This window comes from Orbaceae bacterium BiB, assembly GCA_036251205.1.
Lineage (GTDB): Bacteria > Pseudomonadota > Gammaproteobacteria > Enterobacterales > Orbaceae > Orbus > Orbus mooreae.
Genome location: CP133958.1, coordinates 2249189 through 2364531, shown reverse-complemented (window position 1 = coordinate 2364531; position 115343 = coordinate 2249189). Strand labels below are relative to the sequence as shown.

Annotated in this window: 103 protein-coding genes, 5 tRNA genes and 1 riboswitch (1 of these 109 cut by a window edge); of the genes, 60 read left to right on the top strand and 48 right to left on the bottom strand. The window is 35.4% G+C overall.

Annotation, left to right across the window (positions count from 1 at the left end; translation table 11 throughout):
* Positions 1-14 precede the first annotated feature (14 nt).
* Positions 15-146: riboswitch (molybdenum cofactor riboswitch) on the top strand.
* Positions 139-1119, top strand: a complete 981-nt coding sequence (moaA, locus tag RHO11_11170; protein ID WVD61032.1) for a GTP 3',8-cyclase MoaA — start codon at positions 139-141, stop codon at positions 1117-1119. Its footprint overlaps the riboswitch before it by 8 nt.
* Here the strand turns inward: moaA and gluQRS are convergent.
* From gluQRS to folK, 3 genes are all read right to left on the bottom strand, one after another.
* Positions 1102-1992, bottom strand: a complete 891-nt coding sequence (gene gluQRS, locus RHO11_11165) for a tRNA glutamyl-Q(34) synthetase GluQRS (protein WVD61031.1) — start codon at positions 1990-1992, stop codon at positions 1102-1104. The genes moaA and gluQRS overlap by 18 nt on opposite strands.
* Positions 1993-2046: 54 nt before the next feature.
* Entirely contained in the window at positions 2047-2502 is a 456-nt protein-coding gene (gene dksA, locus RHO11_11160; protein WVD61030.1) for an RNA polymerase-binding protein DksA, read from the bottom strand.
* A gap of 481 nt (positions 2503-2983) precedes the next feature.
* Positions 2984-3463: a 2-amino-4-hydroxy-6-hydroxymethyldihydropteridine diphosphokinase gene (gene folK, locus RHO11_11155; protein WVD61029.1), complete on the bottom strand. Its 480-nt coding sequence runs from the start codon at positions 3461-3463 to the stop codon at positions 2984-2986.
* 244 nt (positions 3464-3707) lie between these two features.
* Here folK and RHO11_11150 point away from each other — a divergent pair, with 244 nt between their 5' ends.
* The 6 genes from RHO11_11150 (at position 3708) to thrC (ending at position 11652) form a co-directional block, all read left to right on the top strand.
* Positions 3708-4460 (top strand): SDR family oxidoreductase, encoded by a 753-nt coding sequence (locus RHO11_11150; GenBank protein ID WVD61028.1) that lies wholly within the window; start codon positions 3708-3710, stop codon positions 4458-4460.
* Positions 4461-4789: 329 nt separating this feature from the next.
* Positions 4790-6037 carry an MFS transporter gene (locus RHO11_11145; GenBank protein WVD61027.1) on the top strand — a complete coding sequence of 416 codons (1248 nt, stop codon included), beginning with the start codon at positions 4790-4792 and terminating at the stop codon, positions 6035-6037.
* Positions 6038-6313: 276 nt separating this feature from the next.
* Positions 6314-6643 (top strand): hypothetical protein, encoded by a 330-nt coding sequence (locus RHO11_11140; GenBank protein ID WVD61026.1) that lies wholly within the window; start codon positions 6314-6316, stop codon positions 6641-6643.
* Between the two features lie 279 nt (positions 6644-6922).
* On the top strand, positions 6923-9379 hold the full coding sequence (thrA, locus tag RHO11_11135) for a bifunctional aspartate kinase/homoserine dehydrogenase I (protein ID WVD61025.1): 2457 nt from the start codon (positions 6923-6925) through the stop codon (positions 9377-9379).
* Complete coding sequence (thrB, locus tag RHO11_11130; protein WVD61024.1) at positions 9380-10315, top strand: homoserine kinase; 936 nt, start codon at positions 9380-9382, stop codon at positions 10313-10315.
* A gap of 47 nt (positions 10316-10362) precedes the next feature.
* Positions 10363-11652, top strand: coding sequence for a threonine synthase (gene thrC / locus RHO11_11125; GenBank protein WVD61023.1), 1290 nt, complete (start codon positions 10363-10365; stop codon positions 11650-11652).
* 212 nt (positions 11653-11864) lie between these two features.
* On the opposite strand, the gene RHO11_11120 is transcribed toward thrC, so the two are convergent.
* From RHO11_11120 to RHO11_11110, 3 genes are read right to left on the bottom strand one after another with little or no spacing between them, the layout of a single operon-like run.
* Entirely contained in the window at positions 11865-13031 is a 1167-nt protein-coding gene (locus RHO11_11120) for an ABC transporter permease (protein WVD61022.1), read from the bottom strand.
* Positions 13031-14179: an ABC transporter permease gene (locus RHO11_11115; GenBank protein WVD61021.1), complete on the bottom strand. Its 1149-nt coding sequence runs from the start codon at positions 14177-14179 to the stop codon at positions 13031-13033. Before RHO11_11115 ends, RHO11_11120 begins: the two co-directional genes overlap by 1 nt.
* Positions 14164-15132: an efflux RND transporter periplasmic adaptor subunit gene (locus RHO11_11110; protein ID WVD61020.1), complete on the bottom strand. Its 969-nt coding sequence runs from the start codon at positions 15130-15132 to the stop codon at positions 14164-14166. The genes RHO11_11115 and RHO11_11110 overlap by 16 nt, the downstream gene beginning before the upstream one ends.
* Positions 15133-15374: 242 nt before the next feature.
* Between RHO11_11110 and RHO11_11105 the strand changes: the two genes are divergently transcribed.
* Positions 15375-16661: an NAD(P)/FAD-dependent oxidoreductase gene (locus RHO11_11105; protein ID WVD61019.1), complete on the top strand. Its 1287-nt coding sequence runs from the start codon at positions 15375-15377 to the stop codon at positions 16659-16661.
* Between the two features lie 145 nt (positions 16662-16806).
* Here RHO11_11105 and nusG read toward each other — a convergent pair whose 3' ends face one another.
* The 10 genes from nusG to glnS form a co-directional block, all read right to left on the bottom strand.
* On the bottom strand, positions 16807-17352 hold the full coding sequence (gene nusG, locus RHO11_11100) for a transcription termination/antitermination protein NusG (protein ID WVD61018.1): 546 nt from the start codon (positions 17350-17352) through the stop codon (positions 16807-16809).
* Between the two features lies 1 nt (position 17353).
* The gene (gene secE, locus RHO11_11095) at positions 17354-17755 is read right to left on the bottom strand and encodes a preprotein translocase subunit SecE (protein WVD61017.1); all 402 of its coding nucleotides are present in this window, start codon (positions 17753-17755) and stop codon (positions 17354-17356) included.
* A gap of 161 nt (positions 17756-17916) precedes the next feature.
* Positions 17917-19101 (bottom strand): elongation factor Tu, encoded by a 1185-nt coding sequence (tuf, locus tag RHO11_11090; GenBank protein WVD61016.1) that lies wholly within the window; start codon positions 19099-19101, stop codon positions 17917-17919.
* A 272-nt stretch (positions 19102-19373) separates the two neighbouring features.
* Positions 19374-19449 (bottom strand) — tRNA-Thr (locus RHO11_11085).
* A gap of 2 nt (positions 19450-19451) precedes the next feature.
* Positions 19452-19526: transfer RNA gene (locus tag RHO11_11080), tRNA-Gly, on the bottom strand.
* Between the two features lie 135 nt (positions 19527-19661).
* Positions 19662-19746: transfer RNA gene (locus RHO11_11075), tRNA-Tyr, on the bottom strand.
* A 40-nt stretch (positions 19747-19786) separates the two neighbouring features.
* Positions 19787-19862 (bottom strand) — tRNA-Thr (locus RHO11_11070).
* A 666-nt stretch (positions 19863-20528) separates the two neighbouring features.
* Positions 20529-23207 (bottom strand): bifunctional acetaldehyde-CoA/alcohol dehydrogenase, encoded by a 2679-nt coding sequence (gene adhE, locus RHO11_11065; GenBank protein ID WVD61015.1) that lies wholly within the window; start codon positions 23205-23207, stop codon positions 20529-20531.
* Between the two features lie 298 nt (positions 23208-23505).
* Positions 23506-24309: a tRNA cyclic N6-threonylcarbamoyladenosine(37) synthase TcdA gene (gene tcdA / locus RHO11_11060; GenBank protein WVD61014.1), complete on the bottom strand. Its 804-nt coding sequence runs from the start codon at positions 24307-24309 to the stop codon at positions 23506-23508.
* A gap of 189 nt (positions 24310-24498) precedes the next feature.
* A complete protein-coding gene (gene glnS, locus RHO11_11055; GenBank protein ID WVD61013.1) occupies positions 24499-26157 on the bottom strand; it encodes a glutamine--tRNA ligase in 1659 nt (552 codons plus the stop codon).
* Between the two features lie 292 nt (positions 26158-26449).
* On the opposite strand from glnS, the gene codB reads away from it, so the two are divergent.
* From codB to gyrB, 9 genes are all read left to right on the top strand, one after another.
* Positions 26450-27691: a cytosine permease gene (codB, locus tag RHO11_11050; protein ID WVD61012.1), complete on the top strand. Its 1242-nt coding sequence runs from the start codon at positions 26450-26452 to the stop codon at positions 27689-27691.
* A gap of 2 nt (positions 27692-27693) precedes the next feature.
* The gene (locus RHO11_11045) at positions 27694-28971 is read left to right on the top strand and encodes a cytosine deaminase (protein WVD61011.1); all 1278 of its coding nucleotides are present in this window, start codon (positions 27694-27696) and stop codon (positions 28969-28971) included.
* A gap of 79 nt (positions 28972-29050) precedes the next feature.
* Entirely contained in the window at positions 29051-29800 is a 750-nt protein-coding gene (locus RHO11_11040) for a MipA/OmpV family protein (protein ID WVD61010.1), read from the top strand.
* A gap of 120 nt (positions 29801-29920) precedes the next feature.
* Positions 29921-30820 (top strand): recombination-associated protein RdgC, encoded by a 900-nt coding sequence (locus RHO11_11035; GenBank protein WVD61009.1) that lies wholly within the window; start codon positions 29921-29923, stop codon positions 30818-30820.
* Positions 30821-31029: 209 nt separating this feature from the next.
* Entirely contained in the window at positions 31030-32073 is a 1044-nt protein-coding gene (ompA, locus tag RHO11_11030; GenBank protein ID WVD61008.1) for a porin OmpA, read from the top strand.
* Positions 32074-32307: 234 nt separating this feature from the next.
* Positions 32308-33684, top strand: a complete 1377-nt coding sequence (gene dnaA / locus RHO11_11025) for a chromosomal replication initiator protein DnaA (protein WVD61007.1) — start codon at positions 32308-32310, stop codon at positions 33682-33684.
* A 27-nt stretch (positions 33685-33711) separates the two neighbouring features.
* A complete protein-coding gene (dnaN, locus tag RHO11_11020; GenBank protein ID WVD61006.1) occupies positions 33712-34815 on the top strand; it encodes a DNA polymerase III subunit beta in 1104 nt (367 codons plus the stop codon).
* A gap of 57 nt (positions 34816-34872) precedes the next feature.
* Complete coding sequence (recF, locus tag RHO11_11015) at positions 34873-35949, top strand: DNA replication/repair protein RecF (GenBank protein WVD61005.1); 1077 nt, start codon at positions 34873-34875, stop codon at positions 35947-35949.
* A gap of 42 nt (positions 35950-35991) precedes the next feature.
* Positions 35992-38403, top strand: a complete 2412-nt coding sequence (gene gyrB, locus RHO11_11010) for a DNA topoisomerase (ATP-hydrolyzing) subunit B (GenBank protein ID WVD61004.1) — start codon at positions 35992-35994, stop codon at positions 38401-38403.
* Between the two features lie 674 nt (positions 38404-39077).
* On the opposite strand, the gene RHO11_11005 is transcribed toward gyrB, so the two are convergent.
* Positions 39078-40231 (bottom strand): IS3 family transposase gene (locus tag RHO11_11005; protein ID WVD61003.1). Its coding sequence is split into 2 segments (ribosomal slippage): positions 39078-39985 and positions 39985-40231, totalling 1155 coding nucleotides; the frame shifts between segments, so codons are not numbered across the junction.
* Between the two features lie 37 nt (positions 40232-40268).
* On the opposite strand from RHO11_11005, the gene RHO11_11000 reads away from it, so the two are divergent.
* The 3 genes from RHO11_11000 (at position 40269) to RHO11_10990 (ending at position 43379) form a co-directional block, all read left to right on the top strand.
* A complete protein-coding gene (locus tag RHO11_11000; protein ID WVD61002.1) occupies positions 40269-41477 on the top strand; it encodes a S8 family peptidase in 1209 nt (402 codons plus the stop codon).
* A 57-nt stretch (positions 41478-41534) separates the two neighbouring features.
* A protein-coding gene (locus RHO11_10995) for an IS3 family transposase (GenBank protein WVD61001.1) occupies positions 41535-42655 on the top strand; the annotation gives its coding sequence in 2 pieces (ribosomal slippage) (positions 41535-41829 and positions 41829-42655; 1122 coding nt in all).
* 40 nt (positions 42656-42695) lie between these two features.
* Positions 42696-43379: a hypothetical protein gene (locus RHO11_10990; protein ID WVD61000.1), complete on the top strand. Its 684-nt coding sequence runs from the start codon at positions 42696-42698 to the stop codon at positions 43377-43379.
* 110 nt (positions 43380-43489) lie between these two features.
* Here RHO11_10990 and RHO11_10985 read toward each other — a convergent pair whose 3' ends face one another.
* The 3 genes from RHO11_10985 to RHO11_10975 all read right to left on the bottom strand — a co-directional run bounded on the left by RHO11_10985 (position 43490) and on the right by RHO11_10975 (position 46078).
* Positions 43490-44329: an IS3 family transposase gene (locus RHO11_10985; protein WVD62894.1), complete on the bottom strand. Its 840-nt coding sequence runs from the start codon at positions 44327-44329 to the stop codon at positions 43490-43492.
* A gap of 14 nt (positions 44330-44343) precedes the next feature.
* On the bottom strand, positions 44344-44637 hold the full coding sequence (locus tag RHO11_10980; protein WVD60999.1) for a transposase: 294 nt from the start codon (positions 44635-44637) through the stop codon (positions 44344-44346).
* A gap of 259 nt (positions 44638-44896) precedes the next feature.
* A complete protein-coding gene (locus RHO11_10975; GenBank protein WVD60998.1) occupies positions 44897-46078 on the bottom strand; it encodes an FAD-dependent monooxygenase in 1182 nt (393 codons plus the stop codon).
* A gap of 317 nt (positions 46079-46395) precedes the next feature.
* Here RHO11_10975 and RHO11_10970 point away from each other — a divergent pair, with 317 nt between their 5' ends.
* Positions 46396-47079, top strand: coding sequence for a S24 family peptidase (locus tag RHO11_10970; GenBank protein ID WVD60997.1), 684 nt, complete (start codon positions 46396-46398; stop codon positions 47077-47079).
* A 46-nt stretch (positions 47080-47125) separates the two neighbouring features.
* On the opposite strand, the gene aroG is transcribed toward RHO11_10970, so the two are convergent.
* Entirely contained in the window at positions 47126-48184 is a 1059-nt protein-coding gene (aroG, locus tag RHO11_10965; GenBank protein WVD60996.1) for a 3-deoxy-7-phosphoheptulonate synthase AroG, read from the bottom strand.
* A gap of 158 nt (positions 48185-48342) precedes the next feature.
* Here aroG and RHO11_10960 point away from each other — a divergent pair, with 158 nt between their 5' ends.
* Positions 48343-49257, top strand: a complete 915-nt coding sequence (locus RHO11_10960; protein WVD60995.1) for a LysR family transcriptional regulator — start codon at positions 48343-48345, stop codon at positions 49255-49257.
* A 14-nt stretch (positions 49258-49271) separates the two neighbouring features.
* On the opposite strand, the gene RHO11_10955 is transcribed toward RHO11_10960, so the two are convergent.
* Positions 49272-50425 (bottom strand): IS3 family transposase gene (locus RHO11_10955; protein WVD60994.1). Its coding sequence is split into 2 segments (ribosomal slippage): positions 49272-50179 and positions 50179-50425, totalling 1155 coding nucleotides; the frame shifts between segments, so codons are not numbered across the junction.
* Between the two features lie 210 nt (positions 50426-50635).
* Here RHO11_10955 and RHO11_10950 point away from each other — a divergent pair.
* The 11 genes from RHO11_10950 (at position 50636) to RHO11_10900 (ending at position 59274) form a co-directional block, all read left to right on the top strand.
* Entirely contained in the window at positions 50636-51124 is a 489-nt protein-coding gene (locus RHO11_10950; GenBank protein WVD60993.1) for a DUF2628 domain-containing protein, read from the top strand.
* Between the two features lie 164 nt (positions 51125-51288).
* Positions 51289-52611 (top strand): MFS transporter, encoded by a 1323-nt coding sequence (locus RHO11_10945; GenBank protein ID WVD60992.1) that lies wholly within the window; start codon positions 51289-51291, stop codon positions 52609-52611.
* Between the two features lie 169 nt (positions 52612-52780).
* Positions 52781-53083 carry an acylphosphatase gene (gene yccX, locus RHO11_10940; GenBank protein ID WVD60991.1) on the top strand — a complete coding sequence of 101 codons (303 nt, stop codon included), beginning with the start codon at positions 52781-52783 and terminating at the stop codon, positions 53081-53083.
* Positions 53084-53175: 92 nt separating this feature from the next.
* Positions 53176-53760: an LPS export ABC transporter periplasmic protein LptC gene (lptC, locus tag RHO11_10935; GenBank protein WVD60990.1), complete on the top strand. Its 585-nt coding sequence runs from the start codon at positions 53176-53178 to the stop codon at positions 53758-53760.
* An 11-nt stretch (positions 53761-53771) separates the two neighbouring features.
* Complete coding sequence (gene lptA / locus RHO11_10930; GenBank protein WVD60989.1) at positions 53772-54320, top strand: lipopolysaccharide transport periplasmic protein LptA; 549 nt, start codon at positions 53772-53774, stop codon at positions 54318-54320.
* A 1-nt stretch (position 54321) separates the two neighbouring features.
* A complete protein-coding gene (lptB, locus tag RHO11_10925; GenBank protein WVD60988.1) occupies positions 54322-55047 on the top strand; it encodes an LPS export ABC transporter ATP-binding protein in 726 nt (241 codons plus the stop codon).
* Entirely contained in the window at positions 55047-56477 is a 1431-nt protein-coding gene (locus tag RHO11_10920) for an RNA polymerase factor sigma-54 (protein WVD62893.1), read from the top strand. Before lptB ends, RHO11_10920 begins: the two co-directional genes overlap by 1 nt.
* A 31-nt stretch (positions 56478-56508) precedes the next feature.
* Positions 56509-57372, top strand: a complete 864-nt coding sequence (rapZ, locus tag RHO11_10915) for an RNase adapter RapZ (GenBank protein WVD60987.1) — start codon at positions 56509-56511, stop codon at positions 57370-57372.
* 103 nt (positions 57373-57475) lie between these two features.
* Positions 57476-57847 (top strand): DUF805 domain-containing protein, encoded by a 372-nt coding sequence (locus RHO11_10910; GenBank protein ID WVD60986.1) that lies wholly within the window; start codon positions 57476-57478, stop codon positions 57845-57847.
* Between the two features lie 78 nt (positions 57848-57925).
* A complete protein-coding gene (locus RHO11_10905; GenBank protein WVD60985.1) occupies positions 57926-58432 on the top strand; it encodes a helix-turn-helix domain-containing protein in 507 nt (168 codons plus the stop codon).
* Entirely contained in the window at positions 58381-59274 is an 894-nt protein-coding gene (locus tag RHO11_10900) for an IS3 family transposase (GenBank protein WVD60984.1), read from the top strand. Before RHO11_10905 ends, RHO11_10900 begins: the two co-directional genes overlap by 52 nt.
* A gap of 33 nt (positions 59275-59307) precedes the next feature.
* Here RHO11_10900 and RHO11_10895 read toward each other — a convergent pair whose 3' ends face one another.
* The 3 genes from RHO11_10895 to gpmM form a co-directional block, all read right to left on the bottom strand.
* Positions 59308-60147, bottom strand: coding sequence for a divergent polysaccharide deacetylase family protein (locus tag RHO11_10895; GenBank protein ID WVD60983.1), 840 nt, complete (start codon positions 60145-60147; stop codon positions 59308-59310).
* Positions 60132-61349, bottom strand: a complete 1218-nt coding sequence (envC, locus tag RHO11_10890; GenBank protein ID WVD60982.1) for a murein hydrolase activator EnvC — start codon at positions 61347-61349, stop codon at positions 60132-60134. The genes RHO11_10895 and envC overlap by 16 nt, the downstream gene beginning before the upstream one ends.
* A gap of 182 nt (positions 61350-61531) precedes the next feature.
* The gene (gpmM, locus tag RHO11_10885; GenBank protein ID WVD60981.1) at positions 61532-63079 is read right to left on the bottom strand and encodes a 2,3-bisphosphoglycerate-independent phosphoglycerate mutase; all 1548 of its coding nucleotides are present in this window, start codon (positions 63077-63079) and stop codon (positions 61532-61534) included.
* 216 nt (positions 63080-63295) lie between these two features.
* On the opposite strand from gpmM, the gene RHO11_10880 reads away from it, so the two are divergent.
* Both RHO11_10880 and RHO11_10875 read left to right on the top strand, forming a co-directional pair.
* The gene (locus RHO11_10880; GenBank protein ID WVD60980.1) at positions 63296-64684 is read left to right on the top strand and encodes a hypothetical protein; all 1389 of its coding nucleotides are present in this window, start codon (positions 63296-63298) and stop codon (positions 64682-64684) included.
* Positions 64685-64709: 25 nt separating this feature from the next.
* Entirely contained in the window at positions 64710-65726 is a 1017-nt protein-coding gene (locus RHO11_10875; protein ID WVD60979.1) for an SPFH domain-containing protein, read from the top strand.
* A 274-nt stretch (positions 65727-66000) separates the two neighbouring features.
* Here the strand turns inward: RHO11_10875 and rpmG are convergent, their stop codons facing one another.
* Together rpmG and rpmB are read right to left on the bottom strand one after the other, a co-directional pair.
* Complete coding sequence (gene rpmG / locus RHO11_10870) at positions 66001-66168, bottom strand: 50S ribosomal protein L33 (protein ID WVD60978.1); 168 nt, start codon at positions 66166-66168, stop codon at positions 66001-66003.
* Positions 66169-66190: 22 nt separating this feature from the next.
* A complete protein-coding gene (gene rpmB, locus RHO11_10865; protein WVD60977.1) occupies positions 66191-66427 on the bottom strand; it encodes a 50S ribosomal protein L28 in 237 nt (78 codons plus the stop codon).
* 432 nt (positions 66428-66859) lie between these two features.
* On the opposite strand from rpmB, the gene plsB reads away from it, so the two are divergent.
* Positions 66860-69289, top strand: coding sequence for a glycerol-3-phosphate 1-O-acyltransferase PlsB (gene plsB, locus RHO11_10860; GenBank protein ID WVD60976.1), 2430 nt, complete (start codon positions 66860-66862; stop codon positions 69287-69289).
* Here plsB and ubiA read toward each other — a convergent pair.
* On the bottom strand, positions 69286-70149 hold the full coding sequence (gene ubiA / locus RHO11_10855; protein WVD60975.1) for a 4-hydroxybenzoate octaprenyltransferase: 864 nt from the start codon (positions 70147-70149) through the stop codon (positions 69286-69288). The two genes, plsB and ubiA, sit on opposite strands and share 4 nt — an antisense overlap.
* A 246-nt stretch (positions 70150-70395) precedes the next feature.
* Between ubiA and RHO11_10850 the strand changes: the two genes are divergently transcribed.
* Positions 70396-70695: a transposase gene (locus tag RHO11_10850; GenBank protein WVD60974.1), complete on the top strand. Its 300-nt coding sequence runs from the start codon at positions 70396-70398 to the stop codon at positions 70693-70695.
* A complete protein-coding gene (locus tag RHO11_10845) occupies positions 70641-71540 on the top strand; it encodes an IS3 family transposase (protein ID WVD62892.1) in 900 nt (299 codons plus the stop codon). The genes RHO11_10850 and RHO11_10845 overlap by 55 nt, the downstream gene beginning before the upstream one ends.
* Positions 71541-71908: 368 nt before the next feature.
* Here the strand turns inward: RHO11_10845 and kdgR are convergent, their stop codons facing one another.
* From kdgR to RHO11_10825, 4 genes are all read right to left on the bottom strand, one after another.
* Positions 71909-72685: a DNA-binding transcriptional regulator KdgR gene (gene kdgR, locus RHO11_10840; GenBank protein ID WVD60973.1), complete on the bottom strand. Its 777-nt coding sequence runs from the start codon at positions 72683-72685 to the stop codon at positions 71909-71911.
* Positions 72686-72800: 115 nt separating this feature from the next.
* Complete coding sequence (locus RHO11_10835) at positions 72801-73121, bottom strand: cupin domain-containing protein (protein WVD60972.1); 321 nt, start codon at positions 73119-73121, stop codon at positions 72801-72803.
* A gap of 96 nt (positions 73122-73217) precedes the next feature.
* The gene (locus RHO11_10830; GenBank protein WVD60971.1) at positions 73218-74018 is read right to left on the bottom strand and encodes a gluconate 5-dehydrogenase; all 801 of its coding nucleotides are present in this window, start codon (positions 74016-74018) and stop codon (positions 73218-73220) included.
* A 62-nt stretch (positions 74019-74080) separates the two neighbouring features.
* On the bottom strand, positions 74081-75253 hold the full coding sequence (locus RHO11_10825) for an oligogalacturonate lyase family protein (protein WVD60970.1): 1173 nt from the start codon (positions 75251-75253) through the stop codon (positions 74081-74083).
* Positions 75254-75509: 256 nt separating this feature from the next.
* Here RHO11_10825 and RHO11_10820 point away from each other — a divergent pair, with 256 nt between their 5' ends.
* Positions 75510-76145 carry an RpiB/LacA/LacB family sugar-phosphate isomerase gene (locus tag RHO11_10820; GenBank protein ID WVD60969.1) on the top strand — a complete coding sequence of 212 codons (636 nt, stop codon included), beginning with the start codon at positions 75510-75512 and terminating at the stop codon, positions 76143-76145.
* 412 nt (positions 76146-76557) lie between these two features.
* Here RHO11_10820 and RHO11_10815 read toward each other — a convergent pair whose 3' ends face one another.
* Genes RHO11_10815 through RHO11_10790 form a run of 6 tightly spaced genes read right to left on the bottom strand, consistent with a single transcriptional unit; the run spans position 76558 to position 84826 of the window.
* Positions 76558-78792 (bottom strand): hypothetical protein, encoded by a 2235-nt coding sequence (locus RHO11_10815; GenBank protein WVD60968.1) that lies wholly within the window; start codon positions 78790-78792, stop codon positions 76558-76560.
* 17 nt (positions 78793-78809) lie between these two features.
* The gene (locus RHO11_10810) at positions 78810-79301 is read right to left on the bottom strand and encodes a discoidin domain-containing protein (GenBank protein ID WVD60967.1); all 492 of its coding nucleotides are present in this window, start codon (positions 79299-79301) and stop codon (positions 78810-78812) included.
* A gap of 43 nt (positions 79302-79344) precedes the next feature.
* Positions 79345-80505 carry a hypothetical protein gene (locus RHO11_10805; GenBank protein WVD60966.1) on the bottom strand — a complete coding sequence of 387 codons (1161 nt, stop codon included), beginning with the start codon at positions 80503-80505 and terminating at the stop codon, positions 79345-79347.
* On the bottom strand, positions 80502-82127 hold the full coding sequence (locus RHO11_10800; GenBank protein WVD60965.1) for a hypothetical protein: 1626 nt from the start codon (positions 82125-82127) through the stop codon (positions 80502-80504). The genes RHO11_10805 and RHO11_10800 overlap by 4 nt, the downstream gene beginning before the upstream one ends.
* Positions 82128-82138: 11 nt before the next feature.
* Entirely contained in the window at positions 82139-83233 is a 1095-nt protein-coding gene (locus RHO11_10795) for a pectinesterase family protein (GenBank protein WVD60964.1), read from the bottom strand.
* A 33-nt stretch (positions 83234-83266) separates the two neighbouring features.
* Positions 83267-84826: an oligogalacturonate-specific porin KdgM family protein gene (locus tag RHO11_10790; GenBank protein ID WVD60963.1), complete on the bottom strand. Its 1560-nt coding sequence runs from the start codon at positions 84824-84826 to the stop codon at positions 83267-83269.
* Positions 84827-85148: 322 nt separating this feature from the next.
* On the opposite strand from RHO11_10790, the gene RHO11_10785 reads away from it, so the two are divergent.
* Entirely contained in the window at positions 85149-86654 is a 1506-nt protein-coding gene (locus RHO11_10785) for an MFS transporter (GenBank protein WVD60962.1), read from the top strand.
* A gap of 396 nt (positions 86655-87050) precedes the next feature.
* On the opposite strand, the gene groL is transcribed toward RHO11_10785, so the two are convergent.
* From groL to RHO11_10770, 3 genes are all read right to left on the bottom strand, one after another.
* Complete coding sequence (gene groL, locus RHO11_10780) at positions 87051-88697, bottom strand: chaperonin GroEL (protein WVD60961.1); 1647 nt, start codon at positions 88695-88697, stop codon at positions 87051-87053.
* Between the two features lie 35 nt (positions 88698-88732).
* A complete protein-coding gene (locus RHO11_10775; protein ID WVD60960.1) occupies positions 88733-89026 on the bottom strand; it encodes a co-chaperone GroES in 294 nt (97 codons plus the stop codon).
* Between the two features lie 152 nt (positions 89027-89178).
* Positions 89179-89619, bottom strand: a complete 441-nt coding sequence (locus RHO11_10770; GenBank protein WVD60959.1) for an FxsA family protein — start codon at positions 89617-89619, stop codon at positions 89179-89181.
* 191 nt (positions 89620-89810) lie between these two features.
* Here RHO11_10770 and RHO11_10765 point away from each other — a divergent pair.
* From RHO11_10765 to RHO11_10725, 9 genes are all read left to right on the top strand, one after another.
* Positions 89811-89886: transfer RNA gene (locus RHO11_10765), tRNA-Phe, on the top strand.
* Positions 89887-90676: 790 nt separating this feature from the next.
* Positions 90677-91114 (top strand): hypothetical protein, encoded by a 438-nt coding sequence (locus tag RHO11_10760; protein ID WVD60958.1) that lies wholly within the window; start codon positions 90677-90679, stop codon positions 91112-91114.
* Positions 91115-91213: 99 nt separating this feature from the next.
* The gene (locus RHO11_10755; protein WVD60957.1) at positions 91214-91891 is read left to right on the top strand and encodes a hypothetical protein; all 678 of its coding nucleotides are present in this window, start codon (positions 91214-91216) and stop codon (positions 91889-91891) included.
* 391 nt (positions 91892-92282) lie between these two features.
* Positions 92283-93032, top strand: coding sequence for a DUF3944 domain-containing protein (locus RHO11_10750; protein ID WVD60956.1), 750 nt, complete (start codon positions 92283-92285; stop codon positions 93030-93032).
* A 167-nt stretch (positions 93033-93199) separates the two neighbouring features.
* Positions 93200-94108 carry an HTH domain-containing protein gene (locus RHO11_10745; protein WVD60955.1) on the top strand — a complete coding sequence of 303 codons (909 nt, stop codon included), beginning with the start codon at positions 93200-93202 and terminating at the stop codon, positions 94106-94108.
* A 43-nt stretch (positions 94109-94151) separates the two neighbouring features.
* Positions 94152-94370: a hypothetical protein gene (locus tag RHO11_10740; protein WVD60954.1), complete on the top strand. Its 219-nt coding sequence runs from the start codon at positions 94152-94154 to the stop codon at positions 94368-94370.
* A gap of 28 nt (positions 94371-94398) precedes the next feature.
* Positions 94399-94800: a hypothetical protein gene (locus RHO11_10735; GenBank protein WVD60953.1), complete on the top strand. Its 402-nt coding sequence runs from the start codon at positions 94399-94401 to the stop codon at positions 94798-94800.
* Positions 94801-94909: 109 nt separating this feature from the next.
* Positions 94910-95158 carry an AlpA family phage regulatory protein gene (locus RHO11_10730; protein WVD60952.1) on the top strand — a complete coding sequence of 83 codons (249 nt, stop codon included), beginning with the start codon at positions 94910-94912 and terminating at the stop codon, positions 95156-95158.
* A gap of 81 nt (positions 95159-95239) precedes the next feature.
* Positions 95240-96472 carry a tyrosine-type recombinase/integrase gene (locus tag RHO11_10725; GenBank protein ID WVD60951.1) on the top strand — a complete coding sequence of 411 codons (1233 nt, stop codon included), beginning with the start codon at positions 95240-95242 and terminating at the stop codon, positions 96470-96472.
* Positions 96473-96503: 31 nt separating this feature from the next.
* Here the strand turns inward: RHO11_10725 and RHO11_10720 are convergent, their stop codons facing one another.
* Together RHO11_10720 and RHO11_10715 are read right to left on the bottom strand one after the other, a co-directional pair.
* On the bottom strand, positions 96504-97622 hold the full coding sequence (locus RHO11_10720) for a hypothetical protein (protein ID WVD60950.1): 1119 nt from the start codon (positions 97620-97622) through the stop codon (positions 96504-96506).
* Entirely contained in the window at positions 97600-98814 is a 1215-nt protein-coding gene (locus tag RHO11_10715; protein ID WVD60949.1) for a hypothetical protein, read from the bottom strand. The genes RHO11_10720 and RHO11_10715 overlap by 23 nt, the downstream gene beginning before the upstream one ends.
* Positions 98815-98975: 161 nt before the next feature.
* On the opposite strand from RHO11_10715, the gene RHO11_10710 reads away from it, so the two are divergent.
* From RHO11_10710 to cdiI, 4 genes are all read left to right on the top strand, one after another.
* A complete protein-coding gene (locus RHO11_10710) occupies positions 98976-99617 on the top strand; it encodes an antirestriction protein ArdA (GenBank protein WVD60948.1) in 642 nt (213 codons plus the stop codon).
* An 868-nt stretch (positions 99618-100485) separates the two neighbouring features.
* Complete coding sequence (locus RHO11_10705; GenBank protein ID WVD60947.1) at positions 100486-101121, top strand: inovirus-type Gp2 protein; 636 nt, start codon at positions 100486-100488, stop codon at positions 101119-101121.
* A 209-nt stretch (positions 101122-101330) separates the two neighbouring features.
* Entirely contained in the window at positions 101331-103136 is a 1806-nt protein-coding gene (locus RHO11_10700) for a CdiA family toxin C-terminal domain-containing protein (protein ID WVD60946.1), read from the top strand.
* Positions 103136-103486, top strand: a complete 351-nt coding sequence (gene cdiI, locus RHO11_10695; protein WVD60945.1) for a ribonuclease toxin immunity protein CdiI — start codon at positions 103136-103138, stop codon at positions 103484-103486. Before RHO11_10700 ends, cdiI begins: the two co-directional genes overlap by 1 nt.
* Positions 103487-103687: 201 nt before the next feature.
* Here cdiI and RHO11_10690 read toward each other — a convergent pair whose 3' ends face one another.
* The 5 genes from RHO11_10690 to yihU form a co-directional block, all read right to left on the bottom strand.
* Complete coding sequence (locus RHO11_10690) at positions 103688-104110, bottom strand: DDE-type integrase/transposase/recombinase (protein WVD62891.1); 423 nt, start codon at positions 104108-104110, stop codon at positions 103688-103690.
* A 95-nt stretch (positions 104111-104205) separates the two neighbouring features.
* Positions 104206-105246, bottom strand: a complete 1041-nt coding sequence (locus RHO11_10685) for an IS6 family transposase (protein ID WVD60944.1) — start codon at positions 105244-105246, stop codon at positions 104206-104208.
* A gap of 100 nt (positions 105247-105346) precedes the next feature.
* Positions 105347-107362: an alpha-glucosidase gene (locus RHO11_10680; GenBank protein ID WVD60943.1), complete on the bottom strand. Its 2016-nt coding sequence runs from the start codon at positions 107360-107362 to the stop codon at positions 105347-105349.
* A 168-nt stretch (positions 107363-107530) separates the two neighbouring features.
* Entirely contained in the window at positions 107531-108406 is an 876-nt protein-coding gene (locus RHO11_10675; protein ID WVD60942.1) for a hypothetical protein, read from the bottom strand.
* Positions 108407-108415: 9 nt separating this feature from the next.
* A complete protein-coding gene (yihU, locus tag RHO11_10670; GenBank protein ID WVD60941.1) occupies positions 108416-109309 on the bottom strand; it encodes a sulfolactaldehyde 3-reductase in 894 nt (297 codons plus the stop codon).
* A 151-nt stretch (positions 109310-109460) separates the two neighbouring features.
* Here yihU and RHO11_10665 point away from each other — a divergent pair, with 151 nt between their 5' ends.
* The 7 genes from RHO11_10665 to RHO11_10635 all read left to right on the top strand — a co-directional run.
* Positions 109461-110360: a sugar kinase gene (locus RHO11_10665; GenBank protein WVD60940.1), complete on the top strand. Its 900-nt coding sequence runs from the start codon at positions 109461-109463 to the stop codon at positions 110358-110360.
* Positions 110361-110381: 21 nt separating this feature from the next.
* The gene (locus tag RHO11_10660) at positions 110382-111164 is read left to right on the top strand and encodes a DeoR/GlpR family DNA-binding transcription regulator (GenBank protein ID WVD60939.1); all 783 of its coding nucleotides are present in this window, start codon (positions 110382-110384) and stop codon (positions 111162-111164) included.
* A 365-nt stretch (positions 111165-111529) separates the two neighbouring features.
* Positions 111530-112672 (top strand): glycerol dehydrogenase, encoded by a 1143-nt coding sequence (locus tag RHO11_10655; GenBank protein ID WVD60938.1) that lies wholly within the window; start codon positions 111530-111532, stop codon positions 112670-112672.
* Positions 112673-112684: 12 nt separating this feature from the next.
* Entirely contained in the window at positions 112685-113674 is a 990-nt protein-coding gene (dhaK, locus tag RHO11_10650) for a dihydroxyacetone kinase subunit DhaK (protein ID WVD60937.1), read from the top strand.
* Between the two features lie 13 nt (positions 113675-113687).
* On the top strand, positions 113688-114266 hold the full coding sequence (gene dhaL / locus RHO11_10645) for a dihydroxyacetone kinase subunit DhaL (GenBank protein ID WVD60936.1): 579 nt from the start codon (positions 113688-113690) through the stop codon (positions 114264-114266).
* Between the two features lie 15 nt (positions 114267-114281).
* Positions 114282-114662, top strand: a complete 381-nt coding sequence (gene dhaM / locus RHO11_10640; protein WVD60935.1) for a dihydroxyacetone kinase phosphoryl donor subunit DhaM — start codon at positions 114282-114284, stop codon at positions 114660-114662.
* 75 nt (positions 114663-114737) lie between these two features.
* On the top strand, positions 114738-115343 hold the beginning of the coding sequence (locus RHO11_10635) for an AGE family epimerase/isomerase (protein WVD62890.1). 642 nt of this gene lie beyond the right edge of the window; only the first 606 of its 1248 coding nucleotides appear in the window; its start codon is at positions 114738-114740; its stop codon lies beyond the right edge, outside the window.

Below are 115343 nucleotides of genomic sequence, written 5' to 3'. Positions count from 1 at the left end.
TATGTTATGATGGTGCTAAATGAAAACTCTGAAGTAACTAAACCTACGTCATAATGATAGGGCTTACTTACCGCGATATATTCGCCGGGTATAAGTAGAAATGCTTATTCCTCCCATGCTTGGAAAGGTGTTTTTTTAATGCAACAACAACTTGTTGATAATTATCAACGACGATTTCAATATTTACGTCTATCATTAACTGAACTATGCAACTTTCGTTGTCAATACTGTTTGCCTGATGGTTATAAAGCCAATAAAGCTCACCAATTTTTAACGTTAAATGAGATTAGCCATATTGCTGATGCATTTAGTGAATTAGGAGTAAAAAAAATACGTTTAACAGGTGGCGAGCCAACGTTACGTCGAGACTTTACAGAAATTATTGCCCTGCTTGCTCGTTATCCGAATATTAATGAGATCGCCGTCACCACAAATGGTAGTCGTTTAGAGAGTCGTATTCTTGAATGGAAAAATGCCGGATTAACAGCACTTAATGTGAGCGTAGATAGCTTCTCACCACTACAGTTTGCTAAAATTACAGGCGAAGACAAATTACATCAAGTGATTAACGGTATTGATAAAGCTCTTGAAGTAGGAATGAAAAAAGTTAAGATCAATACCGTGCTGATGAAAAGCTTAAATGACGATCTGAACCATTATCTTCCTTGGATTACAGATCGCAATATTGATTTACGTTTCATTGAATTAATGGAAACTGGCGAGGGAAGTGCTTATTTTAATCGTTATCACGTCTCAGGTAGTAAAATTGAACAACAATTAATTGAGCAAGGTTGGCAATTAATGATTAAAGATCAACTTGCTGGCCCTGCAAAAGTCTATCAACATGATGATTATCAAGGTCGGATTGGTTTGATTATGCCTTATTCTAAAAATTTTTGTCAAAGTTGTAACCGCTTACGAATCTCCTCGACAGGTAAGCTCCATTACTGTTTATTTGGTGACTCAGCTATTAGTTTACGAGACTTACTACAGCAAGCAGATCAAAAAGAGCAGCTTAAAACCAGAGTATTAGACTCATTACAAATCAAGCCTGAAACACATTTTTTACATCAACATAATGCCGGTATAATACAAAATTTATCATTCATCGGTGGATAATAAAATTTGATCATTTTTCGGTACACAGTGAATATTCCAATGGGTAATTGCCCATTGCAATAGTTGTTCTCTGTTTGCATCTTGCCAATCCGTCGGGATAACCTGACCTAAAAATTGTAATCCATCAACAATTAATTGCTTAATATTGTTAATATTAATAGCTTGAGCATGATTTTGTTTAGAAAGTTTGTCTTTATGCTGGTTAAGTACCAGTGGTAAATGATAATAACTTGGCGGATGCCAATTAAATAGATGATAAAGCGATAATTGCTTAGCCGTAACGGGTAATAAATCAGCCCCACGCACCACTTCAGTGATGCCCTGCTCATGATCATCAATAACTACAGCAAAATTATAAGCGAACAAACCATCTCGGCGACGAATAACAAAATCTTCTAACCGTTCGGATTGACTAACTCGTTGCCGCTGACAAATATTATCGATAAAACAGCAAATCGGGAAAGTTTGTTTTAACCTAACTGCCATCGACTGCGTTGAATTAGGCGTCAATTGTCGATTTTGGCAGTAGTTATCATAAATATGTGTGGGTAACTGTTGAATTCGTTGCCGTGAACAATCACAATAATATGCAACTTGTTGCCTAATGAGTAAATTTAATATCTCTTCATAATGCGCTAAACGACTGGACTGATATACAACATCCTGATCCCAGTGAAGTCCAAGTTTATCAAGCGTAAACAGAATATTGTCTGCCGCTCCTACAACTTCACGAGGAGGATCAAGATCTTCTATGCGTACAAGCCATTGCCCTTGTTTAGACTTCGCTTGTAAATAGCTCCCTAAAGCAGTAACGAAAGAGCCAAAATGCAACTCACCCGAAGGCGATGGTGCAAAACGACCAACATTATTCATTATATTCAGCTCAGCTAAAAATATTGATTAAAGACCGCCAACTGATTATGGCAACTACATTCCCATCTGTTTTTCTCGTAACTCAGCTAATGTTTTACAATCGATACAAAGATCAGCTGTAGGTCTTGCTTCTAGGCGTTTAATACCAATTTCTACGCCACAAGAATCGCAGAAACCAAAGTCATCATTTTCAATCTTTAATAGCGTTTTTTCAATTTTCTTAATCAGCTTACGTTCGCGATCTCGAGCTCTTAACTCTAGACTAAACTCTTCTTCTTGAGTCGCACGATCTGCTGGATCAGGGAAATTAGCGGCTTCATCTTGCATGTAGACAACAGTTTTATCCATTTCACCACGTAGCTGTTCTAGCCATGTTTGCAAAATAAGACGAAAATGTTTTAACTGCTCCGCATTCATATACTCTTCATCTTTTCCCTCTTTATAAGGTTCAAGACCAGCCATAGCTAAAAGACTCAGGGAAGAGCTATTCTTTTTATGTTCCTTTTTCACCGAAATCTCCTTTCAAACAAAAATTTAAGGCGCTAAACTATAGCAATAATTCGCCCTTTATCAAATCTTTTTTAATAATTTTTCAGCAAAAATAGCAACCTTTTGTTTTTATGTAATTTAAATAAAATACTTTGTGATTTAAATCACTTTAGTAATTAAGTTATTTTATTGAAATCACGAAATTTATAAAATATGTCATACAGATAATCTGTATGGTAAGTGCTAATTATTGATAGATAAGCTCAAAATGCAAAAATAGTATCAGTAAAAATAATTAATTATTTGTAGAAGACAAGAATGGCAATAAAGAGACAATATCGCACGATTTTCTGACTTAAAGTTGTCGATATTCAGATCGACAACGTGACGATAATAATATTCCGGAAAAAAGAGAGATAATTGCAGTAAATAAATTGATTAATTGTACAATTAATATACAAAAATCCCTTCTTGCTCGTGCTATTCGACTAACACACTATTTTTACCAACGAACCATATTGTTCATTGGCACCTTTTGTAATAAATCGCTAATACGCTGCTTATCTGGTAAAACTAACTCTGGAGCAATATCAAATAACGGATATAGCACAAACTCACGATTTTTCATATCATAATGAGGAATGGTCAATATCTCGCTTGTCAGAATCAGGTCGTCATAGAGTAAAATATCTAAGTCCAGTGTCCTAGGCCCCCAACGATTAGATTTGCGAACACGGCCTAAATTTTTCTCAATCTCTTGTACTGCAGATAACAGTTCTAATGGTAATAATGTGGTCTCAATTTTGAGCACCGCATTTAAATAATCAGGTTGATCTTGTGGACCAAGTGGTTTACTGCGATAAAAGGGAGAAACTTGTAAAACTTGTGTCGATGTTAATGTTTTTATCGCCTCAATAGCATCATTTGCTTGAGAACTCGGATCACCTAAATTAGCACCCAATGCAATAAATACAATTGCCATACTGATTACTCCAAAATCATAAAAAATAGTTGCTAGAATAAAACAAAATAATTGATCCATAAAATATTATTCATCTAACCCACTATTTTTACACTAAAATATACTATAACAGCAATATTTTAACGAAAATTAACTATATTAATAATCATCTGATCAGTCATTCTATTGCGTGCAATTTAAAGTAGAAATCGTATAATCGAAGTACAAGCTATTTATCAACGTTGATAACAATAAGGAGATACAGATGAATACTGTTTTAGTTACAGGAGCGTCAGCTGGATTTGGGGAAGCTATTTGTCGTAAATTAATTGCTGATGGCTATAAAGTCATTGGAGCAGCAAGACGAGAAGATAAACTAAAATCACTAGCAACTGAATTAGGTGATAATTTTTTACCATTACAATTCGATGTGACACAAAAAGATGCTGTTGATAATATTCTAGCAACTTTACCGATTGGCTTTCAGCAGATAGATATCTTAATTAATAATGCTGGTCTTGCATTAGGTATCGAGCCAGCTTATGAAGCGGACTATACAGATTGGGAAACCATGGTACAAACCAATATTATCGGTATGATGCACTTAACCCGTACAATTTTACCCGGCATGGTAGAACGTAATTTTGGTTATATTATTAATCTAGGCTCTATCGCGGGCACTTATCCATACCGTGGTGGTAATGTGTATGGTGCAACCAAAGCATTTGTAAAACAGTTTAGTGCCAATTTACGTACTGATTTATTCGGTAAAAAAATTCGTGTAACCAATGTTGAACCAGGATTATGTGGTGGAACTGAATTCTCTAACGTTAGATTCCATGGTGATAATGCTAAAGCCAATGACGTTTATAAGAATGTGCAGTACATTACAGCCGAAGATATAGCTAATACTATTTCATGGTTAGTTAATACTCCCCCTCACATGAATGTGAATTCAATTGAAATCATGCCAATCGCACAAGCCCCTGCTGGATTAAATGTATCGAAAGAGATGTAACATCTCTTTTATAAAGCTAAGCTTGTCAATTGAGCTTAGCTTCGTTATTAAAATCCACATTAACTCATTATTAGCGTGAAAAAAATAAAATAGTCTGAGTAGTTATTTTAAATCTTGAGCTAGAACACATATTTATCATAAATATTTGAAGAACAAAATAGATTGTGGAATACTAAAATAGTTAATTCAAACCATATCAATACATCTGTTTTTTTATTAAAACGAAGAGAGTAATAAACGAGCTCATAATATCAATATGATAGTAATAGCGTGCTAGCCAAAAGGTAGTAAATACGCGAATAACCGTCAATCGAATCAGGAGATATATAATGGAACCCAAGACTAAACGATTTCCATATTGGATACAGCTAACAATAGTATTATGTTTAGGATGGATTGTAATGTGGGTTTATCGACAATCTTTACCTACTGTATTTCCTGAGATGGCGCTATCTTTACAACTTAATCCCAATACAGCTAATGCACAATTAGGGTTGATTGTGACTTGTTTCTTTGCTGCATATACTATTATGCAATTCCCCTCAGGCGTACTTGTTGATAAATATGGACAAAAGAAAATCTTAATTCCTGGTTTTTTATTATTCCTCATTGCCCCATTTATTATCGTATCAACCACAAGTATTAATATGATCTATTTGGCCAGTATTTTTGCTGGTGCCGGTTGTGGTAGCTACTATAGCGTTGCTTACTCTTTAGTAAAAGATAATATTGCCTTAAAGAATCGTAGCTTAGCTACAGCGATTATTAATAGTGGTACGGGTTTAGGTATGGCAGTTACCTTAATTGGCGCCAGTTATATTGTAAAAACAGCGGGGTATCCTTGGCAAACAACCATGTATATCTCTGGTGCATTTATTTTTGTTCTAATTATTGCTTTCGTGCTTATTATTAAACATAAAAATACCGATGACAATGAAACACATAATGAGAGTTCTCAGGCACAAGCAGCTACACAGCAAGGTAGTTCATCATCGTTTAGTGGTTTATTCTCAGCAAAAATGATCTCGATGTATATCATTTATTTTGCAACCTGTTATGGCTATTATATGATCGTAACATGGTTACCTACTTTTCTACAGACAGAAAGAGGATTTAAGGGTGCCGCGATTGGTTTCTCCGCCGCTTTGGTCGCGATTTCGTCTATCCCTGCGGCACTGATATTCAGTCGATTAGCGGATAAATATGATTCAAAAAAAGCGCAATTTATTATCGGATTAGAAATTGCAGCCACCATTATGCTGTTTTGTATTGTCCTGTTTAAGAATGAAACACTCTTACTCGTTTCATTAGTATTGTATGGTTTTTTAGGAAAACTGGCCGTTGAACCAATCCTGATCTCTTATCTTGGTGAAATAGCACCAAAACAAGGCTATGGTAAAACATTAGGACTATTTAATACATTTGGTATTGGTTCAGCAATTGTTGCACCACCATTAACAGGTTTTATTATTGATACAACCCATAGTCAATTACTGGCATTTTACGTGGCAGTTGGAATACTAATATTTTCAATTATTGCTTTTATACTATTTGGTCGCAAAATTGTTAATCATTAGTAAGTCACTTATCGATATAGCCGCTAGCAGGAAAACTGAGAAACGACTATATCTATACTCATTACAGACAATGATAACCAATCATTGTTGACGATAAAAAAATAACTAAATAAATTTCGATGTGTTTAAGCTATTATGTAGTGACGAAAAACAGTACTGTGCATAATTTATACTTTGATAGTAAAAAATTTTCACTTGCCGATAAAATATACTTGCACTTATGCCAAGTGATTGCTATTCTTTTACCTTGATATTGTAAGTTGAGGTTGATTAATAATGGCATTCTCTGCAGTCGTAAGTAAATTTGCAAGTAGCCTTCCGGGTACAGATACCTATGTGAAGTTGCGTCAAGCAATGCAACAACTAATACAAGAAGATCCTGCCAATAGCGCAGTCTATTTCTTGATATTTGGTTTTGCTAGAACTTATGTCATGTTATATGAAGATCAGGAAGTATCACCACAATTTGCAGAAGATAATCAAAAACTTATGCTATCTTATCTGCATATATTAGAAGATGCATTAAAAAAAGCAGATGCAGCGAGTCTATATAGTGCATTAAATCGTGTTGTTAACGAATACGAAAATAGCAAAAAAGTATTTTAGTTTATTGCAGCCTGACTTAAAACGTCAGGCTGTTTTGTTTTAGGTTACTCAAAGAGAGAAGATTTTAGGCAAATGAAAACAGTAATTATGATTGGAATGATTATTGGCACCTCTGGCACCATTAGGTTCGGAGCGGGTTGACTTTTCCTAAAAAATAGTCAAAAGAACCCGCAAAATTAGCGGGTTTTTTTATGTTTGGTATGTACGATTTGTAATGTAATAATTTTTTAAAAAACAAATAATTAATTAAATTTTGATGAACAAATAAAAGGGTGCAATATGAAAGTGTTAAAATTTGGAGGAACATCTGTTGCTAACGCTGAGCGTTTTCTCCGTGTTGCTGATATTATCGAGAATAATGCCAAACATGAGCAAACCGCAACGGTATTATCTGCGCCAGCGAAAATAACGAATCATTTAGTTGCAATGGTAGAAAAAACGGTCGCAGGACAAGATATCCAAAATAATATTGATGAAGCTGAAAAAATATTTGCTGATCTTTTAGATGGTTTATCAAAACAACAACCTAACTTTGCTTATGAAGAGATGAAACGCTTTTCATTAAATGAGCTTAATCATCTTAAACAACTTTTCCATGGTATTCGATTATTGGGACAATGCCCCGATAGTATTAATGCTTCAATTATTTGCCGTGGTGAAAAGCTCTCTATTGCAATTATGGCAGCGTTACTTAAAGCTAAAGGCCACAATGTAACGGTAATTAATCCCGTAGAAAGACTTCTTGCAGAGGGTGATTACCTTGAATCAACCGTTGATATTAATGAATCGACAAGAAGAATTAATGAACTTAATATTCCTAAAGAGAACATTATCCTAATGCCTGGATTTACTGCAGGTAATGATAAAGGAGAATTGGTTGTTTTAGGTCGAAATGGCTCAGACTATTCAGCAGCAGCATTAGCCGCTTGTTTACGAGCAAGTTGTTGTGAAATTTGGACAGATGTAGATGGTGTTTATACTTGCGATCCACGTTTAGTGCCTGATGCAAGGTTACTTAAAACAATGTCCTATCAAGAAGCCATGGAATTATCCTATTTTGGTGCTAAGGTTCTGCATCCACGGACTATTTTACCAATTGCTCAATTCCAAATTCCGTGTTTAATTAAAAACACCAACAATCCAGATGCTCCTGGTACTTTAATCGGCGCGAATATTGTCGATACCACATCACCAGTAAAAGGGATCACCAATTTAAATAATATGGCGATGATCAATGTATCAGGACCTGGTTTAAAAGGTATGGTAGGAATGTCCGCTCGGGTTTTCTCTGCGATGTCATACTCTGGAATTTCAGTTGTTCTAATAACTCAATCATCATCAGAATATAGTATTAGTTTCTGTGTTCCACAAGCTGAACTTGCACTAGCTGAGCAAGCGTTAAGTGAAGAATTTTATCTTGAATTAAAAGATGATCTACTTGAACCAATTGAAGTTATAGAAAATTTAGCCATCATCTCGGTTGTCGGCGATGGAATGCGAACCTTACGCGGTCTATCGGCAAATTTCTTTACTGCATTAGCCAAAGCTAATATCAATATTGTCGCTATCGCACAAGGTTCATCAGAGCGTTCAATTTCTGTCGTCGTTGATAATGATGCTGCTGTTATGGGCGTTCGCGTCACTCACCAAATGTTATTTGGTACTGATCAAATCCTTGATGTATTCGTTGTTGGTGTTGGTGGTGTTGGTGGTGCATTGGTTGATCAAATTAGTCGTCAACAACAATGGCTGAAGAAAAAGCAGATTGATCTTCGTGTATGTGGTTTGTTTAACTCTAAGCACTGCCTGCTAAACCGTGATGGTATTAATTTAAACAATTGGCGTGAACACATTAAAGCGAGTAATCAAACTTATACACTGGATGAAATCGTTGCTTTTACAAAAGAGAACCGCTTACTAAATCCTATTTTAGTTGATTGTACCTCAAGTTCTGAAGTCGCCGATAAATATGCCGATCTATTAGCGAAAGGTTTTCATATCGTAACGCCAAATAAAAAAGCCAATACAAGTTCAATGGATTACTATTTACGTCTTCGCCAAGAAGCTGCAAAAAGTAAACGTAAATTCCAATATGATACAAACGTAGGTGCTGGTTTACCGGTTATTGAGAATTTACAAAATTTATTAAATGCAGGTGATGAATTAATTCGTTTCTCAGGAATTTTATCTGGATCACTTTCGTTTATATTTGGTAAACTTGATGAAGGTATGTCATTATCACAAGCAACAATACTGGCAAAAGAAAAAGGCTTTACAGAACCAGATCCACGAGATGATCTATCGGGTACCGATGTAGCAAGAAAACTACTGATTCTTGCCCGTGAAGCGGGTTTGCAGCTAGAACTTTCACAAATCAACGTTGAGTCAGTATTACCTGCATCTTATTCACAAGGTGATGTCAGTGAGTTTATGGCTAAATTGCCACAACTTGATGACGAATTTAAACGTCGGGTAGAAGAGGCTAAACAAGCAGGTAAAGTCCTACGCTATGTTGGTAGTATTGATAATGGTCAATGTAGTGTGAAAATTCAAGCTGTAGATAGTGATGATCCATTATTTAAAATTAAAAATGGTGAGAACGCGCTCGCATTTTATACGCGTTATTATCAGCCAATTCCACTCGTGTTACGTGGCTATGGTGCTGGTAATGATGTTACAGCAGCAGGTGTCTTTGCCGACATTTTACGAACAACTTCGAGCAAAATCGGTGGTTAAATGAGCAAAAAGATAACAATATATGCCCCAGCTTCAATGGCAAATATCAGTGTTGGTTTTGATATTTTGGGTGCAGCGATTAATCCTATTAGTGGTGTTATGTTGGGTGATTGTATTACGATTGAAGCAGCCCCAGCGTTTCATTTGACCAATAAGGGATTATTTGTCAATAAACTACCGAAAGATCCTAAAGCGAACATTGTTTATCAGTGTTGGCAACATTTTTGTAAAAAAATGGGTAAAGAACTACCGGTAGCAATGACGCTGGAAAAAAATATGCCGATTGGTTCGGGTCTAGGTTCAAGTGCTTGCTCAGTTGTTGGTGCATTAGTCGCATTAAATGAATATTTTGATAAACCATTTAATGAACAACAGATGCTAAACATGATGGGTGAGCTTGAAGGTCGAATTTCAGGTAGTGTCCACTATGATAATGTTGCCCCTTGCTACCTAGGTGGTATGCAGCTAATTCTTGATGAAATGGGGATTATTAGTCAATCGATTCCTCATTTTGAAGAGTGGTATTGGGTGATGGCTTACCCAGGAATCAAAGTATCAACAGCAGAAGCAAGAGCTATTTTACCTGCACAATATCCAAAGCATGATTGTGTTGCTCATGGTCGTTATGTTGGTGGCTTTGTTCATGCTAGCTATACTAAGCAAGCTCAACTTGCCGCAGCAATGCTACAAGATAATATTGCGGAACCTTACCGTAAACAGTTATTACTAAACTTTGCTGAAACACAAAAAGCAGTTAAAGAGCTAGGCGCACTGGCTTCTGGAATTTCAGGGTCAGGACCAACCATCTTTGTTGTAACAGATAAACTGGAAATTGCACAACAAACTGAGCAGTGGTTAAAAATAAATTATTTACAAAATGATGAAGGGTTCATTCATATTTGTAAAATTGATAAACAAGGTGCAAGAGCAGTTTAACTGCTCTGTACGATATAATTTGAGTATACAAAGAGCGGAACACTATTATGAAACTGTATAATTTAAAAGACCATTCAGAGCAAGTTAGTTTTTCCCAAGCAGTACAGCAAGGACTTGGTAAAGGGCAAGGACTCTTTTTTCCAGAAAATTTACCCAAATTTACATCAAGTGAAATTGAAGAATTATTGAAATTAGATTTTGTTACCCGTAGTAGCAAAATTTTATCAGCATTTATTGGTAATGAAATTAGTAATGAAGATGTACAACGATTAGTCAAAAACGCCTTCCAGTTTCCTGCTCCAGTAAAAGCGGTTGAGTCAGATATTGGTACATTAGAATTATTTCATGGTCCAACATTAGCGTTTAAAGATTTTGGTGGCCGCTTTATGGCTCAAGCGTTAGTACAAGTTGCAGCCGATAAAAAAATCACAATTCTAACAGCGACATCAGGTGATACCGGTGCGGCTGTTGCACATGCCTTTTATAATCTCCCTAATATACGAGTCGTAATTCTCTATCCGGAAGGCAAAATTAGCCCACTACAAGAGAAACTATTTTGTACACTCGGTGATAATATTCATACTATTGCGATTAAAAGCGATTTTGATGCTTGCCAAGCATTAGTCAAACAATCATTTGATGATGAAGAACTAAAAACTAAAATAGGTTTAAACTCCGCAAACTCAATTAATATCAGTCGATTATTGGCACAAATTTGCTACTATTTTGAAGCCTTTGCCCAATTGACACCAAAACAACGAGAACAACTAGTGATCTCTGTGCCTAGTGGTAATTTTGGTGATTTAACCGCAGGTTTACTTGCAAAAACAATGGGATTACCAATAAAACGATTTATCGCGGCAACAAATGCTAATGATACTGTACCGCGTTATTTAACGACTGGTAAATGGGAACCACATAAAACAGTTGCGACTTTATCGAATGCAATGGATGTTAGTCAGCCAAATAACTGGCCTCGTATTGAAGAAATTTATCAACGTGAAGGCTGGGCATTGAAATCACTTGGGCACGGTGCAGTTTCTGATGAAGAATCGAAAGCTGCCGTTAGAGAACTTGATCAGAAAGGTTATTTATCTGAACCACATGGTGCAATTGCTTATCGTGTTTTACGTGATGAGTTACAAGATGGTGAATATGGCTTATTCTTAGGAACTGCCCATCCAGCTAAATTTAGAGAAGTTGTCGAAAATATTTTAGGTAGATCAATTCCATTACCAAAAGAGTTAGCTGAACGTGCAGATATGACATTATTATCTCATACCATGCCCGATGACTTCGCTAAATTACGTGATTTCTTAATCAACCTTAAATGGTAATTGTGCTAAATGCTGTAACTAATTCACTTACAGCATAATGAGAACAATGATGGATAAGTTGATAATGACATCTTATCGCTTATCCATCTCTTATTGTCTTACGAAACATTCACGAGAAATAATTAAATGAAGTACTAGGAGATGACTTTTCCTATTAACTCTGTTTTTATACTAAAACACACCATTACAGCAATATTATAACGAGAGCTAACCTACTTATCTTCAAGAGATTTTCTTTTTAGCAAATACCGATAATGGCTAAGCTTACGCATACTACCATCTCTCACTGCTGAAATAAAAATACCAATCGAAAAATAGAATAAACCAAGTACAATAAGCATCAATAAATTGAAACCATTGTCAGCAATGCTTAACCCCATTTGGTTAACACTAGCGATCATATTAACGGCCCAGGTAGATGGTAATAATTTAGAGATAAATTGTACTGAGCTCGGCATAGCATCCAACGGCCAAATAGTTCCTGATAAGTAAAAAACAGGTGTTGTCAGAAAAGCTAAGGTAAGATAGATCATTTCAACACGTCTTAAACACTCTGTGAGTAACTTCGATAACCCCATCACAGCAAAGAGAAATGGAAATGTCATCAGTAATATTTCGGGCAATGAAGCAAGCTGGCGATATCCTAATACCCATGGCCATAAGCCAAATAATACAATAGACAAAAATAACCAAATTGGGAGTAACGCCGATAAACTACCAATAAAAATAATATTAGCGGGTTTACCCTGCGGTAAAGTATTTAAAGCAATATGCGTTCGAGTTGAAGCGATTAATAGTGAGTGCTGTAATAACATAACTAGCAAACCGGGAAACGTAATCGCGGTTAAACTAATTCCAGAGTTAAATAAAGGATCTGTCTGACCTTGTATTGGCATTAGCACACTATCTATTTGTGCATCGGTAAAACCATTATTACGCAAAATTTTACTATTATAATCACTGATAACTTGCTGATAAATGGTTTTTAAATCTTGCTGTATTTGACCATTGGCCATACGGCTAGTGGCATCACCATAAGCAGAGATTGTAACGGCTTCCCCTTTTAACAAACGTTTTTCATAATTACGGGGGATCGTCACTACAGCAAATATCTTCCGACGATTAACATCCAAATAAGCATCATTCTGATTGTCATAATTGACAATACTGATTTTCGAACTCATTGATAAAGCTCGCGTTAAATCACGGCTTGATTGCGTGTGATCCAAATCAATAACGGCTATCGGTAAGTTGGTAATACTACCATTACCATATACCAAGCTCATTAAACTAATTGAAACAAGAAGCAAAGCCCATTTTGGCGTAGCAAGAAATCTTAATAGAATTCGCTTAAAAGAAGCCCAATACATTTTTAACATTATATGACTTCCTCTTTTTTCAGGCGTTTAACTAAACGTTTTCTAACCAATAGTGTAATAATAATCGGATAAGTCATTAAAATTAGGCAGGTTTTTATGACAACAGAAGACTCCGTATGCCTTAAAAATAGACCAAATAAAGTATTTAATGCATAAGTAAGCGGCTCAATAGATGAAATAATTTGGGCGATCTTCGGCATTGATAACTCAGGTACCACAATACCAGAGTAAGTTAATGCCAACCCAACTAATAAACCGATATAAGAATATGCATCTATGGTTGAACGCGTATAACTAAAGAGTAGTATTCCGATACTTTGTGCAGCAATAACATAGAAAAACCCAACCAATAGCATCGAAAAAGGGTTACCGGATACATGTGCTTCAGAGAACAACACCAGTAGGGCAATTTCAAAAATAAGCAGCATACTATACCACAAAGTATAAGGCGCTAATTTTCCTAGTACAAAAGGATAACTTGGCTTAGTTCTTCTTGGTAATTTACCTAAAATATGAATAGTCATTGATACAACGAATAATTGAAGCAGATGAACCATTGCAGAAAATTGCTGATAATACATGTAGTTGCCACTTGCATTAAACAGTCCATCATAGTTAAATGTTGCATTCGCTAATTTAGGCATTGATAAACCTAATAGTGTAGCAATCTTACCGCGATACTGGCTATTGAGTTCACTAATTAAGCCTGAGTAATCTTGTACAGAGTATAGCCCTGCACTGTAATATAAAGCATTATAATAGAGAATGGGCACAGGATGATGACCCGCCAAAACATCCGCTTCAAAGTTAGGTGGAATATATAATAGTCCGTACATCTTAACCTTAGCTAAAGCTTTTCCTGCATCATTTAATGAGTCTTCATAATTAATCATTTCGGCATGAGCGCCAGCATTAAGATCGCGAATAATGGTTCTAGACAGCTCACTTTTATCCTGATCGACATAACCTACTGGTAAATCAAATAACACGCCTGCTGAGTAAATGCTGCTAATTAAGCAGAAAATAGCTAATGGCAATATCCATAGCAACCAGTGGTAAGTAAAACGTTTAAAAATAAAAGACATTTCATCATTAAATGCCTCTTTAAAACGCTGATAAAAGTCAATAGAGACTAATCGGTAGTCCATAAAACACTCATTCCTGCACGAAGATTTTCAACAGACTCTAACGGATATAGTCTAATTTCGAATGTTTTTAAATCGAAATCACCTGTTGCCCTTGTCGCTCGTTTCGTTGCATAATCACCCATCGGTGCAATATAACGAACTTCTGCTTCAACTTTTTTATCGCCTAATGCAGGAATCGTTAATAAGACTTTATCGCCTTTATGAATATTGACTAAAATATTTTCACGAATATTAAAAATAAAGTAAACTTGAGATAATCGAGTCACATTTAATAATGTACTATTGGCATTAAAGAGCTCACCAACTTCAGCTGAAATTGAACCAACCTCGCCATCAATTGGCGATTTCACCACTAAATCTTCATATTGAATTGTTAATTGTTTTAAATTCTCTTCAGCCTGCTGTAACTGAGCTTGATAAATTTCTCGCTGTTCAACACGGTCACCGTGTAAAGCTTGATCCAAATTCGCCTGATCAGATAAAACTTGTTGATAAGCCGCATTTTTCGCTTTTAAAGCACTGTCCAATGCAGACTGGGAAACATAACCTTTATTAGATACAGCTTGATTACGTTCATACTCTTTTGAAGCATTATCATAATTTACTTTCGATTGATCCAATAATGCTTGATAGTGGCGAATACTCTCTTCACGAGTTCCATTCTCTGATAATTCAAGCTGAGCCTTTGCTTGATCTCTTGTCGCTTCAGCAGCTTTAACTTGAGCTAATAATTCTGGGCTCTCTAATGTAATTAATGTATCACCAAACTTAATATCCTCACCTCGGTTGACATGAATGAGTTTTACCCTACCATGGCCTTTAGAAGATATATTTACACTTGGTGCATCGACCTCACCTTGTAAAATCAGTTGACTATTATGTGCACGGATGAGAATCGTTAGTGAAATAGTGATAACAATAAGCACAATTACAGCAAATATTTTTTTATTCATAATAAATTTTGTGTGATTAGAAATAAGATAAGGATAATTTTTAGGCTAAATAATAATGATACAAACGATTGAATCACTTCATATAAAGATAGCGTATTCTACATAAGAGATAATTAAATTACCATAATAAATTGTGCGCTATTTTATTTAGCTAATATTTTTTACTTATTTAATAAATTCGTTAGATAAAAACCGACTTATTTAGTATGATATTATTAATTAATCTAATGAGGTTTTATGATATGAAAAAAATTGTTATTGTCGGGGGAGGTGCTGGCGGGTTAGAGCTAGCAACTCAATTAGGAAAAAAGCTGGGTAAATCAGGTAAAGCAAAAATTACGCTGGTTGATAAAAATACCAATCATCTTTGGAAACCATTACTGCATGAAATCGCAACAGGTACCTTGAATGATGAACTTGATCACGTAAATTATTTAGCTCACGCACAACATAATTATTTCTCGTTTAAACAAGGTCAATTACTTAATATTGATCGCGAAAATAAAACAATTCAGCTAAATGATGTTGTTGATAGTCAAAATCAGATTATTTTCCCTAAGACCGATATTAGCTATGATTTATTAGTTATGGCGATAGGTAGTACATCAAATGATTTTGGTACACCTGGTGTTAAAGAACACTGTACTTTCCTTGATGATCAAAATTCAGCAAAACAGTTCCGTAAATCGATTTTATCAACTTTCTTCCGTTTTTCATCTGGAATTGAGAAAAAAGAGAAATTAAATATTTCTATCGTTGGTGCTGGTGCAACCGGTGTTGAATTAACGACAGAGCTATTTAGTATGGTTAAAACTCTTGGTAGCTATGGATTTGATAAATTAGAGCCATCGTTACTTAATATTACGCTAATTGAAGCTGCTAATCGTATTTTGCCTGCGCTTCCTGAAGATGCGAGTAAAAATATTCAACTAAAATTAGAAGAGTTTGGTGCAACTGTTTTAACGAATACTAAAATTGTTAAAGCGGATGAGAACCACTTCTATCCGGAAGGACAAGATCCAATTCCCGCTGACATTATGATGTGGACAGCCGGTGTTAAAGCGCCTGATTTTCTAAAAGATATTGCCGGATTAGAAACCAATCGAGCAAATCAATTAGTCGTAAAACCAACTCTACAAACATCTCGTGATGATGCTATTTTTGCGATCGGAGACTGTGCATGCAGCGCTAAACCAGAGGGTGGATTCACACCAGCAACGGCTCAAGCAGCTCATCAAATGGCATCCATATGTGCTAAAAACCTTATTGCATTAGTAAATGGTAATAAATTATCAACCTTTGCATATAATAATAAAGGAACGATTATTTCATTAGCCAATACTGCTCAAGGTGTTGTCACAACTATCGGTAAAAATCAGATGGGCGTTAAAGGCTGGATGGCATCTTGTATTTATAAAATGTTATATCGTTTTCATCAAGTCGCGCTATTCGGTATTTTTAAAACTTACCGATTAATACGAGCTAATAAGGTATATCGTACAGCTCGCACAACGGTCAATATGGATTAATCCAATCCAGTCACTGCCTGTATAAGCCATTATGCAGGTAGTTTTTAGTATTCTATAATGGATAAACAACAAATTAATTAGATTAATTAAAAAAAACCGAGTAGCAATACTCGGTTTTTTAACATAACTATATAAGGTTATTATATTAGCTTTTCTCTACTTGGCTAAAATCAAGCTCTACTGGCGTTGAACGACCAAAAATAGATACAGATACTTTTAAGCGGCTCTTTTCATAGTCAACTTCTTCTACCACACCATTAAAGTCAGCAAATGGTCCTTCATTCACACGAACCAACTCACCCGGTTCGAACATAGTCTTAGGACGTGGTTTATCACCAACTTGCTGTAAACGATTCATAATAGCATCAACTTCTCGTTGAGAGATAGGCGCAGGACGATCTGATGTACCGCCAATGAATCCCATCGTACGAGGAACGCTACGAACGAGATGCCAAGTTGCATCATTCATTAACATTTCGACTAATACATAACCTGGGAAGAATTTACGCTCACTCTTACGTCGTTGTCCGCCTTTCATTTCGACAACTTCTTCTGTTGGTACAAGAACTTCACCAAAAGAATCTTCCATATTATGTAATTTAATATATTCACGTAAAGATTGAGCAACACGCGCTTCATAGCCAGAGTAAGCTTGGATTACATACCAACGCTTTTTTTGAGCTTCAGTCATTCTAATGTCCTAACACTGTTAATTTGGTTATACCCCAGAGGAAAAATGTATCAACCCCCCATAAACATAGACCAACCACAATGGTTATCACAGCGATTAATAATGTAGTTTGTACTGTTTCTTTTCTTGTTGGCCATACAACTTTGCGCATTTCAACTCGAGATTCTTTAGCAAAGTTGATAAAATTACGTCCTTTTAAAGTCGTCATTGCAAGTAATAATGCCAAAATAGAGATAATAACAACGACAATAACACGAATAACAGTACCTACTTGATAAATCGCATTAGGTTCTGCAAAATAAAAATTACCCCATACTACCAAAGCCACTAAAACTAAAACAACAAACCACTTAAATCTATCAAATAATTTACTTGTTTCTTGATTATCGCTAACAATACTCATACAAAACCCATTATTTATTTTATCTTATTGAATAATAATATACTTTATAAAATACTCTATTTATAACAAAAAACATTTTACTAAATAAACTGTCAACCAACAAGATAATAAAGGGCATCGTTAGATACCCTTCATCATTTATCGTGTTATTAAATAAATAATTATTTAATAACCTTAGCCACAACACCTGCACCTACTGTACGTCCACCTTCACGGATCGCAAAACGTAAGCCGTCTGCCATCGCGATTGGGTGAATTAATGATACTACCATCTTGATGTTATCGCCTGGCATTACCATTTCTACGCCTTCTGGTAATGTGATTGTTCCTGTCACGTCAGTTGTACGGAAGTAGAACTGTGGACGGTAACCTTTGAAGAATGGAGTATGACGTCCGCCTTCTTCTTTACTTAAAATATACACTTCTGATTCAAAATCAGTATGTGGTGTGATTGAACCTGGTTTCGCTAATACTTGACCACGTTCGATATCTTCACGTTTAGTACCACGTAATAACACACCTACGTTCTCACCAGCACGACCTTCGTCTAGTAATTTACGGAACATTTCCACACCTGTACAAGTCGTTTTAGTCGTTGGTTTGATACCAACAATTTCAACTTCTTCACCAACTTTGATGATTCCGCGCTCTACACGTCCTGTTACTACTGTACCACGACCTGAAATTGAGAATACGTCTTCAATTGGTAATAGGAATGGTTTGTCAATATCACGCTCTGGCTCTGGAATATAAGAATCTAAGAAACCTGCTAATTCAACAATTTTCTCTTCCCACTCTGGTACGCCGTTTAACGCTTGTAACGCTGAACCACGAACAACTGGTGTATCATCACCTGGGAAATCGTATTGAGATAGAAGCTCACGCACTTCCATTTCTACTAATTCTAGTAACTCTTCGTCATCAACCATATCACATTTGTTTAAGAATACGATGATGTAAGGAACACCTACTTGACGACCTAATAGAATGTGCTCACGTGTTTGTGGCATTGGACCATCTGTCGCCGCTACTACTAAAATTGCACCATCCATTTGTGCCGCACCTGTGATCATGTTTTTAACATAGTCAGCATGGCCCGGGCAGTCTACGTGTGCGTAGTGACGAGTCGGGGTATCATATTCTACGTGTGAAGTATTGATTGTAATACCACGTGCTTTTTCTTCTGGTGCATTATCGATTTGATCGAATGCACGTGCACTTCCGCCGTATTTTTTAGCAAGTACTGTTGTAATTGCCGCTGTTAAAGTTGTTTTACCATGGTCAACGTGGCCGATTGTACCTACGTTAACGTGGGGTTTTTTACGTTCAAATTTTTCTTTAGACATTGATTGTCCCTCTAATGTAATACAAATCGGTGTACTATCACCACATTAACCTAGCATTATATACTTTTATTGACTAATTGATAGCCAAAACAAGTAAATAATACTGACTTAAAAAATCAGCTCTGAATAATATCAGATAAACCTACCCTGTTACAAGTTTTATAGTCAGGAAGATAACAAATAATTTATGTTAATTATCAAATAAGTAAGAAATTTAAAGTTATTGTTAACAAAAAGATTTAAGCTAAGTTAGAATTTGGAAAATAAAGAAGTGGTGCTGATAGGCAGATTCGAACTGCCGACCTCACCCTTACCAAGGGTGCGCTCTACCAACTGAGCCATATCAGCATTGGAGCGGGCAGCGGGAATCGAACCCGCATCATCAGCTTGGAAGGCTGAGGTAATAGCCATTATACGATGCCCGCATGTTCAAACTTTTTGCTATCTAAATGTTTTGATAATAAATTAACTTTATACTAATTACATTCAGTTAACCTGCTATAAAATAGAACTGGCTATTTAATTCTATTTTAAATTAATTCATAAACTAGGATGAATAATGGTGGTGGGGGAAGGATTCGAACCTTCGAAGTGTGACACGGCAGATTTACAGTCTGCTCCCTTTGGCCGCTCGGGAACCCCACCCCGAATTCAAACTCACTTTTACTACTTCACTTAGGATAAATGGTGCCGGCTGCCGGAATCGAACTGGCGACCTACTGATTACAAGTCAGTTGCTCTACCTACTGAGCTAAGCCGGCCTAAGTGCTGCGCATTGTAGGGCATATTGACCACCATTGGCAAGCGAAAAAAAACATTTTTATTTTGTTTGCTTAAAAAAAAAACATTTCCATGACTTCACAGGCCCTAAAATCATCCAAAAAAATCACCAAAGATATTGAAAAATAACGATTTTAGATTGATTCAATAATTTATAAAAGTAAAAGTGAAAAATAGCTCAAAATAAGTACAAAATCACATAATTTAGATAGTCTATATGAAATTTTTTAACCAAAAAATTGAGAATTTAATGATAATTTCATAAAAAAATAGCGAAGATTAAATAAAATTAATTACTGCTTTTTATCTTTATGCCGCAATATTAATCAATTTATACTAAATAAATTTATGCTAATCAGAAATATTCACTAAAAAATCTTTTCCAATATTGGTATTAATTGTATATCCAAACGTAAAACACCTCTTAAAATCGCTTATATTGCGTAATTTAATCATTACAAATAGCGAGAAGCATCTTAGTTTTAAAACTGGATAAAGCCATTTATAAACGCATAGAATAAAATACAACGAATAAAAACTCAGAATAATCTATGTTTTTTATGTCTTCAGATTAAATAACATAATCTTTATATATAAAAAAGCCCCAGATAACTGAGGCCTTTGCATAATATTTTACAGATTAGAAACTATTTTTTCTTTGCTGGTTTACTTTTTGGTGCAGTGTTAATTGCAACATCTTCACTGATATCACCTTTATCTTGGTAAGCACGTCCATAATAGGTATCAAGTAAAATTTGTTTCAATTCAGCAATTAATGGATAACGTGGATTTGCACCAGTACATTGGTCATCAAATGCATCAACAGCTAATTGATCAACTTGTGCTAAGAACGTTTTCTCATCAACACCAAAATCTTTAATAGATAATGGAATTTCAAGATCAAGTCTTAATTGATCTAACCAACCAAGTAATTTCTCAACTTTCTTCTCTGCATTATCAGAAGAAGCTGTTAAACCTAAAAGGTCAGCAATTTCAGCATAACGCTGGATCGCTTGTGGATGACCATATTGACTGAATGTACCTTGTTTAGTTGGTTTATTTGTTGCATTAAAACGAACCACATTTGAAATTAACATTGCGTTTGCAACGCCATGTGGAATGTGGAACGCAGCACCAATTTTGTGAGCCATTGAGTGACAAACGCCAAGGAATGCTTGAGCAAACGCAACACCTGCAAGCGTAGCAGCACTATGTACTTTTTCACGAGCAACTGGGTTTTTAGCTCCTTCTCTATAACTAGCTGGTAAGTAAGCTTTTAACATACTTAATGCTTGTAATGCTTGTCCATCAGAGAACTCATTAGCCATAACAGAAACATACGCTTCTAAAGCATGAGTTACAGCATCATATCCACCAGCAGCACATAGCGATTTCGGCATATTCATTACTAAATTCGCATCAACAACTGCCATATGAGGAGTAATTGCATAATCAGCTAATGGGTATTTTTGACCTGTCGCATCATCAGTCACAACAGCAAATGGTGTTACTTCAGAACCAGTACCAGAAGTTGTTGTTACACAAATTAATTTCGCTTTTTCACCCATATGAGGGAAATGGCATGCACGTTTACGAATATCCATAAAACGTAATGCAAGCTCATCAAATTTAGTTTCTGGATGTTCATACAGAACCCACATAATTTTAGCCGCATCCATTGGTGAACCACCACCTAATGCAATAATAGTATCAGGCTTGAATGAAAGCATAGCATCAGTACCTTTACGAACAATACTTAATGTAGGATCTGCTTCTACATCAAAGAATATTTCACAAATTACACCTTTTGCTTCTAATTGATCAGAGATCTGTTTTGAGTAACCATTATTAAATAAGAATTTATCAGTAACAATAAATACACGTTTAGCGCCCTGATCGATCACTTCATTTAATGCAACAGATAATGAACCACGTCGGAAATAAATAGAACTTGGTAATTTATGCCATAACATATTTTCTGCTCTCTTAGCGATAACTTTTTTATTGATTAAGTGTTTTGGACCCACGTTTTCAGATACAGAGTTACCACCCCATGATCCACAACCAAGCGTTAACGATGGCGCTAAATCAAAGTTATATAAATCACCAATACCACCATGAGCAGCAGGTTGGTTAATTAAGATACGGCAAGTTTTCATTTTGCTACCAAAATGAGCAATACGATCACGATTAGTATCTTGATCAGTATAAAGTACAGATGTATGACCTAAGCCACCCATTTCAACCAATTTTTCTGCTTTATCAACAGCTTCATTAAAGTCTTTTGCTTTAAACATAGCAAGCGTTGGTGAAAGTTTTTCGTGAGCAAAAGGTTCAGATAAATCAACTTTACTCACTTCGCCAACTAATACTTTAACGGCTGAAGGCACTTTTAAACCAGCCATTTCAGCAATTTTTACAGCAGGTTGACCAACGATATTGGCATTTAATGCGCCTTTATCATTTAAAATAATCCCCTGCACAGCTTTAGTTTCTTGTGCATTAAGTACATAAGCACCATATTCACCAAGTAAACGACGAACTTCATTATAGACTGATTCAACAACAACAATCGCCTGTTCTGAAGCACAAATCATACCGTTATCAAATGTTTTTGACATTAATACAGAGGCAACTGCACGTTTTAGATCTGCCGTTTCATCAATAACTACAGGCGTATTACCGGCACCAACACCTAAAGCTGGTTTACCAGAACTATAAGCTGCTTTAACCATACCTGGTCCACCCGTTGCTAAAATTGCTGCAACATCGGGGTGATGCATTAAGCCATTAGATAGCTCAATTGATGGTTCATCGATCCAACCAATAATATCTTTTGGTGCGCCAGCTTTAACGGCTGCATCAAGCACAATTCGAGCTGCTTCAATGGTTGATTTTTTAGCACGTGGATGCGGAGAAAAGACAATCGCATTACGGGTTTTTAAGCTAATTAATGATTTAAATATTGCTGTAGATGTTGGGTTGGTTGTTGGTACGATCCCACAAATAATGCCAAGAGGTTCAGCTAAAGTAATTGTGCCACCAGCTTCATTTTCTGCAATCACACCACATGTTTTTTCGTGACGATAAGCATTAAGAATATACTCAGCCGCAAATAAATTTTTAATCACTTTATCTTCAACAATCCCCATACCTGATTCAGCAACAGCTTGTTGCGCTAAAGGTATACGAGCTGCCGCGGCTGCAGTTGCTGCTGCAACAAAAATTTTATCGACTTGCTCTTGAGTGAATGTTGCATAGATTTCTTGTGCTTTTTTTACACGCTCAAGTAGCTTATCCAACTCAGCTAAATTAGTTACTGCCATAATTTACTATCTCCTAATTTGAAAATTTAAATTTAAAGTTTAAGTCCAAATCTTGTCGTCTTTGCTGGTTTGTTGCTATGTATTTTTTTCTTATTATTTTGATACATGATAAAAATTAGACGAATGATACTATCCTAAATCAGTTTATATTTTGATTCAATAAACAAATCGTAAAAGTTATCACAATTTATATTTATGTAAGTTATGTAGGCAAATAATTAAATTTCAAGGTGAACCACCCACTATATTAATAGCTTATTTACTGTACGATTAATTGATATATTTATGACTAGTAAAGTTAGTTTTGTACATTTAATAATTTATCTAATACATAGCTTACTGCAATAAAGCCAAATGTTGCAGTTACATTTGTAATTGCCCCAAACCCCGATGCGCAGTCCATCTTTTTAGGTCCTTCAGCTTGATTCTTATTCAAACAGACTTCGCCATTTAATGCGGGATATGTAAGTTGTTCTGTTGAATATACACAAGGAATACCATATTTACCTTTACTATCTTTTGTCAATTTATACTGATTTTTTAATCTTTCTCGTAATTTAGCCACTAATGGATCTTGTACTGTCTTGGCTAAATCAGTAATCTGAATTTTAGTTGGGTCTTTTTGACCACCCGCACCACCAATTGTAATGAGTTTTAGTTTATTACGCCGACAATATGCTAAAACAGCCGCTTTATCACGAACAGAATCAATCGCATCTATGACAAAGTGGTATTTAGGCTGCTCTTTAGTTCCTAAGTACTCACTGACATTTTCAGCATTAATAAAATCATCAATACAATTGACGTTACATTCAGGATTAATTTGTAAGATCCTTTCTGCCATAATTTCTGTCTTAGCCTGCCCTATTGTTTGTTTAAGTGCATGGATCTGTCGATTGGTATTTGTAACACAGACATCATCCATATCAATTAAGGTAATATGACCAATACCACTACGAGCTAAAGACTCAGCAGCCCAAGAGCCAACACCACCAATACCTATCACGCAAACATGAGATTGAGAAAAATGAGTTAGTGCTTGCTCACCATAAAGACGAGCAATACCACTAAAACGCTGATAATAAGATTCAGAAAAGACCATAAAATTCATTCGATACTTAAGATTTAATAAAATATAAACTGCGCTATTGAATTAGTTTACCATCTTAAAATCACAGAATATATTAACTAACTCACTTTTATTATTGACTATTCGTTAAAATCTTGCTGTAACATGTCATTATAGTAAAAAAACCGCTGAATAGCGGCTTTTTCATCAAGATTCACGAATTTATTCGCTCCAACTATCGCGTAATCCAACAGTACGGTTAAAAACGAGTTTATCGTCAGTAACGTATTTACTATCTAAACAGAAATAGCCTTCTCGTTCAAATTGGTAAGCAGAGCCCGCAGTACAATTACGTAAACTTGGTTCAACAAATCCTTGTCTTATAATTAAAGAATCTGGGTTAATTGTTGCTAAAAAGTCTTCAGCAGCACCAGGATTTGGCGTATTAAATAAACGATCATATAAACGAATTTCAGCCGGCAACGCAAATTTTGCCGATACCCAATGAATTACACCTTTAATTTTTCGTCCATCTTCAGGATTTTTATTCAGTGTCGTTGGATCATAAGTACAATAAATGGTTGTAATATTGTCGTTGCGATCTTTCTCAACACGATCTGCGCGAATAACATAAGCATTACGCAAACGAACTTCTTTACCTAATACCAGACGCTTATAATTTTTATTAGCCTCTTCCCTAAAATCAGCACGATCAATATAAAGCTCACGAGTAAATGCGACTTGACGATGACCGAGTTCAGGTCGATTCGGGTGATTTGGCATGGTTAATATTTCATCTAATGAATCAGAAAAATTCTCAATGACCACTTTAACTGGATCAAGCACTGCCATCGCACGTGGTGCATTTTCATTAAGATCTTCACGTACACAAAACTCAAGTGTACTCATTTCGACCATATTTTCCTGTTTAGTGATCCCTATTCGTTGACAAAAATCACGAATTGCCGCAGCAGTATAACCACGTCGACGCATACCAGATATTGTTGGCATACGTGGATCACTCCAGCCATCGACAATTTTTTCACTCACTAATAAATTGAGTTTTCGTTTAGATGTAATGGCATATTCAAGATTTAAACGTGAAAACTCATACTGATGTGGGCGAGCTGTAATAGTGATATTATCCAATACCCAATCATATAGACGACGGTTATCTTGGAACTCTAAAGTACACAGAGAATGAGTCACGTTTTCAATAGCATCTGAAATACAGTGAGTAAAATCATACATCGGATAAATACACCATTTATCACCAGTCTGGTGATGGCTAGCAAATTTTATTCGATATAAGACCGGATCTCGCATCACAATAAATGGTGATGCCATATCAATTTTAGCACGTAAACATGCCTTACCTTCAGCAAATTCACCATTTTTCATCTTGTTAAATAATGCTAGGTTTTCATCGACGGAACGATCACGATAAGGGCTATTTTTACCGACTTGAGTTAACGTACCGCGATATTCACGAATTTCATCAGCCGATAATTCATCAACGTAAGCCAACCCTTTTTCAATCAATTCAATCGCATAATGAAAGAGTTGATCGAAATAATCTGAAGAATAACGTACATCGCCATCCCAGTGAAAACCAAGCCATTCAACATCTTGCTTAATAGACTCAACATATTCCATGTCTTCTTTAACTGGATTTGTATCATCAAAACGTAGATTACATTTACCACGATAATCTTGCGCTACACCAAAATTCAAGCAAATCGATTTAGCATGACCAATATGCAAATAACCATTAGGCTCTGGTGGAAAACGAGTTTGAATAGTCTTATATTTACCTTCAGACAAGTCAGTATCAATTATTTGACGGATAAAGTTTGTTGGACGAGCCTCAACTTCGCTCATAAAATTCCCCTAAATGTTTTAATTACTTTGCGGTAAAGCTTAACTTTAACCAATTTACTAATGAATATAACAAATTTTTTGTTATTCGTGAATGTCATTAGTCATGAATTATCATTATTAATGAATTTCCCCTTTAATTTAGTCTTTCAGACATTAATTTATTTGTCTCAAAAATAATACTACTAATATTTCAATGAATTAATATTTATCAAAATGTTAACTAGTAGTTTATTAGTTAAAAATAATTATAATGACGCGAATTTTTTTATTGATAAGGATATATGAACTCATTATGGCAAATGCAAAAGATCATAATTTTAGTCAAGAAGCTGTTCCTCAATCAGCTAAACGCGGCATTATTTCGCTCACTTTTATCATGCTAAGCTTAACCTTTTTTTCAGCGAGTATGTGGGCGGGTGGTACACTTGGTACTGGTCTCTCTTTTAAGAACTTCTTTTTTGCCCTTTTTATTGGTAATTTATTGTTAGGAATTTATAGTGCGACACTTGGTTATATAGGTGCAAAGACCGGATTTTCGACTCACTTATTAGCACGTTTTTCATTCGGTTTAAAAGGCTCTTGGTTACCCTCTTTCTTATTAGCTGGTACACAAATTGGTTGGTTTGGTGTGGGACTGGCTATGTTTGCATTTCCAGTAAGTAAAGCAACAGGAATTAATGAATATTTATTGATTGGATTATTTGGTTTTTTAATGACGGTTACGGTTGCTTTTGAAGGTATAAAAGCACTGCTTTATCTATCAATAATAGCCGTTCCGGCGATTGGTATTTTAGGCTGTTATTCCGTTTGGGTTGCCGTGAACGATGCGGGAGGACTACATGCATTAATTAATATCACCCCAAGCCAACCACTCTCTTTTGCAACAGCATTAACAATTGTCGTAGGTTCATTTATTAGCGCAGGAACACTTACCGCAGATTTTGTGCGTTTTGGTAAACGAGCTAGACATGTTTTTATTATTACCATTATCTGTTTTTTATTAGGCAACTCACTGATGTTTATTTTTGGTGCAGCCGGCGCTGCTTCAGTTGGTCAAGCCGATATTTCAGATGTCATGATTGCACAAGGGCTCCTCATACCCGCTATCATTGTATTGGGTTTAAATATTTGGACAACAAATGACAATGCCTTGTATGCATCCGGTCTTGGAATGTCAAATATTACGGGGCTATCGAGTAAAACCATGTCTATGCTTAATGGCCTAATTGGGACTTTGTGTGCCGTATGGCTATATAATAATTTTGTCGATTGGCTGACATTTCTATCCACTGCAATACCTCCAATTGGAGGAGTGATTATTGCCGATTACATGATGAATCGAAAACGTTACCAAGCTCTAGCTAATGGTAGTCGGCAACAAATTAACTGGGTTGCAATTATTGCCGTCGTAATCGGTATTATCTGCGCTAAATATTTACCAGGTGTTGTACCGATTAATTCCGTGCTAGGTAGTGCAATAAGCTATATAATTATTACTTTGATTGAACGAAAAATGAGATTAACTCGAGGCTGAAAATGAATAATAAGACAACTTTTACAATAACGAATGCTCGTTTACCAGACCAAGATGGTTTATGGCAAATTGAGATAAATAACGGCTTATTTGGTAATATTTCAGCACAGTCTAATTCTGTTCATGATGCACTAGATGCTGATGGTGGACTCGTTATTCCACCATTTATTGAACCACATATTCATTTGGATACGACACAAACTGCTGGGCAACCATCATGGAATCAATCAGGAACACTGTTTGAAGGTATAGAACGTTGGGCGGAACGAAAATCGATGTTAACTTGCGATGACGTAAAATCCAGAGCATTAAAAACGTTACAGTGGCAAATTGCGAATGGTATCCAATATGTACGAACACATGTTGATGTATCAGATCCCTCATTAACAGCATTAAAAGCAATGCTAGAAGTTAAAAAAGAGATTGCGCCTTGGATTGAGCTACAAATCGTCGCTTTTCCACAAGAAGGGATTTTATCTTATCCAAATGGCAAGGAGTTACTAGAACAAGCTGTAAAATTAGGTGCTGATGTTATCGGTGCGATACCTCACTTTGAATTTACTCGAGAATATGGTATCGATTCGCTACATTATATTTTTGAATTAGCACAAAAATATCAACGTCTTATTGATGTTCATTGCGATGAGATCGATGATGAACAATCACGTTTTATTGAAACTGTTGCAGCATTAGCACATAAATATCAAATGGGCGATAAAGTTACCGCTAGTCATACGACTGCAATGCACTCATATAATGGCGCTTATACATCACGATTATTTAGATTATTAAAAATGTCAGGCATCAATTTTGTTGCCAATCCATTAGTTAATATCCATCTACAAGGACGCTTTGACAGCTACCCTAAACGTCGTGGAGTTACTCGAGTCAAAGAGCTATTGGAATCGAATATTAATGTCTGTTTTGGGCATGATGATGTTTTTGACCCTTGGTATCCGCTTGGAACCGCTAATATGTTACAAGTTTTACATATGGGATTACATGTTTGTCAGTTAATGGGCTACGAACAAATTAATCAAGGAATTAAATTAATTACAACAAATAGTGCTAAAACTCTCAATCTAGCTAACCATAAATATGGTATTGCAACAGGTAAAGAAGCTAATTTGATTATACTACCAGCTAAAAATGGTTTTGATGCGTTACGCCGACAAACCCCAATTAGCTATTCAATACGTCATGGTAAAATCATAGCCAGAACAGAGCAAGCAAAGCATTATATTATTCAGGATGGAGAAAAAACAATCAATTACAAGTAAATAGAAAATTATTTTTAAATCCTCTATAATAACCATAGTGAGAATGTCTCATCATTAATTTAAAGAATAGGAGTTATCAGTGAATAAGCATATCGTGTCTTTATCTACGATCGCCCCATCGTTACTTGTGGCATCTTTTGCCGCACAGGCACAACCGACTTCAATTGGCCTTGGTGCTAGTTGGACCGACTCACCATACAAAGGGTATGGTTCTGTATACTATCCGCTACCAAGTATTGTTTTTGATAATGGCGTATTCTTCATTAATAATTTTACTGCTGGAGCTTATGTCTATAATGATAATAATCAAAAAGTTTCTCTTGGTTTAAGCTATCTACCTTTTGAATTTAAACCTAAAGATAGTGATAATTATCAAATGAAGCAGCTTAACAAACGACATTCAACACTACTAGCTGAAGCAAGATACTCAATATCAACGCAATTTGGTAATTTTACGACAGGTATTGGTGCTGATATTTTAGATGAAAGTAATAGTGTTATCATTGGTGCAAGTTATAGCTACAAATTTACTGGTGATAAATGGGCAATCGTGCCTAAAGTTGGCTTTACTTGGGCAAACGATAAACATAATGATTATTATTATGGCGTATCTCATGCAGAATCAATGCGTTCGGGTCTTGCTTATCATGATGCCAAAAGCTCATTTACGCCTTACGTTTCATTAGTCGGTAGCTATGCAATTACTCAACATTTTAGTTCATACGCTGGTGTGAGAATCGATAAATTGACAGGCGATGCTAAAAATAGCCCAATGATCGCAAACAGTACTGTACCAAGTGTATTTGCAGGTATCAACTACAGCTTCTAAGCTGACTTTTATGAGTTCACCTGTTGAGTAACTTATATTTCTAATCACCATACCCGACAAGCTAATTTAGTAAACTCGGATATTTTAATTTAATCCTCAGCAAAGGGAATACCAATTAATATGCCTTGGTTTAAAAATGCCATTATTTATCAATTAAATAAAGATCACCTTCTTGATAAACAATTAGTTGAACGCGCAATCAATGCTTGTCATTTTTCTCCTTGTGGGAACACAGATAGTACTAAATCAGGATGGATTTCTCCCTATGGAGAGAAGAGTGATAATACACTAATGCTTGATGTTGATGGGCAATTGTTACTGCGCTTAAAGAAAGAGACTAAAATTTTACCTACTTCGGTCATTAAACAGGCTTTAGCAGAGAAAATAGCAAAACAAGAAGCTGCATTAAGCCGAAAGTTGAAAAAAACTGAAACTGCAGCATTAAAAGATGAAGTATTTATTGATCTATTACCAAGAGCGTTTAGTAAATATCAGTTTTTCTGGCTATGGATTGATACAGTACAAAAACGTGTAATAGTCGATACAGCTAGCTTTAAACAAGCCGAAGATCTGTTAGCGTTGTTAAGAAAAGAGATGGGAACACTAGCCATTACTCCATTATCAAGTGAAACTCCGCTAGAAAAAACCATGACAACATGGGTTAGAAATGCAGAACGGCACCCTCCTCTTTTACTGGGTAACGAAATAGAATTAAAAGATGCATTAGAAGATAACCAAATTGTGCGCTGTAAAAACCAAGAAATGGACAGTAATGAAATTTATGTGCATATTGATGCGGGTAAACAGGTTAGTAAATTACAATTGGTTGATGAACGTGGAGTCTCTTTTATGCTAAACCGAGATTACACGCTAAAAAGATTGAAATTTGATGCCTCAGTTTTAGATAAAAACGAAGATTTTATGCCAGAAGAAAGAGACAAAAAGTGCGAAGCTGATTTTTTCATCATGACATCAACGTTATCTGAAACAATTAACTCATTGATTCAAAAAGTAAATTGATATATTTTTATAATATAAATATTAAGTTGATTTTATTTGCTAACTAAAAAATTATCTAGGCTAATATAAATCAACCATGCTATACTGTTAATACTCCTATATAAGTTAAAATAACATGGGAATATAAAAACATGGTTTTTGATTGTTTAATTTAATATTAGGCAAACGAAAAAGTAGTATCAACAATAACATATAAGTTGAGGAACAAAATGAAAAAAACAACTTTAGCTCTTGCAGTGGCGATTGCAAGCATCACATCAGTTGCTAACGCAGCCCTACCTGAAAACACTTGGTATGTTGGTGGTAAATTAGGTTGGTCAAAATTTTATGACACTAACTCAAACAGAGTTGCTGGTACAACTGATGTATCTGCTAACAATGTTGGTGGTGGTGCATTTGTTGGTTACCAAGCAACTCCATATTTAGCAGCAGAGTTAGGTTATGACTGGCTTGGTACTGTAAAATATGAAGGTCAACAAGATGGTAAATTAACTGCTCACGGTGCATCTGTAACTGGTAAAGCAAGCTACCCATTATCATTTATTGATGACAATTTAGATATTTATGCTCGTGCTGGTGCATTCATCCGTACTACTCAATGGAAAGTAGATGGTAATAAAAGCAGCGACACAAGTGTATCTCCAGTATACGCTTTAGGTTTTGATTACCGTTTAGATCAAGATTTCTCTGCTCGTTTAGAGTACCAATGGGTTAACAATCTTGGTAACGACGGCCCAACTCGTCCAGACAATGGATTACTTAGCTTAGGTATTACTTATAGCTTAGGTTCACCTGCAGTAGCAAAACCATCTGAATTAGTATTACGTGAAAACCGTTTTGTATTAAATGAAGATGTTCTATTTACTTATGCTAAAGCTGATTTAAAACCAGAAGGTAAAGCTGCATTAAACGAACTAGTTGCGACTTTAATCAAATTGAACCCATCTGAAAGCGCGATCGTAGTAATTGGTCACACTGACCGTATCGGTTCTAACAGCTACAACCAAAAATTATCTGAAGAACGTGCTAAATCAGTAATGAATTACTTAGTATCTCAAGGTGTTCCAGCTGATCTAATCACTGCTCGTGGTGTTGGTAAATCTCAACCAGTTACTGGTGACCAATGTAACGCTCTTAAAGGTGCAGATTTAATCAAATGTTTAGCACCAGATCGTCGTGTTGAAATTGAAGTTAAAGCTATTTCTGTTCAAGAAGTAGAAGTAACTCAACAACATAAAGACAATACTAAATAATCTGATTATTTTTAATCTGTCTAGTAAAAAACCCAGTGAATAAACTGGGTTTTTTTATTGATTATTTATACACATCTATTACAATGATGGACGAAATATCTAGCCTTTGTAATATGCTTTTTTGTATAGAAAGCGTTCACAACGAAGTAATATTATTTTTTGTTCACAATTAGTTAGCTATATTAAATTTTATCTGTGGATAATTTAATTTATTCAAAATAATTTGGAGTTTTTGTGTCTACTACAGTCTGGCAAACATGCCTATCTAACTTACAAGAAGAGCTGACAGCGACAGAATTCAATCTATGGATTCGTCCACTACAAGCTGAAATAGACAGTGATAAACTTTATCTGTATGCGCCAAATCGTTTTGTATTAGATTGGGTTAAAAATAAATATTTATCCAAAATTTCACTATCATTAGGCCAATTGTTAAATACTGACTCGCCAAAAATTTATATTAAAGTCGGTACACCGGATAAAACGCCAAATAATAAACAAGAATCCGTATCATCACCGGAAAAAGAACAAGTCACGATTGGCAGTGAGCCAAAGTGGAAAACAAAAAAAACTACTGAAAATATTGTATATCAATCAGGTATTAATCCTAAATATACATTTGAAAGTTTTGTTGAAGGTAAATCAAACCAATTAGCAAATGCCGCAGCAAAACAAGTTGCTGAAAATCCTGGTAAATCTTATAACCCTCTGTTTATCTATGGGTCAACGGGACTGGGAAAAACGCATTTACTCCATTCAGTTGGTAATCAGATCATACAAAACAAAAAAAATGCCAAAGTCATTTATATGCATTCTGAGCGTTTCGTACAAGATATGGTCAAAGCATTACAAAATAATGCTATCGATGATTTTAAAAATTATTACCGCTCTGTTGATGCACTACTTATTGATGATATTCAATTTTTTGCAAATAAAGAACGTACTCAAGAAGAGTTTTTCCATACTTTCAATACACTATTAGAAGGTAATCAACAAATTATATTAACCTCTGATCGTTATCCCAAAGAGATTGACGGTGTTGAAGATCGTTTAAAATCACGATTTGGTTGGGGATTAACAATTGCCGTAGAACCTCCTGAGCTGGAAACCCGCGTCGCAATATTGATGAAAAAAGCGGATGAAAATCAAATAAAGCTTACAGAGGAGGTTGCTTTCTTTATTGCTAAGCGGTTACGTTCAAATGTGAGAGAACTAGAAGGTGCGTTGAACCGAGTTATTGCAAATGCTAATTTTACCGGTAAAACGATCAACATTGATTTTGTAAAAGATGCCTTAAAAGATCTACTAGCCTTACAAGAAAAACTGATTACGATTGAAAATATTCAGAAAACCGTTGCTGAATATTATAAAATAAAAGTATCAGATCTATTATCAAAAAGGCGTTCTCGTTCTGTCGCAAGACCAAGACAGATTGCGATGGCACTAGCCAAAGAGTTAACCAACAAAAGTCTGCCTGAAATTGGCGATGGCTTTGGTGGCCGAGATCATACAACGGTTTTACATGCGTGCCGTAAAATAGCGGAATTAAAGGAAGAGAGTAATGATATTAAAGAAGATTATTCGAATTTAATTCGTACACTTTCAACATAATTATTTATAAAATAAAGAACGATTATTATGAAATTTATTATTGACCGTGAAAAATTAATAAAGCCATTGCAATTAGTCAGTGCTCCGCTTAGTAGCCGCCCTACACTACCAATTTTGGGTAATTTACTATTGCAAGTTAATGATAATACTTTATCAATGACGGGAACCGATTTAGAAATTGAGATGATTTCTCGCTTACCATTAATTGAATCTAATGAACCAGGAGCAACAACTGTTCCTGCACGTAAATTTTTAGATATTTGTCGTAGCTTGCCCAATGATGCAAAAATAACGATTACATTAGATGAAAACCGTCTAGCAATTCAATCTGGCCGCAGTAAATTTTCATTATCAACATTACCGGCTAGTGATTTCCCTAATTTAGAAAATTGGCAATATGATGTGGAATTCTCTATTCCTCAAAAAACGCTAAAATCACTGGTTGATTCAGTACAGTTTTCAATGGCTAACCAGGATGTTCGTTACTATCTTAATGGTATGCTATTTGAAACTGAGAACGGTTTACTTAAAACCGTGGCAACCGATGGTCATCGATTAGCGGTATGTGCCTTACCTATTGGTCAAGAGATGTCGACAACCAGTTCCGTTATCATGCCAAGAAAAAGTGTTCTTGAACTGGCTAAGCTATCGGGTGAAAGCGATGAATTGATCAATATTCAGATCGGTAACAATAATTTGAGAGTCAATTTTAATGACTTAACATTTACTTCAAAATTAATTGATGGTCGTTTTCCTGATTATCGAAAAGTATTGCCACGCAATCCAGATAAAACATTAGAAGCATCATGTGATGAACTAAAAAGCGCATTATCTCGAGCAGCTATTTTATCTAATGAAAAATTTAAAGGAATTCGTCTCTATATTCATGAAAACCAAATTAAAATTACCGCCAACAATCCTGAACAGGAAGAAGCTGAAGAGATTGTCGACGTAAAATACAGTGCTGAACCATTAGAAATTGGCTTTAATGTTACATATTTACTTGATGTATTAAATACCATTAAATGTGATACAGTCAGAATGCTACTTTCTGATTCAACATCGAGTGTCCAAATAGAGGACATCAATGAACAATCTGCAACGTATGTTGTAATGCCTATGCGCTTATAATTTTTATCTTACATATTCAGTTCAATTTGAGCTGAATATGTAAAAACAGATAATTATATGACTATTGCCCAACTAAAAATCCACGATTTCCGTAATATTGCCTTTGCTGATATTTTGCCCTCACCAAACTTCAATTTTATTATTGGCAATAACGGTAGTGGTAAAACTAGCCTATTAGAAGCGATTTATATGCTTGGTCACGGTAAAGCATTTCGTCACCAACTCTCTAGTCGGATTATTCAACATAATAAGTCAGAATTAGTATTATTTAGTAAAATAACCTCATCTACACACAATACTCATAACGTTGGCTTATCGAAATCACGTAGTGGCGAAAATAAAATAAAAATTGATAATGATGACGGCTTTAAACTTGCTGATTTAGCAAAACTACTCCCGATGCAGCTGATCACACCCGAAGGCTTTGATCTATTAACTGGTGGACCGAAGTATCGCAGAGCATTTATCGATTGGGGTTGTTTTCATCATTATAATGAATTTATTTTGGTGTGGAATAATTTACGTCGCTTAATCAAGCAGCGTAATGCTTTACTCAAAAATGTCACGAGTTACAATCAATTAATGCCATGGGATAAAGAGCTAATCCCGATTGCTAATCAAGTCAGTCAAATTAGAGCGGATTATATACAACAGATTCAAGATGAAATCATCAATACAAGCCATGATTTTCTACCAGAATATGTCATAGATTGCCAATTTTACCAAGGTTGGGATCACTCAGTAAATTATGCAGACTTATTAGTTGAGCATTTTCAACGTGATAAATTGTTAAATTATACGACGATCGGACCACATAAAGCCGATCTAAAATTACGAGTTGATAATATTCCAATTGAGGTACTCTTCTCCCGAGGCCAATTAAAACTACTTATGTGTGCCTTACGATTGGCACAAGGTGAGTTTTATGCCCAGCAAAAACAGCAAACCTGTTTATATTTACTCGATGACTTTGCATCAGAGCTTGATTTAACCAAGCGTTCACTACTCGCTAAACGTTTAAAATTAACTGGTTCGCAAGTTTTTATTAGCGCAGTTGATCAAGAACAAATTCAAGCGATGATTGATGAAAATGATAAGATTTTTTACATAAAATCTGGTATAATTTCAGCATAAATTTACGATTAATCAGTTAAATGATGTTCTAGCGAGAAATACATGTCTAATTCTTATGATTCCTCAAGTATAAAAGTATTAAAAGGACTTGATGCTGTCCGTAAACGCCCTGGTATGTATATTGGTGATACCGATGATGGTACTGGTTTACACCATATGGTATTTGAAGTTGTTGATAACGCAATAGATGAAGCGCTAGCAGGCCATTGTAGTCATATCGATATTATTATCCATACAGATAATTCAGTTTCTGTTCGTGATGATGGTCGTGGTATTCCAACGGGTATTCACCAAGAAGAAGGTGTATCAGCTGCCGAAGTTATCATGACAGTATTGCATGCTGGTGGTAAATTTGATGATAACTCTTATAAAGTTTCTGGTGGTCTACATGGCGTTGGTGTTTCCGTTGTTAATGCCCTATCCGATAAACTTGAACTTGTTATCTATCGTGACGGAAAAATACATCGTCAAATTTATAATTTAGGTGTTCCACAAGCGCCACTTACCGTCATTGGTGAGACTAATGAAACCGGAACCTATGTCCGTTTTTGGCCAAGTCCACTGACGTTTACCAATATTGAATTTGAATATGATATTCTTGCTAAGCGTTTAAGAGAGCTATCTTTCTTAAACTCAGGTGTATCTATAAAATTACATGATGAACGAACAGGTAAACATGAACATTACCATTATGAAGGTGGTATACAGGCATTCGTTGAATATCTGAATAAAAATAAGACACCTATTCATCCGAAAATTTTCTATTTTAGTGCAGAAAAAGACAACATTGGTGTTGAAATTGCTTTGCAGTGGAATGAAGGCTATCAAGAAAATATTTACTGTTTTACCAATAACATTCCTCAACGTGATGGCGGTACTCACTTAGCTGGTTTTAGAGGCGCGATGACGCGAACTTTAAATAACTACATGGAAAATGAAGGATACAGTAAAAAAGCTAAAATTAGTGCAACCGGTGATGATGCTCGCGAAGGCTTGATTGCGGTTGTATCAGTTAAAGTACCAGATCCAAAATTCTCTTCGCAAACTAAAGATAAACTCGTTTCGTCGGAAGTAAAGTCAGCTGTTGAATCAATTATGGCTGAAAAACTATCAGACTATTTATTAGAAAATCCATCTGATGCCAAGATTGTTGTCGGCAAAATCATTGATGCAGCAAGAGCGCGTGAAGCGGCTCGTAAAGCACGTGAAATGACTCGTCGTAAAGGTGCATTAGACCTAGGTGGTTTACCGGGTAAACTTGCAGATTGTCAGGAAAAAGATCCTGCATTGTCTGAACTTTACTTAGTGGAAGGGGATTCTGCGGGCGGTTCGGCAAAACAGGGGCGAAACCGTAAAAATCAAGCTATTTTACCATTGAAAGGTAAAATCTTAAATGTAGAGAAAGCGCGTTTCGATAAAATGTTGTCTTCACAAGAAGTTGCGACCTTAATCACAGCATTAGGCTGCGGTATCGGGCGAGATGAATACAATCCAGATAAAATGCGTTATCACAGCATCATTATTATGACCGATGCCGATGTCGATGGTTCACATATTCGAACGCTATTATTAACCTTTTTCTATCGTCAAATGCCAGAAATTATTGAACGAGGCTATGTTTATATTGCTCAGCCACCACTTTATAAAGTGAAAAAAGGTAAACAAGAACAATATATTAAAGATGACGATGCAATGACTGAATTTCAAATAGCGTTAGCTCTTGAAGATGCATCACTGCATGTTAATAATCATGCCCCAGCTTTAGCGGGTCAACCACTTGAAAAGTTAATTGCTGAATACCAAAAAATTGAGAAGCTATTTACTAAAATGGAACGTCGCTATCCTAAGCAATTGCTTGCTGAATTAATGTATCAAGATGCATTAACGGAAGAGTTAATGCAAGATAAGCAAAAAACGGAAGCTTGGACTAAACTGCTGACAGATAAGTTAAGTGAAAAAGAGCAACATGGTAATCTTTATCATTATGATATCGAGTATAATGAAGCGAAAAATCACTATATTCCAGTGATAAAAGTAAGAACTCATGGCGTAGATAACCGTTACAATCTTGATCTGGCATTTATTCACAGTAATGAATATAGAAATATCTGTCATTTAGGTTCACAATTAAAAGACCTAATCGAAGAAGATGCATTCGTCAAACGTGGTGAAAGAAAAGAACCGATCACTAATTTTGAAGATGCTGTAGAGTGGTTAATTAAAGAGTCTCGTCGTGGGTTAACTATTCAGCGTTATAAAGGACTTGGTGAAATGAATCCTGATCAACTTTGGGAAACTACAATGGATCCGACTAGTCGACGTATGTTACAAGTTACAGTAAAAGATGCAATTGCTGCAGATTTACTATTCACAACCTTAATGGGTGATGAAGTGGAACCAAGACGTGCATTTATTGAAGAGAATGCACTAAAAGCAGCAAATTTAGATTTTTAAAAAATTGGTGCCGTATCACTGTCGGATCCGGTAATTAATGAAATTTGTCCAGACACCGTGAAATAAAATCCGGAAATTACTGAAATATCAAACCAGACAAATTGTCTGGTTTTTTTATTAAAAAATATTAATATCAAAATAACTTTGACGTTTTATTATATTGTTAGCATCAAAAATAATTGCTTTATAAGTTAAAATACAAAAATTAATTGATACATACAAAATTATTCCAACTAATATTCCTAAAATAAATTTATAAGATAACCATTGAATATGGTTATTATTTAAATGGTATAAAAATAAAAAAATGTACGCAAAAAACAAAAAAATCAAATAAGAACTAAGAAAAAAAAAGAAAACAATATCTATAAGTGATCTTTGATTATTATAGCCAATTGTTTGTTTTTTATAATTAATACATAATCCATTTAACAATAATATTTTGTCCTCTTTATTTAGCTTCAATTGTTTAGTTACTCGATCAATCCAAGCTATTTTATTGTCATTAAATATGATAGCTCCATAATTAGGGGCTCGATATAAAACTTTATACATTTTAACTAGAAAAATAGGTTTCTTTTTAAATAACTTAATAAAAAGAAGAAAGAATAAATTATAAACATGAAAGATAACCCGATAACTTAGCACAATATATTTTGATCCTCGCCAAAATATTAGACAGTGCTCGCCTCTATAAATGTGTTATTTAGATAATACTGATTTTCATATTGCTGAGGCGATATCCAACCATTAGTTGAATGACGACGAACACGATTATAATAGATTTCAATATATTCAAATAGGGCTTTATTCGCATCCTCCCGAGTTTTGTAATCACAACCATGAATAATGTGCGTTTTTAATGTATGAAAAAAACTTTCAGCTACCGCATTATCCCAACAATTGCCTGCTCGACTCATACTTTGACTAAGTCCATACTGTAACAATAATCGCTTAAAATCAGCACTGCAATATTGGCTTCCTCGGTCGCTGTGAAGTAATACACCCTTTGGAAACTGACGACGGAATAAGGCATTTTTGAGTGTGTTACAGACTAAGTGCCTATCAATCCGCGAGCTCGTTTGTCGTCCAATCACTTTTCGCCCGAATAAATCAATAATCACACAAAGGTATAGCCAGCCTTCACCGGTTTTGATATACGTGATATCGGTCACCCAAACACGATTCGGTTTATCAGGATTAAACTGTCTATCTAATGTATTTGGCGCTACATCATGAGATAGGCTTGGCGCTGCTAGATAGTTAAATTTACGGGCGACTTTACTTCGTAAGCCTAATTTTTGTAATACTCGACTTACTGTTCTTTCTGAGACATCATAGCCCTCATCTCGGATATCGTGTACTAAGCTTGGTGCACCCAAACGCGCTTTATGCCGCCAATAGAGTGCCTTGACGTTATCAATCAGCGGCTGTGATTTCGGTGTGCGTTTTAACCAAGCGTAATAACCGGGCACGCTGACGTTTAATAGGCAACAGGTTAAACGTACCGGATACGACGATAAATACAGTTTCATATACTTGTACTTCACCGACTTGGATGGTTGATGAAGTACACATGCGCCTTTTTTAGGATTTCATTCGCCATTTTCAGTTCTTTATTTTCTTTTTCTAGAGCGATAATTTTTTGCTGCTCAGCCGTTAACTCGCGTTTACTGGTTTTACCTGGATTGATTTGCCTTACCCATCTATCAAGGGTTGATTGACCAATGCCAAGGTGATTTGCAATATCGGCTAGCGAAAGATGAGCATTCGATAAGGCATAATCAACTGATTGTTGTTTGAACTCAGTACTGAATTTTTTGACCATGATATGTTCTCCTATGATTTTTATTTATATCATAGAGGTGACATTTGTCTATTTTTTTGGCGAGGATCATTCTAAACAAAGTAATCAATTTGAAAAAATTAAAGGTAGAATAAAAATTAAGTTTTTTGATTTTGACAACGAATTTGATAATCAACAAATTACTGAGTATGTTATAGGACAATTATCTGCATTTGGTTTTTCTGAATATAGTAATATTAGCTACGGTCTAAATATAAAATATTTAAAAGTGAATGTTAATTCATATTCTGATATAGTTAAATTATCATCAATAAATGGTATAAAAAGCATTGATTTATTTCAAGAGTATAGTTTTATTGACAATGGATTAAAAAAAACTGGTTCATCCTATAACCAACTCCAGCACTATGAAAAAACAGATACACAAATAGGAATTATCGATACAGGTATTAGTCAATCTAATCAATTGTTACAAAACGCCATAATAGCTAAAGAATCCTTCGTTCCAACCGCATATCAGAACAATACTCATGCAACATTTATAGCATCAACTATTCAATACGGAAATGAACTGAACGGAATTAAAGAAAGTAATCCCAAAGAATTCAAACTAGTCGATATTGCTGCGATACCGAATAGTGACAGTTCCACTGGACCAACAGATACAATTGGCGAAGATGAACTGATGGAAATAATTGAAACTATAGTGAAAAAATATTCTTATAAAACAAAAATATGGAATCTTTCAATTGGAATTGAAAATCAAATTTGTGACGGTAATATATCCGATTTTGGTGCTTTTTTAGACTACATACAAGCCAAATATAATGTTCAATTTTTTATTCCTAGTGGTAATTATAGTAATTACAAATCAAGAACTTGGCCACCAAGTCAAAATAATGAATATGATAGGATTATATCGCCAGCTGATTCGATTATAGGTTTAACGGTTGGCTCTTTAGCCCTTTATGATTCAAAAACATCTATAGTAAAAAAAGATCAACCATCACCATTTAGTAGAAAAGGCCCTGGTACTGGTTATACAGTTAAACCTGAATTAGTCGACTATGGTGGAAATATATCGCATTCTGATTCTATAAGTTCATTAGGAATGAAAGGAATGGATATCAATGGAAATATTACTGAAGGAATTGGAACAAGTTATTCAACACCAAGAGTAGTAAGAAAATTTGCAACAATCTATGATGAGATGATAGAGAAAGACTTATTATTATCAAAAGCAATGTGGATAGGCTACACTAATTAGTACCAGTTTTATAAGGTCATTGTTATGATAATCCAAAAACACAAGAAAGGAGCAACAATGACACAACATTTAAATCGAAAAGAAAAGCGTAGTTTTAGTCATGAGTTTAAAAAACAGATGGTTATGCTACATCGAAATGGCAAAAAGCGAGCAGACATCGTTGCTGAGTACGATTTAACTAAATCAGCATTAGATAAGTGGATAAAACAATACCAAGAAACGGGTTCATTTACAGCGCAAGGTAATCGAAGTCATGAGGAGAATGAACTGATTGCCTTACGCAAAGAAAATAAACGCTTGTTAATGGAGAATGATATCCTAAAGCAGGCAGCGTTGATAATGGGGCGAAAATCGCATTAATTTCGCAGAATAAGCATCGATATAGCCTACGAAGTTTATGTCGATGTTTGCACGTCACCCGAAATCAGTTTTATTATCAACGACGAATGGTACCGTATCAACAAAATGAAACACTCTGCGATAAAGTAAGCGAAGTATTTGACCTAAATTATCGTGTTTATGGTACAAGACGCTTGCAAGCAGAGCTGAAACGGCAAGGTATAGCATTATCGAGACGGCGAATTGGTCGAATAATGAAGGAAAAGGAATTAGTCTCAAAATATACCTGTAAAAAATACCGTATTGATGCTGAAAAGAGTAATGAATCAATCGTGAGCAATGCGCTTGACCGAGAGTTTGAAGTGGGTCAAAAGCGAAAAGTTTTGGTAACTGATTTAACCTATGTAAGGGTAAAACAGCGTTGGAATTACCTGTGTATTATTGTTGATATCCGTAATCGAGAGATAGTCGGACGAAGTGCTGGCAGAAATAAGACAGCAGAGCTTGTGATGCAAGCAATAAGCCAAATACCCATGGACTTACATGATGTTGATTTATTTCATTCTGATAGAGGAAAAGAGTTTGATAATCACCTGATTGATGAATGTTTAACGACATTTGGTATTACACGTTCGTTAAGTTATAAAGGTTGCCCGTATGACAATGCGGTTGCTGAAGCAACATTTAAAGCCGTAAAAACCGAATTCGTCTCAAATGGTGTATTTGATTCGCTTGAACAGTTGACGTTACAATTTAATCATTATGTTGATTGGTTTAATTATACTCGGCTTCATTCAACATTAAATTATCAAACACCCGTTGAGTATAGAAATAGATAATGACCTTATCTTTTTGGTACTAAAAGGTGTGGACATTCCAATGTTAATACACTCTGCAAGAATGAATATGAGAGACTCCTTAGACAAAAAACAAGACTATATTAAATATTATGGTTTTGGAATGCCGACAATAAATACTGTAGATATATTACAATGTAGCGACAGTGAGGTTACTTTAATTTTCAAACAAACTATTACTACTGGCTCACATTTAGAAATGTTTGATTTTCCATACCCTAATTCATTAATTAAAAATGGAAAATGTTTTGGTGAAATAGGTATGACATTAATATATGAACCGATGCTAGACTTTCGTTATGGGCATGAATATTGCAGAAGTAATGTTGATGTCAGCTTTGGTACATACAAATATAATGACGATGGTGAAATAAAATTTAAAGGGCAAGTACCCTTAGAAAAAGCTTGGGATAAAAAATATGAAAAAGACCAAGTTGAACATGGATTTAAATGGAGCCCCATAAAATCTTACTTTAGAAAAATGCCAAAAGGAATTGATTGCGGAGAGGGGTGGAAAATTAGAGTTGATATGACTTCAAGAAATCAAGTTACGATTCCTAAACAAGAGTTTGTTTTGATCGTAACTATAAAAGATCCATCAAATAGCCTAGATATATATACCGAAATGGTTAATGGTCTTAGAAATAATGGGTACATTACAAATAGCTTAGAAACAAGACAATTGGTTCGCCAAAGAAATAAATAATTTTAATGAATGTGATTTTGTACTTGAAGGAGATAGTTTATATGAAGCTCTTGTTCAATACCGTTCATATTGATCTGCCCACATTTTAGTGGAGAGTTATTTTCAAATTATTAAATCATTTTTTCTTCAAATTGAACAGGTGATAAATAGTTTAAATATGAATGTTTTCTTACTCGGTTATAGTAAACCTCAATGTACCACAAGATCATCGATTTAGCTTGTGCCATATTTTCTAGTTTGTGTCGGTAAATCCATTCTGTTTTTAAGGTATGGAAAAAGCTTTCAGCCACCGCATTATCCCAACAGTTACCTTTGCGACTCATACTACACGTTAAGCCATAAGCCGTTAATATAGCTTGGTAATCATCGGAACAATACTGGCCACCACGGTCACTATGAACAATCACTTTACTTGGATAGCCCCGATGAAGCAAAGCCATAGTTAAGGCTTGACAAACTAGCGAGCTTTCCATATGCGTATCCATCGCCCAGCCTATGATTTTACGAGAGTAGAGATCAAGTACAATCGCGAGGTATAACCACTGTCCGTTCACTTTAATATAAGTTATATCGCATACCCAAGCTTGATTAGGTGTGTCCATGGTAAAGTGCCTATCTAAAATATTTTCAGCGACCGGTTTGTTGTGGTTACTGTGCGTTGTTTGTTTATACTTTTTGCGTTGTTTTGCTTTAAGGTGAAGCTTGTGCATTCGTCGACGAACTCGTTCACGTGATAAACAATAGCCTTCCTCCAAAAGTTCGACATGTAAACGCCGATAACCATAGAGATGCCGATGATCTTCAAATAGTGTTTCAATCTTTTTGTCAAGCTGCTGATTAAACACTGTTCTCTGAGACGGTAATCGCTTTAAATAGGCATAGTAACCACTACTTGACACGTCAAATAGATGAAATAAACGACGCTTAGATAGCGTGTTTTGCTTTTTAATAAATTCGTACCTTGCTATTTCAGGCTCGCAAAGTACTGAGCGGCCTTTTTTAGGATATCGATCTCCTTTTTACGTAGCTCAAGCTCTTTTTTCATCGCTTTATTTTGACGCTCAAGTTCGTGATAGTCTGGTTTTTTATTTGATTTTATCGCTTGATGGGTTGGTTTATTCATCGTTTGGTACATCCAATTACAAAATGTTTTGTAATTTATACCTAAATCATTGGCTGTTTGTCGATAAGTTTGTTCGCTATTTAGGGCTAAATTGATCGCTTCTTGTTTAAATTGGGGATCGTATTTTTTACTCATTTGAGACTCCTTTTTTGTTACTAAAAAGTCTCCACTAAACTAGGAGCACATCACATTTCATTAATTGCCGGATCCGACAATCACAATAAAAAAAACCAGACAATATGTCTGGTTTTTTATTAATTAAAATAATATTGGATATCTTTACTGGACTTATCTCTTTATCACATTAACATTAGGCTAATTCATAATATTAACGGTAAAACTGATAATCCATTTCTCGTTATAATATTGCTGTAATGTATTATTCTAGTGAAAATCATAAACCAAGGGCATGCTTAATTAAATATTTTTTAATCAATGGAGTGGAGTTAATCATATTCATACCAAGACCTCTTATCCCTTTTTTTATCGGTGAAGCACCATCAAACATATCTTGAATAATCTGCATACCACTTAGCATCTTAATCGCATCTTTACTACGATCTAATTGATAACGAGAAAATAGCTGTTTTGATCCAAAATCTTTACCTGCTAAATAATTCTGACAAACAATTTGTGTTAACTGTTTTGAATCTGCAAGTCCTAAATTTACCCCTTGTCCTGCTAAAGGGTGGATAGTATGAGCGGCATCACCGATTAAAACTAAACGATCTTTTACTGGTTGTGGACAATAACGCGCAGTAAGTGGGAAAACTAATCTTTCACTGATCACCTGACAAGAGCCAAGACAATATTCACTCATTTCGGTTAACTGTTGAGAAAATGATTCAAAGTCAATGGATCGTAAATATTCGGCTTGTTCTGGCGTGGCAGACCATACTAAACAGCTCAAGTCAGATTTCCATAAAGGTAGAAAAGCAATAATACCACCGGCATAAAAAATTTGTCTGGCACATGATTGATGAGGATGTGATGTTTTTACTGTCGCAATAATGGCTTGATGACGGTAAGGACGCTGTATTACTTTAATTTGCTGTTTTTGACGAATAGACGAATTTGCACCATCAGCCGCAATAATCAACTTAGCTGAAATTTTTTGCCCATTATCTAGATGAATAAATCCCCTATCAGAACTAAAAAATAGCTCATCAACATTATGATGTAAAAAGTTAATATTTGACTGTTCTTGTGCCCGAATATAAAGCTGATTGAGCATAAGCTGATTTTCAATAATATAGCCTAGATTCGGATATTGATAATGATTACTGTCCGCTTGTAATCTTGCCTTACCTTGTTTTTCAAAAACATCAATGGTATCAAAAGATAAAACACGCTTACTTGTTTCAAGCTGATTCCAAATACCAATTTGCTCAAAATAATGTTTACTCGCTAAATTAATTGCCGATGCCCTTATTGAGATATCATTATCACCCATCTGTTGATAAATATTATCTTTAGAGTCAATAATCGCAATATTCATTGTACTATTAGATAAAGAGCAAGCAGTTGCTAACCCCACTAACCCACCGCCAACAATAACTACATCAAAATCTTTCACAACACCCTCAACTACTATAGGTTTTTTCCTCAAAACAGCATACCATAATTTAACTCTAATAAATATTACTGCCGAAAACAACTAATCAAATAGCTCGTAAAATTCAAAACGACAATATTTCTATAATTCTTCAATATCTGACAATTATTTAAAAAAAAATCAACAATAAAAACGTAAATTATAAATAAAAAAATAGAATTAATTATTAGATTTGCTATAATCAGCATATATTTAAAATACAAAATAAGATTTTTATTATAAATAGTAATTTAAACCGATAAAATCCAAAGTTTTATCTAAAGAATAGAGAAATACGTGTGATAATAAATAAAAGTGTGCAAACATTCAAAAATCGTTTGACAGAGATCATGCAAGGTGACTCTGTATCGGTATTTGCTAAAAAATGTAATATGTCTGAAACAGTTATTCGAGATTATTTATCTGGAAAAACTTACCCTTCATTAAGTCGTTTGGCGACTATCGCTGAAAGCTGTCATGTATCTTATTGCTGGTTAGCAACAGGGCATAAACTGGAAGATATTAGTGATACTGAAAATAATGAAGTATACAACGAATATATTCATCGAATCCCTGTTTATAGCAAACAAATGCCAACAATTGAAGAAGCAAGAACTCAAAAATATGTCCGTGGTACACCACCTGCCATGAATTATCCAGTACTTGATGGCTGGATTGGATATAGAGGGCTTGATGTTAAAAAATTAATTCTTTATTGGGCAAAAGGAGATTTGATGTCTCCTGAGATCAAAAATAATAATGGATTAATTATCAATACTGAACTCGGGGAAGTTGTTGACGGCGCTATCTATTTAATAGAGTACAAAGATATGACATTAGTTAGACGGATGCGTTTGGCACTAGATGGTTGGGAATTACTGTGTAATAGCGATCCGAAAGCAACAATTTCAGTACCACGTAAAGACTTTAAACAATATAAATTAATTGGTAATGTGATACAAATTATTAAAGATTTATATTAATGAATATAAATAAAGGTGCGATTAACGCACCTTTTTTCTATTATTCTTACTTATGGTTACGGCGTGTTTTTACCGCCTCAGCAAGCTGAGCCAATAATTTTACCGAGTCATCCCAGCCGATACAAGCATCAGTTATACTCTGTCCATATACTAATTTATCAGTAGTCTCTGGATTTTGAGCTCCTTCAACTAAATGACTTTCAATCATTACACCAATAATGGCTTTTTCACCATTCGCAACTTGATGTGCAACATCTTGACCAACGGTTAGCTGTTGTTTGAATTGTTTACAACTGTTCGCATGGCTAAAATCAATCATAATATTAAGCGGTAAATTTGCTTTTTCTAAATCGCCTTTAACCATAGCCACATGCTTTTCACTGTAGTTAGGTTCTTTGCCGCCTCGTAAAATAATATGACAATCTGGATTTCCCGTCGTTGAAACAATCGCAGAATGACCAAATTTGGTCACTGACAAGAAACAGTGAGGCGCGCTAGCAGCATTGATTGCATCAATTGCTACTTTCATCGTCCCATCAGTACCATTTTTAAAACCTACAGGGCATGATAAACCTGAAGATAGCTCACGATGAACTTGAGATTCTGTCGTTCTTGCACCAATCGCTCCCCAACTCATGAGATCAGCTAAATATTGAGGAGAAATCATATCTAAAAACTCCCCTGCTGTTGGAATACCTAGTTGATTAATATCAACTAAGAGTTTTCTTGCAATTCGTAAACCTTCATTAATATCAAAGGTATGATTAATAAATGGGTCATTAATTAAACCTTTCCAACCAACAGTCGTTCGTGGTTTTTCAAAATAGACTCGCATCACGATTTCTAATTCATCTTGATACTGAGCTCGAATTTCTTTTAAACGGTTAGCATATTCTAAAGCAGCCTTAACATCATGAATTGAACAGGGACCAATAACAACTAATAAACGATCATCTCTGTGAGTCAATATTTGATGGATTTTTTGTCTTGCATCAAAGACTAAATCTGCGACTTGCTCTGTAGCGGGAAAACGCTCAAGTAATGCAATAGGGGGTAAAAGCTCACGTATATCAGAAATACGTACATCATCATTTTTATAATTCATTTTAATACCTAAATAACTTAAATTAATCCCGACTAGTATATACTTAATCACGTTAAAATTGCATAAATTCGAGCGAATAAATGAATAAACAATTTTAAACTGTTCAAAATAGACTGACTATATTAAAGTAGGCATAGGATTATCTTAGAGAATTTTTAATGAAATTGAATCAACTTCGTTATATTGTTGAAGTCGCACGCAGCGGTTCAATGAATGAAGCAGCAAAAAAACTTTATATTACTCAGCCAAGTCTTTCAACTGCGATAAAAGAACTCGAAGAAGAGTTCAATATTGAAATTTTTATTCGCACAACGAAAGGGGTCTCTTTAACTACGGAAGGCGTTGAATTCCTTGGTTATGCAAAACAGATCCTAGATCAAACCGAATTATTAGAATTACACTATAATAAAAAAATTCCAGCTAAACAGTTATGCTGTATATCAACGCAGCACTACGCATTTGCCGTCAATGCATTTGTGAATCTTATAAAAAAAAATCATACTGCAGAGTATGAATTTACCTTAAGGGAAACACGGACTCACGATATCATCACCGATGTTGCGAACTTACGTAGCGAAGTGGGGATTTTGTATTTGAATGATTTTAACCAAAAAGTAATTATGCGATTTTTAAAAGAACATAATTTAACATTTTCGCCTCTATTTGAAGCAGATCCTCATGTATTTATCAGTACCCAGCATCCACTGGCAAAGAAAAAAATTATTCAATTAGAAGAACTTGAAGACTATCCATATCTCTCCTTTGAACAAGGTGAGCATAATTCGTTTTATTTTTCTGAAGAGATATTAAGTACGGTGTACCATAAAAAAAGTATTCATGTCAGTGATAGGGCTACGTTATTTAATCTATTACATGGATTAAATGGTTATACAATCAGTACCGGTGTCTTGAGTAGTGATTTAAATGGTTCTGATATTGCATCAATTCCATTACGGACTGATGAAAAAATTTTAGTTGGCTGGATAACCTCACAAAAAGTGCAACTCAGTCAATCAGCACAGAAATATATTGATGAATTGAAGAAATTAATTGCTGAATATGGCTTTGAGTGATCCTCGCCAAAATATTAGACAGTGCTCGCCTCTATAAATGTGTTATTTAGATAATACTGATTTTCATATTGCTGAGGCGATATCCAACCATTAGTTGAATGACGACGAACACGATTATAATAGATTTCAATATATTCAAATAGGGCTTTATTCGCATCCTCCCGAGTTTTGTAATCACAACCATGAATAATGTGCGTTTTTAATGTATGAAAAAAACTTTCAGCTACCGCATTATCCCAACAATTGCCTGCTCGACTCATACTTTGACTAAGTCCATACTGTAACAATAATCGCTTAAAATCAGCACTGCAATATTGGCTTCCTCGGTCGCTGTGAAGTAATACACCCTTTGGAAACTGACGACGGAATAAGGCATTTTTGAGTGTGTTACAGACTAAGTGCCTATCAATCCGCGAGCTCGTTTGTCGTCCAATCACTTTTCGCCCGAATAAATCAATAATCACACAAAGGTATAGCCAGCCTTCACCGGTTTTGATATACGTGATATCGGTCACCCAAACACGATTCGGTTTATCAGGATTAAACTGTCTATCTAATGTATTTGGCGCTACATCATGAGATAGGCTTGGCGCTGCTAGATAGTTAAATTTACGGGCGACTTTACTTCGTAAGCCTAATTTTTGTAATACTCGACTTACTGTTCTTTCTGAGACATCATAGCCCTCATCTCGGATATCGTGTACTAAGCTTGGTGCACCCAAACGCGCTTTATGCCGCCAATAGAGTGCCTTGACGTTATCAATCAGCGGCTGTGATTTCGGTGTGCGTTTTAACCAAGCGTAATAACCGGGCACGCTGACGTTTAATAGGCAACAGGTTAAACGTACCGGATACGACGATAAATACAGTTTCATATACTTGTACTTCACCGACTTGGATGGTTGATGAAGTACACATGCGCCTTTTTTAGGATTTCATTCGCCATTTTCAGTTCTTTATTTTCTTTTTCTAGAGCGATAATTTTTTGCTGCTCAGCCGTTAACTCGCGTTTACTGGTTTTACCTGGATTGATTTGCCTTACCCATCTATCAAGGGTTGATTGACCAATGCCAAGGTGATTTGCAATATCGGCTAGCGAAAGATGAGCATTCGATAAGGCATAATCAACTGATTGTTGTTTGAACTCAGTACTGAATTTTTTGACCATGATATGTTCTCCTATGATTTTTATTTATATCATAGAGGTGACATTTGTCTATTTTTTTGGCGAGGATCAGAGTTAACACAATAGTTCATTGAATGATAATCATATTTTTAATAACTATTTTATACTTATTAAAAATAAATATATGTTGTTTTTTATAAAAAATTTAATATACAATAGTACGCACTTCATCAACAAAAAATCATTAAAATTATGAAAAACTATAAAATTTTTAAACATCAAGATGGTAGAATTGAAGCGGTAAAACAAGGATGGTCATGGCCAGGATTTTTCTTCGGAATCATTTGGGCATTAATAAAAAAATTATGGACAGTTGCTGGTGCTTTAGTACTGGTTATGATCGTATTTGGTATAATAAGTTATGCACTTTTACCAGATCCGAGTAATTATAATAATTACTATGAATTACAACAAGCAATGTCTACCTTTGAAATTTGGGATAATATGTCGACTGTTATCTCTCTTGTTATTGCCATCGTTATTGGCGTAAAAGGAAATGATTTCAGAGAAAAAAATCTATTAAGTAAAGGCTATACACTACAGTGCACTGTTTTTGCAGCAAATCCTGATATGGCAATATTAGAAGCGAGAAAAGCAGAAGAAAATAATAAAGAAGCTCCAGCCAATAATAGTCATAACGACATTAATCAAAACAACGGTAGTAGTAATATTGTTGTTTAATGATTAAACGTTTACTAATTAAATCGCTGCAATTGCAGCGATTTATTTTTCTAAGTTATTGAAAAAATATTTACATCTAAATAGATAGCACTCGATTAATTGAAAGTAATATATATATTCCAACCCTAATTTCATCAATATAAAAATAAACTATAGGTTAGTATATGGGATCACCCAAATTTGATAAGACAGATAACAAAACGCTTTGCAAACAAGATTATAAAACTCTAGCACTCGCCTCACTGGGTGGAGCGTTAGAGTTTTATGATTTTATCATCTTTGTTTTCTTTTCTTTAACCATTGGCAAACTATTCTTTCCACCTGATATGCCAAGTTGGTTAAGTCAGGTTCAGACTTTTGGTATATTTGCTGCTGGTTACCTAATTCGCCCTTTTGGTGGAATTGTCATGGCTCATTTTGGTGACCTATTCGGCAGAAAAAGAATGTTTACATTAAGTATTCTGTTAATGTCATTACCTACATTTTTAATTGGTTGTCTGCCGACTTATGAAACCCTCCATTATGCCGCACCAATTTTATTACTATTAATGAGATTATGTCAGGGATTGGCCGTTGGCGGTGAAGTGCCTGGCGCTTGGACATTTGTGGCTGAGCATGTACCGAAAAATCGTATCGGAGTTGCTTGTGGGGTTTTAACCAGTGGGCTTAGTTTAGGTATTCTACTTGGCTCGCTTATTTCTACATTAATTCATGGCCTATTTGTCGGTGAATTAATGAATACATGGGGTTGGCGAATTCCATTTATTATCGGTGGATTATTTGGTTTTTTATCAATGTACCTACGTCGATGGTTAAAAGAAACGCCAATTTTCATCGAGATGCAACAACGCAAATCGAAAGAAAAGACTGTAAAACGTCCACCTGTATTAACGGTATTAATCAATTATTTACCACAAACAATTTTATCAATGTTATTAACATGGATCCTATCTGCTGGAATTATGGTCGTTATTTTGATCGCCCCAATTTATTTACAAGAACAGTTCAATTTTAGTGCAATGCAAGCTCTACAGGCAAACATCTTGGCTATCATTGGATTAATTATCAGCTGCACAGTATATGGATTATTAGTAGATAAATTTTCGTTAGATAAAGTATTAATTATTGGTAGTCTCTTTGCTGCAATTACGATCGCTTGTTTCTATTTTTCCCTTGGGCAATACCCTTCTCTACTATTTTATACCTATCCTTTAGCTGGTTTTGGAGTTGGGGTCGTCGGCTGCTTTGCCTTTTTTATGGTAAAAGTGTTCCCTACCGAAATTCGTTATAGTGGCGTATCATTCTCATTTAATATGGCTTATGCTCTGGCCGGTGGATTAACACCGTTGTTATTATCCATTTTTACCAATTTCTTTAGTAAATTAGCTCCCGCTTTTTATGTAGTCTCTCTTTTTCTATTAGGAGCTTTAATTGGTGTGATATTGCTTAGGCAAAAAAATAACTATTTTGCAAAAGATATTCAATAAGAGAGATATATTATCGACAATCTATTGATTAATAATCGAGTAAGCAATTGAGTTAAATAAAAAAGAGATGTAAACCACATTGATATACTATATTTAATATGCGATATAAAGACCTATCACGAATAGATCACTATTATTAAATAGTGATCCCAATTATAGGATTAGCTATATGCAAGAGCGAATATCAAGTCATTATGAGTGTAGTGTTATAATTCACGTTATTGGTTTGGTTCAAGGTGTTGGCTTTCGATTTTTCACGTATAAAGAAGCACAAAAACTAAAATTAGTAGGTTATGTTAAAAATTTACCTAATGACCAAGTGGAAATTGTCGCTTGTGGTTCCCGAACTCATATAACAATGCTCATTGATTGGTTAGATTCAGGTGGGCCTCGCTCTGCTCAAATTCAAAATTACGATGTAAATGATTTTATTCCAAATGAAGACTATAAGACCTTTAATGTGAGATATTAATTTAGTCAAAATTAGCGTAAAATAGTTGGAAGCGAAGTAATAAGGGAAGACCCTTACCAGTAACTCACAATAAAGGTAAACAGATACTATCAATGAATAAAAAAAGCATAATTTATATTCTACTCATTATTTTTATTGTTGCTATTTATTATTATCAACGAGAAGAGGCTTCATCAGATGTTGTCGAAACCATCGATTTATCGACTCAACCACTTTACCAAAGTGATCGCATGGAAACAACTATCTACGACCCTTTAGGCAATCTAAGTTACAAAATCATCGCAAACAAAGTACAATATTTTGAAGATACGGGTAATACCTTATTTCAATCACCTGATATTACATTATATAATCACGATATTGCGAGAACGTGGCATATTTTGGCTAATGATGCCACATTAACTCGTGATAAACTTTTGTACCTTAATAATAATGTTATTTTACAAAATGAATTACCTGATTCGCAGTTGAAAAAAATTATTACAGAGCATGCTAAAGTCAACTTGAAAACTCAAGTCGTTACTTCAGAAGATGCAGTTACTATTGAAGGTACAAACTTTACATCAACAGGGATTGGCTTACTCGGTAATTTACGTAGTAAAACTGCCGATATATTAGAAAATGTAAAAACTTATTATAATACACCCAATATTCAAGCGGATAGTCCAACTAACTAAGGATAATATTAATGAGCTACTGTGTTCCATCTATTTCAAAAAAAATCAGCTATGTATTAGTTAGTTTGCTACTTAGTTTACTTGCGCCAGTCGCGATGGCGAAAACAACGCCTAGTGCTACAATTAATAACAAACCGATCTCGATTGATGCGGATAATCAGCAAATTGATTTAAAAAATAATACCATCACCTTTACAGGAAATGTCATTATCCTCCAAGATGGCTTAGAGATAAAAGCCAATACAGTAACAATTACGAATATGGATAGTAAAGATAGCCAAACGATAACGGCTAATGGTAATCCAGTCTATTTTAAACAAACTGATGATCAGGATAAAAACAAAACAATTACTGGACATGCTCAACAATTAACATACCAAGTAAAACAAAATACTGTCACAATGACGGGTAAAGCAGAATTAGTACAACAAGATAACCATATCGTTAGTGATACAATTATCTATAACGTAAATCAGCAACAAATTCTTGCACAATCAAATAAAGGGAATAGAGTTAAAACAACGATTATTCCAAATCAAGTACAAGAGATAAAACGATAATATGGCAATATTAAAAGCGATAAATCTCGCGAAAGTATATAAAGATCGTCGCGTAGTTGAAAATGTAAGTTTAACCGTAAACTCAGGTGAGATAGTCGGCTTACTAGGGCCAAATGGTGCCGGTAAAACAACTACATTTTATATGGTGGTCGGTATCGTTCCGCTAAATGCGGGAAGTATTTATCTTGATGATCAAGATATAAGTGTACTACCACTACACGAACGTTCTCAAATTGGGATTGGCTATCTACCACAAGAAGCGTCAATATTTAGACGTTTATCTGTGTTTGATAATATTATGGCGATTCTTGAAACGCGTAAATCCTTAACCAAGGAAGAACGAATAACAAAAGCAGAAGCTCTACTTGATGAATTTCATATTGCGCATATTCGCAATAGTATGGGACAAGCGCTATCTGGTGGAGAACGGCGCCGAGTTGAAATCGCTCGAGCTCTCGCCGCAGATCCTAAATTTATTTTACTCGATGAACCTTTTGCAGGAGTTGATCCTATTTCGGTTATTGATATAAAAAATATCATTCGAGCGTTACGCGATCGTGGTTTAGGAGTATTAATCACAGATCATAATGTACGAGAAACACTAGATGTTTGTGAGCGGGCCTATATAGTAAGTAAAGGGCACTTAATTGCAGAAGGTAGCCCAAATACTATCCTAAATGATGAGCATGTAAAACGAGTCTATTTAGGTGAAGAATTTAGGTTATGATAAAACCAAACCTGCAATTAAATATTTCACAACAGCTTACAATGACCCCACAATTGCAGCAAGCCATTCGTTTGCTGCAATTATCGACACTAGAATTATGTCAAGAAATTCAAACCGCATTAGAAAATAATCCATTACTAGAAGTTGATGGCGATTATGATGAAGTAAATGTTGATGCATTATCTGAATCAGATAACATCGATACTCGAGAAATGATGGAAAATCGCGATATCTCTGACGATATTCCTATTGATGTATCTTTAGACGATATTTATACAGCAGGAACCCCTTCTGGTACTCTTTCAGATTACCGTAATGATGAATTACCCGTTTATCAAGGTGAAACACACCAAACGCTAAATGAGTATTTAATGTGGCAACTTAATTTGACGCCTTTTAGCGAAAAAGATCGTACGATTGCGATTTCACTTATCCAATCGATTGATGATAGAGGGTATTTAATAGAGCCTCTACAAGATATTTTAGAAGAACAAGGTAATGATGACGTTGAGTTAGATGAAGTTGAAGCTGTATTAAAGCGGATTCAACATTTTGATCCTATCGGAATTGGTGCGAGAACATTGCAAGAGTGCTTGACCATCCAAATTAATCAGATGCTCCCAGTAACACATGATATTAAATTAGCTAAAACAATTATTGAGCATCATTTAGAATTACTCGGTCAAAAAGACTTTAAATCTTTAGCAAAAAACCTTGGCATTAATCATGAACAATTGAAACAAGCAGTTAGTATCATTCAACAACTTCACCCATTTCCTGGTGACTCTATCAATACAACATCACCTGAATACATTATTCCAGATGTATTAGTAAAAAAAATAGGTTCAAAATGGCATGTCGTTATTAATAATGAAGCGATTCCGCGTCTAAAAATAAATCAACACTATGCTGCCATGGAAAAAACCACCAGTGCCAGTGATGGACAATATATCCGTCAAGCATTACAAGATGCAAATTGGCTAATAAAAAGTATTGAAAATCGTAATGATACGCTGACTAAAGTCAGTCAATTTATTGTTGAGCGTCAACAAAACTTTTTTGAATATGGTGAAGAGTATATGAAACCGATGATATTATCAGATGTCGCAAATGCAATTAATATGCATGAATCAACGGTGTCACGTGTTACTACTTTAAAATATCTACAATGTCCGCGTGGTATTTTTGAATTAAAATATTTTTTCTCTAGTCATCTCAATACTGAATCTGGTGGAGAAGCTTCATCAACAGCAATTCGCGCTATGATCAAAAAATTAATTAATCATGAAAATGGGCAAAAACCATTAAGTGATAGTAAAATAACGAGTATGCTGGAAGCACAAGGTATTATAGTAGCCAGAAGAACGGTTGCAAAATACCGAGAGTCATTATCAATTCCGCCATCAAGCTTGCGTAAGCAGCTAAAATAGTACCTATTTGATAAATTAAAGGATCTTAATTATGCTGTTAATGATAGTCAGTGGTCGTTCAGGTTCTGGTAAGTCCATCGCCCTTAGAGCCCTAGAGGATATGGGGTTTTATTGTGTGGATAATATCCCCATTGTACTACTACCTGAGTTAGCTAAAGCACTAGAAGATAGTAAGACCCCCGTTGCGGTGAGTGTTGATATAAGAAACTTACCAGCAAGTTTTACACAATTAGGTGAAATTCTTCAACAACTACCATCATCAATTACACCACAAGTACTATTTCTTGATAGTAGTAGTAATACGTTAATCCGCCGTTATAGCGAAACACGACGTAATCATCCATTATCTATTCAAGGATGTTCACTAGAAGAGGCGATTAATTTAGAAGGACAATATTTAGAGCCACTACGTGATCGAGCTGATCTTATTATTAATACAGATAATTTATCAGTACATGAATTATCCGACATTCTAAGACAACGTATTTTGGGTAAAAAAGAGCGTGAACTAACCGTAGTATTTGAATCCTTTGGTTTCAAATACGGCTTACCGTCTGAATCTGACTTTGTCTTCGATGTGAGATTTCTACCAAATCCCCATTGGGACCCGAGTTTACGCCCATTAACAGGATTAGATAAACCCGTTCAAGAATACTTAGCTAAACATTGGGAAGTTAACAATTTTATCTATCAAACTGCAAATTATATGCAGCAATGGTTACCCCTATTACAAAAAAATAATCGAAGCTATCTAACAATTTCTATTGGTTGTACTGGTGGGCAACATCGTTCAGTATATATAGTAGAGAAACTAGCTGCACTATTTAACTCTCATGGTAGGCAGGTACAAATTCGTCACCGAAGTTTAGAGAAAGGTTTACATGAGAAAAAGTAAAAAATGCAATATGACTTCTTTTTAGTTTTTTTTTCATTATAATATGCCCCGTAGGAATTTTGGCCTATAAATAAAAATAGATTAAAACAAAAAGGAATAAGAAATGAATTGGTATCTTAAGTGTATTAAAGACAACTATGCAAACTTTAACGGTCGTGCTCGCCGCCAAGAGTACTGGATGTTTACCCTATTTAATGTGATTTTTATTATCGCAATTCTAATACTAGCAGGAATCTTATCTTCAATCAGTGAAACATTAGGTTCGATTATGGGATTTGTGTATTTTATCTATGTATTAGCGGTATTTATTCCAAATCTTGCTGTAACAGTAAGACGCTTACATGATACAGGAAAATCAGGTTGGTGGATTTTGATTTGTCTTATTCCATTTGGTGGGATTGTGTTGCTTGTTTTCATGTGTATGGAATCAATGCCGATGGATAACCAATACGGTCTAAACCCAATCTGCTACTAAGCAAACTTGATTATTAAAAAACCGGATATTTGAAGTGACCCCCCAATAGTTGGACAACCAATTACAGGGGGTCTTTTTATGTCAAAATACAGTCGAGATTTAAAAATTATCATTGCTAATGAATTCTTAGCAGGAGAATCGTCCGAAACACTTTCAAAAAGGTATGCTATTTCTTCTCGCCAAATAAGGTATTGGTCGCAGGTAGTGGCGATTCATGGTGATAAATCCTTTCAATCAACAGCCCATTTACGTCACGCACAAGCCAGATTACAGGCCCTAAAATTAATGTGGACAAATGATTGGTCTCTCGGGCACACCAGTGCTATGCTTAATTTAGCCTCTCCTGGGCTTTTATTCGTTTGGCTTGATAGATATCGTGAAAAAGGATTCAGCGGGCTTGAGTATCAATCTAGAGGAAAACCATCCATGAAACCATCACGTATTGTATCGACTCATTGTAATGATGAAAAAACAGTTGAAGAATTAAAAGAAGAGATAGCTTATTTACAAGCGGAAAACGCTGTTCTAAAAAAGTGGGAGGAGCTAAGACAAACGAAACGACAACAAACAAAGAAAAAACGTTAGTTGTTTTAGCGCTTAAATCTCAATATCCCTTAAAACATTTGCTGTCAGTAATACAGCTAGCAAAAAGTGTATTTTATTATCATGTTAATAGGCTGAAAAAGCCATCGCCTTATGAGAAGGAATTAAAGCGTATTGAAGCGATTTACCATGAACATAAAGGGCGTTATGGTTATCGCCGAATTCATTTATCTTTAATCAATGAGGGGAGCAGGCTCAATCATAAAACGGTACAGCGATTAATGAGGGAGCTTAATCTTAAATCAACAGTAAGACCCAAAAAATATCGCTCTTATCGTGGCGAGATGGGTAAAACGGCACCCAATCGTCTTAAGAGAAAATTTAAAGTGTCAAAACCGAATAAAAAATGGGTAACCGATGTCACTGAATTTAAAGTCAATGAACAGAAAATTTATCTATCGCCCATTATTGATTTATACAACCAAGAGGTGATTGCTTATAGTGTGGCTAAGAATGCACGTTTGACTTTAGTCACCGATATGCTTAAAAAAGGGATATCACGATTAAAAAACAAACAAAACCCCTTGCTACATAGTGACCAGGGCTGGCAATATAGAAATCCTATTTATCAGAAGCAACTTGCTGATAATGGTATAAAGCAAGGTATGTCAAGAAAAGGGAATTGCTTAGATAATGCTGTTGCTGAAAACTTTTTTGGACTATTAAAATCAGAAATGTATCATGGGCAACATTTTAAAGATGCGGATGAATTGATTGAAAAAATAGAAGAATATATAGAATACTACAACACGAAACGGATTAAAGTTAAATTAAAAGGCCTGACTCCGGTAGCATACCGAAACCAAGCCTTACGAGCTACTTAACTAAAGTGTCCAACTTTATGGGGTCACTTCATATTAATCCGGTTTTTTATTTGACTCAGTAATAATCATATACTCAAATATGCCTTGCTCAGCTTCTATTTTATACTGTTCAACTAACTCGCTTAATTTAATTTTTTGTGGCTCTTTAACTAAATAGCGAACATAAACTAATTCAATATCATCCGGTAATAACGGTAACTTTTCCTGAAGCACCTTAACGGTTGAATTATAAGGGTGGCCTATCGCCACTGCTGAGCCATGTTTTCGTGCTGATTGAACAGCTAAATCAAATTGGTGAGCTACTGCAGATAATTCTTGGGAATCATCAAGAAATACATCTCTTGTCACAGTCGGAACTCGATATTCGATTGCAGCTTCAATGGCTTTACTTTTAGCTATCGTTTTACTATCTAAAAAAAAGAGTGAATAGTCAGACAAACTATTCATTACTTTTTGCATCCCAGCCAAATCAGATGTCATTAAACTTCCCATATGATTATTAAGACCAATAGCATAAGGTACTTTATTAACGGCTTGACTAATTATGCGATGTATTTCACTTTGGGTCATTGAAGGAAACAAAGTATCAATTTCGAGAGGTTGTTTTCCGATAGGCGCCATTGGTAAATGGATAATGACATCCTTATTATGTTGATGGGCTAAAGTTGCAATACTAACTCCATTTGGTGAGTTAGGTAAGACTGCCACCGTAATCGGATAAGGGAGAGCAATAATCTGTTTCTCATTATGTTCACGATAACCAAAATCATCAATAACCACGGCTAATTTTGCAGCTTGAACAACGGGTGTGACTATAAGCAAACACCATATAATATTGAATAATACTTTTAATTGTCTCATTTTATCAACCATGCACTTGGATCCAATGCTTTACCATCTCGTCTAACCTCAAAATAGAGTGATGCAGTTCCTTGACCACCCGATGTACCAACTAAAGCAATCTCTTGACCAGCATCAATTTTATCACCGACATTGACCAGTACTCGTTGATTATAACCATAAAGTGTCATATCACCTTTACCGTGCTCAATAACAACAATAAAACCATAACCTTGTAACCAACTAGCTAGTATAACCCGCCCATCAGCAATCGCTTTGACTTTAGTACCTTCTTTGGCTTTAATCACGATACCTTTCCAACGCAATTCCCCCTGTTGTGGCTCGCCAAATCGATATAGTACACTCCCAGATACCGGCCAATTTAAAGAATGAGTCGGTTTACCGATTCCACTTACCCTAGCCATCAGGGCTCGTTCATCTCTGGTCGGGTTATAATTATAATTTTGTTGTTTTACTTTAATTTTTTCAGCTTGCTTAGCTTCATCCTCCGCTATTTTTCTATTTTCTTGTTCAGCTTTGGCGATTTGAACTTTTAACGCATTCTCATTTTCTTTCAACTCATCTAATTTTTGCTGGTTAAGTTGCATTGACTTATCCAAGGCAATAATTGTTTTTTGTCGCTCTTTTTGGTTAGCAACTAAACGGTTACTTTCCTGCTTTTGTTTGAGTTGTAATGCTTGTTGCTCTTTATGTTTCTCTTCAAATATACTCTTTTTAGTATATAACTCATTTTCAATCAACTTTAGTTCATTAATACGATTTTGACGCATCTTATTAATATAACCATAGTAGGTGATTATTCTCTCATTCCTTGCACTCTGTTGGCCTGAAAATACCAACTCCATATTGCTAGTCTTACCTAATTTAAAGGCCCCTTCTAGCTGTTTAGCCAAAATACTCTGCTGGATACGTTGTTTTTTTTCTAATTCACTGACTTGAATACTAAGTGTGGTAATATCTTTCGATAACGTTGTAAGTAATAGATCTAATTTATCTAGAGAGGATAATAGATTAGCAATCGTAGTTTCTTGATTTTTTAATTCTAGTGTAAGCTGTGTTCGCTGTTTCTTTTGTTCGGTAAGCTTTTTTTCCTGCTCAAGGATAGATTGGCGAATAGACTGTAGATCCTGTTGATCATCGGCATAACTGTATGAAGAACAGAATAAATTCCCACACAATATTAATAATAATAAACTAAAGTAAGTATGCCGCATTTTATCGATAATGAGTTTTAACCAAATAAAAGCGTTATTGTAATATAATGTTTTATTTAGAAATTTGAAATTTTTATTCTAAGTATGCTTACTATAACTGATTACATTATTGCTGACAAATAGAATATATAAAAAATGCCCTAAGTATTAGGGCATTTAACAAATATTAACTAAAGGTAAAACTATTTAACAAACAATACCTTACCTGTCATTTCAGCCGGTACCGGCATATCAATCAACGTGAGCATTGTTGGCGCTAAATCAGACAATTTACCACCTTCTACCGCTTTAACTGATTTTGGTCCAACATAAATAAGTGGGACAGGTAAATTAGTATGGGCAGTATGTGCTTGTCCAGTTTCATCATCACGCATTTTTTCTGCATTACCGTGATCGGCTGTGATTAGTAGCTGGCCATTAACTTTATTAACAGACTGAACAACTCGGCCGATACAAGTATCTAATGCTTCAACAGCTTTAACGGCGGCATCGAAAACACCAGTATGACCAACCATATCACCATTTGGATAATTACAAATAATGACATCATATTTTTGGCTTTCAATTGCAGCGGTTAATTTATCCGTTAACTCAGCTGAACTCATTTCTGGTTGTAAATCATAAGTTGCTACTTTCGGTGAGTTAATCAAAATACGATCTTCATTATCAAATGGAGTCTCAAGCCCTCCATTAAAGAAGAATGTCACATGCGCATATTTTTCAGTTTCAGAGATACGTAACTGTGTTTTATTATTTTTAGCTAACCATTCACCAAGCGTATTCGTTAATGATTCAGGTGCATAAGCCACTTCTGAAGCAATATCGGTTGCATATTCAGTTAGTGATACATAATGAGCAAAATTAATTACACGTTGACGTTTGAAACCATCAAAATCTTTATGAATAAATGCACGAGAAATCTCACGAGCACGATCCGCTCTAAAGTTCATAAAAATTAAACTATCACCATCTTGCATTGCAGAACTTTCTTCTCCAGCTGCTTGAATAATAGAAGGTTTTACAAATTCATCATTTTCATCACGAGCATACGCAGCTTGTAACGCTTCAACTGCCGAGTTATAAGTGAAATCCCCCTTTGCATCAGTTAAAAGATTATATGCTTGTTCAACACGATCCCAACGATTATCTCGATCCATTGCATAGTAACGACCGATTAAAGAGGCGATACGGCCTTTACCTAATGATTTAAACTTATCAGAAAATAGTTTTAAACTTGCTTCTGCACTTCTTGGTGGAGTATCGCGGCCATCTAAAAATGCATGTAAGTAAATTTTATTAGCACCACGAGCAGCAGCTAATTCAACCATTGCCATAATATGCTCTTCATGAGAATGAACGCCACCTGGTGACATTAACCCCATGATATGGATAGCTTTACCACTTTTTACCGTATCATCAATAGCCTTTGTTAACACTGGATTTTTAGCAAATTCACCATCCATGATATCTTTTGTTACTCGGGTCAAATCTTGATAAACAACGCGACCTGCACCAATATTAGTATGTCCAACCTCAGAGTTACCCATTTGACCAAATGGTAGACCCACTTCCATACTTGAAGCATTAATCAAAGTATTTGGCTGAGTCTTCATCAAACTGTCCATTATTGGCTTACGCGCAGCAGCAATAGCATTATCTTTTTGATCTTCACGATATCCGTAACCATCTAAAATAACTAAAACAATTGGGGTTTTATTTGTATTACTCACATTTGCTCCTAAATTATATCAATCTATCAAATTGTTACTATTTTACTACAGATGCCTATTATGGGATAGGGTAATCAAATACTATTTTTAACGAAAAATAACAGCATAACTTTACAATATGATAAAGCTATTGAATAAATCATAATACGATGACTCTTTTAAAAAAAAATTGTAAAATGATTGTTAGTTAAAACAATAATAATAAGAGTAGGAATAATGGCTAAACAGATTAAAATTATCAAATGCCCAAATTGTGGGAGCATACAAAAAACCGAGTTAAAACCAGATCATTATCGCTGTGATAACTGTCAAACTGAGTATTTTTTAGATAATGATGACATTAATATCAATGTTAATCATCAAAATCAGTCGACGTCAAAGACTCAATTTTTTAGCAATAATCAGACATTAAAATTAGTTGCCTCTGCTATTATTGTGATTGTCGTTGGTGGTGCGATTAAGTTAATGCTTACGGATAAAGCCCCAACTCCACCATCACGCGAGGTCATAAGACAGGTACAAAATAATTTGCCTTCGGGTACAACAAATACCAATTTATCTTCATCGAATACGACTGAGGCGCCTAAAAAATATCAAAGGGATTATCGATATTGTTCAACCGTTTTAACCGAGGAAGGACCTTACATCTTAGCATTAGAAGATCATAAATCAGCCACACAAGATAATAATACCTTTTTTACAATTTATGATTTAGTTGCTAATAAAAAAGTCGATGAACAGCCACTCGACGCTTTACCTAAAGATAATTTTGGTCGGACCAAATTCGAATACCTTGATTTTAGCGATACAAAAACCTATTTTGTTATCAATGATAGCCAAGTTTATTTATTAGATAAAACAAACTATAAATTCAGTAATATCACTTCATCATTATTAAATAATCATCCCGATTATCAAACAGGATTAGCATCCTTCAGCTTATCTCAAACAACATCCGGCTATGCGTTACACATATTAACGAATGATGGGAAAAAAATTTACTACTACCCACTGATAGATGAAGTCTATCTTGATGATTATGATTTTCAAATGGTTAAAAATCGGCCTAAAAAAGCCCCTTATGATACGAGTGAACATGTTGCCTATGACTTTGCTAACCGCAATGGCGAAGATAATAAGTTAATTAAATATACGTATGTTAGTTATGATGGTAAGCCACATCTATCTATTCTTTCGTCACAAGCAGGTAGTGAAAAGCTTGTCGAATCAGGGAAACATACTGACGATAATTCAGCTTATGATATTCTTATCGACTCTGCATATAGTTATAATAATCTTGTAAACGTCATACAACATCAAAATCTTACCCCAGAACGTCTCTATTTTGATCCAAGTGTTTTATACTCAGATAAAGATTATTTAATTATAAAAACCAAAATTAATGCTGCACCTGGCTCTGGATATAACTATCAACAACTTGATGTTAATACGGGGGCTGTATTGTGGACAATATCGGATAAGCTATTTAAAATCAATGAAATCATGCCTTATAAAGATAAATTCATCGCTAAAAATAAATGTGATAACTACGCAATTATCGATAAAAGTGGTAATATCCAGCAAAATATAGTGTTAACTCAATAATAAAATAATAGAAAGGTTACATATTATGGCTTTAGGAAATTTTTTTAAACGACAATTAAAAACTGTTATCGAATGGACAAATCAATCCCCTGATGTACTATTTTTTCAATTTCCTGTTTCGACGAGTGAAATTAAAAATGCCAGTAAGTTACTCATTAATCCAGGCCAAGGCTGTATCTTAGTTTATGAAGGCAAAGTGATTGATGTCTTGACTGAGCAAGGAATCTACCAGCTAGCGACGGATAACCACCCTTTTATCACTAATTTGCTAAAAATGATGCAAAGCTTTGAAAGTGAACATAAGATGCACATCTATTTTTTTCGGACTGCAGAGCTTGTTAATCAAAAATGGGGCACATCCACACCGATTAAATATATGGATAGTATTTATCAATTCCCTATTGAGCTCGGTGCTTATGGTAGTTATTCAATACGATTAGATAATGCACAATCCTTTTTTACCAATATTATGGGTAGCAAAGCATCTTATACAGCAAATGATTTACGTCAATTAATGATTTCACGAATTATTCCAGGTATTACGTCTCAACTAGCAAGCCAACGTTATTCTTACCAAAATATTGATGCACAGTTAACAACCCTTTCTAGTGATACAAAGCTAGTGTTAGCGCCTACATTTAATGATTTGGGTATTAATCTCACTGATTTTCGTATTGAAGCAACTTCATTTAATGATGAAACCGTCGCTCGTATCAATAAAATTGCAGATTCCCGCTCTGATGCAATAGCAGCTGAACAAGTTGGTTTAAGTTATGTTGATAATGAGAAACTGAAAGCGTTACGTGATGCAGCAAGAAATGAAGGTGGTTTAGCTGGAGCTGGTTTGCAGCTAGGGGCAGGATTTGAAATAGCAAAATCATTCGATTTAGATAAAAATGGTACCACAAATTCAGCGTCTGAAAAACAATCAAATGATGAAATGATTAATCAATTGAAAAAACTAAAGTCACTACTTGATGATGGTATTTTAACGCAAGATGAATTTGACACCAAAAAGAAACAGATTTTAGAACGGCTATAACTCTTTTATTATTCAAACCACAATATTGCTATTTGAAAGCTTCTTTTGAATAGCAATCAAGCTTTTATTCTATAATTACCTATGTATATCAACGGCTTTATTCACAAATAATATAAGAACAGAAAGATATCGATATCAGAGTTATTCAAAGATAATGATAAAATTTTTATTATCCTCTCTACTGATATTGTTGTACAATTATAACCTTACGTAAGCTCAATAACAAAAAACCCGACAATAGCCGGGTTTTTTATTAATGATTAAATAAAATAAATTATTTAATTTTAGCTTCTTTATAAACTACGTGCTGACGAACAACGGGATCATATTTTTTGATCTCCATTTTTTCAGGCATAGTTCTTTTATTTTTGCTAGTGGTATAAAAATGACCAGTACCAGCAGAAGAAACTAATTTAATTTTTTCACGTACACCTTTAGCCATGATAATTTTCCTCTATAGCTTATTAGTATTTTTCACCACGGGCACGAAGTTCAGCTAAAACTGCATCAATACCCTTTTTATCGATAGTGCGCATACCTTTAGCCGATATACGTAATTTTACAAAACGTTTTTCACTCTCAACCCAAAAACGGTGAGTTTGAAGATTTGGCAGAAAACGACGTTTAGTAGCATTCATCGCATGTGAACGATTGTTTCCTACTAGTGGTTTCTTGCCTGTTACTTGGCAGATTCGTGACATGTCAATAATTCTCCGAAATTTCAGTGCTTAGGCCTTGGATATAATATGTCAATGGAACATAAACCTCGTCAGGCTTTAGTCTTCTACTAGGTCGTTGAGATAAGTCTTAACAACAATAGACCAACTACTCATACTATACCCACAATAATTAAGGTAGCGAAGTATACGCTGTTATCCAAAAATTCTCAAGTATTATTATATTGATAAACACAACATTATCAAAAATAATTTTAATTTCATGATTAACATTGTAAATTTCATTATGCCAACAAACCAGCAATATTAACCCGACAGGGGTTTTTAATCATTTAATGATAACGATAATAAACTGACTCTTTGCGATAAAAGACATTTGTTTTGCGAGCTCGTGTTTTTTTAATATTTTTTTGTTATCATGTGCCATCGTTATAAATTTTTTGAGCTATTTAAACTATGTCAACATGGACAATGTCTTGGTGGGATAAAACCGTTTTTTCAATAATTAATATTCCTGTTAAATTTTTTGTGCAGAGTAAATCCATTCCAACTGATCCGATTGATGAGCTAAATATAGATAAAACGAAACCGATTTTATATGTATTACCCTACAATTCAAAAATCGACTTGTTAGTTGTTCGTTCTCTATGCAAAAAATATCAACTTCCTGATCCTCTCGATGGTATAAAAACAGCATCAACGGTATTGCCTGCTTTTTTATATATTGATAAAGGGCCCGGTATTTTTGCCTCAAAAAAACAGAAAAATAAATCAATTGAGATTATTAAACAATACATTACAGCTCATCAGCAAGATCCGCTCTTAGATGTACAGATGCTGCCGGTTTCGGTCATGTTTAGTCGAGCCCCTGATAAAGAAGGGAAAAAGAAACTTTCATTACAAGTTTTAGGCGGGACACGCAAATTTATCAAAATGCTGTTCTCCGGTCGAGACTGTTATACTCGGTTTTCTAATACAGTATCATTCAAAAATGTCTCATTATCAGCACATACAGAAGATGTCACTAAACTATCGCTAAAACTATCGTGCGTAGCTCGAATTCATTTTTCCAAACAACGCACTGCCTCGGTAGGACCAACGCTACCAGTAAGGCAACAGATGCTAAATAAGCTACTACGTGGTCCAGTTTTAACAAATGCGATTAACGAAGAAGCGAAAAGTAAAAATATTTCTGTCGATAAAGCAAATAAAGAAGCCTTATCCATGCTTAACGAAATCGCTGCGAATTTTACTTATCGAGCTTTAAAACTGACAGATTATGTTCTTACTTGGGCTTGGAGTCGTCTATATCAAGGATTAAAAGTCACCAATGCCGATCCAATTCGCGAGCTGGCTCAAAATGGGCATGAAATAGTCTACACACCATGCCACCGTAGTCATATGGATTATCTACTGCTTTCCTATGTGTTATATCGACAAGGGTTAGTACCACCTCACATCGCTGCTGGGATCAATCTTAACTTTTGGCCAGCGGGCCCAATATTCCGTCGATTGGGCGCATTTTTTATTCGCCGTTCATTTAAAGGAAATAAGCTATATACTTCAGTATTTCGGGAATATTTGGCTGAGCTATTTATCCGTGGGTACGCAGTTGAATACTTTATTGAAGGTGGCCGCTCACGCACAGGACGATTACTGGATCCGAAAACGGGTATGTTGATGATGACAATCCAAACCTTGTTACGCGGTAATCCAAGACCAATTTCGATTGTACCTGTTTATATTGGCTACGAACACGTATTAGAAGTCGCAACCTATTCCAATGAATTACGTGGTGCGGCTAAAAAGAAAGAGAGCCTATGGCAAACAATTAAGGCTTTCTTTAAACTAAAGAAATTAGGATTAGGTTATGTAAATTTTGGTCAACCAATTCCATTGAATCAATTTCTAAACAAACATGTCCCTGATTGGCGGGAATCCATTGAACCGACAGGAACAGCAAGGCCTAATTGGTTAACACCAACGACTAACCTATTAGCTAAAAATATTATGGAAAAAATCAATTCATCTGCAGCAGTTAATGCCATGAATTTATGTTGTTCCATTTTACTGGCCTCGCAACAACGAGCGCTCACTAAAAAGCGTTTGCTTGAATATATGGATCATATGCTTTTTATCTTAAGAAATGTACCGTATTCAGATCTCTCGACAGTTCCTCATAAAAGTGCAGAAGAACTCTTCGAACATGCTAAAGCCATGGATAAATTTATTATTACAGCCGATGACATGGGTGAAATCATCAGTCTAAGCCAAGAACAGGCTGTTTTGATGACTTTCTATCGTAATAACATTCAGCACTTACTGATTATTCCATCGATTATTGGTCGAATCGTACTGAAACATAATCGCATATCAGAACAAGAGTTAATTGAACAAATTTTAAGATTTTATCCTTTAATTAAATCGGATCTTTTCCTCTATTTTGATGAAGAACAACTGAAAGATTATGTCCATAAACTTATACTAAGTTTTGCTGATCTTAACTTACTCAACTATACTCCAGAACGAATTACGTTAAATTATCTGAAAATGGCCTCGTTACAAGTGCTAGCTTCGGGTTCAAATGATACATTACAACGTTATGCAATATCCTTCTCGTTGTTACAAAAAGATCCAACAATTAGTCGCTCAGCACTGGAGAAAGAGAGCCGTTTGATTGCCGAGCGACTTTCCGTTTTACACGGGATTAATGCTCCGGAATTCTTTGATAAAGGCGTTTTCTCTACCCTGGTATCAGCATTACGAGAACAGGGATATCTTGATGATAAAGATGAAGCGAATTTGGATAAAATCAAATTAATGAATGATACGCTTCAACCATTGATTGCGAGCCAAGTGCTGCAAACTATTGAGGAAAGTCATTAAAAAGAGCTGATAAAAAAGCCAATAAAAATAGCTAAACCAACATAGTTATTATTTAAAAAAGCTTTAAAACAGCGTTCTCTTGCTCTAGCAGCTATTAATATTTGTTGATATATAAATAAAATAGCTGCTACGGCTAGAGCGGCATAAAAAACGCCTGATAGCTGATTAAGGATAGCAACACTAAGTAATAAAATCAGGGTAAGTAACTGTAATATACCAATACACAATTTATCATTTTTACCGAATAAAATAGCCGTCGATTTAATACCTATTTTGATATCATCATTGCGATCAACCATCGCATATTGCGTATCATAAGCAACTGTCCAGCAGATATTTGCTAAGCACAACAGCCAACATGTCAATGGAAACTGTCCGCTTGTTGCGGCATAAACCATTGGAATTCCCCAACTAAAAGCAATTCCTAAAACGACTTGTGGGAGATGGGTAAAACGCTTCATAAATGGATATAGTAATGTCGTCAAAAATGCAAAAAGAGCCATTAGCCAGGTTAATGGAGGTAGTGTTAGTAATAGCAAAATCGAGATAAAAATTAAAATCGCAAATGCGACTAACGCATTTTTACTAGTTAATTGTCCACTCGCTAAAGGCCGTAATTTAGTCCGTTCAACATACCCATCAAACTTTCGGTCAGCAAAATCATTAATGACGCACCCTGCCGCTCTCATCGAAAATACGCCGAGCGTAAAAACAACAAATAGATGTATAGTGGGAGCACCAACAAGCCACAGAGCCCATAAGGTTGGCCAAAGTAAGAGTAACGTACCAATTGGCTTATCTAAACGCATTAATTTACAGTAGGCAAGAAGACGGTTTTTCATATCAAGATTAGTTATCATATTGGTACAGATGCTATAAATTATAAAGCAATATCTCAGCTTATGAAACCTATAATCAGTCAAGCTAAACGGCCTAATCTCATCAATGAGCCAATATTTTCGTTATTATATTGCTGTATAGGGTGATTATAGTGAAAAAATCATCTTAAATGTCAGCTTTATACTTTTATCTTAACTTGTAACGGTATACTTTTCTTGGAGACATACTTAGCGGTATGATAAACCATCAACTAAGGAGATTACCCCGTGACAAGACAACTAAGTAGTGAATTTAAACGAGAATGTGCAGAGCTCGTTCTTAATTATAGTTATGCACATAAAGATGCAGCAAAAACAATGAATGTGAGTATTTCATCAATTGGGCGTTGGGTAACACAATATAGAAAAGAACGACAAGGTATTACGCCTAAAAGTAGTGCGCTGACCGCTGAACAAAAACGAATACAAGCTTTAGAAAAACAAGTTAAGCAGTTGCAAAGTGATAATCAGTTATTAAAAAAGGCTTCAGCCTTCTTCGCCATCGAAATGACAAGCAGCAACAAATAGCGTTAATACTGAAGAAGGCAGGAAATGAAACCGCTCAAATCTGTCGGTGTTTATCATTAGCACCGAGTACTTTTTATTATCGAATTAAACATCGCGCATGTAAATTAATGAATACTAGGCTTGAAATTGCCATAAAATCAATTCATAACGAAATGGACGGTATATATGGAAAAAGAAGAATGTTAGTTGAACTGGTTAAAAAAGGGTTTAAGCTTGGTTTAGATAAGGTCCGACGCTTAATGAGAAAATTAGGCCTAGTGGCTAAAAGGCCTAAACAGCATTCCTATCCTCGTGGCGGTAAATCATCGCTACTGGCACCCAATCATTTAAATCGACAATTTAATCCAGCAACGATTAATCGCTATTGGTCTGGCGATATTACCTATATTCGGTCAAGGCAAGGTTGGCTCTATCTGGCTGTCGTGATGGACCTATGCTCTAGGCGTATTGTAGGATGGGCCTTTTCTGAAAAGCCAAACAGTTTACTGACAGTTAAGGCACTAAACATGGCGATACAGCGTCGAAAAGGAGAATGCCCTACGTTATTTCATTGTGATCAGGGGATTCAATATCGTAGTGAACAATTTCAACAGTTATTATCATATCATCAAATTACCTTTAGTATGAGTAGAGCTGGAAATTGTTTAGACAATGCCGTTACTGAACGATTTTTTAGATCATTAAAATCAGAAAGAATTAATTATCGAGATTATATAACAAGAGAGCAAGCGATGGGCGATATTATTGATTATATCGAACCGATTTATAATCAAAAACGAAGACATTATAAACTTGGATTTATTTCACCAGCAGAATTTGAACATAATTTACTAAAAACTGCCTAAGAAGCTCTCCAATTTTTGTTGACCGTTACAGGTTGGGATACGCATTTAAATTTGCCTTTGTCTTAGCAGAGAAATTGCATATTGAGCGTAGAAAAATTCATACAACAGCCGAACATATCTACCTAAGCTATGACAAAAATATTTTTGAGAGTGTATAACTAAAAATATACTAGCACCCTGAACACTGATGATCTCAATAAGATAACATTGATTATAATTATTAACTGAGCAACTTATAGATTAATACTGATTTTTAACTATCAACTCAATATTAAACTCATTACATCCATACCATCACTAAAATCAAAAACCAGCTATCAAGATTTAACACCATCAGCTGGTTATTTTATTTCAAGCAGCTCACATCACTACTTATTCAGACCAATCAACTCTGATATTTTGGCCGATGTAGCATGTAACTCAGCAACTAATTTCTGCTCATCTTCAAGTGAGCTACAACGGAAAATAGAAGTAGATAAACTTAGCGCGGCAATAATATTACCTAATCGATTATAAATAGGTACCGCAAAACAGCGTAGACCAAGTTCCGACTCTTCATCATCTTTACCATACCCACACTGTTTGACTTGCTCAAGTTCAGCAAGGAATGCTTGCTTACTCATAATTGTTTTAGACGTAAACTGCACGAAATTAATCCGATCAACAATTTTATTTTTACTCTCTTCATCTAACCAAGCAAGTAATACTTTTCCTAATCCACTCGCATACATATTAGCTTGATTACCAATTTTTGATGTTAAGCAAAGGCTATACTGCTCAGAGGCAACTTTATTGATATAGATAACTTGATCATCCTCACGAACAGCAAGATGGATAGTCTCTTTTGTTTTATCTCTCAACTTTCTCATTTCTAAATCAGCAATAGCTAAGAAATTTTGGTGATCTAATACCCGATTACCTAAATCAAGCAATCTTAAGGAGAGTGAATACTTATCAGAATCTTCTTCTTGATTAACATATCCTAATGATTTCATCGTTTGCAAAAAACGATAAGCCGTACTTTTTGGCATCATTACTTTATTAGATAATTCTGATATCGCAATTTCTTTTGATTCAGATAAGGCTTCTAAAATACCAAAAACCTTTAATACCGAAGCGACTGATTCTGGTGAATTATCATTCATGACAAGTATATCCTCCTGACGAAAACGCATAGCGTTCTAACTACTGATAAATAAGGGAAAATTAGAACCGTATAAAATATTCTAACTATACCACAATCAATAATTATTCGCTATTTTATAAAAAATCTAACCGCTGTGGTGTAAATGTATCAAGCAATACGCCTGCCTCTTTACAAACACAACCATGCAGAATATTGGGTTGTTTATATAGTGTATCGCCAGCACGTACAAGATGAGTTTCATCGCCAATAGTAAACTCAAATACACCAGATAATACATATGTCAATTGTTCATGAGGATGGCTATGCAGCGTACCAACAGCCCCTTTATCAAAATGAACTTCAACTGCCATCATCTTGCCGCCATGAGCTAAAATCTTACGTTTAACACCATTACCTAAATCAGTTAATTTAACATCTGCATTAAAAATAAACATAATCGTATCCCTATTAGTGAAATAATAAATAAGAGAAAATAAAAAAACAATAAATGTTATCTATTTTCTCTTAAATTAATAATAATCCAAATTTAATTAAGGCTGTTTTCCTATATAGGCTAAAATACCGCCATCGACATAGAGAATGTGTCCATTAACAAAGTTTGACGCATCAGAGGCCAAAAATACCGCCGCGCCAGCTAAATCATCGGGGGTTCCCCAGCGACCAGCTGGTGTTTTCGCAATAATAAACTGATCGAATGGATGTCGAGAACCATCAGCTTGTTTTTCACGTAATGGTGCAGTTTGTGGCGTGGCAATATAACCAGGACCAATACCATTACATTGAATATTTGCATGACCAAACTCAGAGCAGATATTTTTAGTTAACATTTTTAAGCCGCCTTTTGCAGATGCATAACCCACAACAGTTTCACGACCTAATTCGCTCATCATCGAACAGATATTAATAATTTTACCACTACCTTTTTTAATCATCGAAGGCAGTACGGCTTTAGCCATAATAAATTGCCCCGTCAAATCGATATCAATAATTTTACGGTAATCTTCAGCGGTAGTTTCTAACATCGGTTTACGCTGAATAATTCCGGCATTATTGACCAAAATATCAATGACACCATGCTCTTTTTCAATTTGAGCAATTGCTTTACTAACTGTATTTTCATCAGTAATATCAAATAAATAACCGTGAGCTTCAATTCCCGCCGCTTTATAAGCATCTAATCCTTTTTGTAAATTTTCAGGGACAAGATCATTAAATACAATTTTAGCACCAGCGGCATGCAGTGATTTTGCAATTTCAAAACCAATTCCGTAAGATGCCCCTGTTACAAGTGCTATTTTGTTATTAAGTGAAAATTTATTTAAAATTGACATAGTTATATTCTCCAGTAAATTTATGACAAACTACACACTGCTTATCATATTCATTATCTTTGTTACATTTGTTCTAAAATCTTAGAAGGAACTTTGGTTAGGTACAACGCAGGCACATCCTCAGCATCACAAGAGTACAATACATATTGATTATCTGGAGAGAATGAAGGATGGGGATGAGTGACTTGACGATCGCCATCTAAGACTCGCCAAGAACTATTATGCTTAACCAGCTTATGCACATCTTTATTTTTGGGTGTCAAAATGTATAACCAAGGATCATTTTGGATTTTATAACCACCAGTATCTTTTACATCAACAGGGCTACCAGAGCCATCGCCAATATATAATGTACCATCATAATTACTCATTAAATGGGAACACGCTGGCATCTCCATCACTTGCGAGTCTTTATTCGTATCGGGATTATAAATTCGGATATAGCGCTCTTGTTGTCCTTTCATATAAGAAACGTAAGCTAATCCTGAGCCATTTGGGATCCAAAATTCATGGGTACAACTTTCACCAGGTTGATGTTCATGTGCTTTTCGTTCATTCGAGCCATCACGATTAATTAACCACATTCTTGCATCAACTAAATCATGCGGTCCTTCATGACAAAAAGCGATGGTTTCATCATGGAATGGGCGGAAAATAGGGTGACCTAACCACACATTTTGATCGATAACGGTCTCTGCTTTACCAGTTTGAATATTAATATTAATCAAACGGCAACGCGGATTTTTGTTATAAAATGATTTAAATAGTTCCCAATCAGTAAGCGGTGTCCAATCCTTTTTAGCGATCTCAATACCGACAATTTGTGTACAATTAGTATTGGCAACCCAAGTACCATAACCAACCCATTCATCTGAAACCGAATAAATCGTCTCTTCTTCTAAAGTTTCTAAATCAACACGCTGTAAATTACGTTCATTTTTAACGTAATATAAAAATTTATCATCTGGCGATAAAAAACCACCAAAAGTATTATCGCCTGGCCCTTCTGTAAGCTGCCTTGCTGATTGATTTTTGATATCTAATAGATAGTAGTTACGATTTTTATCAAATTCACCAGAAAAAAGAATTTTTTGTCCATCATTAGTAAAACATTTTTGGTAAAAATAGTTACGATGACACAAAACACCTTTAGGGGTTAATCGGATAATTTCATTTTTAGAATCTTCATCGATAAATGATGAAAATGATAATGTGATGAGATTTCCCTTTGCCATAAGTACTCCTAAAAAATAAATAAAATAATCAGAATTGAAATCAATACTCTTTGGTTATTAGTATATTAATACAAAAAAAACCATCATTTTGTGATTAACATCACACTATGATTAATTTTATTAAAACATCGTTTTATTTTAGTTAAATAATTTGAAATATTTTTTTGTGGGTTTATAATAAACTTAAAAAGTGTTATCGACAATACATCTTTCTTGTATAACCCATTAGTATTTCAATAAATTTAGAGGATAAATTATGAAAATTGCCTTAATGAATGAATTTAGCCAAGCAGCTAAAAATCCTGTTATCTTAAATGAGTTAAAAAATGCGACAGAAAAACACGGTCACACAGTATTTAACGTTGGTATGGATGGCGATAATGATCATCGTTTAACCTATGTTCATTTAGGTATTATTGGTGCAATTCTACTAAATAGTAAAGCCATTGATTTTGTTATCGCTGGATGTGGAACAGGTCAAGGCGCATTAATGGCACTCAATGCGTTCCCAGGCGTTAACTGCGGATACTGTTTAGATCCAACTGATGCTTATCTCTTTGCACAAGTAAATAACGGGAATGCCTTAGCACTTGCATTTGCAAAAGGTTTTGGCTGGGGTGCTGAATTAAATGCACGTTATATGTTTGAAAAAGCATTCGAAGGTGAAAAAGGATTGGGTTATCCACCAGAGCGCCGCGAATCACAAAATGCCAATGTCGTTATTTTAAATGATATGAAAAAAGCGGCATCAAAACCATTTATTGAGATGTTAAAATCTATCGACCAAGACTTATTAAAACAGGCGATAGATGGAAAACGTTTCCAAGAGTGTTTCTTTAAAAATAGTAAAGATACTCAATTGACTGATTATATCAAAGGTCTGCTAAAATAATTTAAGTTGCCAGTACTTTCCCCTTAGCTTGATTGTATTTAAACCCACGTTAAGGGGAATCGCTTTCCCATCAAAAAAATCACACACAATTACCTACTATTACTAATTTTTCAAATCATTAGCCATCAGATCAACTTCACTAGTCTGTCAACTTTCATACTATAGATATACTCCCTTCAATCAAAATATTGCCATCATTCAAAGATAAATATTTATAACTCAAGCGCTACTAAATATGATAATCGATGATTAAAATCGGTTTAATTCATGATGCTAATAGCCACTAAAGTTAGCCAGTATAGCGTCAAAATTTGATACTGATGTATCGGGATAGGCATAAATACAATTTAGCCCTTGGTAAATATCTCTAACTCACCAAAGGCCAAATTCTTTTATAAGAATAATCAGTTAACTAGTTAGGTTTATTTGCAATTAACGTTGCTAGTTCGCTAGGTATGATAATATTACCATTTTCATCACGCGTAATGGTGAATTGTGGGTTATTATTCCATAACGCTTTATCCGTGAAAACTTCATATTGTTGAATTTGAACTTGTCCACCAAATGAATCTTTCGGGGTATTTTCCCAGCTATTTTTAATCGAATAGTTATGATTAAACACAACTACCGGATGTAAAAAGGAATAAGGATTAGCTCTTAAAATATAGTTATATCGAGCACTATTAATTGCGATATTATTCTCAATCGTATATGAACCAGTATTAAAATTATCAGTGAAACCATCCATATTATTATTCAGTGCAATTGAATTAATAATTTTATGGTTAACCGGTTGCCCTTCTCCACCTAATTTGAACCCATTACCGATGCTCCCCTTCGCAATATTTGGTTTCGAAAAAGGTAGCCCATTAGCATAAGAGACACAGCTATCAATCAATACCGGCTCATTCGCACCGTCTTCAATTTTATTAAAGAGATCCCAACCATCATCAGTATTGTTGTGAGAGATACATCCTCTAAAAACGTTGCCTTTGCCGACGCCTAACTTAGCAGCAAAACCATCAGCATTTTTACCCGATTTATCCATATTATTATAAGAGTCAGAATTAAGAATCAAATTATAGGATGGCCAAAATAAGCGATTCTTACTCTTTGCTGAAATCGCAAGTCCAGTATCACTGTTATTTCGAGTAATCACTTGATTGATCACATTATGGCTACCAGATATGCGTAAATAAGCGGGTTTGTTGTCTGTCCCATCAACATTGCCATCAAAAATCACTTTATTAATTGACCAATAATGACTATCTAAGTTAAACGTATTATTAATAAAAGTCGCTTGATGTTTATTGATAGCTATAATGGTTTTAAGTTGTTCAGGAAGTCCGCTCAACGAAGCTGGAATCGTTATTCCATCATACATACCATCCATTAACCGAATAACACCATTTGGTTGCACGGACTGAACTGCTGTCATGAAATCGACCGGAGACTCAGCCGTTCCTTGATTGGTCGGTTTACCCGTCGGTGAGGCAGTAATATCAAGCAGATTTACAATAGTTGACGGCATAAAATTGATAGTAAAGCTGTGTTGTTTATGATTTTCGGCCGTTTTAAAATTAACGGTAAAGACATTTTCACCAGCGGCTAGTTTAATCGGTAATTGTACTAATTCGCCCGCAGATACAGAGAGCGTTTGATGGGTCTCTTTTATATCCAATTCACCGTCAGTATTCGGAAATAGTTGTAATGTATAGTCAGACTGATACGCAACGTCAGGGGAAGAGAGAATTAGCGTTGGTTTAATCTTCGTGCTCACTTGTTCTTTTTTAGGCAATTGCTGATAATCAACAACTTCACTACCTAATTTAAGTGATGAGTTTTGAAAACGGGCTTTCGCATTACGCGAAGCAAAAAAACCGACATAAATCTGAGTATCATCTTGTTGGTTGATAAAGCCAGAATAATCATCCATAGACCACTGTTTGACGTCACCGGTTACGTTATCTTTCATGGTCAGAATAAATGTTTGTGGTGTTCTGGTAATGGTTAAATGAATATTCTTAACTTTAAGATAGTTAACATTTTCAACATAACCCGTTTTACTAATCGTTATTCCTTCATTACCCCACGCTTTTTTAACGCCTTCTCGCACTAAAGCCGTAACTTTAACCAAATCATCATTTTTTTGATTTTGTGTGATAAGCGCATTCATAAGAATATTTGAGGCATTCGGGAACTCTTCATAACCTTCAGGTTGAGGGTCACTTCTTGCTACACCAATGACGTCTCGAACAAATAATCCTACCGCCTCTTGTGCAGCAGGTGTTTTTCCATCAACTTCAGGTCCGATTTGTTCTAACGTCACATCACTTTCTAGAGTAAATGTTTGATTAACTGGTAATGCGGTATAAAAAACGGTCATGCCGTCATGAGAATTGGCAATTTTTCCGCCACGGCTCTCAATTGTGAAATCCTCAGGTAATTGATAAACCTGATTGGGTGATAAATAATCATTTTGTCCCATAATAGCAACATTATTTACGCCAACTTTCTCTGGTTTAATTAGAGACGCAAAATTTAAATCAGTCGATTGACCAAACGCAATCGCTTTCCACTCCTGTGCAAACGCTACGCTAATCGGGAAAAAGCAGAGTAATGTGCAGTACTGTAATAATTTTTTCATTTTTATTCCTAATATGACTATAACGTGATCGTTTGTGTAGGCAATTGTGCTGAACTATTAAAACTTAGCTCATTGATCGCACTCCAATTATTGTAGTTAGTACCAAATGTATTTAAACGGAGATACTTTGCTGTAATCGGTTTAGAAAAAATAAATTTCTCACCCAATTTATCATCCACTGAAGCTGTTTGAAATTGGCCGGGAATTGTAATCCAAGTTTTATTATCTAATGAATAAGACAGAGAGAATGACAAGAATCGTTCTTTAGATTTAAAAGCATTAATAACCATATTATCTATTTTCTCTTCATGATTAAATTCTATTAATAGCCAGTTATTTTTACCGGCTGCAGCCCATCTCGTGGAATTATTATTATCAAGTAGATTCGCTGGAACATGGCCATTTTTTTGGTCATAATTCGAAGCATCAATACGTTTAATATCGATACTATAGGCATTAATAGATAAACCTAATAGAGCTAGCGTTAATAGGGTTTTGTACAGTTTCATATTTATTCCTCATAGTCTAAAAAGAGATTAAAAGATCATGGTATTACCACTTGCCATTACCGACATTTTGATTGTAATTGGAGCGAAAATTATTAGGGTCATCTAACGTATATTGATAAGGAATTGACCAACTCATTTGATTGTCAAAATGGCATTTTGACCAACTTAAAGGCATTTCGTTAAAGATAGAACCGCTATCTTGAATGTTATTGTTACCAAATTGTTTGACAATTTTACAGCTATCTGTAAGCCCTTGAATATGAAATAGATTATTTTCAGAAATAACACTACTTTTCACACCTAAGCCAATTGAGTAAAGATAAGGATAAATTGTGGCTGATTTTTGTACAGAACCGGTGAACACATTGTTATATAGGTGTACTTTCCCAAATCGAATTCTAGGTGTACGCTGACGAAGATTATCAAATACATTATGATGGAAAGTAATGTGTAATTTATTTTCATCTTGAGCGTCATTTTTGTCATTATGACCAATCAAAATGGTTTTATCATGATTTTCAAATAAACTATAAGAGACCGTGATAAAATCACTCCCTCGTTTGATATCGAGCAATCCATCATGTTGTACATATTTCCAGCCATCTTTATGTATATACTGGTCATCGGTAAATTTACCATCAGTAAAAGAGACATGATCAATCCAGATATATGTGGACTCAATAATATTGATTCCATCCCATTCCGCATTCCATCCATCACCCTCTTCAAAATGAGGTGCAACATCAACAGGGGCTTCAATAGCAAGGTTACGAATAATCACGTTCTGTGCTTTCGATACAATTAATGAACCGTGAATAAATCCTGCATTATCACCGACACCAATAAGAGTAGTATTACTCGGTATTTTAATTAATGAACGTGATTTTTGATCGGCAAAATTTTGATAAGGTCTATTTTCACTAATATCAATCGTACCTATCACTTGAATGATTCTTGGCTTACCTTTATTGATTGTGATAGCATCCATGAGTTCTTGCTTCGTTTTTACGGCAAAAATCATATCTTTACTAGCATGTATTCCGCCGGTAGTACCAATACCACTCTTAGCATCATACCCGCCAAACCCATTTGCCGGCGCCGCATCCATTGCTTGTGGCTGCATAATGACAGATGGCGATAAGGCATTAACATTAATGGCATATCCCCCCCAAATAAGTAAACCTATAGCAATCACTTTGTTCATTTTGTTAATACCTCGTGGTTTGATTCTCTAATGGTATGACGATCGAGTAAAACTGATAATGACTTTAAATTGGGATTATCTTTAATCGCATCAACAATAAGTTGGGCAACCGCTAAAGCACCTTTTTCTTGAAAATGCGTAATATCTGGATTACTAATAACGCCTGAAGTTTGCGTTTTATAATAAGGATATCGTTTATCACTAGGATCAACCACTAGCCAATAAGCTTGCCAATCTTGTTGATGCTGATTAGCAAAATTAATACTTAACTGTTCTAAATCAATCAGTGAAATATCATTTTGTTGTGCAGTATATTTGATTGTATCGGAATAATTTCCCCAGTAACGAAATCCGCTCTTATTTGTTGTAAAGTGTGTACTAACAACAGGTTTTAGATCATGATTTTGATAAGCAATATGATTATTTTCATTACGAAACCGAGTCACTGGTGTCATTAAAATCGGAACCATCTCTTTTTGTTTAGCTAAATCAATATAACGTTCTAATGATGTTTGGAAAGACATATCTTCTCGTCCATCAGGATACTGTTTATTCTGCTCCGCATCATTTGGATAAGTGCATAAGTTCATAACGTCCACCCGCCCTCGCTCAGATTTGCTACTATCACATTTTTCATCATTATGCCCAAATGCGATAATGAGATAGTCCCCTTTTTGCATAAAAGGTGCCATTAAATTAAACCATCCTTCATTATAGAAACTTCGACTAGAACGTCCGGATTGAGCACCATTTATGACCACCATGGTTCTATCTTCAGTAATAAACTGCTCAAGCACCTGTCCCCAGCCCATACGAGGATAAACTTTTCGGTCATAATTTGCCGCAGTAGAATCGCTAACAATAAAGAGTCGTTTTTCAGCCTTTATATTGCCATTTTTATCACGGGTTGCTTGATTAAAATCAAACGGCATCTGTTCAGTAATCGGTCTAAAACGCATATCAAATAATACCGTTCGACCGATTTCACCCCGTTGAGAGTCATAACTACGATTATGTAATATTAATGCTAATAGTAGGTTAGTTCTCATATCAATCGTACTCATTGGATCAAAGTGTTGAGGATTGATACCAACTTGTTGGAGAGAATCATCAAAAATTTGATGAAAACGTTGGGTAATATTATCTAAAATCTGATTACTGACAGGATGATTTAAACCTTTCCGAATCAGCTGTTCTGGACCAATATAATCTAATTCAATAGCTAATTCGCTTAGCAAGTAATCAGTAAAAGAGTTGAGATTAACGGTATTAATTTGATTCGGCTGTAGAGTATTGATAAATGAAGCAACTCGGTGAGTTGCACTATCTTGGTTCTCTTGATAGCTCATAGGTGTTAACTTATTATTATCTGAGGATACGATCAAGGGAGCAACGAAGTCAGTAATATCCAATTGATAAAACCCCTGCTCATCAGTCTCTGTTATCAAGGTATTATTGAGTGAATCACGAACAACAACGAGCGAATGAGCAACAGGGTTAGTAGTATAAACATACCCTTGTAATAGTGTTGCTGCCAATACGTTCGGTATGGAAAACAGCATCAAGAAAGAAAAAATAACTAATTTTTTCATCATCTTATTCTCACGTTTTAAAGTTAACATAATGATATAACCTAATGTGTTGTGGGATTGAGGAATTGGTTTGGCCAATCACTAAAAACATTTTCGATGGCATAGTGAGCAGCGAGTTCTTCGGTTATGATATAGGCGTTATTGATTATTCTGGCCCCTCTACCCTGATTATTAAACTCATAAAAACGGCTGTCTTGAGGTAAAAACCAGATCTGTTGTCCCTCAATATCCCGACCTGACATTTTGTCCCATCCATAAATATGATCATCTATCTGATTATTTATAAAAACGCTTGAGCCAATCGCATTTGGATCAGAATATCGACCATCAGCAAATGTTGTCGTTGGATGCCATGGTCGACCCAAAGCAAAGCTATTGGCGGGAACATCTTTTTCTTTTGTTAGGCGGCTATTGATAATGATTAATCCATAAGGCTGGCTTATATTGGTACTCGGAGCAGTGAGATAACCATATGTCTCCGGAGTATCATAGCGAGTTCGGGCAATCAATTCACAGTCATTAATCATCGTAGTGCCGCCACCAAAGATAAAATCGATATGACCCGAGATAGTTGATTGAGTAAAATAACTCCGACTATTATCTTTTACATAAAGCGTGTCTTGATATCCCATTAATGTCACTTTATTAAAGTGCACCCGATCACTGTTGCTATTGATGAGTACGGTAACCGCTTGCGTATCAGCCAGCCGTTTAGGGTCAGTTTTTGATAACGCTTGATTAGCGGGATAATCAAAACTATTTTTGATCGTCAAATGACTGATAATGATTCCCGACTGACTTACAATAAAAATTGCCGAACCTGTTGTACCGATCTTTTTACCCTCTTTATCTAACATCCCGGCGGCTAAATTGTACTCTATAACGGTTTTATTCTGATCTTCGCCAATTAACCAAATATTGGGCGTCTTAATATTAATTTTTTCATGATAAATGCCATTTTTAATAAAAATAGTAAATAACGTATTTTTGTTTGCCCGTTGGTCTGCAACCAATAATGCCTCATTAATCGTCTTGAGCTCCCCAGCGAGAGGATATTGACTTACGATGAGATCATAACTTTTAGCAAAACATGGAGATCCGATTAAGACAATCAACAGAAATAATCTTTTTTTCATGTCACTCATACTCCATGCGTTAAAATAGACTCATTAAAATAAATAGGTGAATCCAAGTTTCAATTTTGCTTCTCTAGAATCATTATTGAGACTTTTTGCCACATCTTCAGCTACAAAATTAATTTGCCAATCATGAGCTAATTGCCAATTAATATTCATCTCCTGTTGATAATCATGCTTTTTATCATTTTGGAGAACGTAATTGCCTTTAAAATACGAGAATTGGTAACCCACGCTCCAGTCATCTAATAGATTCCAATTAGCGCCAAGATCAAAGCGGTTACGAGATGTATTACCGACATATCCTTGGATAGGATCTTCTCGCTTGTTACGCGAAATTTTACGGAACTCATAACGATACTGAGTATAAAAAGCTAGATTATCATGAGTTAACCACGTTAATTTTAAACCTGGCGTATATCTAGCACCTGGGCGCTGTGAATCACTAACATCACCGACCTGATAACGAGGTAAGTTATCCTGACTCTTTGCTTTATATCCACCACCAGAATAAAATCTCAGCTCCATATTTGGTGTTAATACCAACTGATCCGTTAGATAGAAATGATACCCACCGTATATTTGATAATAATTTGAAACGACATCATCAAAGAAAATTTTATTTTTTAATTGATTATAGATATCGATATTCATACCGACATAAGCATTTTTATCAAAATCCACATATAAACCAAAATTATCACCATGGTAATGTGAACTTGAGCCATAAGAATGAGCATATTTGAAATAGGTTTTATAAACCATATCTGCGCCAGACTTACCTTGATTGCCGAATAGATAATTAAAGCCGACTTTAAATTTTGCCTGTCGTGTATCATTTGTTTTACTTTTTGAAACATCTGAAATAGACAAATAAGGTTTTATTTTTTTAGAGTAGTGCCAGGTCATTTTAAATTCTTGCTCATAATCGGTTTTTTTATTGTTATAAGCTAAATATTCATTTTTCACTAAGCGACCGGCAACAACTTTGTATGAAGTATTGGTGTAATCACCGACATAGTAATTGAAAGTATAAGATAGACCAAGGGCTTTAATCCCCGAATAATTTAACGCCCAATCAATACGATGTCGTCCAGCATCACCATTAGCAATATATTCAACTTGATTTCCAGCTATTTTGGCTACTTTATAACGTTCTGATTGTGATATTTTTTTCCACTCATATCGATAACGTAAACTGGTTGACCAATCATCATTAATGCGATAACTATATTTTAATCCAGGCTGGAATAAGGTTGAATCTTTACTGAACCCGAGTTCAAAAGAGGGAATAATTGAACCCCATTTATTAGGAAGAGTATAAGTCCGTTGAATAACCACTCCTCCCGATCCCCCTTGCATATCGTCATACAAAACATCGCGGTTACTCCCCCCGCCACTGGCAGCACTAAATTTAAATTCGTATTGCCAATTATTATCATCTTTATGGATCAGTTTTAAGGTTTCTGCATGCTTCCTATCCATTGATTTCCAATTGTGCTCGTATTGGAAAGTCGTTTGCCCTGCATAAACAGATAATGAAAGTGAATAAACAACAATACAGTAAGACATTTTTCTCAACTTGCAATACATTCCTATTCCTTTTGATTATTTTTAATGAACCGTTGTTTCATATTTTTATTTTATTTTAAAAAAATATCTGTTAAGAAGATCACAAATTATAAAAAAATACATTACTGATTAATTAACAATTTGAAAAATATATATTTTTATTTTAAATCCAATTTTTAAAACGCCTAAAATTGTATGAGTTTTTATCTCTATACTAAATAAAAAGAGAGCTGCATCACACTTTTATAAAAAGTTATTAACACCAATTAATAAATTTTAGTATCTTTTAAATAATATTTTTAAAACTGCATTTTAATATTTAAATTTTATAAAGGCTAAAGATATGAATGACGATACAAGAAAAATAACGTTCTTAAATAGATTTTCGTACGGTAGCGGTAATTTAATTGGTAGTGGGGCTCTGGCAATCAGTGCGGCATGGCTTCTTTATTTTTACACAACGTTTTGTGGACTCTCTGTTTTTGAAGCCACTCTTATTTTTTCTATTGCCACTTATTTAGACGTTATCTTAAATCCATTAATGGGCTTTATAACAGATAATTTTAATCAAACTAAACTTGGTCGCCGTTTCGGTCGCCGACGTTTTTTCATCTTACTCGCTATTCCCTGTATGATTGTTTACCCATTACTTTGGGTCAACGGGATGAACTTTTGGTATTACCTTACAACATATATTTTGTTTGAATTAATCTATACCATGATTATGATCCCTTATAATACCTTACCGGTTGAAATGACGAAAAATTTTGATCAAAGGACTTATCTAGCGGGTTCTAAAGCGATGTTTGGTAAAGTAGCTAACTTTTTAGCGGCAGCGATTCCAGGCATATTCTTTTATGCTTTTAGTGGTAAAGACTCTCCAACCCCCTTCCTTTTCACCGGTATTACTTATGCAACAATTATGGTGATCGCACTTATCCTGCTTTATTGTAATAGTTGGGAAAAAGCCGCAGATGAAGTGGAAGATGAGTCAACAACGGGATTGATTGAAGGAATTAAAAAACTCTTCTTGGATGTCTACTCAACATTTAGGCTAAAAACATTTAGAAACCATTTAGGTATGTATCTTTTTGGGTTTGGTGCTGAATGGCTTTTTGCTGCTACATTTACCTATTTTATTGTATTCAATTTAGGTCAACCAAGAACATTTGTTTCAGAAATGAACTCACTCAGTAGTATATGTCAGCTTATTTCAACAGCACTTTTCATGATATGGTGTGCAAAATTCGGTTTTAAACGCCCATTCATCCTAGCGATTTTAATCGTTATTTCGTCAGTTATTGGTTATGTCGGTATATTTTATTTCAATATGCCACATATTACTTGGCTTGTGATCGCAATTACCATTTGGTTTGGATTAGGGACTGGTGGTGTTTACTATATTCCATGGAGCGTTTATACATTTTTAGCGGATATCGATGAAGTACTTACGGGAAGACGTCGCGAAGGAATCTATGCAGGAGCAATGACAATGGCTGGAAAACTGATGCGAGCGACCGTTGTTTTTATTCTTGGTATCGTGTTGAGCTATTATGGTTTTCAATCAGGAACGCATGATGCGCAGCCAGACAGTGCCATCAGTGCCATTAATGGTGTAATGCTTTTCGGTGTCTGTGGTATGGCCATAGTAAGTATCTTCTTCACTTATCGAATGAAATTAGATAAATCTACTCATGCTCAAATCATCGCAGAACTTGATCGATTAAAAAATGGTGGTAGTAAACAAGATGCTACTCCAGAAATTAGAAAATTGGTTAAAGAATTAACTGGCTTTAATTATGACACCTGTTTCGGTAATAATAATGTTGGATTTAAATCACATAAATAAAGACATTTTATATAAATCCATCACTAAATAACCTTTTAAACCCCCATCAAACAGCAATAGTTAGATGGGGTTATTCTTATTGTGCACTGACCACCATTATTATCTGAATCTTTAAGGCTATAATAAGATTAACCATTATATCGCGATACAAGATCTCTTTATGTGAGTTTAATATGATTGGGAAAGCCTAATGTGAAATAGTTTACGAAACAATAATATTCTATTGATAATATTTAAGTTCTTTTATAAAATACGTTCATCAAAAAAAATAATAGTATATTAATAAAGGGTAATAAAAATAGCTCGATTTATATCAAATGCATAAGTTATTACCCAATAAAAAACTCGCTAAAAAGCGAGTTTTTTATTCATTAGTGAAATTAAACTAAATGATGATTACATCATTCCGCCCATTCCACCCATGCCGCCCATACCACCAGCACCAGCCATATCAGCTTTATCGTCTTTTGGTAGGTCAGTGATCATACATTCAGTTGTGATCATTAATCCAGCAATTGATGCTGCGTATTGTAAAGCACTACGCGTGACTTTAGTCGGATCTAAGATACCCATCGCAATCATATCGCCATACTCTTCAGTTGACGCGTTATAACCGTAGTTACCCTTACCGCCTTTAACTGAATTCGCAACAACAGAAGCTTCTTCACCACAGTTAGTAACGATTTGACGTAATGGTGCTTCCATTGCACGTAATGCAACTTTAATACCTACGTTTTGATCTTCGTTATCACCTGTTAATGAAGTAATTGCACTTGCAGCACGAACTAAAGCAACACCACCACCAGCAACAACACCTTCTTCAACCGCTGCACGAGTTGCATGTAATGCATCTTCAACACGCGCTTTTTTCTCTTTCATTTCAACTTCAGTTGCGGCACCAACTTTAATTACGGCAACACCGCCAGCTAATTTAGCAACACGTTCTTGAAGTTTTTCTTTATCGTAATCTGAAGTTGATTCTTCGATTTGACCACGAATTTGTGCTACACGAGCTTCGATCAATGCTTGATCGCCAATACCGTCGATAATCGTTGTATTATCTTTATTGATAACAACACGTTTTGCTTGACCTAAGTCTTCTAAAGTTGCTTTTTCAAGTTCTAAACCAATTTCTTCAGAAATAACAGTACCAGCTGTTAAGATTGCAATATCTTGTAACATCGCTTTACGACGATCACCAAAACCAGGAGCTTTAACTGCTGCAACTTTAACAATACCACGCATAGTATTTACAACTAATGTTGCTAGTGCTTCACCTTCAACATCTTCAGCAATAATTAATAAAGATTTACCTACTTTTGCAACAGCTTCTAATACTGAAAGTAACTCACGGATGTTAGAGATTTTTTTGTCAACAAGTAGAATATATGGGCTTTCTAACTCAACTGTTGCGGTTTCCGGTTTGTTAATAAAGTATGGTGATAAGTAACCACGATCAAACTGCATCCCTTCAACAACATCTAATTCATCTTGTAAACCTGTACCATCTTCAACAGTGATAACACCTTCTTTACCAACTTTTTCCATTGCTTGTGCAATTAAAGTACCTACGGTTTCATCAGAGTTTGCAGAAATTGTACCTACTTGTGCGATAGCTTTAGAGTCAGAACATGGTGAAGATAATTTTTTAAGCTCAGCAACCGCTGCAATAACAGCTTTATCAATACCACGTTTTAAATCCATTGGATTCATTCCAGCTGCAACTGCTTTTAAACCTTCGTTTACGATTGCTTGCGCTAAAACTGTTGCCGTAGTTGTACCGTCTCCCGCAGCATCATTCGCTTTAGATGCGACTTCTTTCACCATTTGTGCACCCATATTTTCGAATTTATCTTCTAATTCGATTTCACGAGCAACAGAAACACCATCTTTAGTGATTACTGGCGCACCAAATGATTTATCTAATACAACGTTACGACCTTTTGGTCCTAAAGTTACTTTAACAGCATCTGCAAGGATATTTACACCTTGAAGCATTTTAACACGCGCATCACTACCAAATTTTACATCTTTAGCTGCCATTTTTAAATTCTCCTAAAATTCTGTCTATTACTTAATTATGCCTGAACAATCGCTAAAATATCGTTTTCAGATAAGATTAAAACTTCTTCGTTATCAATTTTTTCAGTCTTAACACCATAGCCTTCATTAAAAATGACGATATCACCAACTTTGACATCTAATGGTTGAACTTGACCATTTTCTAAAATACGACCATTACCAACAGCTAAAACCTCACCTCGAGTAGATTTACCTGCAGCAGAACCAGTTAATACAATTCCACCAGCTGATTTTGATTCAACTTCTTTACGTTTGATGATCACACGATCATGCAATGGACGAATTTTCATTAGATATTCTCCTACACTAATTTTTAATTAAGTTTATACACAACTAAGTTAAAATCATAAAATATAAGATATTTTATGTTATGGTGTCTACTAAATGGGGTTACTTTTATATACTTCAAGTGAACATAATTAAAAAAAATCTAACTGATTATTTATTCATCAGTTTTATCCTTAAATGTCCCCTCAATAATTTCATTATCATTACTCGCATTCTGAGAAGAACGATAACTATATGTTTTAATATTCATTTTAGGCACAATCCGTTTTACAAAAAATTGTTGCACAGGCGGTAATAACAAAAGCGCACCTAAAATGGCACTAAGAAAACCTGGAACTAAGAGTAAGAACCCCGCTAAAAGTAATGATACACTTTTAACTAATTCATTGGTTGGATTCTCATTAAGACTCATTTTTTGTTGCATCGATGCCAAATTTTTCAATCCTTGAGATTTAACCAGTGATAGCCCTGCTACAGAGATCACAATAATGGCTAGTAATGCCAATAAAACACCAATCGCATTAGCAACGGCAACAAACACACTGATTTCTAAGTAGAGATAGACAAAGAAAATTAATAAAAATCGCCAACGCATATCACCAATCCTTCTATAAGTTATCTTTTATATAATGAGGTCTATTTCGTATTTTTCAATAAAATGCTTAAGGAAATATTAAATTGCATCAAATTACCTATTTTTTGAGCGAACAGTAAATTATTTATGAAATAATCAATAAAAGGGATTGACGGAACCCCGCTGATAGTGTTTAATACGCTCCTGTTGTTGCCCGGATAGCTCAGTCGGTAGAGCAGGGGATTGAAAATCCCCGTGTCCGTGGTTCGATTCCGCGTCCGGGCACCACTTACCGAATTTTAGAACCTGCTTCTAGCAGGTTTTTTTATGTCTAAAGCTTTTTACTATAAGGCTTCTCTCGTTGTTAGTTTGTCAACTGACGTCAACTGGAATTACCCCAAATCAAGATCAATTTTGGAGCCATATTGGAGCCAAACGGTTCGAGCAAGTTTTGGCTCCAAGATCCATTTCTATCTATTCTCTTTTGAGGCTTTACTCACATTTTTAACTTTAATAACTTGATTAATGTATTTTTAGTCCATACATTAAAATATATAAAGGAGGTCATGTCGTTAATCATTCATTTTATAAAATAAATATTACACTTTGGGAGGAAGTGATTAAAACTAGGGATAGCGAAAATTTATCGCTTTTAAATTTAAACATTGAAGAGGAGCACCTGTTAATTTTTTTAAAATCCACTCGATGGACATAATGAGTTTTTTTCTTCTATAAGAAAAAAACCGGTGTCTCACGCCTATAAGAAAGTAAACGGCAAATTGTATGATAAATTCCCCCCTCTTAGATTTCACTGTTTAATATTTGATCATATTAACATTCAGGTTTAATTTCATTTCATTTACCTTAGTCTATTATTAAGGGACTTTAATACGAATATTCTCACATTGATGGTCGTATTTTTATTGAGATCTTTTGTATTTATCATCTTATTCTAATGCAACCTCATGCTATCTATTCATTATCCCATAATTATAATTATCCCTTTTTTAATATTTTTTTATTAATCCTCCTTATCTCATGAACGAAAACATTACCGTTAACTTTATGAGGTATTCATATGCAAACCATCACTTCTTTTTTACAAAATCAACATCAACAATTTCATGCTTATTCATCTTTACGCGTTAACCTGTATTTAAATTCCCATGATAAAAACGAAGCAACAATATTGCTCGCAGCAAACAAAGTTAATCAGCTCATCACCAAATTAGTGGCTAAAAAATATGTGTCAGGTGCCATATGGGCAATAGCATTTGATGACAATAAAGGCGTGTATATTCAGACGATCTTTTATTTAGATGATTCACAGCATGATGCACTGGCGATGATGGCCATTGAATCATTATGGTCACATTTAACGCAAAATGTCGGTCTTCTTATTGAGCTTGATGTTGAGCCTAATGTGATGGATGTTCTTACCAGTGAGCTTTCTACTCACCTCCTCCAAGGTCATATCAAGGAAAATGTCCATTACGGCAGCATTGGCGGGGTGTGATTCATTCGATGAAGGGCGTTATTTGAAATACATTATAAAAATCTCTAAATAGTTAATATTAGCTGAATATTCTCACTATGTATTAACTAAGGAGTTATTATGTTTCAAGCTCAAAATCTTATTGCACCTGAGTCAGTATTATTCTCACTGTATTATCCCTATTTATTGGGATTAAAAAACAGTAGCCATGCTCCCCATCAACTGGCAAATCATTATTTAGCCAAAGTGACCCGAAAATCAGCACGAATACGTAAAAAGAATGGCTATGTAGGCAATACCTGCAGTCATGCCATCACCGCACTCATTCGTGGTGAATCCCTGAAATCAATGACGGCATCAAGTGTAATACAAGGTGGTATTACGCTGCTTAAGTTAAGTGAAATGGCAAAAAAGCAACTCCCTACCATATCAGCTAAGCAGCTGATGCTTTATGGCTTAAGACTGCGATTCGTAATGGCCATTGCGATATTGTGTCACGTAGATTTACACCAGGCAGAGACGCGTCAGCAGCTATTACAATTAATGCAACGCGTACCCATTGTTGAATGGGATTTGCCTTACACTAAGACGTCACTCATTCAGCGCTTACAGCAATCGTATAATAAGGGGGATGTTGACTTACTACCGACCAATAAACCGTGGTTAACTTGTTTACGTTTTATCTCAACCTTAACCTTGGACGGCATGGTGACTTATCGATTAGGACTCAGCGCTCATAAACAATTGAGTCAGGATAATTTATGGACGCAGCCTCCAACTCGTTTAAAAGCGGGTTAAAACGAAAGGGCTTGTTACTCGCCATTAACCTAATCGACTGATTTAATTGGGATTGCATGATTTTTCAGTTAGCAATGATAGGCTATTTTTTGACAGGTTGTGTCAAATTGTTAATTTTAAGGGCGTCTTTCGTTTACCTGATTCATTTAATTTACAGTCAGTGAAATAAGTCATTAATCCTTTTTAATCAAAATGTTATTCTTTTTTATCAGGGTTGTTATGACGATTTAGCGTATTTAAGTAACCGGTAAAATTATTTTCATTTTTAACGATATTTCTCCTTTTTTTGACATAACCTGTCATCGCCGTTGTTTACACTCTCCTTAACGTGGTTATTTAAACGTAATGTAACCGTAATTTAAACATGACTTAACGATTAAGGAGAATATTGATGGCTGTTTACCGTGAAGATGAGGATTTGGACTTTTTACAATACTGTAATAATGATGATTTATCATTATTAGTGTCCCTACTCACCCATGACCCGAAAGATAATAGGCCGCGTCGCACTGAGACATTAACGCAGCATATGGATTATGTATTACATCATCCTAAAGGTGACCATCAACAGTACTGGCAAGCGATTGCCGCTGAAGTGCAAACCTTTGGCGCAAACTCCCTTGCCACCGTCGCCCGTCGTGGGAAAGGCGTGTTATATCGTGAAATACTCATTGACGTGTGTAAACGGCAAAAGGTGAATTTTAATAAAAAGTCCCCCACCGAGATGATTGAAATGAACCTCATGATGAAAATGGTTGAACTCACCTTAAATAAAATGAGTGATGAGGAGAAAATGGATTTTATCCGTGACATGGGCATGAGTATCTCCGTGCCATCAACCCAAATGATATTAGCCACACTGCAAGCCAGTATCAAATTATCGGGCTTTGCCGCCTACACCTTTGCAACTAAAACACTTGCCATGTTACTTCGCTCGATTGGGTTAAAGGCTCCCATGTCGGTATATATTGCATTAACCACATCCATGAAGTTTTTATCAGGCCCCGTTGGTCTTGCTATCAATATGGCTTGGCTGGCCTCTGATATCGCCAGTCCCGCTTTTCGGGTCACCATCCCGGCTTGCATTATTATTGGTTACCTTCGTCAGCGCCACCTTTATCAGCCTGAGGGTGAGTCATGAAGCAAGAAGCAATGCGCTTGATGATTCAGTAACAGTAGCTGGGGCATTTGCTTAGATAGCAAGGGCGCCATAATAACGGCGCTTATCTCAGCCTCAAGCCAACCTATCAGACTTTATTTTATCGTTAATCAGACCGCTGACACGACCTGTCAGCGTAGGGAATTTTTATGTCTAATGTCAAGCAAACTGAGCCAGATAAACCTAAACAAAATGAACACGGTCATCATGATGACAATCAGGAGGATATAAAAGAAAAAGGACAAAAAATAAAAACAGAAACAGAAACAGAAACGGAAACAGAAACAGAAACAGAAAAAAATAAAGCAAAACCCTCACACTGTCATGACCCGCTGGCTTATCGGCTCAGTGATATGATGATACGTCTTTTTATGGGCGAGAAAATATTACTATCGGACCTAGCCAGTGAATTTAACGTCAGTGAACGCACCATTTACCGCGATTTACATGAACGTCTTGCGATGCTCGATATTGAGTGTCAAGATAAGCGGTATTTTCTATCCAAGCAGCAATACGGTGCGAGGCTAACCACCAGTGACCTGGTGCGCTTTGCTAAAATGACTTATGTGGATAGATTATTTCCGGTGCTGGATAATAAACTGGCTGCCATTTTAACCAAACAAGATTCTTCCCCGTTTATCGTTTATACCTATCCCCCCAAAAGAAGTGTTAAACCCTTTAGTGCCTTTTTACTCATTACCCAGGCAATTTTAAAAAGGGAGTGCCTGTTATTTAAGCTCGACCCATCACAGTCGGTATTACCAACGGAACTCACCCGTAAGTTAACCTCAAAGGCGCGGGATTTGTTCACGCTCACCGCCGATAAGCCCTTCCACCCTTATCGGCTCGTTTATGTCAATCAAGAGTGGTTTTTAGTCGGCAGTCATTTAGGCAAAATTTGGGCCTGTCGTTATGAGGAGTTAATCAATGTCAAAGGCTTAAATAAGCCCTTTAAAACCCATGCACTCTTACTCGATATTATTGAGTCTGAAGCCTTTATTCATGCATTGCCACATTATTCACTGCTCAGTCGATTATTTAATTTAAACATCACTTAGCCTCGTTCATTTTATATCATCAATCAATAAGGAGATAAATTTCATGAATATCTTTAAATTAATCAGTAGTGTGACGGGCGTTATTATCACCGTCGGAACGGCTTACGCCGCACAACAAAAAATCAGTCAGTTACTTCATGATGAGATAGGGAATGGTGAAAAAACAGGCTCATCCCATTTAGGCACCAAAGCCATCACCCTCTTTGCCGTGACAACCCTCGTCGGCGGGGCGATTAGCCATATTATTAATAAAACGTATTGATAGTGATTAATCTTAAAAGGAAAACAAAATGAAAAAAATAACGTTAATGAGCACCAGCCTACTCACCCTGAGCTTACTATTAACGGCCTGCGGCGAAAGTGCACAAGAAAAAGCCGCCAGAGAGCAAGCCGAGAAGGAGGCGATAGCGCTGGAATCGATGCCACCGAACTGCACAAATGCCGCAACGATGAATGCGCTGAAGAAAATGGTCATTAAATACATTGATTTGGGGATGGGTAAAAATAAGCAATTTACCAGCATGGCTGAAATCTCAAGAGACCTCAATGCTCAAGAATATCGCTGCCGAGCAAGGGTCTCGTATAACTATTTTGGGACGGCTAAAAGTCACTATTTGGAGTATACGATTTATTGGGCAGATAACAGTCATAAACAATTTCAAGTGGAAATGCCGGTTATCACAAATCTATAATACCGGTCCAATTATTGGACGCCGCTTAAAACAAAGGCTGTTTTGAGTAAATTTTTAATAAGGTGACTTATCTATTGAGGAATATCCCTAACTCAATAGAAGGTCACCGATGAACACAATAACAACCCCATCTCTTCAAGCAAAAGCAAAACAATGCGATAACACCATTAATCCTTATCAGTTAGTCGACATGAAATACATCAAAGTACTAACAGGCATGACTGACAAATGGTTTTACGCCTTAATAAAACAAGGCTTATTCCCCCATCCCATTAAACTCGGCCGCTCATCCCGTTGGCGTTTAGTTGATGTGGAAAACTGGATTGTAATGCAAATCCAAAATAAATCGCAGCGTTAGTTAAATAGCGCAACTCAACCCCTTATTAAGCAGCTTCGGCTGCTTTTTTTATATTTAAATTTTATTAATCAGGTGAAAATAATGAAACTCACAGATCTTAAAATAAAATTAGCAAAACCTAAAAAATCAAAATATCGGCTCAATGATGGTCATGGTTTAGTGATTATCGTTTATCCTAATGGCGCTAAAATATGGAATTATCGTTATCAATTTAACAAAAAGGAACAACTTCTCTCTCTCGGTGAATACCCTATCATCAATTTACTCGATGCTCGCGAAAAACGCGATGAAGCCAAAAAAGTCTTATTGGCCGGTGGCGATCCGAAAAATAGAGCGACAGAAGATAAAACACGGCGCCTTTCCGAGGTAAGTTTGGAGTGGGTAAACTCACAACGAAAATGGAGTGAGCCACATAAAAAGCGCATCATCTCAAGTTTAACGCGTTATCTCTTGCCTACTTTAGGTAATAGGGAACTCTTATCACTCACAACTAAGGATTTGCTCATACCAATTAAACAGGTTGAAAATACTGGGAAAATAGAGCTGGCAACACGATTACAGCAACGTATCAAAGCCATACTGCGCTACGCGATCCAACAAGGTTATTTAAACTATAATCCAGCCCAGGACTTAAGCGGCGTTGTTGCCAAACAAAAAACAACCCATCATCCCACATTGGATTTTTCTCATATCCCTGAATTACTCAATCGTATTGATAGCTATAAAGGCAAACGATTAACCTACTTAACTTTAAAATTGCAACTGCTCACCTTTACGCTGTCAAGTGAACTTCGCTTTGCAAGGTGGTCTGAAATTGACTTTGATAATCAAATTTGGACCATTCCCGCAACTCGAGAGGCAATTAAAGGGGTTCGCTATTCGGAGCGCGGGTCGAAAATGAAAACGCCACATATTGTGCCACTGAGCCAGCAAGTCATCGCTATTTTGATGGAGCTCAAGACCATGACGTCACCATTTGATTTAATTTTGACGGCTGACAATAGTGCTTACAAACCCATCAGTGAAAATACCATTAATAAAGCATTACGTTCACTGGGTTATGACACCAAAACGGAGCTGTGTGGACATGGATTTCGGTCAATGGCCTGTAGCGCTTTAGTTGAATCTAATTTATGGTCTAAAGACGCAATTGAAAGGCAGATGAGCCATCAGGAGCGTAATCACGTACGAGCCGCTTATATCCATAAAGCGGAGCATTTAAACGTGAGAATTAAAATGATGCAGTGGTGGGCAAATTGGCTTGATAAGATTCGTGATGAATATGTTGCCCCTTATGATTACATATCAAATTGATGAAGATTATAAACAAGCACTTAGGATTATCTTAAGTGCTTGCGTTCATATTGGGCATTTTCTGTTTATAAACGAGAAATAACGATTGGTAAAATTTCAAATAATACTCGCGTTTATTATTCGTTATGCTTGGCAGTTTAAAATCAAACCATTTAGGAAGAAAAATGGAAATTTTTGTTTCAAGTTTATTGTTATCAACATCATTTAACAGTTCAGATAATTCAATGAATATAACTTCATTATCATCTCGAAAGACAAGACTATATAAGAGAATTAAAGAGAATAACTCAACATAAAGAGGATTAATATCATTAGTGCGTTTAATTTCAGCGATGCAGGTTGATAATTGATTAATTTGGGCGTTTTTTAATATATCTGAGTCATTGTCATCTACTAAACCATAAAGATAATAGTCGAGTAACTTAAGTATAGGATAGTGATTGTAAGGCTCTTCTTTTGAAAAGAAAAAAACAAATTTATTTAAATCATCAGATTTATCTTCAAGGTTTTTATTTGAACATGGAATGGAAAAAATTGAATCAAGGTAATTAAATAGTCTTAATGATTCCTGTCCATTAGCTTTAATCATTTCTAATAAAAAATTATTTTTCTCTATTTTGTTTGTGATTTTTGTAGGGGCAATAAAATGTAATGCCCCGATGGTTATGGTTGAATGGTGACAAATAGACACATCTAAAACAGAAACATATTCTACTGTTTCAAAACTTTTTTTAAACAATCTTTCAACGAATCGCATGATATTTTGTTGACCGTTTTTTAGTTCATATAAAAATTGAATATCTTTAATTAATGAAGTTGTAGTCAGTGAATAAAAAAAACTATTACGGATTTTATCATCTTGTATATTGGTTGAAATTCGATTGATGTCAGCATTAAGTATTTTGAACCATTTTTGTTTAGGTATATAGTCAAGTCTTCGGCATCTATTTGAGCAATAATTATTAATGGTACTTTTCTTCCTTTTTGACAATAAATGGCAATAATCACAATGAAAATATTGTTCAGAATGTAGCGTGAAGTGATGAAGACACAGCCCTAACTGTTTAGCTAGTTTGCTTTGAATATAAATTTTATTTTCACAATGGCTTCTTATGCATTTTAACGTTTTATTTTTTGACATATCTTTCATATAAATTATTCATGAAACTATAATTAGCGCGCTTATTTTCAGGGATATCTTTTTTGAAATTAAATTTAATCAAAAAAATGATGTTACGAAATAAAATTTGATTTAACTGATTGAGTTGAGATTGCTCTGGACAATCTCCTATCAAAGACAAGAGTAAGTTTATATTCTCCCTCCTTGATAAAATAGAATCTTTTTTATCATAGTTGAGCACTACACTATAAAAAAATAAAGGGAGAATATTAAAAATATCTTTTCTATCTATATCACGCACAAACTGATTAGTATCAAGTTTTTCAAACCAATTGATTAGATAGTTAAATGGCTTAATGTTGATAGTTTTTTTTATTAAATACAACTGTATTTTCAGATGGTTTAGTAAAGAATCAGGAAGATATGTATTAAGTCGAAATAAAAATAACGCTCGAATAGAGTTAATAAAAGATGACTCGTTTTTTATTGAATCGTATTCTTTTTCTGTTAATTTCTCCTCTGTATTAACATCAAAGGTGAGATTAATCTTTTCAATTAATTTCACCATTTTATCTTTAAGGTTTTTATTATTAAGGCAAGTGTCAACAATATTATTTTTAATATAAATGGACTTTTTGCCTTTAATTAAATTAGATGCACCAACTAGCGATAAATTCATTGAGCGCTTAATAAAGGCGGGGACAATAATAATATTATCCAATGTATTTTGCCCCCCAAAGCGAACAGGAATAATGTGCTGAAAAGTAAATCCAGTGTTATTCCGCTTACTTTTAATTTCAAAATGACAAAGGATGAATAATCGATAAAGATCATCAAGATTTTCACTGTGGTTAATTGAATTTAAACCAAGGGGGCTACTTTTTATTAATCGTTCTACTTTTTGCCACTCAAGGGATTTTACGAGTTTTTCAATTGAGTTAGTTTTAATTTTACGAGAGGCTTGTTGGCGACACTCAACTGAACAATATAATTTATTGCGTTTATTCTCAATTTCTTCACCACAAATTTTACATATATTGTTTTTATTTGGCTGGGAAATTGACTTGAAATGTTTTTCAATGAACAGATCATAGTGCTTTAAACAGAGTCTTTTTTCACTAGCAATCTTCTCGCTCATGTAAATGGGTTCATTACAGTTTTTTCGGCGGCAAATCGCAATAAAGTCATTTTTCTGTTTATAACGATGCGCAAGTCCTGACATATTCAAAAGACCACTTATTACTTATTTTATTCTGAGCCTATCAAAAAATACAACATAAGGCAATCTATTGCACAGCTGATGTATAAATGAATTAGTACTCAATTTCATTTTATCTAATCCGTTTTTTCTAATCCTCTTATTTTCTTATTTAAGGAGTTATTATGCCTGCTATTGCTGCGGCGTTGTCATGCCCAAAAAATGGCTTACTGTCTGTTTTTATTACCAACCTGGGTAAATATAACGAAGGTGAACTGGTGGGGGAATGGGTTTCACTTCCCACCACCCGTGATGAAATTAAAGCGTGCTTTAAACGCATTGGTGTTGATGGTGTCAAGTACGAAGAATACTTCTTAACCGATTATGAATCGGCTCTAGAGAGAGTAACGGCATATATTGAGGAGTATACCAGCCTGGATGAGTTAAACTATCTTGCTTGTCAACTTGAGACGCTCTCATCAAGTGAACTTGAGCACTATCAAGCCATTGTTGAAATGGGGGATATCAGCTCATTAAAAGCGTTAATCAATCTTGTTGGTCAGCTTGACTGCTACCAGTATTTATCCGATATCCATAATGAGTATGACCTCGGTTATTATTGGATAGAGGAAAGTGGCTGTTATGATATTTCAACGCTGGGAAACTTAGCTAACTATCTTGATTATGACAAACTGGGACGGGATATTGCGCTTGAACAAGGGGGCGTTTTCACGGCTAACGGCTATATCTATCAAACCGATGACCGAGGTCATGAGGAGTATGATGGAAAATTAGTCCCCTGTGAATATCGCGTATTATCCGAGTAACAGTTGGTTAACAAAGTACAAAGAAGGGAGCGCATCCTTAATTTGTACTTTGTTGATTAACAATAAATCAATGTTATTATTTTTTTATTTTTTTTCACCTATCTTATGAAATAAGACTCATAACATTGACCTCATAATAATACATCAAATAATTGGTTATAACTATTGTGATTCATGGGCTGAGTTATTTTATAAATTACGCATAATCAATAGGTTATTAATATTATTAAGTTATTAAAATTAAGATATTAAGTTATTAAGTTATTAAGTTATTAAGTTAAGATATTAAGTTAAATATTAAGACTAAGTTAATTAAGTTATTAACTAACATGATTCATAATCAGCATAATTAATATCTTTAATCTATAATCAAATATAAATTAAATATCCTTAAAGATAATAACTTACAACCTTAAATACCATATCCATTACAACCATTATAGTTTAATCATCGTCATCAATAACAATAGTATTAAACAATTAACAATTAACAATTAACAATTAACAATTAATAATTAACATAACGATAATAAACTGATTAACTCATATTATTACGACTCTATAGATAATCGTCTTATGATTCATACTCATCATGTAACCTATAAATACGCTAGCTATAACAGACTGTCATTAACAGTGTAACGAGTTGGCTTATCAAATCATTAGACTATTAACTTATTCATTCATGCGATTAAATCTAACAGTTAAGTGATTAAACCATTAAATCAATCATACCGTTTTATTTTCAAACTAACACCGTGATCATCCTTGGCATCCGTTAAGCCTAGCACACTCAGTTTTATTGTAATGAATAGACATCATAACCCTGTAACACGACACCCTTATCAAATAACCATGGAGAGTCATTATGTCATCTCAAAACCGCTATACCTATAACTTACGAAATCAAGTAAGCATTATTCATTTTGTTGATGCGCTTTTCGATAAACATGCCAAGTTATTACCCGTTAGGGTAGACCTAGGTTATAAAACCAATGAACGCATAACTATTGATAATCAAAATAGTTATAACGATAATAAATTTAATTATTTATTAAATCCTGACTTACCACCTCATGCTTATTTATCCCAAGAGGTTATTTTGCATAACTGGAATGAGCTACTTAATCGTTTACGTTGGAATAAACGAGAGTTTTTAAAAGAGTTAGTCGGGTATGTTTGGAAGATTGAATATGGCAACGACAAAGGCATACATTACCACCTTGTCTTATTCTTTAATGGCAATAAAGTACAAAAAGACTATTACTATGCTGAAAAGCTTGGAGCGCTTTGGCTTGAACTTACTAAGGGGTTGGGTGTTTATTTTAATTGTAGTAGTGATAAAACCCGTCGCTACGGTGATAACAACGCTTTAAAAGTGATTCATCGCATTGATGATAAGGCTAATTTATATCAAATGATGAATTATTTAACCAAGGTTGATGATAATGAGGATATCGCTCGGGCATTAAGTGGTGGGAGGTTATTGGGTAAAAGCTATTGACTCAATCACATATAGGCTGAGAACAAGAGAAAAGCAACAATAATAGATAAATTGTTAAATGTTTTTATCCTTAATTTAAACAAACAGCTTTATCCTTTTCTATAAAACTGATTAAATTGTTTTAGCCAACTTAAATTACATAAATAAATTTGATTTTATTATTTAAAGTTCATAGACTTAATCCATCTAAAAATAATAACTCATCATCCATGAATGACAATAAATACTGGTTTATAAGCAAAAAGGAATGGACTGAAATCACCCGAGAGATTGAGTCCCCAAATCATTTTCGCTATCAGACATTCTCTATTTCACTGCGCAAAGCGAAGCAGCTAAAACGGGTCAGTTACTTTGATGCAGATGATTATCAGCCGATTATTGACCGGTGCTTGGCGTCTCCAGATAGTTGTCATGGATTAGCAAAAGTTTTTGATTTGCTTGCTAATCAATATGGCGCTGGCCATTATCTCAAATCGTTACCTAAGCAGCGTAAAGTACTGATTGACGGATTACAAAACCAGCATATTGTCTTATTGCGTGAAACCGTGACACATAGTGATTATGAGCCTGTCCAGCCTACGGTTATTCCTGAAAAAATGACCTATTTGACCGATGAGCAGTTCTTGGTGAGTCACATGGAAGACCCGACTAATTGGATTGAGTTTGAAGTTACTGGAGTCGCTAATGAGCCATTTACCTTATTCAATAGCAAAACAGGTGAAATAGTTACACAAGGTCAGCTTGATGCATTGGGCCATGCTTATGTTGAAATCCCCGAAGAGACAGTTTTTCTGGTGGATGTAGCATTTTCTAAAACCCAAGAATACCGTTCATGGTATTACACACTGTTAGACTATCATAGTCAGATGTTTGCGGGTAGCGTTGATGCGATGGCTTCCTCTCTGGATGCACTGAATGATTTTCATCTGGCTGACGTGGTGCCCATTGCAAAACTGTATCAGGTTTTAGGTCTATCAAAATATTTTTCGCCTAATTCATCAGGTGGGAGTAAATTGATGCCGGCTAAGACACAAGGCGGTGAGTTGATTCGTTCGGCCAGTGCCTTTATCACTGGATTTTATTTACTCGATTTAGCGGGGTTTAGCTATATCAAACCGGTGTCAACATTCGGGCAATATAGCCGTGGCATCGCTGCATTTGGCGTAGTCAATGCTACCGTAACGCCAGTGATGGAACATCGGATAGCTGATTTATTATCAAAAGATGCCGGTTTAAAATCGGTTGTGCTTGACTATTTATCCACTCATCCGGATGATAGCAACGCTGAGGCAAGGTTCAAAAATGGTCTGGAAGGATTGGCACTAGGTACAGTACTTGAGCCTTTATTCATCGTCTTTCGGATTATTAAAAATACACTAACCCGCACCTTAATTACCCGAATTCCAACACGGCGAACTTATAAACTTGAGGCTGAGCAAGTTGAAATTAAACCAATAAAACCTGTAGAATCGACTGAACATGCTGAGATTGCCTCTGATATATCGAAAGCTGATAAGATAGTTGTAAAAGTTGAGAGTAATGCAGGAAAAGAGACATCCACTATTAAAACAGCTGACGGTATTAGTTTCAATATCGAACAGCCTAAACATTTAGCAACTGTAGAGGGTTTTAGTCAAAAATCAGCTATATCAGGAGGGCACAATGCTGATGCTTTTTATGAAGCTGTACAAAATAATGGAGTAAAAATAATTAGTGAAACCCCTACTTCAGTTATGGGTATTACAGAAGTTAAATATCAAATACCTGCTTATGATCGGGCTGGCAATGTTATCGGTTATAAGGAAAAACTATTTACTAAAACAATTTATGATCCTACAATTCTATCAGACCAAGAAATATTATATTTGGGACAACAAGCTGCCACTAATGGATATAAGTTGGCTATAGCTTCTGGCGCTAGAGAATATACAGCAAGCGCAGGAGGAATGAAATTCCAAGTGTATTTAGATCCAAAAACAGGAACTGTAACAAATTTTTTTCCGGTGACAAAATAATGAATGAATATCTCTTTGAACATATTGATTATGATAACGATCCTGAATGGGTAATTAAAGATTTTTTTAATTCAATGAATTTACAGAATAAATTTTTATGGATGTTACCTTACCTTATCAATAAAATAGGGTGTGGTGTTAATGAGACTTATTGCAATTTTCCCGATTGGAATGATCAAGACTCAGAATGTCATTTTGAAGGAATTATGTTTGGAGTTTGGGGAGGTGAAATTATAGTATCAGAGCAAATTGGTTTTAAATATATCCGGATAGCTTGCAAAAAATATCTATCCTTGCATCCTGAAGATACAGAAGAGATAAATGAGTTATTAGCAAAAATCCCTCTATAAAATTAACTCTTCACCTAATCAGTGGGGATCTTATTTTTTAAATCTTTAGATCTGCATCGCAAGTTCAATAATCAACTTGTCCCGTTCAATTTTAATGATGGCAGTACTGTTACATGCGGTACATCGGAAAGTAACGTTTTAATGGGTTTAGGTACTGTCAAATTAACTTTTTCACACAAATCTTAATTTGACATTTAATCCCTATTTTTGAATTTTAGGCGCAATTTGGGTAATAGCGCCCCATTCTTTAAATCGACGTTCAGCTAAAATACGAAAGGCTTTAGCTGAACATAAATGTCTAGCACAATTAAAATGATCGTAAATATTGCCAAAACATGACAAGAATAATTGTGCTTGTTTTAACGATTTAAATTTACGCATTTTCTTCTCTCTAAGCCTTGTTGCTTGGTGTGAGTTTTCTGCTCTGTTATTAGCATATTGTTGAGTAATATGAGGTGTAGATAAAAGTAACGTTTTGATAGGCTTAATATAACTTTTTAGCTTATCAGTAACCACTTTTAAAACAGGTTGTTTAATACTTTTCCTTATCTTTTTAATAAATCGTTTAGCAGCTTTACTGTCTCTTTTTTCTTGAACTAATACATTGTAACGGTCAACAAAAATTGGAGAGCTTCTTAGGCAGTTTTTAGTAAATTATGTTCAAATTCGGCATTGTCAAATTAACTTTTTCACACAAATCTTAATTTGACATTTAATCCCTATTTTTGAATTTTAGGCGTAATTTGGGTAATAGCGCCCCACTCTTTAAATCGACGTTCAGCTAAAATTCGAAAGGTTTTAGCTGAGCATAAGTGCCTTGCACAATTAAAATGATCATAGATATTACCAAAGCACGACAAGAATAATTGTGCTTGTTTTAACGATTTAAATTTACGCATTTTCTTCTCTCTAAGCCTTGTTGCTTGGTGTGAGTTTTCTGCTCTGTTATTAGCATATTGTTGAGTAAGATGAGGTGTACTTGAAAGTAAAGTTTTGATCGGTTTAATATAACTTTTTAGTTTATCAGTAACGACTTTTAAAGCAGGCTGTTTAATACTTTTCCTTATCTTTTTAATAAATCGTTTAGCTGCTTTACTGTCTCTTTTTTCTTGAACTAATACATCGATCGTTTGACCATCTTGATCAACGGCTCTCCACAGATAAACACGTTTTCCATTTATTTTACAAAAGACTTCATCCATATAAACATGATCACCATAGCATTTAGTCTTTTTAATTCGTTTAGCATAAAGTTTACCAAACTTAATACACCAATAACGAATGGATTCATAGGTAACAGATATCCCTTTTTTCATCATGATGAGTTCAATATCTCGATAACTTAATGTAAAGCGATAATATAACCAGACACAATGGCTAATAATAGATGCGGGATAACGATGGCGTTGATAGATTTTATTAGTATTCATCTGTATGATTATACAAAAAATAGTTAACTTGACAGTGCCCTCCCAAGCAACACCGTGAATTGTGTGGGGGTGATCGCCAAAGTTTTTCTTTAATTGATATGATTGGTTATCAAAATTAAATTTACCGTTTGCAATGCGATTAGAAAAGGGCACTAAAGGGTAACAACACGTTCGTCTTGGCGTGAGTTCGCCAGTCCAAGGACGCATGAAATCAATATTGTTATATTTAGCAAAAGCAATACTTCCTCCTAATTCTGGTAGTAAGCCGACTTCAATCGAGCCTTGTTTGATAAAGAGAATATTTAGGTTGAGTGCTGGGTTTATTGTCATAGTTTGTTCCTTTTAATGACCAAATAGATAAAAAAAGAGTGATGAATTGACTACCCAATCACTCTTTTTTATTGTTTTCTAGATTGATTTAGCTCAATAACTATTGAACATCAGCAATTCCAGCAAACAAATCAGCCCACTTACTTGCTTTGCGGTAGAATACTGGTGGCTTGCCAATTGGCGCTGGAACAGTCACAAATTGACCGCCCTGAACTTCTTGTTTATCCCACACACTGATCCATGTTTCACCAGCAGGTAAATACACTCGCCACTCAGTTACACCTTGTTTATGAACAGGTGCAACCAGTAAGTCTTTACCATACATATACTGATCTTGAATATCATAAGTATTGATATCATTCTCAAAATGGACAAACAGAGGACGTTGTAATGGATAACCTTTACTGCTCGCCTCATCAACTAATGTTTTGACATAAGGCACTAAATGACGGTAGATATTAGTCATTTTAGCTAAATGTGCGATAGTTCCTGGATCTTGGTCAAACTGGAAGTTTTCATCTGGGCGATTACATTCATGGGTTCGCATAACAGGTGTAAATGCAGCCATGTCAGTCCAGCGTTCAAATAGCTCTTTGGTTCGTCGGTTGTTAAATAAACTGGTATAACCACCGATATCACTATGATGGTAAGCATTACCCATTAAGCCAGAAGATAGCGCAGCACAGATTACGGTATTTAATCCATCATGACGTGAGAAATCAACAGACTGATCGCCGGCCCAAAGTAACGGGCAGTACTTTTGAACACCAGTATAACCCGCTCGCATAAAGAACGTCACATCATCGGTTTTACCTGCTTCAGCGATGGCTTCCGCATTCACTTTTGCCCATAGCGTTGGCCAAGCATTATGCATTAGTTTTGCATCAACACCATTTGATAAGTAGATGTTGTCAGTTGGCAAGTACTCACCAAAATCAGCCATCCAGCCAGAAATACCAAGGTCTAAACAGTTTTGTTTAATAATAACATCTTTATACCATTCACAAGCTTTTGGATTGGTAAAATCAACAACGCCACAGTAGAACTCACCAAAATCAACTAAGGCCACATTGCCGTCTTTATCTAGCGCAAAATAACCTTTTTCTTTTGCAATTGGGAATAATTCACCATCATTACAAAGATAAGGATTCAGGTAGCTCATAAAGCGAATATTATTATCTTTTAATTCTTTAATTTTTTTATCTAAATTCGGGTAGCGTTTTTCGCTCCATTTCCAGTCCCAGAATAGGCGTTTACCAAAAGAGGTGACTCGTAGTCCTACCCAGTCTTCACTCCAAACAGCTGAGACCGGCACACCTTTTTTAAGGGCATTATCCATTCTTGAGAATGTATTTTCACCACCACCTTTTAAGCCTAAAATAATTCCGTTATAGACCCATTCTGGTAATTTAGGTTGACGACCAAAGCGTAAACTGAGTTTTTCAACGATATCTAAATAGGTTGGAGCGTTGTAAAGTTCGATTGATTCTGGAATTTCCCAAACTTGCAACTCATGAAAATTGTCATTTCTAAAATCAAAATCAGCGTAAGCGGTTGTGTTGATATGACACGCATAATGCCTTGATGAAATATACGTTGGTTGCGGATAGTTGGTGTGATAATAATCGCCACCTGCTTTATTATGTTTGTCAGATAAAAAGGTGATTTCAGTCGTTTTATCTCGCCCAACACCGGGTTCTGACGTCCAAAGCGGGAAGTGTCGTCCTCGCATGTTCAGATAAGACATCTGCTCACCACATCCCCATGTTTGCTCATTTTTAGTGGCGGCTAAGCGAATCCAAAAACGGTTGAGTTTGCTGTTTTTACTGTGAATTGATAACTTGCAATCTGAATCATTGGTATGAGTGATTTTTATTTCGATCTGTACAGGGCCATTTTGCTCACTAGATAATTCAATAGTGTTGTTATTGACTTTAGCAAAACGAAGAGGAATTCTTTCTTCAACATAATCTTCTATATCAAAGTTACCACGATAAATTTCCATTTTTTCTTGGCCGATACCAACAAATACTGCAGGCTCGTTGTTCGTATGGACTAAGAGTGGCTGTCCGTTTTTAGTTATTTCAAATCCATTACTGATACTATTCAATTTCATGATGACTTCCTCTATAACTTAAATAACTGGGTCAATGGGCTCTGTGTCAATGCACGTAAACGATATAATTAATCCTCGTATCCAGATCATACATTTTAAATATTGTTTGAGTTAAGCCAGTGTATTGTAGGGTATGTTATTCACTGGCTTAATTCTTGATGATTTGTTTTATCTTGTTGCCATCATTTCATCAACAATACTTGCTAGATGTTGTAATCTTGGTGCTGAAATATCTTTGAGCATTAGCTCAGTATCGGGTAATCCAATAACAGAAGACCAAACTGCACGGCCAGCTAAGAATCCAGATGCACCAGCACTCATTGCAACACGAACCGATCTTGCAAATAAATTCGCGTCAATTCCTGAAGATAAAATCACCCATGGCATATTAATTTGTTCATTTAATTTTTGTGATGCTTTTAAGAGCTCTTTTGCATCGCCTTTACCAAACAGTGGCATTTCAACTTTATAAAGGTCCGCACCTGAATCACCAAGTTCTTTAGCTGCATCAATTATGGCTTGTTCGCGATCAAATTTATCACCAACTCTTGGCGGACGAACAACTGGCTCAATAATACTGACAAGGCCTGCATCATGACAAATTTTATTAAAGTCACGAACCATTTCTAAACGCTCAGCAGGCTCTTCATCTTGACGCCAAAGAACCAATAATTTTAATGCTTTGGCGCCTTCTTTTTTAACTTGAGCTGCATTTACATTTCTATCAATGCGAACGCTATCAACAGGGATACCATTACCTGGAATAAATTCATCGGCTGCAACAATTAGCGCACAGCTTTTATCAACTGCTTTTTGCTTGATGATTTCGTCATAACAAAATTGCTGATCAACTAAAACAGCTGAAGCAAATGGAGTCAGAATTTTTGCCGTATTGACTTTAAAGTCTGTTAATACTTGATCTTTTACCGGTTTTGGCAAACCAGCCGCAGCAAACATTAAACGCATTGCTTCGCGCTGATCGACAGCTAGCATAGCAAATCCACCTGATTTTCTAGCGATATCTTTTACTGTATATTTAGTCATTTGTTTCTCCTAAGATTTTTTGTTTTTTAATCCTGAGCAAGCACGGCAATGTTCTAAAATTGCAGTCCAGTCTTGTTTGCCTCGGCCCATTGCTCGAGCTTGGCTATAAACTTCTCGTGATGCAGCACCTAATGGAAGTGGAACGTGTAGTTGATTTGCAACATCGAGAGCAATACCCAGATCTTTGTGAGCAAGATCAATCATAAATGCGGGGCTTAAGTCACCTTTTAACACTTTATTTGGCCATGTTGTAGTAAAGTGCCCTTTGCTTGCAGGTGTACCACTCATTACTTTCATTGCGATATCGAATGGTAGTTCTAACGCATCGCAAAGAGTTGCAGCTTCAGCGGATAACGCATTAAGTGAAATACTCATAAAGTTATTGATGAGTTTTACTCGGATCCCTCTACCTGGTCCACCGGTATTAATAATTTCAGATCCCATGCAAAGTAATATCTCAGAAGCTCTATCTATTTGTTGCTGAGTGCCACCAGCCAAAATCAACAAAGTGCCATCAACTGCATTGTTTGATGTACGCCCGACAGGAGAGTCCATAAATTCGATATTCATTGTTGCAAGGCGATTTCGGATCGCATCACTTTCTAAAGGATGAATTGTTGACATATCGATGAGTAAAGCATCTTTACTGATTGTTTCTGTAATTCCATTTTCAGCGAAAATAACTTGTTCAACTAATTTACCATTGGGTAACATGGTGATGATAAACTCATTACCTTGCGTAGCCTGGGCAGGAGAGCTTGCCGCGGTAGCTCCTGCTGCAACTAATTCTTTTACAGCTTCACTATTAATATCATATACTGTTAACTTGTTGCCTTTCTTAATCAGGTTTTTAGCCATGGGACTACCCATTTGACCCAGTCCAATAAAAGCAATATTTGCCATTTTTATCACCTCAATTATTTTCGTTTAAATTCCTTTATTATCATATTTGTAATTTTTATTAAGTAAAGTGATTTGGATCACTTTTTTTAAATTTAATTTAAATTAGAATAACCTAAACTTTTTCGAACATAAAGGAATCTTGGTGAGTATTATGATAAAAATTGCATGTGTGGGAATTGCGGTACAAGATCGCATTTATTATGTAGATGAAATGCCTAAAGTGAATGGTAAATTTGTTGCAACCGACTATAAAGAAATTGGTGGAGGCCCTGCGGCAACAGCTGCTGTTGCCATAGCTAAGTTGGGTGCAAAGGTTGATTTCATTGGGCGCGTTGGTGACGATGGTGCTGGAAAAGTGATAGTATCAGAGCTCAATAGCTACGGGGTAAATACTTCACTGGTTAAAGTATACCCTAATGCAAGATCATCACAATCTGCGATTTTGGTTGATAAACAGGGAGAACGCTTAATTATCAATTATCCAAGCCCTGATTTATTATATGACACCGATTGGCTTGAAGGCGTGGATTTTTCTGGTTATGACGCCATTCTGGCTGATGTTCGCTGGCCACAAGGCACTGAATACTGCTTTAAAAAGGGCCAGGAGCTTGGGATTCCAACTATATTAGATGCAGACATTACTCCGCAAGATATTACCGCTTTGGTTGCATTATCAACGCACGCTGCGTTTTCTGAACCCGGATTATTTAAAATGACCGCTTTAAATGAAGTTGAATCAGCACTCAAGAAAGGCAGTTTATCAACTGATGGCAAAGTTTATGTGACTTTGGGTGATAAAGGCTGTTTATGGCTAGAGGGCGGCGAAAAGCACTGGGATAAAGGCTTTAAAGTTGATGTGGTTGACACAACGGGTGCTGGTGACGTATTCCATGGTGCATTTGCTTTTGCGCTGGCTAATGGATATTCAACCGATAAAGTAGTAGAATTCGCCTGTGCGGTTGCTGCCTTAAAATGCACTAAAGCAGGTGGGCGAGCTGGCATACCAACAATTGAACAAGTGAATAATTTTTTAAATTCGTATCAAAGATAAATGTAAACCAAGGAGCAGTTTGTGGTGAAATATGTTGAATTAACAGGGAATCCAAGACATGATAAGTTGATCTCTCTTGTTATGTCTAATGGGTATATTAGTAATGAAGAGCTCGCTCAAACTCTTGATGTGACACCACAAACTATTCGGCGTGATATCCGTCAATTAAGTGATGCAGGGCTAATCTCTCGTCATCACGGAGGCGCTGGGCGAATATCAAGCCTTATCAATACAGAGTTCTCTAAACGAGAAACTTCCTACATGGAAGAAAAGAACGCAATCGCAAATGAAGTTGCCAGTTTTATTCCTGATGGTGCAACCATCTTTATCACTATTGGGACAACTGTAGAGTTTGTTGCTAAGGCGTTAAAGAATAAAAATAATTTGAGAATCATAACTAACAGTATACGCGTTGCCAATATACTTTATCAGCATAAAGGCTTTGAGATTATTACTGTTGGGGGAATTTTGCGTTCACATAATGGCGGTATTGTTGGGCCTAGTGCACTCTCTTTGGTGAGAGGTTTTCGTGCTGACTATCTGATTACAAGCCTTGGTGCGATCGATGAGGATGGGACGCTTCTTGATTTTGATATCAATGAGGTGGCGGTTGTTAAAGCGATGATTGAGCACTCTCGGAATTTTATCTTAATTGGCGATCATACGAAATTTCATGCATCAGCAGCAGTTGAAATCGGTAATTTGAAGCAGGTTTCAACTTTGATTACAGATAGCAAGCCACCCGCTAGCATGATGAATATTCTCAAAGAAAATAAAGTTGAGCTTAGAATCGCTAAAAAATAAACCTTTTCTTTTGTTATCACTCTTGAATCAAGCTTAAAGCCATGATTGACATGGCTTTGAGTATTACCTTATTCTATTCCCTTAGTTCAGAATCTACTTTATTTGCAACCTATTTTTAGGTGAATTAAGAATTGATTTGCGCGTGAAGTTTCACTATAAAACACCTCATTCCTCTCTTTATTTTCTATTATTCTTATTTCTGTTTTCATCCTATTTGAAAAATTTAACGTTTTTTTGGCATAAAGTTTGCGCCAAATCACAAATTTATCATTATTTGGTTGCGTTTATTTTCGTTTTTGTCATTAATATAACAAATAAATGATTTTATTTGTCCGATACAGTTCGTTAAAGATTGAGGGAAAATTATGAGAAAGGCTTTTATATCACCGTCTAAATATGTACAAGGCGAAAATGAGTTATTAAACTTAGGTTACTTTGTTAAAAGTTTTGGAAAAAAAGCATTATTGATTGGTAATCAATTCGACATCGAACGTGTTACTCAGCAACTAAACCAAACTGCAGCTAAATATGATTGTTCATTTGTTACTGCTGGGTTTCATGGTGAATGTTCACGCATCGAAGTTGAGCGTTTAAAAAATTTAGCAAAGAAAGAACAGTGCGATTGCATTATTGGTTTAGGTGGAGGTAAAGCAATCGACACTGCGAAATGTGTAGCAGCAGGTAATGCAATAATTATTGTGCCAACAATCGCTGCAACTGATGCCCCGACGAGTCATTCCGCTGTTTTGTACACCGAAGACGGCGCGTTCGATGACTATGCGTACTTCAAACAAAGTCCGAATGTGGTACTAATTGATACGAAAATCATTGCTGAGGCACCTGTTCGATTTTTAGTTGCTGGAATGGGGGATGCGCTTTCAACTTATTTTGAAGCGAGAGCCAATCAACAGTCATATTCAAATGTGAATGCAGGATTACCTTGTGGTGCCCGTGAAAATTTATGTGCTGGTGCAAAACCAACTTTGGCCGCTTATTCACTAGCAACACTTTGCTATCAAACATTATTAAAAGACGGTCAAAAAGCGAAAGTTTCTTGCATAAACAAAGCCGTCACACCTGCGCTTGAAAATGTGATTGAAGCAAATATTTTACTGTCAGGGCTCGGTTTTGAAAGTGGTGGGCTTGCTGGTGCCCATGCGATCCATGATGGCTTAACGATTCTTGATGAAACGCACAACTATTACCATGGTGAAAAAGTTGCTTTTGGAACACTTGTTCAACTCATCTTAGAAAACGCACCAGATGATGAACTCAAAGAAGTATTAGATTTTTGTTTATCGGTTAATCTGCCAGTTTGCCTTGAAGATATTGGCGTTAAAACCATTACAGATAAACAGATAACGCAGGTTGCTGAAAAAACCATGATTCCAGAAGAATCAATTCACGCAATGCCGTTCCCTATCACTTTAGAAAGCATAAAAGCAGCGATATTATTGGCGGATAGTCTGGGTAAAAATTACAAAGAAACACGCAATTTTACACGATAAGGAACGAATGAGATGAAAAAATTAATCAATAACCCATCTGATATCGTTGTCGAAATGGTCGATGGGCTGGTCAATAGCTACCCCGAGTTACTTAATCGTTTAGATAGTTCGTTAATTGTGATTCGTAAAAACTTACCTGAAAATAAAGTGGGCATTATTAGTGGTGGTGGCAGTGGGCATGAACCTGCTCACGCTGGTTTTGTTGGGCAAGGTATGTTAACGGCAGCTGTTTGTGGGCAAGTCTTTACTTCGCCAACACCAGATCAAATCTTCGAAGCCATTAAAGCTGCTGATACAGGAAAAGGTGTTTTTCTTGTAATCAAAAATTACTCTGGCGACATTATGAATTTTGAAATGGCCAAAGATATGGCTGAGATGGAAGGTATTAATGTTGATAGCTGTATTGTTGATGATGATATCGCTGTTGAAAACAGCACCTATACACAAGGTAAAAGAGGCGTTGCAGGGACTATTTTAGTTCACAAGATTTTGGGTGCAGCCAGTGAAAATGGCGCAACCCTTGAAGAAATCAAACAACTGTCTGATAAAACCATTTCAAATATTAAAACAATTGGTGTGGCGTTCTCTGGCGCTACGGTTCCAGAAGTCGGTAAACCAGGATTTGTTCTTGCTGATGATGAAATTGAGTATGGTGTTGGTATTCATGGCGAGCCTGGTTACCGCCGAGAAAAGTTACAACCATCTAAGCAATTAGTTAATGAGCTGATAAGTAAATTGAAACCAGCATTTCCATTTAAAGAAAATGACCAATATGCCGTTTTAATTAATGGACTGGGTGCAACACCATTAATGGAGCAATATGTTTTTGCTAATGATGTATTAAAGCAACTTAAGTCAGAAAAGCTAAATATTGTCTTTACTAAAGTCGGCAATTACATGACGGCGATTGATATGGCGGGTGTCTCTTTAACATTAATGAAAATTGAAGATCAAGCTTGGCTTGAAAAACTGAATTCTCCTGTTATGACAGTTGCTTGGTAGAAAGGAAAACAACATGCTAGATACAACAAAAGTATTAAATTGGTTAAATGAGTTTGCCTCATTAATTGAACAAAACAAAGCCTATTTAAGCGATCTTGATACGCCAATTGGGGATGGCGACCACGGCAACAATATGAGTCGTGGCGTTAAAGCCATGCAGGAGCAATTTGCTAAATCTTCATTTGAATCACCATCTGATATTTTTAAAGCAACTGCAATGACATTAATGGGCAATATTGGCGGTGCATCAGGCCCTTTATATGGCAGTGCTTTTATGGAAATGGCTAAATCAGCTAAAGAAACCAGTGATTTGGGTACAATTATTCAAGCAGGTTTGAATGGAATTGCAAAAAGGGGAAAAGCACAGACGGGTGAAAAAACGATGATTGATGTTTGGCAACCTGTTAGTGAGAGCTTACTTGCCAATCACTTAACGCAGCAAGTTATTGATACTGCGGTTAAGTCAACTAAACCACTCATTGCGACAAAAGGCCGTGCTTCATATGTTGCTAAGCGCTCAATAGGACATTTAGATCCGGGCTCGGTCTCTAGCGGTTACTTATTCACTGCAATGCTCAATAATCTTAAATAATTAAAGGAATCGGACATGATCAGTTTCATTTTAGTTTCTCACAGTAAAAAAATCACAGACGGTTTAAAAGAGATGATTGATGAAATGGCTTTAAATCAGGAGCAGGTCACCATTTTTTCAGTCGGAGGGACTTCTGATGGGCGCTTAGGTACCGATCCTATTGCAATTTATAATACAATTGAGTCACGCAAAGCAGATGAAGCCATTCTTGTTTTCACTGATATGGGAAGCGCCGTATTAAGTTCTGAAGCTGCCATCGATATGCTCGATGATGAAGTGAGAGATAAAGTGCATTTAGTTGATTGTGCTTTAGTTGAAGGGGCTTTTATTGCAGCCGTTCAAGTAAAGGGGAGCCAAAGTCTGCAGTCAGTTTTTGAAGAGTTAAAGTCCATTTAATGAATAGGTAATTAAGATTTCAAAAAAGATTAAAAAATAAATTCACAAAATTTAAATAAGAGGTAAGTCAATATGATGAGTTGGATTAATACAAAAGCGCATAATCGCTGGTTAGAAACTGAAACAGATCGCATCTTTGAATTTGGTCGAAAAGCATTTGTTCCAACAGGATTTGGATGGATTGGTAATAACGGTAAAGTCAGAGAAGAAATGGGCACACAGCTTTGGATTACCGCCAGAATGATCCACGTTTATGCCATTGCGGCTTTAATGGGCAGACCGGGCGCTGCTCAATTAGTTGAACATGGTATTGATGCCTTAAATGGCCCATTGAAAGATAAAAAACATGGTGGTTGGTATGCCAAAGTTGATGTCAATGATGGAACGGTTCTTGATGCATCAAAACAAGGGTATCAACACTTTTTTGTATTATTAGGTGCTGCAAGTGCGGCGACAACAGGAAGTCCTAAAGCGAAAGCATTACTTGATGAAGCCATCGAAGTAATTGAAAAATTCTTCTGGAGCCAAAAAGAACAAATGTGTTTAGAGTCTTGGGATGAGGCTTTTAGCAAAACGGAAGATTATCGTGGCGGTAATGCCAACATGCACGCAGTTGAAGCCTTCCTTATTGTTTATGATGTAACAAAAGATAAAAAATGGTTAGATCGTGCGATCAGAATT

Excerpts from the sequence above, each read along its gene's own strand:
- RHO11_10820 (WVD60969.1), top strand. The coding sequence starts at position 75,510 with ATGAAAATTGCCTTAATGAATGAATTTAGCCAAGCAGCTAAAAATCCT.
- RHO11_10720 (WVD60950.1), bottom strand. The coding sequence starts at position 97,622 with ATGAAAGATATGTCAAAAAATAAAACGTTAAAATGCATAAGAAGCCAT.
- RHO11_10945 (WVD60992.1), top strand. The coding sequence starts at position 51,289 with ATGGGATCACCCAAATTTGATAAGACAGATAACAAAACGCTTTGCAAA.
- gyrB (WVD61004.1), top strand. The coding sequence starts at position 35,992 with ATGTCTAATTCTTATGATTCCTCAAGTATAAAAGTATTAAAAGGACTT.
- RHO11_10760 (WVD60958.1), top strand. The coding sequence starts at position 90,677 with ATGCAAACCATCACTTCTTTTTTACAAAATCAACATCAACAATTTCAT.
- kdgR (WVD60973.1), bottom strand. The coding sequence starts at position 72,685 with ATGAATGATAATTCACCAGAATCAGTCGCTTCGGTATTAAAGGTTTTT.
- moaA (WVD61032.1), top strand. The coding sequence starts at position 139 with ATGCAACAACAACTTGTTGATAATTATCAACGACGATTTCAATATTTA.
- RHO11_10755 (WVD60957.1), top strand. The coding sequence starts at position 91,214 with ATGTTTCAAGCTCAAAATCTTATTGCACCTGAGTCAGTATTATTCTCA.
- RHO11_11045 (WVD61011.1), top strand. The coding sequence starts at position 27,694 with ATGAATAATAAGACAACTTTTACAATAACGAATGCTCGTTTACCAGAC.
- codB (WVD61012.1), top strand. The coding sequence starts at position 26,450 with ATGGCAAATGCAAAAGATCATAATTTTAGTCAAGAAGCTGTTCCTCAA.
- groL (WVD60961.1), bottom strand. The coding sequence starts at position 88,697 with ATGGCAGCTAAAGATGTAAAATTTGGTAGTGATGCGCGTGTTAAAATG.
- dhaL (WVD60936.1), top strand. The coding sequence starts at position 113,688 with ATGCTAGATACAACAAAAGTATTAAATTGGTTAAATGAGTTTGCCTCA.
- RHO11_10710 (WVD60948.1), top strand. The coding sequence starts at position 98,976 with ATGCCTGCTATTGCTGCGGCGTTGTCATGCCCAAAAAATGGCTTACTG.
- RHO11_10770 (WVD60959.1), bottom strand. The coding sequence starts at position 89,619 with ATGCGTTGGCGATTTTTATTAATTTTCTTTGTCTATCTCTACTTAGAA.
- dhaK (WVD60937.1), top strand. The coding sequence starts at position 112,685 with ATGAAAAAATTAATCAATAACCCATCTGATATCGTTGTCGAAATGGTC.
- RHO11_10830 (WVD60971.1), bottom strand. The coding sequence starts at position 74,018 with ATGTCAATTTTAAATAAATTTTCACTTAATAACAAAATAGCACTTGTA.
- secE (WVD61017.1), bottom strand. The coding sequence starts at position 17,755 with ATGAGTATTGTTAGCGATAATCAAGAAACAAGTAAATTATTTGATAGA.
- RHO11_10795 (WVD60964.1), bottom strand. The coding sequence starts at position 83,233 with ATGAAAAAAAGATTATTTCTGTTGATTGTCTTAATCGGATCTCCATGT.
- RHO11_10875 (WVD60979.1), top strand. The coding sequence starts at position 64,710 with ATGGCTTTAGGAAATTTTTTTAAACGACAATTAAAAACTGTTATCGAA.
- lptC (WVD60990.1), top strand. The coding sequence starts at position 53,176 with ATGAATAAAAAAAGCATAATTTATATTCTACTCATTATTTTTATTGTT.
- RHO11_10715 (WVD60949.1), bottom strand. The coding sequence starts at position 98,814 with ATGTCAGGACTTGCGCATCGTTATAAACAGAAAAATGACTTTATTGCG.
- RHO11_10665 (WVD60940.1), top strand. The coding sequence starts at position 109,461 with ATGATAAAAATTGCATGTGTGGGAATTGCGGTACAAGATCGCATTTAT.
- RHO11_11035 (WVD61009.1), top strand. The coding sequence starts at position 29,921 with ATGCCTTGGTTTAAAAATGCCATTATTTATCAATTAAATAAAGATCAC.
- RHO11_10685 (WVD60944.1), bottom strand. The coding sequence starts at position 105,246 with ATGACAATAAACCCAGCACTCAACCTAAATATTCTCTTTATCAAACAA.
- RHO11_10750 (WVD60956.1), top strand. The coding sequence starts at position 92,283 with ATGGCTGTTTACCGTGAAGATGAGGATTTGGACTTTTTACAATACTGT.
- tuf (WVD61016.1), bottom strand. The coding sequence starts at position 19,101 with ATGTCTAAAGAAAAATTTGAACGTAAAAAACCCCACGTTAACGTAGGT.
- RHO11_11150 (WVD61028.1), top strand. The coding sequence starts at position 3,708 with ATGAATACTGTTTTAGTTACAGGAGCGTCAGCTGGATTTGGGGAAGCT.
- dnaN (WVD61006.1), top strand. The coding sequence starts at position 33,712 with ATGAAATTTATTATTGACCGTGAAAAATTAATAAAGCCATTGCAATTA.
- RHO11_10805 (WVD60966.1), bottom strand. The coding sequence starts at position 80,505 with ATGAACAAAGTGATTGCTATAGGTTTACTTATTTGGGGGGGATATGCC.
- dhaM (WVD60935.1), top strand. The coding sequence starts at position 114,282 with ATGATCAGTTTCATTTTAGTTTCTCACAGTAAAAAAATCACAGACGGT.
- RHO11_10745 (WVD60955.1), top strand. The coding sequence starts at position 93,200 with ATGTCTAATGTCAAGCAAACTGAGCCAGATAAACCTAAACAAAATGAA.
- RHO11_10705 (WVD60947.1), top strand. The coding sequence starts at position 100,486 with ATGTCATCTCAAAACCGCTATACCTATAACTTACGAAATCAAGTAAGC.
- gluQRS (WVD61031.1), bottom strand. The coding sequence starts at position 1,992 with ATGAATAATGTTGGTCGTTTTGCACCATCGCCTTCGGGTGAGTTGCAT.
- RHO11_10725 (WVD60951.1), top strand. The coding sequence starts at position 95,240 with ATGAAACTCACAGATCTTAAAATAAAATTAGCAAAACCTAAAAAATCA.
- yihU (WVD60941.1), bottom strand. The coding sequence starts at position 109,309 with ATGGCAAATATTGCTTTTATTGGACTGGGTCAAATGGGTAGTCCCATG.
- lptA (WVD60989.1), top strand. The coding sequence starts at position 53,772 with ATGAGCTACTGTGTTCCATCTATTTCAAAAAAAATCAGCTATGTATTA.
- glnS (WVD61013.1), bottom strand. The coding sequence starts at position 26,157 with ATGAGCGAAGTTGAGGCTCGTCCAACAAACTTTATCCGTCAAATAATT.
- RHO11_10905 (WVD60985.1), top strand. The coding sequence starts at position 57,926 with ATGTCAAAATACAGTCGAGATTTAAAAATTATCATTGCTAATGAATTC.
- RHO11_10655 (WVD60938.1), top strand. The coding sequence starts at position 111,530 with ATGAGAAAGGCTTTTATATCACCGTCTAAATATGTACAAGGCGAAAAT.
- RHO11_10775 (WVD60960.1), bottom strand. The coding sequence starts at position 89,026 with ATGAAAATTCGTCCATTGCATGATCGTGTGATCATCAAACGTAAAGAA.
- RHO11_10730 (WVD60952.1), top strand. The coding sequence starts at position 94,910 with ATGAACACAATAACAACCCCATCTCTTCAAGCAAAAGCAAAACAATGC.
- RHO11_11140 (WVD61026.1), top strand. The coding sequence starts at position 6,314 with ATGGCATTCTCTGCAGTCGTAAGTAAATTTGCAAGTAGCCTTCCGGGT.
- thrA (WVD61025.1), top strand. The coding sequence starts at position 6,923 with ATGAAAGTGTTAAAATTTGGAGGAACATCTGTTGCTAACGCTGAGCGT.
- RHO11_11120 (WVD61022.1), bottom strand. The coding sequence starts at position 13,031 with ATGTTAAAAATGTATTGGGCTTCTTTTAAGCGAATTCTATTAAGATTT.
- aroG (WVD60996.1), bottom strand. The coding sequence starts at position 48,184 with ATGAATTATAAAAATGATGATGTACGTATTTCTGATATACGTGAGCTT.
- RHO11_10675 (WVD60942.1), bottom strand. The coding sequence starts at position 108,406 with ATGACTAAATATACAGTAAAAGATATCGCTAGAAAATCAGGTGGATTT.
- RHO11_10895 (WVD60983.1), bottom strand. The coding sequence starts at position 60,147 with ATGGTTGATAAAATGAGACAATTAAAAGTATTATTCAATATTATATGG.
- RHO11_10680 (WVD60943.1), bottom strand. The coding sequence starts at position 107,362 with ATGAAATTGAATAGTATCAGTAATGGATTTGAAATAACTAAAAACGGA.
- RHO11_11115 (WVD61021.1), bottom strand. The coding sequence starts at position 14,179 with ATGGACTACCGATTAGTCTCTATTGACTTTTATCAGCGTTTTAAAGAG.
- ubiA (WVD60975.1), bottom strand. The coding sequence starts at position 70,149 with ATGATAACTAATCTTGATATGAAAAACCGTCTTCTTGCCTACTGTAAA.
- nusG (WVD61018.1), bottom strand. The coding sequence starts at position 17,352 with ATGACTGAAGCTCAAAAAAAGCGTTGGTATGTAATCCAAGCTTACTCT.
- RHO11_10810 (WVD60967.1), bottom strand. The coding sequence starts at position 79,301 with ATGAAACTGTACAAAACCCTATTAACGCTAGCTCTATTAGGTTTATCT.
- ompA (WVD61008.1), top strand. The coding sequence starts at position 31,030 with ATGAAAAAAACAACTTTAGCTCTTGCAGTGGCGATTGCAAGCATCACA.
- tcdA (WVD61014.1), bottom strand. The coding sequence starts at position 24,309 with ATGGTCTTTTCTGAATCTTATTATCAGCGTTTTAGTGGTATTGCTCGT.
- recF (WVD61005.1), top strand. The coding sequence starts at position 34,873 with ATGACTATTGCCCAACTAAAAATCCACGATTTCCGTAATATTGCCTTT.
- RHO11_10815 (WVD60968.1), bottom strand. The coding sequence starts at position 78,792 with ATGAAAAAATTATTACAGTACTGCACATTACTCTGCTTTTTCCCGATT.
- thrC (WVD61023.1), top strand. The coding sequence starts at position 10,363 with ATGAAACTGTATAATTTAAAAGACCATTCAGAGCAAGTTAGTTTTTCC.
- lptB (WVD60988.1), top strand. The coding sequence starts at position 54,322 with ATGGCAATATTAAAAGCGATAAATCTCGCGAAAGTATATAAAGATCGT.
- RHO11_10700 (WVD60946.1), top strand. The coding sequence starts at position 101,331 with ATGAATGACAATAAATACTGGTTTATAAGCAAAAAGGAATGGACTGAA.
- RHO11_10990 (WVD61000.1), top strand. The coding sequence starts at position 42,696 with ATGTTAATACACTCTGCAAGAATGAATATGAGAGACTCCTTAGACAAA.
- RHO11_10740 (WVD60954.1), top strand. The coding sequence starts at position 94,152 with ATGAATATCTTTAAATTAATCAGTAGTGTGACGGGCGTTATTATCACC.
- RHO11_10835 (WVD60972.1), bottom strand. The coding sequence starts at position 73,121 with ATGTTTATTTTTAATGCAGATGTTAAATTAACTGATTTAGGTAATGGT.
- RHO11_11145 (WVD61027.1), top strand. The coding sequence starts at position 4,790 with ATGGAACCCAAGACTAAACGATTTCCATATTGGATACAGCTAACAATA.
- adhE (WVD61015.1), bottom strand. The coding sequence starts at position 23,207 with ATGGCAGTAACTAATTTAGCTGAGTTGGATAAGCTACTTGAGCGTGTA.
- RHO11_11110 (WVD61020.1), bottom strand. The coding sequence starts at position 15,132 with ATGAATAAAAAAATATTTGCTGTAATTGTGCTTATTGTTATCACTATT.
- cdiI (WVD60945.1), top strand. The coding sequence starts at position 103,136 with ATGAATGAATATCTCTTTGAACATATTGATTATGATAACGATCCTGAA.
- RHO11_10800 (WVD60965.1), bottom strand. The coding sequence starts at position 82,127 with ATGTTAACTTTAAAACGTGAGAATAAGATGATGAAAAAATTAGTTATT.
- RHO11_10880 (WVD60980.1), top strand. The coding sequence starts at position 63,296 with ATGGCTAAACAGATTAAAATTATCAAATGCCCAAATTGTGGGAGCATA.
- rapZ (WVD60987.1), top strand. The coding sequence starts at position 56,509 with ATGCTGTTAATGATAGTCAGTGGTCGTTCAGGTTCTGGTAAGTCCATC.
- RHO11_10950 (WVD60993.1), top strand. The coding sequence starts at position 50,636 with ATGAAAAACTATAAAATTTTTAAACATCAAGATGGTAGAATTGAAGCG.
- RHO11_10790 (WVD60963.1), bottom strand. The coding sequence starts at position 84,826 with ATGTATTGCAAGTTGAGAAAAATGTCTTACTGTATTGTTGTTTATTCA.
- folK (WVD61029.1), bottom strand. The coding sequence starts at position 3,463 with ATGGCAATTGTATTTATTGCATTGGGTGCTAATTTAGGTGATCCGAGT.
- RHO11_10980 (WVD60999.1), bottom strand. The coding sequence starts at position 44,637 with ATGAGTAAAAAATACGATCCCCAATTTAAACAAGAAGCGATCAATTTA.
- RHO11_10825 (WVD60970.1), bottom strand. The coding sequence starts at position 75,253 with ATGGCAAAGGGAAATCTCATCACATTATCATTTTCATCATTTATCGAT.
- RHO11_10735 (WVD60953.1), top strand. The coding sequence starts at position 94,399 with ATGAAAAAAATAACGTTAATGAGCACCAGCCTACTCACCCTGAGCTTA.
- rpmB (WVD60977.1), bottom strand. The coding sequence starts at position 66,427 with ATGTCACGAATCTGCCAAGTAACAGGCAAGAAACCACTAGTAGGAAAC.
- RHO11_10785 (WVD60962.1), top strand. The coding sequence starts at position 85,149 with ATGAATGACGATACAAGAAAAATAACGTTCTTAAATAGATTTTCGTAC.
- rpmG (WVD60978.1), bottom strand. The coding sequence starts at position 66,168 with ATGGCTAAAGGTGTACGTGAAAAAATTAAATTAGTTTCTTCTGCTGGT.
- plsB (WVD60976.1), top strand. The coding sequence starts at position 66,860 with ATGTCAACATGGACAATGTCTTGGTGGGATAAAACCGTTTTTTCAATA.
- thrB (WVD61024.1), top strand. The coding sequence starts at position 9,380 with ATGAGCAAAAAGATAACAATATATGCCCCAGCTTCAATGGCAAATATC.
- RHO11_10960 (WVD60995.1), top strand. The coding sequence starts at position 48,343 with ATGAAATTGAATCAACTTCGTTATATTGTTGAAGTCGCACGCAGCGGT.
- envC (WVD60982.1), bottom strand. The coding sequence starts at position 61,349 with ATGCGGCATACTTACTTTAGTTTATTATTATTAATATTGTGTGGGAAT.
- yccX (WVD60991.1), top strand. The coding sequence starts at position 52,781 with ATGCAAGAGCGAATATCAAGTCATTATGAGTGTAGTGTTATAATTCAC.
- RHO11_10910 (WVD60986.1), top strand. The coding sequence starts at position 57,476 with ATGAATTGGTATCTTAAGTGTATTAAAGACAACTATGCAAACTTTAAC.
- RHO11_11105 (WVD61019.1), top strand. The coding sequence starts at position 15,375 with ATGAAAAAAATTGTTATTGTCGGGGGAGGTGCTGGCGGGTTAGAGCTA.